At 52.4% G+C, this 115,343-nt stretch carries 98 protein-coding genes and 3 tRNA genes (1 of these 101 running past the window's edge); 40 read left to right on the top strand and 61 right to left on the bottom strand.

Features of this window, described 5'->3' with window-relative positions; translation table 11 throughout:
- Positions 1-481: 481 nt before the first annotated feature.
- Entirely contained in the window at positions 482-937 is a 456-nt protein-coding gene (locus ACQ9LF_RS10325) for a type II secretion system protein (RefSeq protein ID WP_462489322.1), read from the bottom strand.
- A gap of 932 nt (positions 938-1,869) precedes the next feature.
- On the opposite strand from ACQ9LF_RS10325, the gene gatC reads away from it, so the two are divergent.
- The 9 genes from gatC (at position 1,870) to ACQ9LF_RS10370 (ending at position 13,545) form a co-directional block, all read left to right on the top strand.
- Positions 1,870-2,178, top strand: coding sequence for an Asp-tRNA(Asn)/Glu-tRNA(Gln) amidotransferase subunit GatC (gatC, locus tag ACQ9LF_RS10330; protein ID WP_462489323.1), 309 nt, complete (start codon positions 1,870-1,872; stop codon positions 2,176-2,178).
- A 25-nt stretch (positions 2,179-2,203) separates the two neighbouring features.
- Positions 2,204-3,667, top strand: a complete 1,464-nt coding sequence (gene gatA, locus ACQ9LF_RS10335; protein ID WP_462489324.1) for an Asp-tRNA(Asn)/Glu-tRNA(Gln) amidotransferase subunit GatA — start codon at positions 2,204-2,206, stop codon at positions 3,665-3,667.
- 12 nt (positions 3,668-3,679) lie between these two features.
- On the top strand, positions 3,680-5,164 hold the full coding sequence (gene gatB / locus ACQ9LF_RS10340; RefSeq protein WP_462489325.1) for an Asp-tRNA(Asn)/Glu-tRNA(Gln) amidotransferase subunit GatB: 1,485 nt from the start codon (positions 3,680-3,682) through the stop codon (positions 5,162-5,164).
- Between the two features lie 38 nt (positions 5,165-5,202).
- Complete coding sequence (galA, locus tag ACQ9LF_RS10345) at positions 5,203-8,112, top strand: beta-galactosidase GalA (protein WP_462489326.1); 2,910 nt, start codon at positions 5,203-5,205, stop codon at positions 8,110-8,112.
- 117 nt (positions 8,113-8,229) lie between these two features.
- On the top strand, positions 8,230-8,832 hold the full coding sequence (locus ACQ9LF_RS10350; protein ID WP_462489327.1) for an RNA polymerase sigma factor: 603 nt from the start codon (positions 8,230-8,232) through the stop codon (positions 8,830-8,832).
- Entirely contained in the window at positions 8,829-10,673 is a 1,845-nt protein-coding gene (locus ACQ9LF_RS10355) for a DUF4139 domain-containing protein (protein ID WP_462489328.1), read from the top strand. Before ACQ9LF_RS10350 ends, ACQ9LF_RS10355 begins: the two co-directional genes overlap by 4 nt.
- Before the next feature lie 21 nt (positions 10,674-10,694).
- Positions 10,695-11,840 carry a hypothetical protein gene (locus ACQ9LF_RS10360; protein WP_462489329.1) on the top strand — a complete coding sequence of 382 codons (1,146 nt, stop codon included), beginning with the start codon at positions 10,695-10,697 and terminating at the stop codon, positions 11,838-11,840.
- Between the two features lie 101 nt (positions 11,841-11,941).
- Positions 11,942-13,288, top strand: a complete 1,347-nt coding sequence (locus ACQ9LF_RS10365) for a DUF4139 domain-containing protein (protein ID WP_462489330.1) — start codon at positions 11,942-11,944, stop codon at positions 13,286-13,288.
- A 183-nt stretch (positions 13,289-13,471) separates the two neighbouring features.
- Positions 13,472-13,545 (top strand) — tRNA-Asp (locus ACQ9LF_RS10370).
- Positions 13,546-13,616: 71 nt separating this feature from the next.
- On the opposite strand, the gene purN is transcribed toward ACQ9LF_RS10370, so the two are convergent.
- Together purN and ACQ9LF_RS10380 are read right to left on the bottom strand one after the other, a co-directional pair.
- The gene (gene purN / locus ACQ9LF_RS10375) at positions 13,617-14,663 is read right to left on the bottom strand and encodes a phosphoribosylglycinamide formyltransferase (RefSeq protein WP_462489462.1); all 1,047 of its coding nucleotides are present in this window, start codon (positions 14,661-14,663) and stop codon (positions 13,617-13,619) included.
- Between the two features lie 36 nt (positions 14,664-14,699).
- On the bottom strand, positions 14,700-15,434 hold the full coding sequence (locus ACQ9LF_RS10380; RefSeq protein WP_462489331.1) for a zinc ribbon domain-containing protein: 735 nt from the start codon (positions 15,432-15,434) through the stop codon (positions 14,700-14,702).
- 291 nt (positions 15,435-15,725) lie between these two features.
- Between ACQ9LF_RS10380 and ACQ9LF_RS10385 the strand changes: the two genes are divergently transcribed.
- From ACQ9LF_RS10385 to ACQ9LF_RS10410, 6 genes are all read left to right on the top strand, one after another.
- Entirely contained in the window at positions 15,726-16,166 is a 441-nt protein-coding gene (locus ACQ9LF_RS10385; protein WP_462489332.1) for a Fur family transcriptional regulator, read from the top strand.
- Positions 16,147-16,488: a hypothetical protein gene (locus tag ACQ9LF_RS10390; protein ID WP_462489333.1), complete on the top strand. Its 342-nt coding sequence runs from the start codon at positions 16,147-16,149 to the stop codon at positions 16,486-16,488. The genes ACQ9LF_RS10385 and ACQ9LF_RS10390 overlap by 20 nt, the downstream gene beginning before the upstream one ends.
- 114 nt (positions 16,489-16,602) lie before the next feature.
- Complete coding sequence (locus ACQ9LF_RS10395) at positions 16,603-17,283, top strand: PEP-CTERM sorting domain-containing protein (protein ID WP_462489334.1); 681 nt, start codon at positions 16,603-16,605, stop codon at positions 17,281-17,283.
- Positions 17,284-17,287: 4 nt separating this feature from the next.
- Entirely contained in the window at positions 17,288-18,064 is a 777-nt protein-coding gene (locus ACQ9LF_RS10400) for a type II secretion system protein (protein ID WP_462489335.1), read from the top strand.
- Between the two features lie 33 nt (positions 18,065-18,097).
- Entirely contained in the window at positions 18,098-18,880 is a 783-nt protein-coding gene (locus ACQ9LF_RS10405) for a dockerin type I domain-containing protein (RefSeq protein ID WP_462489336.1), read from the top strand.
- Positions 18,881-18,968: 88 nt separating this feature from the next.
- A complete protein-coding gene (locus tag ACQ9LF_RS10410) occupies positions 18,969-20,084 on the top strand; it encodes a M20 family metallopeptidase (protein ID WP_462489337.1) in 1,116 nt (371 codons plus the stop codon).
- Between the two features lie 6 nt (positions 20,085-20,090).
- On the opposite strand, the gene ACQ9LF_RS10415 is transcribed toward ACQ9LF_RS10410, so the two are convergent.
- The 16 genes from ACQ9LF_RS10415 to ACQ9LF_RS10490 all read right to left on the bottom strand — a co-directional run bounded on the left by ACQ9LF_RS10415 (position 20,091) and on the right by ACQ9LF_RS10490 (position 39,158).
- Positions 20,091-20,471: a Minf_1886 family protein gene (locus tag ACQ9LF_RS10415; protein WP_462489338.1), complete on the bottom strand. Its 381-nt coding sequence runs from the start codon at positions 20,469-20,471 to the stop codon at positions 20,091-20,093.
- A 19-nt stretch (positions 20,472-20,490) separates the two neighbouring features.
- Positions 20,491-22,536, bottom strand: coding sequence for a methionine--tRNA ligase (metG, locus tag ACQ9LF_RS10420; protein ID WP_462489339.1), 2,046 nt, complete (start codon positions 22,534-22,536; stop codon positions 20,491-20,493).
- Positions 22,533-23,828, bottom strand: a complete 1,296-nt coding sequence (locus tag ACQ9LF_RS10425; RefSeq protein ID WP_462489340.1) for a PSP1 domain-containing protein — start codon at positions 23,826-23,828, stop codon at positions 22,533-22,535. The genes metG and ACQ9LF_RS10425 overlap by 4 nt, the downstream gene beginning before the upstream one ends.
- A 60-nt stretch (positions 23,829-23,888) precedes the next feature.
- A complete protein-coding gene (locus tag ACQ9LF_RS10430; RefSeq protein ID WP_462489341.1) occupies positions 23,889-25,037 on the bottom strand; it encodes a DNA polymerase III subunit in 1,149 nt (382 codons plus the stop codon).
- On the bottom strand, positions 25,034-25,669 hold the full coding sequence (gene tmk / locus ACQ9LF_RS10435; protein WP_462489342.1) for a dTMP kinase: 636 nt from the start codon (positions 25,667-25,669) through the stop codon (positions 25,034-25,036). Before tmk ends, ACQ9LF_RS10430 begins: the two co-directional genes overlap by 4 nt.
- The gene (locus ACQ9LF_RS10440) at positions 25,659-26,429 is read right to left on the bottom strand and encodes a hypothetical protein (protein ID WP_462489343.1); all 771 of its coding nucleotides are present in this window, start codon (positions 26,427-26,429) and stop codon (positions 25,659-25,661) included. The genes tmk and ACQ9LF_RS10440 overlap by 11 nt, the downstream gene beginning before the upstream one ends.
- A gap of 119 nt (positions 26,430-26,548) precedes the next feature.
- Positions 26,549-30,013, bottom strand: a complete 3,465-nt coding sequence (locus ACQ9LF_RS10445) for a DNA polymerase III subunit alpha (protein ID WP_462489344.1) — start codon at positions 30,011-30,013, stop codon at positions 26,549-26,551.
- 229 nt (positions 30,014-30,242) lie between these two features.
- Complete coding sequence (locus ACQ9LF_RS10450) at positions 30,243-30,866, bottom strand: hypothetical protein (protein ID WP_462489345.1); 624 nt, start codon at positions 30,864-30,866, stop codon at positions 30,243-30,245.
- 126 nt (positions 30,867-30,992) lie between these two features.
- Positions 30,993-31,376, bottom strand: a complete 384-nt coding sequence (locus ACQ9LF_RS10455; RefSeq protein WP_462489346.1) for a PaaI family thioesterase — start codon at positions 31,374-31,376, stop codon at positions 30,993-30,995.
- Positions 31,377-31,446: 70 nt separating this feature from the next.
- Positions 31,447-33,987: an ATP-dependent Clp protease ATP-binding subunit gene (locus ACQ9LF_RS10460; protein WP_462489347.1), complete on the bottom strand. Its 2,541-nt coding sequence runs from the start codon at positions 33,985-33,987 to the stop codon at positions 31,447-31,449.
- A 720-nt stretch (positions 33,988-34,707) separates the two neighbouring features.
- Positions 34,708-35,310, bottom strand: coding sequence for a hypothetical protein (locus ACQ9LF_RS10465; protein WP_462489348.1), 603 nt, complete (start codon positions 35,308-35,310; stop codon positions 34,708-34,710).
- A 27-nt stretch (positions 35,311-35,337) separates the two neighbouring features.
- Positions 35,338-35,967, bottom strand: a complete 630-nt coding sequence (locus ACQ9LF_RS10470; protein ID WP_462489349.1) for an ATP-dependent Clp protease proteolytic subunit — start codon at positions 35,965-35,967, stop codon at positions 35,338-35,340.
- A gap of 34 nt (positions 35,968-36,001) precedes the next feature.
- Positions 36,002-36,649 (bottom strand): ClpP family protease, encoded by a 648-nt coding sequence (locus ACQ9LF_RS10475; RefSeq protein ID WP_462489350.1) that lies wholly within the window; start codon positions 36,647-36,649, stop codon positions 36,002-36,004.
- A gap of 231 nt (positions 36,650-36,880) precedes the next feature.
- Positions 36,881-36,951: transfer RNA gene (locus tag ACQ9LF_RS10480), tRNA-Gln, on the bottom strand.
- A 129-nt stretch (positions 36,952-37,080) separates the two neighbouring features.
- The gene (locus ACQ9LF_RS10485) at positions 37,081-38,382 is read right to left on the bottom strand and encodes a 4Fe-4S cluster-binding domain-containing protein (protein ID WP_462489351.1); all 1,302 of its coding nucleotides are present in this window, start codon (positions 38,380-38,382) and stop codon (positions 37,081-37,083) included.
- A gap of 101 nt (positions 38,383-38,483) precedes the next feature.
- Positions 38,484-39,158 carry a metallophosphoesterase family protein gene (locus ACQ9LF_RS10490; RefSeq protein ID WP_462489352.1) on the bottom strand — a complete coding sequence of 225 codons (675 nt, stop codon included), beginning with the start codon at positions 39,156-39,158 and terminating at the stop codon, positions 38,484-38,486.
- A 103-nt stretch (positions 39,159-39,261) separates the two neighbouring features.
- On the opposite strand from ACQ9LF_RS10490, the gene aroF reads away from it, so the two are divergent.
- Together aroF and ACQ9LF_RS10500 are read left to right on the top strand one after the other, a co-directional pair.
- Positions 39,262-40,281: a 3-deoxy-7-phosphoheptulonate synthase gene (aroF, locus tag ACQ9LF_RS10495; protein ID WP_462489353.1), complete on the top strand. Its 1,020-nt coding sequence runs from the start codon at positions 39,262-39,264 to the stop codon at positions 40,279-40,281.
- 20 nt (positions 40,282-40,301) lie between these two features.
- A complete protein-coding gene (locus ACQ9LF_RS10500; protein WP_462489354.1) occupies positions 40,302-41,087 on the top strand; it encodes an inositol monophosphatase family protein in 786 nt (261 codons plus the stop codon).
- A gap of 14 nt (positions 41,088-41,101) precedes the next feature.
- Here ACQ9LF_RS10500 and ACQ9LF_RS10505 read toward each other — a convergent pair whose 3' ends face one another.
- From ACQ9LF_RS10505 to ACQ9LF_RS10555, 11 genes are all read right to left on the bottom strand, one after another.
- The gene (locus ACQ9LF_RS10505; protein ID WP_462489355.1) at positions 41,102-42,472 is read right to left on the bottom strand and encodes a sigma-54-dependent transcriptional regulator; all 1,371 of its coding nucleotides are present in this window, start codon (positions 42,470-42,472) and stop codon (positions 41,102-41,104) included.
- Positions 42,473-42,766: 294 nt separating this feature from the next.
- A complete protein-coding gene (locus tag ACQ9LF_RS10510) occupies positions 42,767-43,009 on the bottom strand; it encodes a cold-shock protein (RefSeq protein WP_462489356.1) in 243 nt (80 codons plus the stop codon).
- A gap of 221 nt (positions 43,010-43,230) precedes the next feature.
- A complete protein-coding gene (gene pnp / locus ACQ9LF_RS10515) occupies positions 43,231-45,345 on the bottom strand; it encodes a polyribonucleotide nucleotidyltransferase (protein WP_462489357.1) in 2,115 nt (704 codons plus the stop codon).
- Between the two features lie 105 nt (positions 45,346-45,450).
- Positions 45,451-45,717 carry a 30S ribosomal protein S15 gene (gene rpsO, locus ACQ9LF_RS10520; RefSeq protein ID WP_462489358.1) on the bottom strand — a complete coding sequence of 89 codons (267 nt, stop codon included), beginning with the start codon at positions 45,715-45,717 and terminating at the stop codon, positions 45,451-45,453.
- Between the two features lie 324 nt (positions 45,718-46,041).
- Positions 46,042-46,116 (bottom strand) — tRNA-Pro (locus ACQ9LF_RS10525).
- 220 nt (positions 46,117-46,336) lie between these two features.
- A complete protein-coding gene (locus tag ACQ9LF_RS10530) occupies positions 46,337-48,493 on the bottom strand; it encodes a LamG-like jellyroll fold domain-containing protein (RefSeq protein ID WP_462489359.1) in 2,157 nt (718 codons plus the stop codon).
- An 89-nt stretch (positions 48,494-48,582) separates the two neighbouring features.
- The gene (locus tag ACQ9LF_RS10535) at positions 48,583-50,235 is read right to left on the bottom strand and encodes a FecR family protein (protein WP_462489360.1); all 1,653 of its coding nucleotides are present in this window, start codon (positions 50,233-50,235) and stop codon (positions 48,583-48,585) included.
- The gene (locus ACQ9LF_RS10540; RefSeq protein ID WP_462489361.1) at positions 50,232-50,777 is read right to left on the bottom strand and encodes a sigma-70 family RNA polymerase sigma factor; all 546 of its coding nucleotides are present in this window, start codon (positions 50,775-50,777) and stop codon (positions 50,232-50,234) included. Before ACQ9LF_RS10540 ends, ACQ9LF_RS10535 begins: the two co-directional genes overlap by 4 nt.
- Before the next feature lie 273 nt (positions 50,778-51,050).
- Positions 51,051-52,013 carry a type I phosphomannose isomerase catalytic subunit gene (locus ACQ9LF_RS10545; protein WP_462489362.1) on the bottom strand — a complete coding sequence of 321 codons (963 nt, stop codon included), beginning with the start codon at positions 52,011-52,013 and terminating at the stop codon, positions 51,051-51,053.
- Between the two features lie 129 nt (positions 52,014-52,142).
- Positions 52,143-53,855, bottom strand: coding sequence for a hypothetical protein (locus ACQ9LF_RS10550; RefSeq protein ID WP_462489363.1), 1,713 nt, complete (start codon positions 53,853-53,855; stop codon positions 52,143-52,145).
- A gap of 40 nt (positions 53,856-53,895) precedes the next feature.
- Positions 53,896-55,680, bottom strand: a complete 1,785-nt coding sequence (locus tag ACQ9LF_RS10555; RefSeq protein ID WP_462489364.1) for an alpha-L-fucosidase — start codon at positions 55,678-55,680, stop codon at positions 53,896-53,898.
- Between the two features lie 100 nt (positions 55,681-55,780).
- Between ACQ9LF_RS10555 and ACQ9LF_RS10560 the strand changes: the two genes are divergently transcribed.
- From ACQ9LF_RS10560 to ACQ9LF_RS10575, 4 genes are all read left to right on the top strand, one after another.
- Positions 55,781-56,728, top strand: a complete 948-nt coding sequence (locus ACQ9LF_RS10560) for a helix-turn-helix domain-containing protein (RefSeq protein WP_462489365.1) — start codon at positions 55,781-55,783, stop codon at positions 56,726-56,728.
- Positions 56,729-56,994: 266 nt separating this feature from the next.
- Positions 56,995-58,707: a GH39 family glycosyl hydrolase gene (locus ACQ9LF_RS10565; protein WP_462489366.1), complete on the top strand. Its 1,713-nt coding sequence runs from the start codon at positions 56,995-56,997 to the stop codon at positions 58,705-58,707.
- Between the two features lie 243 nt (positions 58,708-58,950).
- A complete protein-coding gene (locus tag ACQ9LF_RS10570; protein WP_462489367.1) occupies positions 58,951-60,657 on the top strand; it encodes a glutamine--tRNA ligase/YqeY domain fusion protein in 1,707 nt (568 codons plus the stop codon).
- 395 nt (positions 60,658-61,052) lie between these two features.
- Positions 61,053-62,615 (top strand): pectate lyase, encoded by a 1,563-nt coding sequence (locus ACQ9LF_RS10575; RefSeq protein ID WP_462489368.1) that lies wholly within the window; start codon positions 61,053-61,055, stop codon positions 62,613-62,615.
- Positions 62,616-62,714: 99 nt separating this feature from the next.
- Here the strand turns inward: ACQ9LF_RS10575 and ACQ9LF_RS10580 are convergent, their stop codons facing one another.
- The 6 genes from ACQ9LF_RS10580 to ACQ9LF_RS10605 all read right to left on the bottom strand — a co-directional run bounded on the left by ACQ9LF_RS10580 (position 62,715) and on the right by ACQ9LF_RS10605 (position 66,693).
- Positions 62,715-63,521, bottom strand: coding sequence for a sulfite exporter TauE/SafE family protein (locus ACQ9LF_RS10580; RefSeq protein ID WP_462489369.1), 807 nt, complete (start codon positions 63,519-63,521; stop codon positions 62,715-62,717).
- Between the two features lie 35 nt (positions 63,522-63,556).
- Positions 63,557-64,369, bottom strand: coding sequence for an indole-3-glycerol phosphate synthase TrpC (gene trpC / locus ACQ9LF_RS10585; RefSeq protein WP_462489370.1), 813 nt, complete (start codon positions 64,367-64,369; stop codon positions 63,557-63,559).
- Positions 64,366-65,181, bottom strand: coding sequence for a methyltransferase domain-containing protein (locus ACQ9LF_RS10590; RefSeq protein ID WP_462489371.1), 816 nt, complete (start codon positions 65,179-65,181; stop codon positions 64,366-64,368). The genes trpC and ACQ9LF_RS10590 overlap by 4 nt, the downstream gene beginning before the upstream one ends.
- 10 nt (positions 65,182-65,191) lie before the next feature.
- The gene (locus tag ACQ9LF_RS10595) at positions 65,192-65,575 is read right to left on the bottom strand and encodes a DUF1844 domain-containing protein (protein ID WP_462489372.1); all 384 of its coding nucleotides are present in this window, start codon (positions 65,573-65,575) and stop codon (positions 65,192-65,194) included.
- A gap of 112 nt (positions 65,576-65,687) precedes the next feature.
- On the bottom strand, positions 65,688-66,164 hold the full coding sequence (smpB, locus tag ACQ9LF_RS10600) for an SsrA-binding protein SmpB (protein WP_462489373.1): 477 nt from the start codon (positions 66,162-66,164) through the stop codon (positions 65,688-65,690).
- A 136-nt stretch (positions 66,165-66,300) separates the two neighbouring features.
- Positions 66,301-66,693, bottom strand: coding sequence for a DUF4870 domain-containing protein (locus ACQ9LF_RS10605; RefSeq protein WP_462489374.1), 393 nt, complete (start codon positions 66,691-66,693; stop codon positions 66,301-66,303).
- Positions 66,694-66,837: 144 nt separating this feature from the next.
- On the opposite strand from ACQ9LF_RS10605, the gene ACQ9LF_RS10610 reads away from it, so the two are divergent.
- Positions 66,838-67,026 carry a hypothetical protein gene (locus ACQ9LF_RS10610; RefSeq protein ID WP_462489375.1) on the top strand — a complete coding sequence of 63 codons (189 nt, stop codon included), beginning with the start codon at positions 66,838-66,840 and terminating at the stop codon, positions 67,024-67,026.
- Positions 67,027-67,058: 32 nt separating this feature from the next.
- Here ACQ9LF_RS10610 and ACQ9LF_RS10615 read toward each other — a convergent pair whose 3' ends face one another.
- The 5 genes from ACQ9LF_RS10615 to ACQ9LF_RS10635 all read right to left on the bottom strand — a co-directional run bounded on the left by ACQ9LF_RS10615 (position 67,059) and on the right by ACQ9LF_RS10635 (position 73,222).
- Complete coding sequence (locus tag ACQ9LF_RS10615) at positions 67,059-69,509, bottom strand: methylenetetrahydrofolate reductase C-terminal domain-containing protein (protein WP_462489376.1); 2,451 nt, start codon at positions 69,507-69,509, stop codon at positions 67,059-67,061.
- 134 nt (positions 69,510-69,643) lie between these two features.
- Entirely contained in the window at positions 69,644-70,597 is a 954-nt protein-coding gene (locus tag ACQ9LF_RS10620; protein ID WP_462489377.1) for a hypothetical protein, read from the bottom strand.
- Entirely contained in the window at positions 70,594-71,628 is a 1,035-nt protein-coding gene (locus ACQ9LF_RS10625) for a radical SAM protein (RefSeq protein ID WP_462489378.1), read from the bottom strand. Before ACQ9LF_RS10625 ends, ACQ9LF_RS10620 begins: the two co-directional genes overlap by 4 nt.
- A 103-nt stretch (positions 71,629-71,731) precedes the next feature.
- The gene (gene hemB, locus ACQ9LF_RS10630) at positions 71,732-72,766 is read right to left on the bottom strand and encodes a porphobilinogen synthase (RefSeq protein WP_462489379.1); all 1,035 of its coding nucleotides are present in this window, start codon (positions 72,764-72,766) and stop codon (positions 71,732-71,734) included.
- A gap of 297 nt (positions 72,767-73,063) precedes the next feature.
- Positions 73,064-73,222 carry a hypothetical protein gene (locus ACQ9LF_RS10635; RefSeq protein ID WP_462489380.1) on the bottom strand — a complete coding sequence of 53 codons (159 nt, stop codon included), beginning with the start codon at positions 73,220-73,222 and terminating at the stop codon, positions 73,064-73,066.
- Between the two features lie 164 nt (positions 73,223-73,386).
- Here ACQ9LF_RS10635 and ACQ9LF_RS10640 point away from each other — a divergent pair, with 164 nt between their 5' ends.
- Positions 73,387-73,680: a hypothetical protein gene (locus tag ACQ9LF_RS10640; protein ID WP_462489381.1), complete on the top strand. Its 294-nt coding sequence runs from the start codon at positions 73,387-73,389 to the stop codon at positions 73,678-73,680.
- Here the strand turns inward: ACQ9LF_RS10640 and ACQ9LF_RS10645 are convergent.
- Both ACQ9LF_RS10645 and surE read right to left on the bottom strand, forming a co-directional pair.
- A complete protein-coding gene (locus tag ACQ9LF_RS10645) occupies positions 73,643-74,215 on the bottom strand; it encodes a hypothetical protein (RefSeq protein ID WP_462489382.1) in 573 nt (190 codons plus the stop codon). The genes ACQ9LF_RS10640 and ACQ9LF_RS10645 overlap by 38 nt on opposite strands.
- A 16-nt stretch (positions 74,216-74,231) precedes the next feature.
- Complete coding sequence (surE, locus tag ACQ9LF_RS10650) at positions 74,232-74,996, bottom strand: 5'/3'-nucleotidase SurE (RefSeq protein WP_462489383.1); 765 nt, start codon at positions 74,994-74,996, stop codon at positions 74,232-74,234.
- Between the two features lie 130 nt (positions 74,997-75,126).
- Between surE and ACQ9LF_RS10655 the strand changes: the two genes are divergently transcribed.
- Positions 75,127-75,795, top strand: coding sequence for an NAD(P)H-hydrate epimerase (locus tag ACQ9LF_RS10655; RefSeq protein WP_462489384.1), 669 nt, complete (start codon positions 75,127-75,129; stop codon positions 75,793-75,795).
- A gap of 31 nt (positions 75,796-75,826) precedes the next feature.
- On the opposite strand, the gene ACQ9LF_RS10660 is transcribed toward ACQ9LF_RS10655, so the two are convergent.
- Entirely contained in the window at positions 75,827-76,900 is a 1,074-nt protein-coding gene (locus ACQ9LF_RS10660) for a sensor domain-containing diguanylate cyclase (protein WP_462489385.1), read from the bottom strand.
- Between the two features lie 689 nt (positions 76,901-77,589).
- Between ACQ9LF_RS10660 and ACQ9LF_RS10665 the strand changes: the two genes are divergently transcribed.
- The 4 genes from ACQ9LF_RS10665 to ACQ9LF_RS10680 all read left to right on the top strand — a co-directional run bounded on the left by ACQ9LF_RS10665 (position 77,590) and on the right by ACQ9LF_RS10680 (position 80,287).
- Positions 77,590-77,862 carry a MerR family transcriptional regulator gene (locus ACQ9LF_RS10665; RefSeq protein ID WP_462489386.1) on the top strand — a complete coding sequence of 91 codons (273 nt, stop codon included), beginning with the start codon at positions 77,590-77,592 and terminating at the stop codon, positions 77,860-77,862.
- Between the two features lie 30 nt (positions 77,863-77,892).
- Entirely contained in the window at positions 77,893-78,318 is a 426-nt protein-coding gene (locus ACQ9LF_RS10670; RefSeq protein WP_462489387.1) for a hypothetical protein, read from the top strand.
- 198 nt (positions 78,319-78,516) lie between these two features.
- Positions 78,517-79,365 carry a MinD/ParA family protein gene (locus tag ACQ9LF_RS10675; RefSeq protein WP_462489388.1) on the top strand — a complete coding sequence of 283 codons (849 nt, stop codon included), beginning with the start codon at positions 78,517-78,519 and terminating at the stop codon, positions 79,363-79,365.
- A gap of 139 nt (positions 79,366-79,504) precedes the next feature.
- Positions 79,505-80,287 carry a FliA/WhiG family RNA polymerase sigma factor gene (locus ACQ9LF_RS10680; RefSeq protein WP_462489389.1) on the top strand — a complete coding sequence of 261 codons (783 nt, stop codon included), beginning with the start codon at positions 79,505-79,507 and terminating at the stop codon, positions 80,285-80,287.
- On the opposite strand, the gene ACQ9LF_RS10685 is transcribed toward ACQ9LF_RS10680, so the two are convergent.
- The 5 genes from ACQ9LF_RS10685 to ACQ9LF_RS10705 all read right to left on the bottom strand — a co-directional run bounded on the left by ACQ9LF_RS10685 (position 80,284) and on the right by ACQ9LF_RS10705 (position 87,888).
- The gene (locus tag ACQ9LF_RS10685; protein WP_462489390.1) at positions 80,284-80,967 is read right to left on the bottom strand and encodes a golvesin C-terminal-like domain-containing protein; all 684 of its coding nucleotides are present in this window, start codon (positions 80,965-80,967) and stop codon (positions 80,284-80,286) included. The genes ACQ9LF_RS10680 and ACQ9LF_RS10685 overlap by 4 nt on opposite strands.
- 313 nt (positions 80,968-81,280) lie before the next feature.
- Complete coding sequence (locus ACQ9LF_RS10690) at positions 81,281-83,893, bottom strand: LamG-like jellyroll fold domain-containing protein (protein ID WP_462489391.1); 2,613 nt, start codon at positions 83,891-83,893, stop codon at positions 81,281-81,283.
- Between the two features lie 65 nt (positions 83,894-83,958).
- Entirely contained in the window at positions 83,959-85,458 is a 1,500-nt protein-coding gene (locus ACQ9LF_RS10695; protein WP_462489392.1) for a DUF1349 domain-containing protein, read from the bottom strand.
- A 247-nt stretch (positions 85,459-85,705) separates the two neighbouring features.
- The gene (locus tag ACQ9LF_RS10700; RefSeq protein WP_462489393.1) at positions 85,706-87,385 is read right to left on the bottom strand and encodes a FecR domain-containing protein; all 1,680 of its coding nucleotides are present in this window, start codon (positions 87,383-87,385) and stop codon (positions 85,706-85,708) included.
- Positions 87,382-87,888, bottom strand: a complete 507-nt coding sequence (locus ACQ9LF_RS10705) for a sigma-70 family RNA polymerase sigma factor (protein WP_462489394.1) — start codon at positions 87,886-87,888, stop codon at positions 87,382-87,384. Before ACQ9LF_RS10705 ends, ACQ9LF_RS10700 begins: the two co-directional genes overlap by 4 nt.
- Positions 87,889-88,066: 178 nt before the next feature.
- Between ACQ9LF_RS10705 and ACQ9LF_RS10710 the strand changes: the two genes are divergently transcribed.
- The gene (locus tag ACQ9LF_RS10710) at positions 88,067-88,333 is read left to right on the top strand and encodes a hypothetical protein (protein WP_462489395.1); all 267 of its coding nucleotides are present in this window, start codon (positions 88,067-88,069) and stop codon (positions 88,331-88,333) included.
- A gap of 255 nt (positions 88,334-88,588) precedes the next feature.
- The gene (locus ACQ9LF_RS10715; RefSeq protein ID WP_462489396.1) at positions 88,589-88,927 is read left to right on the top strand and encodes a DMT family protein; all 339 of its coding nucleotides are present in this window, start codon (positions 88,589-88,591) and stop codon (positions 88,925-88,927) included.
- Between the two features lie 106 nt (positions 88,928-89,033).
- On the opposite strand, the gene ACQ9LF_RS10720 is transcribed toward ACQ9LF_RS10715, so the two are convergent.
- From ACQ9LF_RS10720 to ACQ9LF_RS10745, 6 genes are all read right to left on the bottom strand, one after another.
- Complete coding sequence (locus tag ACQ9LF_RS10720) at positions 89,034-90,419, bottom strand: Gfo/Idh/MocA family protein (RefSeq protein WP_462489397.1); 1,386 nt, start codon at positions 90,417-90,419, stop codon at positions 89,034-89,036.
- 61 nt (positions 90,420-90,480) lie between these two features.
- The gene (locus ACQ9LF_RS10725; protein WP_462489398.1) at positions 90,481-91,335 is read right to left on the bottom strand and encodes a type II secretion system protein; all 855 of its coding nucleotides are present in this window, start codon (positions 91,333-91,335) and stop codon (positions 90,481-90,483) included.
- Between the two features lie 73 nt (positions 91,336-91,408).
- Positions 91,409-92,224: a ThuA domain-containing protein gene (locus ACQ9LF_RS10730; RefSeq protein ID WP_462489399.1), complete on the bottom strand. Its 816-nt coding sequence runs from the start codon at positions 92,222-92,224 to the stop codon at positions 91,409-91,411.
- Positions 92,167-93,432: a DUF6807 domain-containing protein gene (locus tag ACQ9LF_RS10735; RefSeq protein ID WP_462489400.1), complete on the bottom strand. Its 1,266-nt coding sequence runs from the start codon at positions 93,430-93,432 to the stop codon at positions 92,167-92,169. The genes ACQ9LF_RS10730 and ACQ9LF_RS10735 overlap by 58 nt, the downstream gene beginning before the upstream one ends.
- Positions 93,429-94,493 (bottom strand): uroporphyrinogen decarboxylase family protein, encoded by a 1,065-nt coding sequence (locus ACQ9LF_RS10740; RefSeq protein WP_462489401.1) that lies wholly within the window; start codon positions 94,491-94,493, stop codon positions 93,429-93,431. The genes ACQ9LF_RS10735 and ACQ9LF_RS10740 overlap by 4 nt, the downstream gene beginning before the upstream one ends.
- A gap of 122 nt (positions 94,494-94,615) precedes the next feature.
- Positions 94,616-94,786 carry a hypothetical protein gene (locus ACQ9LF_RS10745; RefSeq protein ID WP_462489402.1) on the bottom strand — a complete coding sequence of 57 codons (171 nt, stop codon included), beginning with the start codon at positions 94,784-94,786 and terminating at the stop codon, positions 94,616-94,618.
- Between the two features lie 39 nt (positions 94,787-94,825).
- Between ACQ9LF_RS10745 and ACQ9LF_RS10750 the strand changes: the two genes are divergently transcribed.
- From ACQ9LF_RS10750 to ACQ9LF_RS10765, 4 genes are all read left to right on the top strand, one after another.
- On the top strand, positions 94,826-95,533 hold the full coding sequence (locus tag ACQ9LF_RS10750) for a helix-turn-helix domain-containing protein (protein ID WP_462489403.1): 708 nt from the start codon (positions 94,826-94,828) through the stop codon (positions 95,531-95,533).
- Between the two features lie 119 nt (positions 95,534-95,652).
- Entirely contained in the window at positions 95,653-96,228 is a 576-nt protein-coding gene (locus ACQ9LF_RS10755) for a response regulator (protein WP_462489404.1), read from the top strand.
- A 3-nt stretch (positions 96,229-96,231) separates the two neighbouring features.
- Complete coding sequence (locus ACQ9LF_RS10760; protein WP_462489405.1) at positions 96,232-98,454, top strand: HDOD domain-containing protein; 2,223 nt, start codon at positions 96,232-96,234, stop codon at positions 98,452-98,454.
- A 53-nt stretch (positions 98,455-98,507) separates the two neighbouring features.
- Positions 98,508-99,227, top strand: coding sequence for an SDR family NAD(P)-dependent oxidoreductase (locus ACQ9LF_RS10765; RefSeq protein WP_462489406.1), 720 nt, complete (start codon positions 98,508-98,510; stop codon positions 99,225-99,227).
- Between the two features lie 13 nt (positions 99,228-99,240).
- On the opposite strand, the gene ACQ9LF_RS10770 is transcribed toward ACQ9LF_RS10765, so the two are convergent.
- The 5 genes from ACQ9LF_RS10770 to ACQ9LF_RS10790 form a co-directional block, all read right to left on the bottom strand.
- Positions 99,241-99,453: a hypothetical protein gene (locus ACQ9LF_RS10770; RefSeq protein ID WP_462489407.1), complete on the bottom strand. Its 213-nt coding sequence runs from the start codon at positions 99,451-99,453 to the stop codon at positions 99,241-99,243.
- Between the two features lie 125 nt (positions 99,454-99,578).
- The gene (locus tag ACQ9LF_RS10775; protein WP_462489408.1) at positions 99,579-102,800 is read right to left on the bottom strand and encodes a discoidin domain-containing protein; all 3,222 of its coding nucleotides are present in this window, start codon (positions 102,798-102,800) and stop codon (positions 99,579-99,581) included.
- Positions 102,801-102,823: 23 nt separating this feature from the next.
- Positions 102,824-104,356: a sodium:solute symporter family transporter gene (locus ACQ9LF_RS10780; RefSeq protein ID WP_462489409.1), complete on the bottom strand. Its 1,533-nt coding sequence runs from the start codon at positions 104,354-104,356 to the stop codon at positions 102,824-102,826.
- 31 nt (positions 104,357-104,387) lie between these two features.
- Complete coding sequence (locus ACQ9LF_RS10785) at positions 104,388-105,650, bottom strand: uroporphyrinogen decarboxylase family protein (protein WP_462489410.1); 1,263 nt, start codon at positions 105,648-105,650, stop codon at positions 104,388-104,390.
- A 163-nt stretch (positions 105,651-105,813) separates the two neighbouring features.
- Positions 105,814-106,620: a type II secretion system protein gene (locus ACQ9LF_RS10790; RefSeq protein WP_462489411.1), complete on the bottom strand. Its 807-nt coding sequence runs from the start codon at positions 106,618-106,620 to the stop codon at positions 105,814-105,816.
- Positions 106,621-106,876: 256 nt separating this feature from the next.
- On the opposite strand from ACQ9LF_RS10790, the gene msrA reads away from it, so the two are divergent.
- The 6 genes from msrA to ACQ9LF_RS10820 all read left to right on the top strand — a co-directional run bounded on the left by msrA (position 106,877) and on the right by ACQ9LF_RS10820 (position 113,659).
- Complete coding sequence (gene msrA / locus ACQ9LF_RS10795) at positions 106,877-107,479, top strand: peptide-methionine (S)-S-oxide reductase MsrA (protein WP_462489412.1); 603 nt, start codon at positions 106,877-106,879, stop codon at positions 107,477-107,479.
- Between the two features lie 284 nt (positions 107,480-107,763).
- Complete coding sequence (locus ACQ9LF_RS10800) at positions 107,764-108,621, top strand: hypothetical protein (RefSeq protein WP_462489413.1); 858 nt, start codon at positions 107,764-107,766, stop codon at positions 108,619-108,621.
- 375 nt (positions 108,622-108,996) lie between these two features.
- Positions 108,997-110,052, top strand: coding sequence for a rod shape-determining protein MreB (gene mreB, locus ACQ9LF_RS10805; protein WP_462489414.1), 1,056 nt, complete (start codon positions 108,997-108,999; stop codon positions 110,050-110,052).
- Positions 110,053-110,132: 80 nt separating this feature from the next.
- Entirely contained in the window at positions 110,133-110,969 is an 837-nt protein-coding gene (gene mreC / locus ACQ9LF_RS10810) for a rod shape-determining protein MreC (RefSeq protein ID WP_462489415.1), read from the top strand.
- Positions 110,970-110,983: 14 nt separating this feature from the next.
- Positions 110,984-111,496 (top strand): rod shape-determining protein MreD, encoded by a 513-nt coding sequence (mreD, locus tag ACQ9LF_RS10815; RefSeq protein WP_462489416.1) that lies wholly within the window; start codon positions 110,984-110,986, stop codon positions 111,494-111,496.
- 57 nt (positions 111,497-111,553) lie between these two features.
- A complete protein-coding gene (locus ACQ9LF_RS10820; protein WP_462489417.1) occupies positions 111,554-113,659 on the top strand; it encodes a peptidoglycan D,D-transpeptidase FtsI family protein in 2,106 nt (701 codons plus the stop codon).
- Between the two features lie 3 nt (positions 113,660-113,662).
- On the opposite strand, the gene ACQ9LF_RS10825 is transcribed toward ACQ9LF_RS10820, so the two are convergent.
- Positions 113,663-115,343 carry the 3' portion of a peptidoglycan D,D-transpeptidase FtsI family protein gene (locus ACQ9LF_RS10825; protein ID WP_462489418.1) on the bottom strand. 20 nt of this gene lie beyond the right edge of the window, so only the last 1,681 of its 1,701 coding nucleotides appear in the window; its start codon lies off the right edge, out of view — the gene reads right to left on this strand; its stop codon occupies positions 113,663-113,665.

A 115,343-nucleotide genomic window follows, 5' to 3' on the forward strand; every position in this document is an offset into this window, starting at 1 on the left:
GTATTGAAAATAAAGAATTGAGAATGTAGAGCAGAGATTCTTTCCAATTACATCATTCTGCTGAGGCAGACGTATTTCATTCTGCGTTCTCTATCCTAAATTCTCATTTCGTCCCCAGGACAACCCGGATACAGCTCCATGGAATACCGCCCATCGTAGCTCAAGCCTCCGCCCTTGAGGTATAGTAGCTCAAGCCTCCGTGCTTGAGGTATAGTAGATCAAGCCTCCGCGCTTGAGATAAATCATAGTAGCTCAAGCCTCTGTGCTTGAGAAAAACCATTGTAACTCAAGCCTCCGTGCTTGAGATAAATCCCATTCCCGCAAACCTTCCCATCATTTCAGATCCTCCTTCAGTGCAATTCAACAACCAGCAAGCTCGAAGGCTTGCCCTGCAATCGGCACGCCGATTCATCCGACACAAAAGAAAACCGGCCGGGAGATTGCTCCCCCGACCGGCTTTGCTTGCTCATTATTTGAACTATTAATAGTTCTGGATTTCGGCCCACAGAGCACCAGTTACAAGGCCATCGCCATCGCCAGCAGAGAATGTCCAGGTATCGCCATCGGTGGTATAAATCCAGTCAACTCCAAGTGTGTTGCCGCCTGTAAAAGGATTCACAGGCACGCCAACCTGAAGGTAAGGGCCATAGATATGGGTTGCATCCTTTGTGGCTGCCGTATTACCGCTTATATCAGAGAACTGTGTCATCTGAGCCTTGAAGGTCGCATCGACATCACTGGGGGTAGTGTCATTGTGCTGAATCTTATACAGGGCAATCTGAGAACGAATACTCTGCAGGTTGCTTTGCAGGCTGCTTTTTTTGGAATCCGTGCTGGCCTGACTGAACTGAGGTATCACGATAGCAGCCAGAATGCCCAGAATGACCACGACGATCAAAATTTCAACCAGTGTAAACCCTTTTCTTGCTCGTTTCATTGTGTGTTTCTCCTTTACTTGTGTGTGTGTTTCTTGACATTGTTTTCGGTATCGATTGTTTTGAGTCCGGCCACCATAGGCCGGGTCATTGTTGACACGTTGCTATTTGCTTTGGAATGCCGAAGGCCCTTGACCCGCCAGTCGCGGGTCAGCAGGGCCGGAGGCTAAGATTGAAAGTCCGGCACACTCGCCGTCCTTAATTTAGTAGTCTTTTTCGTGTGTCCGTTGGACACTGCCGGGTCGCCTATTTATTTGTCAAAGAACTCATCAATCGCTTCTACACAAAAGCTAAGAAATAAAAAGGCGGACTGGCAAATGAACTGTGAAAATTTTTGAAGAAAACGTAAAGTTTTTTTAAAGACCGATAAACAATAATCAGAATTTCCAAAAACAGGTCATAGAAAATACCCCTCCCACCTCCAGACCAAAAAAACGCCGGTGCATCATAAATCCTTATTAATACCCCCTGTATTCCTCAATTCCTCGAATTCTGTATTCTGGTTGTCCACATCGAACAAATTACGCTAACACAATTTTGCTATCCGTTAAAAAAATAAAAAATTTTTTCTCCTTGCCAGGCCTGTACTTATAAAATCTCACGCCATAGGCTATTTCGATTTTTCGAACAAAAACTGCAAATCCGCCCCTTACTACGGAGGTACATAAAAATGAATAACACGCAAAGACAACCCAATAAACGAAACGAGCGTGATTTGGACAATAAACCAGGCCTTTTGCCTGACGCCGCCAGGGACAAAAAAAGAGTCCTTAGTCCGCCAAAATGAATAGACAGAGGAATCCTTCACTATGTGTGCAATCTGCGAAATCTGAGGTTGCATCACCTTGCCGGAACGACAAAATCGTGTTATCTTACGCAATAGGCCCCAGAAAGGCCGCGGAAATAAAACTATGTCCTTGATTTTGAGATACTTATGAGCAATCAAATCAATCGTCAACAAGTCGAACGGGTCGCCCACCTGTCGCGTCTGGATTTGACCGACCAGGAGCTGGATTTGTTCAGTGGACAATTGTCGTCCATCGTGGAATATATCCAAAAACTCAACGAACTGGATACAACCAATGTAGAACCACTCGCCCACAGCCTGCCGGTACACAACGTCTTCCGGCCCGACATCCCCCGGCCGTCGCTGCCCACCGAACAGGCCCTGGCCAACGCCCCTGACCGGGCGGACGATTTCTACAAAGTGCCGCAAATTCTCGATGACAATTCAGGGGTTTAACTGCTTTTTATCAGGACTATCATTTATGACTGACCATTTTACAGTCTTCCAACTCAAACAGGACATTGCTGCCGGACGAGTCAAAAGCCGGGATCTCACCCAATCATTTCTCGACCGGATCCATCGCTATGACACCGCAATCGGGGCCTATCTGAGCGTCTTTGCTGACAAGGCATTACAGCAGGCCCAGGCCGTAGATGAAAAAATCGCCGCCGGCCAGCCCGTCGGCTCGTTAGCCGGTATCCCCATCGCTGTAAAAGACAACCTTTGCTACACCGAAGGCCTGACCACCTGCGGCTCAAAGATTCTGGGCAACTTCAAGCCCCCCTACAATGCCCATGTCGTCGAAAAACTCCTTGCCGCCGATGCTGTCATCCTCGGCAAGACCAATCTCGACGAATTCGCGATGGGCTCCAGTACCGAAAACTCCGGCCTCCAAAAGACCGTCAATCCCTGGGACAACACTCGCGTCCCAGGCGGATCCAGCGGCGGCTCCGCCGCTGCCGTCGCAGCGGGCCTGTGCTGTGCCGCACTCGGTTCCGACACAGGCGGCTCGATTCGTCAGCCCGCCTCGTTTTGCGGGATTGTCGGTCTTAAACCTACTTACGGCAGAGTCTCCCGTTATGGCCTGGTCGCTTACGGCTCCAGTCTCGACCAGATCGGCCCCATGACCACCTGCGTCAAAGATGCCGCCATCCTGCTGCAGGTCCTGGCCGGGCATGACGAACGAGACAGCACCTCCGTCAGCACCGACATCGCTGCCGTGCCGGATTATCTAAATGCCCTCCAACAAGCTGTAACAGGCTTGAAAATTGCCTATGTACCGCAGTTTATCGAACAGGCCGAAGCCCCTGTCCGAGATGCGGTCAAAGCTGCACTGGAATTATACAAATCGCTTGGCGCCAGCCTCGTGGAAGTCCAGATGCCGCATTTCGATTATTCCATCGCGGCCTATTATGTCATCGCCACCGCCGAAGCCTCCAGCAATCTGGCCCGCTTTGACGGCTGCCACTACGGCTACCGCTCCCCCAGCGCCCGAGATTACGTGGAGGTGTATTCCAAATCTCGTGCCGAAGGGTTTGGCACCGAAGTCAAACGCCGGATTATGCTGGGAACCTTCGCCCTGTCCAGCGGCTATTATGACGCCTATTATCTCAAAGCCCTCAAGGTCCGCAATCTGATCCGCAACGACTTCAGGGAGGCCTTCGCCAAAGCGGACTGCCTGATGATGCCGGTTGCACCCAGTACCGCCTTTAAAATCGGTGAAAAAACCACCGATCCGCTGCAAATGTATCTGGCGGATATCTATACGATTGCGGTCAATCTGGCTGGCGTCCCGGCCATCAGCATCCCCTGCGGTTTCGACAGCAACCGCCTGCCGATCGGCCTGCAGATCATCGGCCCGACCTTCAGCGAAGACACGCTCCTCCGCATTGCCGCGATGTTTGAAAACAATACAGACTATCACCTGCAGAAACCTGCCTTATAAGGAACAACGCCAATGGCAGCGAAAATTGATTATAAAATTATCGTCGGACTGGAAATTCACATTCACCTGGCCACCAAGACCAAAATGTTCTGCGGCTGCGAGCTGGCTTACGGGGGCACACCCAACAGCCGCACCTGCCCGGTGTGCATCGGAATGCCGGGGGCCCTGCCGGTAATGAACAGGCACGCTTATGAATGTGCCGTGCTGACGGCAATGGCTCTCAATTGCCAAATTGCCCGCTTTACCAAGTGGGACCGTAAAAATTACTATTACCCCGACCTGCCGAAGAACTACCAGATCAGCCAGTATGACCTGCCGCTGAGCCAAAACGGCTACATCGAAATTCCGCTGGAAAACGGCACCACCAAACGCATCGGCATCATTCGTGCCCACCTCGAAGAAGATGCCGGCAAGAATAACCACGAACTGGGCAGCTTCTCGGCTATCGACCTGAACCGGGCGGGGGCACCGCTGCTGGAAATCGTAACCGCTCCCGACATGAATCACCCCTCCGAAGTGCGTCAGATGGCCCAGGAACTCCAGCGCATCGTCCGCTATCTGGGTGTCTCGGAAGGCGATATGCAGAAAGGGCATATGCGGTTTGAGCCGAATGTCAATCTGCACATCTACAAAGACGGCCAGACCTATAAGACCCCGATTTGCGAAATTAAAAACCTCAACTCGTTCCGAGCCATCGAACGCAGCGTTGCCTATGAAGTCCAGCGGCAACTGGATGAATTCCTCGAAACCGGCAAAACCATGCAGATGGGCAACAAGCGAACCTATGGCTGGGATGATGTCAACCAGATGACTGTGCTCCAGCGTGAAAAGGAAGAAGCTCACGATTATCGGTACTTCCCGGAGCCGGACCTGGTCCCGGTGGAAATGGACGATGTCTGGTTTGAACAAATCCGTTCTCGTCTGGGCGAACTGCCTTTGCAGAAGCAAAAACGCTTTGTCACCGAATACGGCCTGAGCGATTATGACGCTACAGTACTGACCGGCGACAAGGCCACAGCGGACTATTTTGATGCCGTAGTCAAAGCCGGTGCCGAACCCAAGCGGGCCTGCAATCTGATTACCCAGATCGGACAGAAACTGGCCAACCAGAACAACACCTCTGTGGACCAGCTCGGCATCCGCCCGCAGCATCTGGCCAAACTGGCACAGATGGCCGACAAAGGACTGATCAGCGCCACCGCCGCCGCGACCATTTATTCCAAAATGGCCGGCACAGATGCCGACCCCGAAGATATCGCCAAAGCCGAAAACCTGATCCAAACCAGCGACACGGACGCCATTGAGGCCTTAGTCAACGAAGTGCTGTCAGAAAATACCGAAGCGGTGCAGGATATCCTGACCCACAGCAAAAAGGCTCAGAAGGCTCAGGGGTTCCTGACCGGCCAGGTCATCAAGAAAAGCAAAGGCAAAGCCAATCCCAAGGTCGTTACGGAGTTGTTAGCCAAACGCCTGTCGGAACTGGCCCCCAAAGCATAGAAACCCTTAAACATATAATAATGTCGTCGGAGGTGTCTATGGCAAGTCCATGGTATCGCAACCTCGTGTTCTGTGCGGTTCTTTCAGGTCTTCTGGCAGGCTGGTCCGCCGCAGGCGATTCCAGTTCGGTCCGGTCTGCTCACCCCAGAGAGCGTTTGCTGATGGATTTTGACTGGCGATTTGCCTTCGGCCACCCCTCTGACGCCCCCACCGACTTCAACCACGCCACCGGCTATTTCTCGTATCTGGCTAAGGCCGGCTATGGCGACGGTCCTGCAGCGGCCAACTATAACGACATGACCTGGCGTCAGCTCAACCTGCCGCACGACTGGGCAGTCGAACTTCCCTTCGACGCCAACGGCAGCCAAAGCCACGGTTACAAGGCCCTGGGCCGAAAATTTCCCGAAACCAGTGTCGGCTGGTACCGCAAGGTATTTGCCATCCCGGAATCGGATCTGGGTCGTCGCATCAGCGTTGAATTTGACGGCGTCTTCCGCGATTCCATGGTCTGGATCAACGGCCATTACCTCGGCCGGCAGCCCAGCGGATATACCAGCTTTCGTTATGACATCACCCCCTACCTGAATTACGGCCAGAACAACACCCTTGCGGTCCGGGTGGACGCCACCATGGAAGAAGGATGGTTTTATGAGGGTGCGGGCATTTATCGCCATGTCTGGCTGGTCAAGACCTCGCCACTGCATGTCGGACCGTATGGGATCTTTGTCCATACGAAAACTCAGGACAGCCGTGCTCTGGTTACCGTTGAAACCACAGTCATCAATGAATACGAATCCAGCCAGGGATTTGACATTGTCCATACTATTCTGGATGCCGAAGGCAAATCTGCGGCAACCGCACAGCTCAAAAACTTATCTTTGACGGCAGGCCAGACCGACGATTTTCCCTGCACCTTAACCGTGGACAATCCAAAACTCTGGTCGCTTGAATCACCCTATCTTTATACACTTGTCACCCTCGTTGTGTGTGATGGAAAACCGATTGACAGGGTTGAAACGCCGTTGGGCATTCGGACTATCCATTTTGACCCGGATAAGGGGTTCTTTCTGAACGGCCAGTCTGTCAAGCTCAAAGGCACCAACAATCACCAGGACCATGCCGGCGTCGGCACGGCCCTTCCGGATGCCCTGCAGGAATTCCGGATTGCCCGTCTGAAGGAGATGGGGTCCAATGCCTACCGCTGTTCGCATCATCCGCCGACACCAGAACTGCTGGATGCCTGCGACCGGCTGGGGATGCTGGTCATCGACGAAAACCGCCTGATGGGGACCTCGCCTGAGATTCAGCAGCAGCTCAAAACGATGATTCTGCGTGACCGGAATCACCCCAGCGTCATCCTCTGGTCGCTGGGCAACGAGGAATGGGCGATTGAAGGCAACATCACAGGGGCCCGGATTGCCTCGGAGATGCAGGCGTATGCCCAGCGGCTGGACCCAACCCGCCGGATTACCGTTGCCATCAGCGGCGGCTGGGGATACGGCATCTCGACGGTGGTCGATGTCATGGGCTATAATTATATCTCCCACGGCAGCACCGACGAACACCATGCCAAATTCCCCATCCAGCCGGGGGTCGGCACGGAGGAGACCACGACCCAGGGCACGCGGGGCATTTATTTTGACGACCGTCCGAACGCCCATATCGCCGCCCTTGAAAAAGGAAACTCTGGCGGCAACTGTGAAATCGGCTGGAAACACTATGCCCAGCGTCCCTATCTGGCGGGGCTGTTCTACTGGACCGGCTTCGATTATCGCGGCGAACCCACTCCATTTACTTTTCCGGCCATCAGTTCGCAGTGCGGCATCCTCGACACCTGCGGTTTCCCCAAAGACAGCTTCTACTACCTCAAATCGTGGTGGACCGAACAGCCGGTATTGCACTTGTCGCCTCACTGGACCTGGCCAGGCAAAGAAGGTCAGGAACTCACTGTCCGCTGCGACAGCAATTGCGATGAGGTGGAATTATTCTGCAACGACAAGAGCCTGGGCAAAAAGAAGATGGAGGCCAATTCACATCTGGAGTGGAAGGTCATTTATCAGCCGGGTACTCTGCTGGCCCGCGGGTATAAGAAGGGGACAGAAATCACCACCTGCCGCGTTGAAACCGCCGGTGAACCGGCGGCCATTACGCTGACGCCATTTCGCAACACCATCCAGGCCGACGGCGAAGATGCAGCGGTTATTACCGTAGAGGTTACCGATGCACAGGGGCGCAGGGTTCCCACAGCCAATAACGACATCAGCTTTTCCCTCGCAGGTCCGGGCAAACTGATCGGTGTCGGCAATGGCAATCCATCCTCGCACGAACCCGATGTATTTCTGACGCAGCGACCGATGCGGTCGGAGCCGGTCAGACACTGGACGTGGAAGAAAGTCGGTGATGCCCGCCGGAAAGACCTTGCCGAAATCACCGCGGACTATGACGATTCGACCTGGGCCAAACACAACATCCACTCTGACACTGGCCCGCTGGCCTGGGACGAGCACGGAGTCTTTCGCAGCACAGTCACTGTGTCTGAAACAGACCTTGCGGCAGACAGAATTCTGCTGTCCTTTGGCTGTATTGACCAGCAAGGCTGGATTTATATTAACGGCAAGGAGGCTGGACAATCGATGGATTGGAGAGCCGCCCCGATGATTGATATCAAATCCTTCCTGCATGCCGGGGCAAACTCGATTGCCGTGGCGGTGGTCAACTTCGATGGTCCGGGCGGCATTAACAAAGGTGCCTCTGTGCTGTTTCTGGAAAGGCCCATCCTGCCAACCTGGAAACGCAAGACCTTCAATGGCCTGGCTCAGGTGATTATTCAATCGACCGGACAGCCAGGTGATATCACGGTGACTGCCACGGGTGAAGGCCTGAAGCCGGCGGTGCTGAAAATCCCTGCTGCCCCCGCTACACCGAGGCCCTCAGTGCCGGCGAAATAGCCAAGCAAGACAATCTATAGCGACATCTATACCATAAGTGTAAATCATTTTACACCCATTTTGCATTTTTTTGTCAACCTTTTGGGTCCCATGTTTGTCAAAGGAAAGAGAACGGGATTGACAATTCACATGGAATACAGCGACCGCAGCCTAATAGAGTCACATTTGAACGGCAATGCTGACGCCTTTGAGAATCTGATTCGGCGTCATGGGCCTGCCGTATATGGATATCTTGTCAAAATGGTCAAAGACAGAAATAAAGCTGATGATTTGTTTCAAGAGACCTTCCGAAAAGCGTTTGAGAAGGTGGGGGATTTTCGCGGGACGGACTTGAGGCCGTGGATTTATGCCATAGCCACCCATACCGCCATCAACAGCTTCCGCAAGGAAAAACTTACACACACCCTATCCTTGAACCACGATACCCCCTGTACTGATGGAAACCATTGCCTGAGTGCCGACCAGATTGCGTCAAGCAGTGAGATGGAGCCGTCGGCGATGGCACTGGCCGAAGAACGCCGGCGGGATGTCCGGCAGGCCCTGATGAGACTGCCGGCACAGCAGCGGATTGTACTGGTTTTGAACTACTACCAGAAAATGAGTTACAAGCAAATTGCAGAGACGTTGAATTGTTCTATCGGGACTGTCAAGACCACGATGTTCCGGGCACTGAAGCGACTGGCGGTCTTGCTGCCTGATGGAGGCGAAGGACAGATATGAAATCTCATCTGACCCAGGACATGCTGATTCAATATCAATTCGACCTGCTGGACGAGGCCCAGCGGCTTGAGATCGCATCGCATTTAAACGAATGCAGCTTATGCCGTCAAAAGCTGGAGGGACTCCGACGACAGTTCTCGAGTCTGGATGTATTGAACGAGGATACGACGGTGCCGGATGAACTCATTCAAAAGACACTCGCTTCACTCCATCAGACAAAACCGCTGCTGAGGGTTACACCCTGGACGGGATTGAAGTGGATGGTTCCCGCAGCGGTCATTCTGCTTGCGGCGGGGGTTCTTTTCGTGATGCAGTCGTATTGGCGGAACTCGGCACAGACAATCGAGGATCACCCTGCCACATATAACCTGACTCGAACTGTGGCTCCAATAGCACCGAAGCCCATGGCTGCAAAAACCGAAGGGGTTGCCTCTGTCGGACTTGCTGGGAGGACGCGAATTGTGCCGCAGGAAGACATTCCGGACAAGCCCCCCTTCGCCCCGGCCAGTGCGATTGAGCTGGTGGTTTTGCCCAAGCCCGACCAGATGCAGGTCACGATCTACAATTCCGCCGATCTGACGCTGGTGCGGGACACCCGCAAGCTGACACTGAAGGCCGGGTGGAACTGGCTGCAGTTTATGTGGGCCGAAACGATGATTGATCCGACGTCGCTATCGCTGCGGCCGCTGGAGTTTGCCGACAAAATCGATGTTCAGCAGCTTGTTTATCCCGCACGACTTCAGGATATCGGCCGGTGGTTGATTCGCTCGGAGGTCGAAGGGGCCGTGTCGTTCGAGATTACCTATTTTACCGGCGGGTTGTCATGGCGGGCGTTTTATGAGGGCTTAATCAGCCCGGACGAAAAGACCATGCAGTTGAAAAACTATGTCCGGGTTCAGAATCACTCCGGTCAGGATTACGAAAATGTCCAGACCCGGCTGATTCTCGGACAGGTGCATCTGCTGGATCAAATCTCGATTCTGGCTGGCAGAAAGTATCCCTATGGGCCGGACGTGGAATTGGAAAATCTAAGCCGGGTAACAACGCTCAAAGGATTCCTTGATAAAGAGGGTCTGGATCATTTGGGAATGGTATTCAACGGCCCGATGAAAGACATCGGGGGTATAGCCGGCGAACCCTTTTATGATTATAAAGCGATAGCGAAAGAGGGCCTGAGCGACTATTTCCTCTATACCATTGAAGGCACCGAAGACCTGCCCAACGAATGGGCCAAGCGGCTGCCGTCGCTGGATGTGTCGGAGATTCCCATCCAGAGCCTGTATAAATATGATGAGGATCGTTACGGCACACAGACCGTGCGTTTTGTCTCCTTTGCCAACGATTCGGAGCATAAACTCGGCACGACCCCCCTGCCCAACGGCACGATAAAACTGTACCGGCAGGTCAACGACCAGCAGAATACTGCTTACGTTGGCAGCGCGGATATCAAGTATATCCCGGTCAACGAAGCGGTGGAACTAAACCTGGGGGCCGATACGCTGGTCAAGGTGGAGCCGGTGCTGATGGACAGCCGGACAGAGAATTATCTGTTCAACGACAAGGGTGACATTGCCGGCTGGGATGAAATCGAGACCTGGCAGATCAAGCTGACCAATACGCGAGGTATCCCGGCGAATTTTGAGGTCACGCGCAATTTCAATACGGATTCGTGGGAATTGAGCCTGATGACCACAGGGGCAGAGGTTCACTATCTCCAACACGACAGCCAGCATGCCCGGTTTACTGCGGTGTTACAACCTCAAACAGAATACCTGTTTGGGTATCAAGTCAAAAAATATTGCGGGACCCGCAAGGATGTAAAGTCGAAACCCACTCAATAACCAAAGAAAGGGGTATATCGTATGAAAACACAATTCTGTCTTTTGATGCTTCTGGCCGCACTTTTTACCGGCCCGGTTGTCCAGGCCCGGACCAAGCTGGTGGCCCTGCCGCAACGGGATGCGACGGTGATTCGGCTGGATAATCCGGCAGCGACGCTGATTGAGGAGGAGCGGATTCTGACGCTGCAAAAAGGCCTGAACAAGGTCGATTTTTCATGGAAAGCCGTATCGATTGATCCGGATTCCATCCGGCTGACGATTTTGGATCACCCGAACCAGGTCAAGCTGCTCAATATCAGTTATCCACCGGGGGAAGCGGCGCTGGTATGGGAGATTGCCTCCGAAGACGACTATGCCGAGACGGTACGGATCAGCTATCTGCTGTACAATATTGACCGGCTCGTAACGTACAAGGCCGTTGCGGACAAAGATGAGTCCAAACTGGACCTGAACAGTTATCTGATTCTGCGGAATTTTTCCGGTGAGGATTTTGACAAGGCCAAAATTACCCTGGATTACGGCGATGCCTTCGAAGTGAATACGGCTCATGAAGAAACCAAGCAAATGCTGCTGCTCAAGGCGCCGTCGGTGCCTGTGACCAAAGTCTGGACCTGGGATTCGGCGCGACTGCCGTGGGACCCGGAACTGGTCGAGAACCAGAATATCGGCATTCCGGTCAGCTATCGCATATTCAATAATAAAGACAGCGGGCTGGGACAGTTTGCGATGTGGGGCGGCAAGACCCGCCTGTTTCAGGATGACGGCCATGAAAGCACCATCTTTCTGGGTGAGGACAACGCAACCATCATCCCTGTGGGCCAGAAGGCAGAGCTGTATATCGGCGACAGCCGGGATATCGTGGTTACGCAGCGCAAGATGAAGGACGCCCAAATCAATGTCCGGCGGAACAATGTCGGTAATGTGGTATTGTTTGATACCGATGAGCTGATTACGGCCAAGATTGAAAACTTCAAGGATAAGCCTGCGGTGCTGACGATGATACAGCACATCCCCGGCCAGTGGGAAATGGAAGAATGCAACATGGAATATAAGCGGAAGGATGCATCGACGCTGGAGTTTGAGATTCAACTGCCCGCCCGCGACGACAAAGGACCTGCAACCAGGGAACTGACCATGCACTATCACCGGCGGAATGTCCGCCCCTGAGTCAATACAAGATTATACAGCCAACACAAAAAAAGAGCGGATTTGTCGAAAGACAGAGAGGCTAAAAAAACCTGATACCCTATAGCAAAGGATGGTTCAATATGAAAAAGATACCCGTTTTGATTCTGATCGCCATCGTATCCGGCATCGTCCCTGCCAAGGTGGACCTGGTCACCCTGCCCAGCCGGGATACGACGCAATTGACGATTTATAATTCCGCGGACCTGACGCTGGTGCGGGACAGCCGGTCGCTGACGCTCAAGGAAGGCGGCAATAAGCTGCAGTTTTCCTGGGAAAACACGCTGATTGACCCGACGAGTCTGGCCATGCAGCCGAAAGCCTTTGCCGACAAAATTACTATTGCCGATTTGACGTTTCCGCCGCGGGTTCAGAATCTGGGCTTGTGGACTATCGACAGCGAAGTGGACGGCAAGGTGCCGGTGGAGATTACCTATCTGACCAGCGGGCTGAGCTGGCAGGCGTTTTATATGGGGACGCTGGCGGAGGATGAAAAGACCATGCGGCTGGAAGGCTTCGTTCGGGTGTCCAACAACTCCGGCGAGGATTACGAGAACGCCCAGACCCGGCTGATTGTCGGCAAGATTCATCTGCTGGATGAGATTGCCCGGCTGGCCCGTCAGCAGTATCCTTATGGCTCCCCGCAGCCGAAACCGCTTCCGGCGGAAGTCCCCCAAGCCCTGGACATGGCTGCTGCACCCATGATGGCACGACGGGCCGTGGGCCGCAGTGAACTGGCAGAGAAGAAGGAAATCGTCAAGGAAGGCCTCAGCGAGTATTTTCTTTATACAATTGAGGGCACTGAGACGATTCCGAATGAATGGTCCAAGCGGCTGCCGAGTTTTGATGTGTCGGATATTCCTGTGGTGAATTTGTATAAGTATGATGAGCAGATGTATGGGCCTGCGGTGATTCGTTATCTGAGCTTTAAGAACGATACCAAGCATAAACTCGGCGAAACCCCCATTCCGGACGGAACGATAAAAGTGTATCGCACGGTCGATGACCAGCAGCACCTGTCGTATGAGGGGCAGTCGTCGTTCAAGTATATTCCGGTCAACGAAGACGTTGAATTGAATCTGGGGCGTGTGTCCGATGTGGTCGTCAAGCCGATGGTGATGGATACCAAGACCGATAATTATCGCTTTGACAAGGACGGCAACATCAACGGCTGGGATGAGATTCAGACCTTCCGGATCGAGGTCAAAAATACCCGTCAGCTGCCGGTGAAGCTGGAAATCAGGCGGAATTTCAATACCCCCTACTGGACGATTAAAAATCTGGGGGATTCAAAGAGCTTGTTTGAGAAAGTGGATGTGGATACGGTCAAATATACACTGACGCTGGAGCCTGAGAGCGAAAAAACGATTGAGTATGTCCTGACGACCTATCAGGGGGTTCGGACTGAGCAGTGGCGGGGAAACGATTAAAGGGTCCCCAGGGAGGGAGCAGCTACTGGCCGGCTGGCGAAAATAAAATCTCTAAAAAAGCTGTCCGGCATATCGACTATATTCGTAAGCCGAATAAAAACAAGCGTTTAGCAAAATTTTAATCAGCGTGTCAAAAAGCAGTTGACAGAACTACCAAAATCGAGTTTAATCTGTCTTCTCTTTGGGGCCGTAGCTCAATTGGTTAGAGCATCGGACTGTCGATCCGAAGGTTGCGGGTTCGATCCCCGTCGGCCTCGATGAGCTAAATCCTTGTAAGTTAAACGCTTACAAGGATTTTTTTATGGACTGAAAAAGCCTCGAAACAGGCTTAACGTTGGATGCGGACAATGCCGTCAGAGACCCTGAGCCGGCCTTCGGCAAAAAGCTGGATTGCCTCGGGGTAGGCGATGCACTCCTGCTCAAAGACGCGGGCGGCAAGTGTATCGGGGGTGTCTGTATCATATGCAGGACAGGTACGCTGCACGATAATGGGGCCGGCATCGTACTCGTTGGTGCAGAAATGCACGGTGCAGCCGCTGACTTTGCAGCCTTTGCGGAGGACGGCCTGGTGGACATGATGGCCCCACATCCCCTGCCCGCCAAAACTGGGGAGCAAGGCAGGATGAATATTCATAACACGGTTTTCGTAGTGGGCGGGGATATGCCACAGGCACAGCCAGCCGGCCTGAATGACCAGCTCCACTCCGGCGGCATCGAGGGTTTGGGCAATTTGTGAGCTGAAGCGGTCGATGTCAGGGTAATCTTTGACACGGATAATGGCCGGTTCAAAACCGAGGTTTCGGGCCAGTTCCACCCCTTTGATTTCCCGTCGGGAACAGATCACGCAGACTATCTGAGCAGACAGCCGGCCGGCTTTGATCTGCTTATCCAGATTTTCCATCGTTCGGCCTCCGCCGCTGATGAGGACCCCCAGCCGAACGGGCCTGACTGGAGAGGCGGCCTCGGCAAACCACTCCACATCCCGCCGGGCATCCATGGCTCGATTGGCCAGGGCATCCGCTTCTTTATTCTGTTCGCGGGGGATATGGCTGGCCTGCCAGGATTGAAAGGCGGCAAGCTGGTCCATCACCTGGCAGAACAAATCGCGGAGAGCGTCGCTTTTGACTTTATACTGGCCGTGAATCTGGCGGATAATCAGTTCGCTGTCGCTGAGCAGTTCGACCTGGGAGGCACCGGCGAGTTTAGCGGCCTGCAGGCCGCGGAGAATACCGTTGTATTCGGCTATGTTATTGGTGGCCTGATTGAGAAAATAAGCCTTGCCGGCGATAGTCTTGCCGGCGGCGTCCTTGAGAATATATGCGGCTGCAGCCGGGCCTGGATTTCCGCGACTGCCCCCATCCGTATAGACGATCATCTTTGTCACGGCAGGCGGCTCCTGTGTTTGCCTGGATTATTCGTCCGAATCTTCAAGAACCAAAATGCGGGTACAATTGGCGCACCGCATAATCTCGTCCCGGTTGGACAGGACATTGACGATTTCGGCGGGAATGCCCATAAAACAACCGCCGCAGCTATAGGTGGCGGCGTTTTCATCCGTGCGTTCCACGGTGGCAGTAGCCTGGCCGTCGTAGGTTTCGGCAACGCGTTTGAAAATCTGCAGGACGTCCACAGGGACTTTTTGGGCCATCAGGTCCCACTCCTTCTGGATGACGCTGATTTCTTTTTCAAGCTCCTGAGCTTTGCCTTCGGATTCGGAACGTGTCTGTTCGAGTTTGATTTTCTGTTCTTCGATTTGCTTTTGAATATCCAGACACAGCGCCTGATCGGCATCGATATTTTTCATCAGCTCCAGAATCTGGCTTTCGATTTTGGAGTCATCGGCTTTGGAGGTGTTGAGTTCGGTAAGGATGGCCGAATATTCCTTGTTTGTACGGGCGGTATTCAGAGCAGAGCGAAGTTTGGTTAAATGTTCATCTCTTGATCTGAGTTCCAGTTCCAGTCGATCCACCTGAATGCGGGTCAGTTTAATTTCTTCGTGTTTTGCCTCGAGACTGTCTTGCAACGTACGAAGCTGATTTTCCTGAAAAAGCACACTTCTTCGGCAACGTGCCAGTTTGTTTTGAACCGCACGCAGCTTGTTCTCTACCCGCTGCAGTTTAATTAAACCATGCAGTACTGGTCCCATCGAATATCCTTTTTAACTTGTGAATGTCGCGCTATATCATTTAAACAATTCATTATGACGAAAAACAGGCCCCCTGCAAGATAAATTTTGGCGGAATTTGGAACAATATCAATCTCAAAAAAGATATCATTAGTATTTTTAATAATAAAAGAGATAAAAAGAGAAAATTCCAAATGCAACTCAGTTGCATTTTGATGACGAACGGATATAATAGAAACTGTATCAACGACAGTAACATATTTACAGGGTCTGATTTATCTTTTTTGTTAATATTTACAAGACTCTCTTAGAATGAAACCCAGCGAAATCAAAGCGGTAGAGATGTTAGAACAGCACGGGTTACGGCCGACACGGGTTCGCGTGTCAATGCTGGGAGCGATGCTGGAGGCGGGCCAGCCGCTTGGCCGGGAGCAGATTGCCCGGCGGATGGGTCAGAACGCCAATAAGGTAACCCTGTATCGGACATTGCATTCGCTGGTGAAAACGGGGATTGTTCATACGGCTCTGATTCGTAATCGGGTTCAGCTGTATGAACCTTCGCACCACTGCTGGAAGCATCTGTGTCATCCGCATTTTATCTGCAGGGGCTGCCAAAAAACCTTCTGCCTGACAGGGATTACCCCGCCGACGGTGGAGCTGCCGGCGGGATTTCGGCTCGAGCGGCAACAGCTTCAGATGGAAGGCCTGTGCTCGACCTGTACGATGGCTGAACATGAAACATCATCGATATAAAATCTGCATATTGATTGTGCTGACCAGTCTGCTGTGCCTGATGACGGGCATCACGCAGAGCCTGCATATCCGGGTCTGCCATCACCGGCAGGAGCCTGCGGAACAGTCTGTTCCCTGCTCGAGTAACCATAACCGCCCAGATGAGCCAGGGTGTCGGATTTGCCAGATGCTGGCAGGCGATCAGAATTCGTATCGGCCTGAGATGTTGTCGGCAGTGGTTTTCGCCGGCGATGCCGGATATCACTGTGTCTGTGAACTATCTGCTATTGTCACTTCATTTGGACCATCCCCTAAAGCCAGCCGGGCCCCTCCGGTTCTCTAAAATCATTCCACTAGTCATTTGTCTGTGTGTCGCAGATTCGGTGGTGTCGGAGTCTGCAGTCATTGTATTTAATTTCAATCCGAAAAGGCTTCTTTTCGGAGAAGGGATGATTTTATGAACAAGGTTATTGTAATGGCGGCTCTGGCCGTCTGTCTTCGTGTATCCAATACGGTTTTGGCCCACGATCACACGCATATCGGCCTGAATGCCGACGGCATAGCGGGCACTGCGGATGATACAACGCTGTGGATCTTTGCAGAACCTCAGCAGCCGCAGTGGTCCACCATTTATATGACGCCAACCGGTGATGTTATCGACGGCAAGGCGGTCTATGAGGCCCAGCTGGACTGCTGGATGTCCGCCCACCCGGCCAGCGGGCTTTATCAACTCGGCGGTTCCGACAGCAGCGTGGAGCCGGCCTGGCAAATTGCCCTGGAGCGGGTCAGCTTTTCGTCGCTTGATTTTTATATGGAGTTAGAGGCAACCGGGCAGGCAATATTGACCACCGATGGCGACCGCTTGGCGCTGGATACCCTGTGGATGAGCGACAAATATAATGAAAACGGGACACTGGGGGCGTGGGGTTTTCATACACACACCGCGTTTTTGGTTTTGGCTGATGGGCCGGGGCAGACCTTTACGGCCCAGTTTCGGGCGGTTGATCTGGGAAACACCGGTTTTGACGCTTCGGAAGTCTATACGATGACTTTTCAGACCATTCCGGAACCAGCCAGCCTGATGCTGCTGGGACTGGGGGCTGCAGCCGTCCTGAAACGCCGGTCGGTGCGGGAGTAAAACGATGATTGTACAAGGACTATTCGTTTCGACGAACGTCCACAGCCATCGCATAATCCGGGGCGGGATTTGTTCCCGCCCCTGTTTTGCTTATCTTCGGCGGGCATTCACGCTGATTGAATTGCTGGTGGTTATCGCGATTGTCGCACTGCTGCTGGCAATTGCGGTGCCGTCGCTGAAGAAGGCTAAGGATTCGGCCCGGAAGATGATTTGCCTGAGCAATGGCCGGCAGATGGGGATTGCCCTAAGTGCTTATCTGATGGAGCAGAAGGACCGTCTGCCGCCCAGTTCGTGTCATATCAGCAAGCCGGAGCAGTACTGGCTGAATATTCTGGCAGCCTATACCTCCGAGACCCTGCTGACGCGCTGCCCGTCGGACCGCTCGAAACAATTTGTTGACTGGACAGTGCCGCTTGAGGACCAGCCCAAAGATGCACGGTGGTCCAGCTTTGCACTGAATGCCCTGCTGGACCCATTGTGTCCGCAGACGAAGGGGTATTACAATGTTGCATCGCGGATTCGCAGGCCGGGGTATTGCATCTATATCAGCGAGTCGCCGGACAGCTGGACGCGGTATGACCATATTCACCCGGAAAACTGGGGCTCAATCGAAGAGGCAAAAGCACAAATCGCCTGGGATCGGCACCGGGCTTGTTCCAATTATGTGTTTGTGGACGGCCATGCGGCCATGCTGGCTGTAGAACAGACCTGGGACTGGCCGGGCGGAATGTGTCTGTGGTTTCCGCAATATGCACCCGGCTGGCCGCCGCTGGATGATTAACTGACTATTCACCATAATACAAGGATTGATTACATGATTGCTATACGATTGGTTTTGACTGGATTGATTGGTTGTCTGGGGTATTCTTTGTGTGTCGGCGATTGTCCGCTGGATCATTACCGGATTGGGTGCAATGCCGATGGGGTTGCAGGGACGGCGGATGATGATCAATTGTTCGTGGAATGTTCTCAGATTTATCGGCACAGTGACCCCAATCACAGTTCCGATCCGACCTGGCTATTCTGGCATTACCCGATGTACTACAGTGCAATGTACAGCCGGTACCAGATTGGTGAGCCGGGGTTTGATATCATCACCGATGATACGGCCCGGCACCTGGTGGGTACGGCCAACCGTGATTACTGCCTATGGGTTGAATGCGTCCGGATACGGAGTGGACTGACAGCCCGCAATCCCAGCTATGGAATTTTGTTCCAGCAGCCCGGGGATCGCTTTTGTCACAGCACGATGCCGGAATCACACATTCATTTGCAATATCGTCTCAGTACACCGTCCGGACAGTCTATCCATACGCCCTACTGGATTACGTATCGCATTGTTGACAGTCTGGGAAAATATGAGGCATCGGAGGAATTTACGCTGGTATTCTTTGCTGATCCGCTGCCGGGGGATGTGGTCGTGGACGGGACGGTGGATGGGGGCGACCTGATGCGGCTGGCGGATTACTGGCTGGCAGATGATGGCGGATATCATAATGATTTCTATCAGCGGACGGATATCAATCGCGATGGGATTGTCAATCTGAACGATATGGCGGAGGCAGGCCGGTATTGGCTGATGAGTCTAAATTTGTGATTGGCCGGGATAATGCTGCAATCCTGCTGAAATTTGCGGATGCAGGGGGTTTTCTTTTTAGGCCCGAGGGAGTATAATGATAAGTCTTATGCGAGACTTATTAAAACAACTGATACGAACGGCACCGACCTCGGACAAAGGTGAAATTGAAACAGCTCAGGTATTACGGCAATTTCTGAGTCCTGTGGGGATTGACTGCGAAATAGACTGCTGGGATGACAAACATGCCAACTTTACGGCTCGGATTGCAGGAACGGGGAACAAACCCGCCCTGCTGTTTGCCGGACATCTGGATGTGGTGCCGCAAGGACAGGAAACGTGGGCATTTCCGGCCTTTGAGGGCCTTGAACAGGATGGGAACATACTGGGACGCGGGGCGACGGATATGCTGGGGGGGATTGCAGCGGTTGCTGCGGCGGTGGCCGAGATTCACCGCGAGACGGGCTCTCTGGCGGGAGATTTGATTTTCAGCGGGACTGCCGCGGAGGAGACCACCAGTGCCGGCGTCAAGCGATTTGTGCGTGATGCAGAATCGACGATCGGGCCGCTGGCGGGGATTATTGTGCCGGAGCCGACGGGGATGCATATCATGCGGGCCCATCGGGGGATTTTATGGCTGAAGATCACCACCGTCGGCAAGACCGCCCACGGGTCGATGCCGCATCTGGGGATTAATGCCATCGAGAAAATGGTAACGCTGATACAGGACCTCCGCAAACACAGGATTGACTATCCCGTCCATCCGCTGCTGGGCGGGTGCAGTATGAGCATCAACCAGATTGAAGGCGGCCAGGCACCCAATATTGTGCCGGACCAGTGTTCGATTCGGGTGGATATCCGCACGCTGCCGGGACAGGCCCATAATGTGGTCATTCAGGACATTGAACGGCTGTTTGAACAGCTCAAGCGGCATGACAAGGATTTTGATGCGTCGATTTCGGTGGTGCGTTCGGTGCCGGCACTGGAAACAGAGGCGGATAATCCCTTCCTCAAACAGGTCTGCAAAGCCGTGGGGACAGATGAGGTCCGTGCGGTGGGTTTTACCACGGATGGACCATGGCTGGCACGGCTCAATGCGCCGGTGATTATTCTGGGGCCAGGGGATCCGGCGATGTGTCATAAGCCCAATGAATATATCGCCATCGATCAGCTGGAACAGGCCAAAGAGGCCTATAAGCGGATCATTCGGGAAGTACTGGGGTAACCCCCACTACTTGATGTCAATGACATAATTTTTTTCAAAGACCGAGGCAAAATCATACACATCATCGAAATCTTCGATGCGATCATTTTCCTGCGAACTCATCCATTCGTGTTCAATCATCAGATAGACAATATCGCCCCAGTCGCGGGTGCGGCGGACGCCCCAGTGATTGAGAACCATTGCCGCCAGACGGCCCCAGCGTTTGCGGGCCAGGTCGGCCAGTCCCCAGGCCAGTTCCTGGCCGCTGACATGACGCGGCTGGTCGGCATCTTCATCCAGACGGAGTTTTTCAATCGTATGCCCCAGGCCTTCAAAGACAAACTTCACAGCCCGGGGATCATACCGTCCATCATCGCGGGCGACCTGTTCGATACTGAGTTTGGCCAAACCAATTCCTCCGAAAAAGTTAGTGGACGCGCTGGCCGGGTTTGCCGCCGGCATCGACACTGAGCAGGAAGACTTCACTGCCGCCGGGGCCAGAGGCACAGACCATACCCTCGGACAGGCCAAACCGCATCTTGCGGGGTTTGAGATTGGCCACGCAGACGACCAGCCGACCGATAAGGTCTTCGGGTTTATAGGCTTTGGCAATGCCGGCAAAGACATGGCGAATCACATTGCCGCCCAGGTCCAGTTCGAGACTGAGCAGTTTATCGGCACCTTCGACGGCGGAGGCTTTGAGCACGCGGGCTATCCGTAAATCCACTTTGGCGAAATCCTCGATGGTACATTCAGGCGCCAGAGGCTCGTCCCATCCGGCGGGCAATGCGGGTTTTTGTGCTTCTGCTGCGGGGGCTGGCCCAGCAGCGGGCTGCTGCTCGGCAGGCTTGCTTTGTTCAATCATGGCTTCTACCTTTTCTTTATCCACACGTTCCACAAGTCGTATAAAGTTTTTGATCGGTCGGTTTTCCAGCGTCGTTTCCACATCGGCAAATGTCTGGGCGGGAATGTCGAGGAAGCGTTCGATTTTGTCGGCAAATGCCGGAAGAACCGGCTTAAGATAAATCGTCAGAATCCGGACGGCGTTCAAAATCGTCGTCAGGGTCATGCGGGCTTGTTCGGGGTCGGTCTTGACAACCACCCAGGGCTGATTGTTTTCGGTATATTTGTTACATAGATCGGCCATCGCCGCCACCCGCCGGACGACCGAGGCGTAATTCAACTGTTCATAGTCGGCAATGATCTCCTGTTTGGCAGCAACCAGCGAGGCCAGGAGGTCCTTGCCGGCAGCATCCAGAGAGCCAAGACGGCCATTGAGTTTGCCAGTCAGCATCGGACCGCAGCGGCTGGCGAGATTGGCCAGTTTGCCCACCAGATCGGCATTGACACGATTGATAAAATCATCGAGATTCAGGTCGATGTCGCCGACATCGCCGGACAGCTTGGAGGCATAATAGTATCGCAGATATTCCGGGTCCAGATGCTCAAGATAGGTTCGGGCCATAATAAAGGTCCCCTTACTCTTGCTCATCTTCTGGCCGTTGACGGTCAGGAAGCCGTGAACAAACAGCTTGTTGGGCCTGCGGAGATCGGCGGCAAACAGCAGTGCCGGCCAGAACAGGGCATGGAAATACATAATATCCTTGCCAATAAAATGATAAATTTCATAGTCACCGCTGTTCCAGACCTGCTCGAAATCCAGGCCGTTGCGCTGGCAGTAATTCTTGCAGGAGGCCATATAGCCAATCGGGGCATCCAGCCAAACGTAGAAAAATTTATCCTTGTGGCCGGGGATTTCAAATCCGAAATACGGGCCGTCGCGGGAAATATCCCAGTCCTTCAGGCCGGCAGCAAACCACTCTTCCAGCTTGTTCTGGACTGAATCCTGTACGTAGCCGGCGGCAAACAATTGCCGCAGCCGGTCGGCGTAATCGGTCAGGCGGAAGAAATAATGCGTGCTTTCCTTGAGCACGGGGGGCTTGCCGCTGACAGCACTGACGGGATTGATCAATTCCGAGGCCTGATAATGCGCCCCGCAGACATCGCACGAATCCCCGTATTGATTCTCGGCCTTGCATCGCGGGCAGGTGCCCTTGATAAACCGGTCGGGCAGCCACATCTTTTCGTGGTCATCATAGGCCTGCTGGATACTCTTTTCCACAATCGACCCTGCGGCTTTGGCACGTTCATAAATCAGGCAGCTCAACTGGCGATTTTCGGGTGAATGAGTCGTATAATAATTATCAAAGCCAATATGAAAGGCCGTGAAATCCCGCAGATGTTCGCCGTGCATCCGGGCGATGAGGTCTTCGGGGCGGATGCCTTCATTTTTGGCCCGAATCATAATCGGGGTGCCATGGGTATCATCCGCACAGAAATAATAGCAGGTATTGCCGCACAATTTCTGAAAACGCACCCAGATATCCGTCTGAATATATTCGACCAGATGACCCAGATGAATCGGGCCGTTCGCATACGGCAATGCCGAGGTTACCAGTATTTTTCGCGTCATGAATTTCCACCTTCCGGCTGCTGAGGGCGATGGGGCTGCTGATTCTGGTCAGGCGTCGCCCCGCCGTCATTACGATTGCCGGGATTGTTATTACCATTGTTGCTTTGAAAACGCTTTTTAAATTTTTTATTGCGGTTTTTGCCGCCGTTGGAACGGTCGGATTTTCCGCCACGGTCCTGCTGGGCCTGCTGCTGGGAACGCGGCTGGGGCTGTGAGTCCCGACGGGGACGCTGTTGACTGCCGCGCGAGCGTTGTTCTTCGCGGCGCATCTGACGGCTCAGATCTTCCATTTCCATGGCGGCCTCATCGACGGCAGTGATTTCCTTGTCGGAGTTTTCAGGCTGGGGCTGGCTGGCGATTTCTTTTTGCACTTCCTCGGCAGGAGCGAGCTTGTTGAGGGCATTAATTTCATCGACGGGCCAGGCCTGTCGGTCGCCGTTTTCATACTGTACAACGACAAGCTGAGTCAGAATCTGCACATCCACAACACGCCCGACCCCCTGGGCGGTGGTCACAGTCTCCCCTTTTTTGGGCAGCCGTTCGCGGAGTTCCAGATACGTCGCATCTTCATATCGGAGACAGCATTTCAGGCGTCCGCAGTGGCCGCTGATTTTGGATGGGTCCAGCGTCGCTTTCTGCAGCTTGGCCATCCGCATATTCACCGGAGCCAGGATTTTCAGGAAACGCTTGCAACAGCACTCCTGCCCGCAGGTTTCGTAATCGCCGACCAGTTTGGCTTCATCACGGGAACCGATTTGCCGCAATTCGATACGGGTCTGATATTCGCGGGCCATGCGTTTGACCAATTCACGGAAATCCACCCGTCCTTCGCTGGTGAAATAAATAATCACGCGTTCACCGCCAAACAAATGTTCGGCCTCGATAATCTTCATCGGCAGATTCAGTTCGGCAGCCAGCTTTTCGCAGGTTTTGGCTTCCTGAGCAGCGGAAATTTCCAGATGCTGCTGTTCACGCAGGTCTTCCGGGGTAGCAAAACGCACAAAGGTTGCGGTTTCGGTGATGACCGGCTGGCCGGTCTCGGTGGGGCCGAAATACGCTTCGACCTGTTCGGGGGTGCTTTTGAACTGGCCCGAACGATAATTGCCCACACCCACAAGCTGTCCCAGCTCCAGCCCCCGGCTGGTCTTGATGACCACGTAGGGGCGGGTACGAGGGATGTTTGTTTCGTTATGTTCACACCAGCCCAGCGTTCCCATCTTGCCGAATCGAACCAGCATAAGCTTTCGAGACGGCGGCGTTTTCTGCTTGGCTGAGTTGTCTGGTTGCGTCATTTCCATTCTCGCTATATTTTATCGCGTTAGTCGTCTTTGTCGAGTCCTATTTGACTTTAATCAAGACACAGAGGTCGATAGTATATCCACTCCGGCCAGATTTAACAATAACCCTTCAAAAATCAGTTTCTCATTTACACTACTGTCGATCCATTGTATCTTTTGTTGGCATTGCAGAACCACTTTTGCGGCCCGGTCATAATCGAGCCGGCCAGCCAGACTTTGGATGGAATCGGCCTGATCGCAATTGACCAGCCCCTCTGACAGGCCCAGCAAAAGGCGCATCGCGTCATAGACCGCCCATTGAACCATCTGGATAACCAATTTCTGGCCGCGGCGGTTGATGTCGGTGGAGCTGACCTGGCCTGCTGTTTTGCTCAGGGCCCCGCTGACTGCCTTGGCCGCCTGGGACAGCCACTCGGCCAGCTCAATGGTATCAGCCAGGCGAAACTCACCCAGCCGCACGACAAGGTCTTTTTTGATGTCGTACACACTTTTGCCATCACATTCGAGCTGGGCCCAGGTCAGAGCCTGCCCCAGCGAGCCATCACTGAATCCCGCCCAGTAGCCGGCGGCTGCGGAAGCAATCCCATGCTGTTTGAGAGCAGCCATGATATGTTCCCGGTCCACGGCACCGAAACGGACAATCTGGCAGCGGGAATGGATTGTCGGCAGCAATGCTTCGACTTTGGAGCACAGCAGGATAATCACACAAAACGACGGCGGCTCTTCGAGGGTCTTAAGCAGGGCGTTCTGGCCGGGGATGTTGAGTTTCTCGGCCTCGTGTATCACATAAACAACATAGTCCGATTCCTGCGGTCTAGAAGCCACTTTTTCGATCAGAAATTCGCGGATGACGTCTATCGGCATATCCAGCGGGGGCTTGCGATTTTTGCCATCCCGGGTGAAGGAGAGCAATTCCTTGTAAATCGAGACATAGTCGGGGTGCCCCTGGCCTTCGAACAGGCGGCAGGAAGAACAGACTCCGCAACTGTCGTAAAATGAACCCGCTGGCGTTTGCCTGTGTACACGATTGCGGCACAGGAGCATTTTGGCCCAGGCTTTGGCCGTAGTGGCCCGGCCAACCCCATCGGAACCGGCAAAAATATAGGCATGAGCCATTTTCCCGGCAGCAAAGGCATGCTGAAGCTGACCGATAGCCTTATCCTGACAAAAAATGGATTGTAATGAAACGGCTTGTGTTGTCATTCCACCCGCCCACCGAAACAGCCTTCAAGGATGACACGAATATGGTTTTGTACGTCCACCGCGGAGCGTGTTGCATCCACTTTGAAAATGCCGCTGTAATGGTTACATAATTCAAGAAAGCCCTCACGGACGCGCTGGTGGTAGCCGCTTCCTTTTTGTTCCATGCGGTCCAGCGGACGATTCATCCGGGCCGCGGCAGTCTGGATATCGACATCGAGAATGATTGTCGCATCCGGCCAGACCCGCTCCAGCGATTCTTCAGCGATACGAACGACCTTTTCGACACCGAAACCGCCGGCACGCCCCTGATAGGCACAGGTACTGGACAGCCAGCGGTCCATCAGGACACACGTACCGGCTTTCAGGGCCGGAGCAATGCATTCTTTCCACAGCTGAGCGCGGGCCGCCATATACAGCAGGACTTCAACATTATCCCCCATCGCCGTGTGAGCGGGGTCCAGCAGAATCGTGCGAATCTGCTCGCCGATGGCCGTCGTGCCGGGGTCGCGGAAACAGACCACCTCGGCACCGCAACCCTGAATCCACTCCGACAGCAGTTTCTGCTGGGTGGTCTTGCCGCAGCCGTCGGGGCCGTCCAGCACGATAAATTTCCCGTGAAAATCAAGACTCATCGTTTTCGCCTTCCGTTTGCTGCCGGGAGGGTTTGGGAATCCGCCCCAAGACTTCCAGCATTGCCGATAAAAAGACCGCAATGACCCCCACCGACATCACAATCGATTGCAGCGCCAGCAGAGGATAATACAGCAAATCGCCCCGATTCACAAGACCCGACAGCGATTCCACACCCCCCACGGCCCCAAAGAAAATGACCACCATCGAAAGAAAGGGTTTCATTTCCCATAGATTCAGCAGCCGGATAGCCCGGAGTGATTCCAGCGGGCTGATATCCTTGGCCAGAACAACAGCGGGAACAAAATAAAAAGGCTTCAAAAATATCACCCAGGCGGTCAACAGGCTGACGATTTGAACCCATACCGGACTGTGATTCACAGCCGCACTGCCATATAAGGACAACGTCAGCACCACCTGCAGCAGGGAGGCAGCCAGGATCAGCAGCAGCATTAAAATAATCTGAAAGGCAAACAGTTTCCAGAAATACCACCGTCCCGCGACCAGCAATTGTCCGGGAGGAATCGGCTGGGCCTGGCTGACCGCTACGGTACGCAAAAAGCCCCAAAGCATCATCTGGCTGATAATCGCCATCGCAGCAATTCCCATACCCAGCAGGAACTGCCTGCCAGAAAACTGCTGCTGTTCGTCCGGCGTCTGCGGCAGATCGATATCCCCGAACAGAAACAAGGCGCAGGCATGAAACCCCAGTATCATCAGCAGTTCCGGCCAGCGGGATTTAACAATATCCATAATGTTCATGATTTATACTGATCCTATTTATCATTTCCCAGTTTGTCGCGACCAAAGAGCTTTCAGCCGCCAGCTTCCAGCAGCAGATTATCACCGCAGCTATATAGGGTAAGTTTTCCAGTCTCAAATTAATTTGACCGGAGCCGCACTTTGCCGGCACCGACGACCGATTCGAGCTTATGATAAAAATCCGCATCCGGCCGGACCGACAGGCTCCGGTCAGCCATGGCGACAATCTGAAAACCGCCGGTCTGAACCCGGACATACAGCGGGCTTTTGCCGCGATAGGAGCTGCACAGGCTCTTGATGCGATTGATTTTTTCCTCGCTGATTTCGTGGCTGAACAGGTTGATCCAGACCTGGGCAGCCAGTTTATCGACCACTTCGTCCAGGCCAATCAGTTCATCGGCCAGAATATTGGGGTTTTCGCGGCGGGTATCCACCTTGCCGCGAACGAAAACGACCTTGTCCACCTCGACCATGGCTCCGAATTGTTCGTAGGCCTTGGGAAACAGCACCACTTCACACTTGCCCTGCAGGTCTTCCAGTTCCAGCACGGCCATTTTCTGTCCGGCGGTCTTGCCATTGCGGGTCAGCATCGTCCGCACCTTGCTGATCATGCCGCCGATAACTACCTCGGCACCTTCTTTCATCCCAGACAGGCGGGCGGTGTTGCAGGTCGAATAGGCATCGATCTGCTCGGCGTATTTGCTCAGCGGGTTGCTGGTTACATAAAAGCCCAGGACTTCCTTTTCATACACCAGCATCTGTGTTTCGGGCCATGGCGGCACATCGGGCAGGGTCTGGACATCGGATTTGTCATCGCCAAAGCCGCCGGCACCAAAAAAATTCATCTGTCCGCGATGCGTATCGACCTGCATCGAGGCCCCCGCCTGCATGGCTTTTTCGAGAGCGGCCATCATCTGAGCGCGGCTGCCCCCGAGATTGTCAAACGCCCCGGCTTTGATGAGGGCTTCCATCACCTGTTTGTTCACGGCCCGTAAATCCACATTTTCACAGAAATGGAACAGACTCTTAAACCGCCCTGCTTTCTGGCGGGCCGCGATGATTTGTTCAACCGCCCTGGCCCCCACCCCTTTAACGGCAGCCAGTCCGAATCGGATCACACTGCCGGAGGCGGCACCATGTTCCTTATTATACACCACGGTAAAATCCACAAAACTTTCATTGATGTCCGGCGGCAGGACTTCGATCCCCATGCTCCGGCATTCACCAATATACTCCACAATTTTGTCGGTGTCGCCCATTTCATAGGTCAGCAGTGCCGCCATAAACTCCACCGGGTAATAGGTCTTCAGCCAGGCGGTCTGATAGGCCACAAAGGAATAGCGGGTTGCGTGACTTTTATTAAAACCATAACCGGCAAATCGCTCAATCAATTCAAAGATTTCTTCGGCGACCGCTTCGGTCAGACCCTTTTTGACGCAGCCTTCGACAAATACTTTCTTGGCCGAGGCTATTTTATCCAGCATCTTTTTGCCGATCGCCTTAATCAGCCCATACGCCTCACGCAGCGGGATATCCCCCAGCCGGTTGCAGATCCGCATGACCTGTTCCTGATAGACCATAATGCCGAAGGTTTCTTCGAGCACCTCCCGCATAATCGGATGCGGAACGGTCCATTTGCCGCCGTGTTTGCGGTCAATATAATCAGGAATCAGGGCCATCGGGCCGGGACGATACAATGCATTGGCTGCGATCAGATCTTCCAGCCGGTCGGGCTTGAGCTTGATCAGCATGTCCTGCATACCGCCGGATTCAAACTGGAACACCCCTTTGGTCTTGCCTTTGGCAAAGACCTCCTGATAGACCTTCTGATCTGTGATGTCAATTTTTTCGATATCAATTTTCTGGTGGTGAATCTGTTGGATCAAGTCAATCGCCCGCTGGATGATGCTTAGCGTCCGCAGCCCCAGAAAGTCCATCTTCAGCAAGCCGACTTTTTCGACCATGGGACCTTCAAACTGCGTAATCAAATCATCCGAATCGCCCTGCTTGTACAGCGGCAGAAAATTGGTCAGCGGGGCATCGGCAATCACCACGCCACAGGCATGAACCGAAGCATGCCGGCAAAGCCCTTCCAGCTTCCTGGCCACGTCGATCACTTCCCGATAATGCGGATTCTCATCGTAGGCCTTTTTCAAATCCGGCTCAACTTCCAGCGCCTTGTCAAGGGTCATCTTCAATTCCATCGGCACCAGCTTGGCCAGTTTGTCCGCCTCCGACAACGGTACATCCATCACCCGGCAGACATCGCGAATCGCCGCACGGGCCTTCATCGTTCCGAAAGTGATGATCTGTGCAATATGACCATATTTGCCGCGGACGTACTCCAGCACTCGGCCGCGTCCATCCTGACAAATGTCAATATCAATATCAGGCATCTCGGTTCGCTGCGGGTCCATAAATCGCTCAAACAGCAAATCGTAGCGAATCGGATCCACATCGCAAATACCCAGACAATACCCGACCACCGTACCCACGGCACTTCCCCTGGCCCCCACAGGGATATTGTTGGCACGGGCATAATTGCAGAAATCCCAGACAATCAGGAAATAACTGGCAAAACCTTTGCCCGAAATGACCTCCAGTTCGCGTTCGATGCGTTCCCGGATTTCGGGGGTGATGGTACCATACTGTCGCTTGGCACCTTCGTAAACCAGCCGGGATAGATAGTCCTCCGGTGTGCTGCCATCGGCGGGGGTATATTTGGGCGCGTGGCGGGTTTTCAAATCCAGCTCCACATTGCACCGTTTGGCAATCTCCAGTGTCATATCACAGGCATGAGGCGCATACGGGAACAGCTGCCGCATTTCGTCGGGACTTTTCAGATACACATCCGGCGGATACACCATCCGATCGGGGTCATTGACTTTCTTGCCAGTACTGATACAGCACAGGACATTGTGAGCCTTGTAATCCTCGGCTTCCAGAAAATGCACGTCATTGGTTGCAACCACGCCGACACCCATCCGCTGGGCAAGGTCTGCCAGCATTTGTCCCAATTGCGGATGTTCATTGGATTCATGTTCCTGGATCTCGACAAAAAATCGTTCGGGCCCGAAAATGGTGAGATATTGTTCAATCGCCCTTCGGGCCGCTTCTTCGCCGCCCTGAAGCAGCTGCACCGGCACTTCGCCGGCAATACAGGCTGAGGTACAAATCAAGCCTTCGTTAAACTGGGCAAGCACTTCCTTGTCGATACGCGGACGGTAATAAAAACCTTCAGTATATCCGATACTGCTTAATTTCATCAGGTTTTTGTAGCCGGTGTTATTTTCGGCCAGCAGCAACAGGTGATAGGCATTTTCCTTGACACCACCCCCTTTTTGTTTTTCAAAACGTGAGTCGGGTGCAATATAGGCCTCGATTCCCAAAATCGGTTTGACACCTGTTTTTTGGGCCGCGGTATAAAACTCAACAGCTCCGAACATATTGCCGTGGTCGGTCATCGCCACCGAATCCATCCCGAGCTGCTGGCAGCGTTTGAACAGCCGGTCGAATGAAATCGCCCCGTCCAAAAGCGAGTATTGTGTATGTAAATGCAGATGGGAAAAACCTTTATCTGCCATAATGTCTCCATAAGTTAACGTTGCTTTGTATCGAGGCAATCATAGACCTTTTCCGGCCTAAAGTCAATTACAGACTCCGGCGTGCAGCCATATCCATCTGCCATTTATCAATATAGACTAATTCAGGCTGAGATTGTCGGTTGGATGAGCAATAGAAAACAAAAAAGCCCGCAGGCACAGAGCCAGCGGGCATTGAAAATCCGCAAAATCACGTGGTGGCGATGCCAGGCTAATTCGTGGTGGTTTCAGTCTTTGCAGCGGTATCGGTTTTGGGGGTGTTTTCAGCGGCAGGCGATGTGGTGGTATCCTGAGCACCTTGTCTTGTACGAGCCGGTCGATTCTGACCCTGACCTTGTCCCTGACTCTGGTCCTGAGCTTGCTGCTGACGCTGTCTCATCAATTCGGTGAATTGGGCACGGCGCCGTTCTGATTCTTCGGTCTGCTTTTTGTATTCTTCATTTTGCTTGTCAATCATTTTCTGAATCGCGGCTGCAGTCTTTGTGGCATTTTCACTTTCAGCCAGCTTTTTAAGCTCTTCCAGTTCCTTGATGGCTTCGTCATGCTGCTGCTGACGACGCTGCTGGGCATTCTGATACAGTTCCTGAGCAGTGCCGGCAGCCTGACCGCGTGAGGCCGGATCCTGCCAGGGACCACGACCACGGATTTCCTGGCGGGCACGCTGTTGCTCGGGGTCCATATTGGTGATGATTGGACGATTTGGATTGGTACGAGGCCGAGCCTGCTGGGTCGTTGTCTGGTCTTGGGTTTGAGTGGTTTGTTCCTCGGCCGCCCAGGCTGCCAGTGATAAGGTCAAAATAACTACGCCGGTTAATCCCAAAAGCATCTTTTTCATACTTGATTCTCCATGTTTTCCTGTCTTGAATTTTCCTTTTGTTGACACCAATAAAGCCCTCTTTGGCTGTTATTGACTTTTCAGAATGCCAGACGCCCGAAAAAGGAGGCCTATTGCTGAACATTATTATTTTATCGACTTTCTGTACCCAAGTCCCTCAAAAATCGCAATGATTTGCCCAGTCTGGTCGGTGATTTTGGCTTGATAGGAGCCAACCCGCCCCTCTTCATTGACTTCCCGAACCTCAGCATACAGGGTCTTTGACTCTGTACTTTTCAGATACGATATATTAACATTTAAGGCAACCGTCGGAATCCCTCGATAATTGGCCGCGGCAGCAAAGGCCACATCAGCCAGCGTAAAGATAATCCCCCCGTGAGGCATATTTAACCCATTGAGATGCCAGTTCGCCAGCGTCACTTTGGTTTTGGCAAATCCCTGGCCAACCTCAATTAACTCGATCCCACAATGCCGGGCAAATGTGTCCCGGTGAATAAACTCCTGAATCATCCTACCACCTTGTTTGCGGCAGTGTTAATCGAGTAACGCCGCCTGCGTGTCGATGCTTATTCCAGCGGGATTACGACTCGGGATTGGCCGTATTTACAACCACCGTGGAATCATCCATTTTCTGATCGGTTTCTATCCCTTCAAATTTCAGGTGATCTTCGTCCTGAACACTGATGCGAATGAGCTTCTTGCCTTTGAATTTGCCGCGCAGCAGGTCTTCAGACAGCGGGTCTTCAATATAGCGTTCGATTGCCCGTCGCAGCGGACGTGCGCCGAATTCAGGATTATACCCCTTGTCGATGAGAAATTCCTTGGCACCAGGATCCAGTTCCAGATGCAGACCATGTTCCAGCAGCCGCTTGAAGACCTTGTTCAGTTCGTAATCCACAATGGTCTGCAGGTCATTGCGGGTCAGCGGACGGAAGACAATCTGGCCATCCAGACGGTTGAGGAATTCGGGACGGAAATGCCGCTCGATTTCCTTGTCCAGCATTTCCTTCATCTTTTCGTAATTCGCCTGCTCAGTCCGTTTGCCGAAACCGAAGCCGGATTGATTTTTAATCAGGTCGGCGCCAATATTGCTGGTCATAATCAGGATGACGTTTTTAAAATCCACATGGCGGCCGAAGGAGTCGGTCAGGCGGCCTTCTTCCATAATCTGCAGCAGCATATTATAGACATCCGAATGCGCCTTTTCGATTTCATCCAGCAGCAGCACCGCATAGGGCCTGCGGCGAATGCGTTCGGTAAGCTGGCCGCCTTCTTCGTAACCGACGTATCCGGGAGGAGCACCAATCAGACGGCTGACGTTGTGCTTTTCCATGTATTCGCTCATGTCGATCTGGATCATCGCATCGGCATCGCCAAACATAAATTCAGCGAGGGCTCGGGCCAGCAGGGTCTTGCCGACGCCGCTGGGACCGATGAAGATAAAGCTGCCCATCGGCCGATTGGGGTCTTTCAGGCCGCTGCGGCTGCGACGAACCGCCTTGGCGATGGCATTGATAGCCTCGTCCTGTGAGACCACTTTCTTGTGCAATTCCGCTTCCAGCTCCAGCAGTTTCTGAGCTTCTTCTTTTTCCAGACGGGTCAGCGGCACACCGGTCATTTTGCTGACGACTTCAGCAACCACTTCGATATCAACTTCGCCGATGACTTCATCGTTCTTTTCCTGCCATTGCCGCTGAATTTCGGCCTTTTCGTCGAGAATCCGCTGAATATCGTCACGCAGTGCTGCCGCTCGTTCATAATCAGCATTGCGAACGGCTTCATCTTTTTCAAGCTGCAGTTTTTCGATGCGGGCCTCGTACTCCGCCAGGTCCGGCGGCGGCGTCATATTTTTCAGACGCACGCGGGCTCCCGCTTCGTCGATTACATCAATGGCTTTATCCGGCAGGCAGCGGCCCGAGATATAACGGCTGGACAGCTCCACCGCCTGGAACAGGGCTTCATCGGTAAATTTGACACGGTGATGCTTTTCATAGCGGTCACGCAGCCCCTTGAGAATCTGCACCGCTTCATCTTTGCTGGGCGGTTCCACAATAATGGTCTGGAACCGGCGTTCCAGTGCGGCATCCTTTTCGATATACTTGCGATACTCGTCAAAAGTAGTCGCACCGATGCACTGCACCTCACCGCGGGCCAGAGCGGGCTTGAGCACATTGGAGGCATCAATGGCACCCTCCGCCCCGCCGGCACCAACCAGCGTATGCAGTTCGTCGACAAACAGAATCACATTCGCTGCACGACGGACTTCATTAATCACCGCCTTGATGCGTTCTTCAAACTGACCGCGATACTTGGTCCCAGCCACCATCATCGCCAGGTCCAGCACCACGATTCGCTTGTCTTTAAGTATTTCAGGAACCTGATGTTGATCGATTTTTTGAGCCAGGCCTTCGACAATCGCGGTCTTGCCAACCCCAGCTTCACCCAGCAGCACCGGATTGTTTTTGGTTCGACGGCACAAAATCTGAATCAGACGTTCAATCTCGTTGGACCGACCAATAACCGGATCCAGTTCACCCTTGGCAGCAAGCTCGGTTAAATCACGACCAAAACTGTCCAGAGCAGGAGTCTTGCTCTTGGGCTTGACACCGGCCGTCGTTCCGCCATTGGCCGGAGGATTCATCTTCATCCCCATGGGAGGATAGGTCCCCGCATTGTCTTCCACGCCGGCCCCCAACAGGTTCAACACCTCCTGACGGACATCTTCCAGTTTCAATCCCAGACTCATAATGACCTGGGCGGCGATGCCTTCGGTTTCCCGCAGAAGACCCAGCAGAATATGCTCGGTACCCACATAATTGTGATTGAGCGAACGGGCTTCCTCGATGGCGTATTCAATCACCTTCTTGGCACGGGGGGTTTGGGGCAGCTTGCCCATGGTCACCATATCCGGGCCGCTCTTGACCAGCTTTTCGATTTCCAGACGCAGTTTCTTGATATCGACATCCAGATTCTTTAACACCTGTGCACCGACACCACTGCCTTCTTTAACCAGGCCCAGAAGGATGTGCTCGGTGCCGATGTATTCGTGGTTAAAACGCTGAGCCTCCTGATTGGCCAGCGCCATCACTTTTCTTGCACGGTCTGTAAAACGTTCGAACATAGATATTTCCTTATGATTGCCCGGTTGCCCGGCGGTAAGATTCAGGCATTTATATGCCGTCTTTTACCGCAATTATTCCATTTCGACTGCTATTTCCGCTCTCTTTTATCCACTTTCTAATCGCCTAATCTCTATTGTAGGCCATTTGGGTAGAGCTGTCAAATTCTGCTTTGTCCCCCCATTGAACGGCCTCAATATTATACCCCATCATACCAATCTTGTTCATTCCCATAAAATCGGACTTTTCCTGCATTCTGCAACTTTCAGTGCGGTTAAGGTATTCGTATTGAAAACCACACACTATACCTGACAATCTGTCCTGACCTTACTTGTATTGAAAATCCACTCTTTGTATCGACAAAAAACAACCCCCACTTTGAATTCGAAACGGCAAAATTTGAAAATGATTCCGCATCAAATTTATGGATAATTTATAGCCTGTATAGCCACAGAAAGAAAATGATTATTCTGGTTGAGCGTGTCCTGGCAACACAACCAGGCTGGCTTTGGGGGAGGATCATCATTCGTGCTTTGGTTTCGTCGCGGCCAGCTTCCAGCAACGGACTATCAACGCGGCTATGCGGGGCGACTGGACCCGGGGAATACTCGCGGCATACCACGGCCTGTGGCCGCCGCGGAATCATCCGTCCTATGGGGCAGAACCCAAACCAGACAGCCCAAACGGCAGCCTGGTTTGGAGTTGAATACTCATTTAATGGGTTATTGCACAATCGGCTGCTGGGCGGACAGGACTTTGCCGGCAATGTAATCGGTAAAACGCACATTGACGGTCAAGCCTTTTTCATTCCCCTTGATGATGCCATCCACAGGGAAACTGAGACGATAGAAACTGCTCATCAATGTCCCGGCCCAGAGGGTTTTTAACTGCTCCGGCTCGACCATCCATTGTTTGAGCAACGCTGCCTGCGGATTGGAAGCATCCAGATTCCACAACTCCACCTCCACACGTCCGGGAGCCTTGATGCGATCCTGCGCAGAGTCAATCGGCTCCAGATAAATCACCAGCGTCTCTTTGGAACCATTATTGTCTTTATCATAAAGACCTGAACGTTTACCGATTTCAATTTTGGCCAGCGTATCCAGAACTGCCGCACGCTGTTGTGCATCGACGGCCTGCAGCGTCTGAATCTGTTGACGGAGCTGCTGATTTTCCTGGTCAAGCGTTTCGACACGGGTCGTCAGCGTGTCCCTTTCGCCACCGAGGCTTTTGATCTGACTCCAGAGCGAGTCGTTCGGGTCGGAACTCGAACATCCGCTCAGAACCAGCCCCATCACCGCTGCAGCCCAACACGCTTTGATCATAGTCCCGCCTGCATGCAAATCGCTTGATTATTCTTCAATCGCACTGTGCTTAATCTCAGGCTCTTTACGCAAAATCGCATCCGCCAGACCATACTGGACCGATTCTTCCGCTTCCAGCCAGAGGTTGCGATCGCAGTCTTTCTGAATCTGTGCCACGTTCTTGCCGGTATGCTCAGCCAGAATCTGATACAGCCGGCTGCGAAGCCGCAGGATTTCTTTGGCTTCGATCTCGAGGTCCGTTGCCGGAGCCACCATTTCGCCATGCAGCAGAGGCTGATGCAGCAGAACCCGGCTGTTGGGCAGGATATACCGCTTGCCCTTTTCACCGCCGGCAAACAATACCGCGCCCATACTGGCAGCCTGTCCGACACAGTACGTCGCCACCGGACAGCGAAGAAAACGCATCGTATCATAAATCGCAAGGCCGGCAGTAATTGAACCGCCGGGGGAATTGATATAGAAGTGAATATCCGAATTGCTGTCTTCGTTGCTCAGAAACAGCATCTGCGCGATAATCAGATTGGCCGAATCATCATCGACCTGGCTGCCGAGAAACACGATACGGTCTTTAAGCAGCCGTGAATAGATATCATACGCCCGCTCACCGCGGCCGGTCTTTTCGATTACAATCGGTACCAAATTATTGGAAAAGGTCATAGTCGCCTCGTTATGTCAAGCCGGTGTTCGGCGGTTATTTCTTGTCTTCTTTGGTTTGGTCCTGCTCGCCCAGTACATCATCAATCAGCCCCCAGGCCTTGGCTTCTTCGGCGGACATGTATTTATCGCGTTCGGTCTCTTCGGCCAGTTTTTCCTGGGTCAGGCCGGTATGTTTGGCAAGCACTTCATTGATCATTTTTTTGGACTTGATGATTTCCTCAGCCTGAATGCGGATGTCTTCGGCCTGGCCAGTAACTCCCCCCCACGGCTGATGCAGCATAATCTTGGCATGAGGCAAAGCATGACGCCGCCCTTTGGTTCCGGCCGCCAGAATCACCGCACCGCCGGATTGAGCACGACCGATGCAATAGGTTGCTACCGGCGAGCCAATAAAACGCATGGTGTCGTAAATCGCCATCGTATCATCCACCGCACCGCCGGGAGAATTGATATACAGACTGATTTCAACACCGCGTTTGAGATTATCCAGATACAGAAGCTTCATAATCACTTCAGCAGCAAGACGATAGGATATCTCACCTATCAGGAACACAATTCGGTTCTCCAGCAGGAGGTCATCGAGTGTCATTTCACGGGTTCGCTGATACTGAACCTGAAGGCGAGCATCGGGTATCAGCAGTTTGCTGTCGTGCTCGAACTTGTTTGAGGGCTGATAAATCATCCAGACTCCTTTTTGGCTTTTCTATTTGCTTATTTACGTTTTTCTCGGACGAGGGCCTGTAGAGACCATGCATTCCGGACAGAATGTCCTGTCTTTAATATCGGAAAAAGACGTCCTTGACTTTCCATTTTCTTCAAAATCAGTCGGGTTTTCCCGACCCCACAAAGACAGGATAGTATAACACAAGATGCGCACAAAAAAAGCCTCCCGTCTGGATCGGGAGGCAAAATTCTGGGGAATAGGGACTCGAACCCCAACTAGATGGTCCAGAGCCATCCGTGCTACCATTACACCATTCCCCAAAGATCTTCATCCTCTTTCAATGGCTGCAGGAAAACAGCTTTGTAACCTCAAGAAAGTGATAATATAGCGGCATTCTGCGGGAGCGTCAAGTATGAAAAATAACCAAAATGGGAGAATATGCCCTAAATTTACGGGGTAACATCGGTAAATTGGGCATAAAACGCCGAATGGTCATAAAGCCGCTGCAAATCGATATTCTGGAGTTTCATGGCTCGCTGAATATGGGGCAGGTATTCTTTGACCACAGCGACATGCAATCGCATAAGCTGGCAATATTCGGACAAACGCTGTCTGGATGCTATCAACCCCTCTACCGGACAGCGTCCGCCGCAATAGGGATGGACCCCGCACGAACCGCAGCCCAGGTCATTTTTGTAGGCAATCAACTGGGATAATTCTTTGGGCTGTATTTCCGGATTGCCGTCTGGCCCCACCAGGCCAAAGACCCATTGGGGGCCTAAATCCGCACACGCCATAATTTTGCCGCCGGCCATATCGTATTTTTTCCCCAATTCCACACCGCAGGCCGTCGAACCGCGGAGCTTGCCGGACAGCAGATACAACACCAATTCAGAGATGTGTACAATCGACAGGATTCGCCCAAGGCTTAGAAATTCCAGGTAGATATGCATCACTTGACGAAGCTGAGCTTCATACTCCTGCAAATACCGGTTGAAGTCCTGGAACGGTTTTTCGGTTCCTATCCAGTGAAAAAACCAGTGGTCAGCCAGGCCGTGTTCATAAAGATACAAAAATTCCTCAAAGCAATCGGTTAATGACTGGCCTTCACGCAGCGTGGACCACATCAGCACCGACGCCGTTGGATATTGTGACAGATTTCGCAATCCGCGATGAATCCGGTTCAAATCCGTGCCGGGACGATTGGCGTTATGCTGTTGGCTTTGGCCATCAATCGAAACGGAAACCAGCCACAACCTGCTGAATAATTGCGGATACTGGCGAATGGAATCATCCAGAAGCTGACCATTGGTATAAAGCATATACCGCAATGGCAGCGGCGGATTGCTCGAAAGCAAATCAATCGTTTGCTGGATTTTTTCACATTCCAGAAGCGGCTCACCGCCATACAGACAAATCACCGCATAGTCTTCTTTTCGGTCGGCCAGAAGCTGACGGATCGCATTGCTGTCCCGTTGCGGCTGAACATCAAAATCTCCGGATTGCAATTCGGAGGGGTGTTCGTTAAATGAGACGGATGAACTGATACAGCCGATACAGCGGGCATTACATCGCCCCGTTACCGACAGGTGGAGCATATAGGGGTGGTCTTCGAAATAGGAGTCTTCCTGCGAAAGATGATGACGTGTATCGACTGAACTGGGAACCCCCAAATCACCATATTGAGGATGGACATAACCCGAACCTGTCCCTTCTGGATTGCCGGAATTTGCCTGTTGTGATTGTTCCATAGTCGAACCTGCCATTCAACAAGTCATCTTCTCACTATGTGGGTATTGTACCAGACAAACAGGCTCGCTTAAAGGAAAAAATCTTCCAATTAGCGACTCTGCTAATCCAGAGTATGCAGCTGCGGTACAACCGAATCCGCCTTAATATCCACCGTCGCATATCGCCCCTGCTTTAACGGGCCGGGATTAACCAGGATTGTCGAGCCAATTTGGTCTGTCCCAAAAGCCTCGTGAATATGTCCGGAAACCGCCAAAACCGGCTGATGGGTTTCGATGAATCTGCGAATCGAAGGGCTACCGGTGCTGCGTCCAGCGACCGTATCGACGGCGGTTCCAAAGGCCGGCTGGTGAGTCATCAGAATCAGTTTTTTTGATACTGAAAATGAGGAATTGGCTTCGTTTCGATATAATGCCTTACTGAGAATCGTCTCGAAATGGCTGTCCCTGCATTCATTGGGTGTCATGCCCGGGCACGGAAGACTGCCGCCTGCCCCAACAAAAAGATATCCTCCCACCTGTATGGAGCGCCCCTGCAGGCTGATTTGTTCGGATTCAAGATATTGATCCACTCCTTCCGTGTCACAATTTCCGGGAACTGCCAAAACAGGGACCGACTGGGACAACAGCGGCTCAAGGATGGCCGCGGCATGCGCTGCGCCGCCGAAAGTCGTGATGTCCCCCGCAATCAGGACCAATTCTATCCCCTTCAATACAGAGGTAAGCCTCCTTACATTATCCATTTGACCGTGAATATCTGAAATAATCAAAAGTCGCATAAAAAAGTCCTCAACGTTAGTCTTCCACTGGAAAAACCGTACATATCCGGTATAATCAAGCGTTTACTATAATAGCATGGTTAGCTTAGGAAAAGGCAAGAATATGATTATTGTAATGAAACCCGGTTCCGGCAAGGAACAGGTTCAGCATGTGGTGAAGCTGGTACGCGAGTACGGCCTCAAGGAACACGTGATTCAAGGTACCGACCGTACCGTCATTGCCTGTATCGGCGACAAACGCGGTATCGATAAAGGGGCTATCGAAAATGCCCCTATGGTCGAAAAAATCGTACCGATTCTGGCGCCGTATAAAATCGCCTCGCTTGAGGTCAAGAAAGAAAAATCACAGATCGCCATCGGTCCACAGGCATTTCCGGTGGGCGGCAGAAAAGTAGGGGTTATCGCCGGTCCCTGTTCGGTTGAAAATCGTAAACAGCTGATTGAGACCGCCAAGGCCGTCCAGGATGCCGGCTGCATCGGTATCCGGGGCGGAGCCTTTAAGCCCCGCACCAGTCCGTACAGTTTCCAGGGGCTGGGCAAAGAAGGACTTGAGATTCTGGCAGAGGCCAGGGAAGTCACGGGCCTGGCTGTGGTAACGGAAGTGGTTGCCGTCGATCAGGTCCTGCTGGTCTCTCAATTTTCTGATGTGCTGCAGATTGGTGCCCGCAATATGCAGCATTATCCTTTGCTGGAGGCTGTGGGCAAAACCAGTCGGCCGGTTCTGCTTAAACGCGGGATGAGTGCTTCGCTGGAAGAGCTGCTGCTGGCAGCCGAATATATCATCAATGCAGGCAACAAAAATGTAATTCTCTGTGAACGCGGCATCCGGACATTTGAAAATTATGTCCGCAACACCCTGCCTCTGGCAGCCGTGGCCGAATTGCAGAGTCTGACACACCTGCCGGTGGTGGTGGATCCGTCCCACGGGACGGGACACGCCCACCTGGTACCGCCGATGTGTCTGGCAGCCGTGGCAGCCGGTGCAGACGGACTGCTGATTGAATGTCATCTGGATCCGGAACACGCCGCCTCCGACGGAGCACAATCCATCACTCCGGCAACGCTGAAGAATTTAATGAAACGGCTCAAACGCATCGCCGAGGCCGTGGACCGGGACATTTAAAGAAAGCCAGCACAATACCCATGATCGATTTGCAAACCACACAGCGTTTTTTGCATGAGATGATACTCCAGGCCGGACAGATCGCCGCGGAGTACCAGAAAAACCTCAAGACCCTGCACGTCAGCCGGAAGGCCCGGCGGGATGATGTGACCGAAGCGGATATTGCTGTTGAACAATTTATTGTCAAGCACATCCGGCAGCGGTTTCCGGAACATGCCATTTATGGTGAAGAAAGCGGACAAACCGCCGGCAATGAATACTGCTGGGTGATTGATCCCATCGATGGGACCACCTCATTTCTGCATGGACAGCCATTTTACTCCGTCTCGATCGGTCTTGAGTATCACGGCAACACTGTGTTGGGAGCTGTTTATCAGCCCGCCATGCACGACTTGTTTGAAGCCGTCCAGGACGGACCCGCCTTGCTCAATGACCAGCCCATTCACGTGTCAGGGCAAGAGGAATTGAGCGAATGTATGATGGGGACCGGATTTGCCTGTCTGCGGCAGGCGGACGCGTGCATTAATTTGCGTTGCCTGAGCTATATTCTGCCGCGAATTCGGGATGTTCGCCGATGCGGATCGGCAGCCATGGATTTATGCTATGTGGCCTGCGGCCGGTTTGACGGCTTCTGGGAATTCAATCTCAACCCCTATGATATTTCTGCAGGTGCATTCATTGCCGAACGGGCAGGGGCCACCGTCAGCGACATGCGAGGTACTCGCGACGGACTGCCCAAAGAGATTTTATGTACCAATGGAAAGGTGCACGCCGGGATGCTCAAACTGTTTGAGGCGATCCTGTAAGAGGGCAGGATGCATTACAAGTTGTATTCTTTAATCTTGCGATAGAGGGTGCGTTCGCCGATTTTGAGAATCTTCGCCGCTTCGGTGCGGTTATTGCCGGTCATTTCCAGAACCCGACGAATATGCTCCCGTTCCATGTCTTCCAGAGAACAGCCGGAGGCCATATCCGGCAATCCTGCCGTCAGGGTCCCTGCTGCTGTCTCCGTCGGAGCAGCCAGCTCTTTGACCCGGGCGATTTCCGGCGGCAGGTCCCGCAAATCCAGGGTATCATGATCGCACATGACCACCATCATTCGCACCGTATTGCGTAATTGACGGATATTGCCCGGCCATGAATAGCTCATAATCGCCCGCATTGCAGGCTCGGTAATCAAATGAATATCACTGCCAATTTCCTGACAGGCCTGACGCAGGAAATAGCCGAACAATTCAGGAATATCCTGCGGACGATTCCGCAACGCCGGCAAGGTTACGCTGACTCCTTTGATGCGAAAATACAGGTCCTGACGGAACTTTTTTTCTTCGACCATTCGTGCCAGGTCCTGATTGGTGGCACTGATGATGCGTACATCCACTTTGACGGCACTGGTGCCGCCAACCGGCAGAATTAATCCATCCTCCAGTACCCGGAGCAGCTTGGCCTGCATCGGCAAAGGCATATCACCGATTTCATCGAGAAACAGCGTGCCTTTGTCGGCCAGCTGAAACAATCCCTTGCGGTCGTTCAAGGCCCCGGTAAAAGCCCCTTTGACGTGACCAAATAACTCACTTTCCAAAAGACTTTCGCTCAGGCCGGCACAGTTGATTGGCAAAAACTGCTTATCCGCTCGGTGAGAATTTTCATGAATCGCCCGCGCGGTCAATTCTTTGCCGGTACCGGATTCGCCTTCAATGAGAATGCTCAGATCCGTTTTGCTGACACGACGCAAAACGCGAAACACACTTTGCATCACCGGAGAACGGCTGATCACGCCGGGAAAGACATAATCCAGCGACGCCCCCTTGGGAACCGCAACCGAGGGAATAATCCGCTCCGCCAGAGCGACAAGACGTTTGGCCTCTACTGGCTTGACCAGAAAATCCCACGCACCACGACGGATGGCATCTTTGCAGGCTTCCAGGTCGGGGCTGTCGGCGGTCAAGATGACCGGAATGGAAGAAAAATCCCTGCGGATGGTGTCCAAAAGCTCGATCCCATCGGGATTTCGACCGGCAAATAAATCGGAAATAATCAGATCAACCCGTTTCTGGGAAACCACTTCAAGGGCATGCGAAACGGCATCCGAACGAACGACCCTGACGCCGGCCTTAGTCAGGGCCTCGGCCATCGCTTCGGAATGATGTGAATCCTCCTCGACAATCAGTACAACCGCATCTTTTCGCATAGGGTACTACTTTAGGGTTCCTCTAATCATTCATTTGGGCGGACCAAGGACTCTTGTTGTCCCTGACAGTGTCAGGCAAAAGCCGCTTGATTATCCAAATCAAACGTATCTGGCCTTCCTTGCCGGGGAGCAAAAATCGTCGCTTTGCCGCTGGAACGCAATGTTTAGAGCCACCCTGTATTTTTGCCACGATCCGGCCGATAGTAACAATTCACTATATCCAACGACATACCATAACGACGTATAACGCTGTCTGGTCTATCGTATTCGACGTCGTCGAGACGACATCCGCTGTTATTGATGTTTATGCGTGGTATTATCCTCCGGACTCGAAGGACCAACCACCTGGACTTCTTTGCCCTGCAATCCCTTGGAGGATTTTAATTCAGCATATTCAACCACTTGCCCGGGCCTGAGTGTCCGGAACCCTTCACACTGAATATTGCTGAAATGGACAAACACATCCAATCCCTGTTCGTTTACAACAAAACCAAACCCTTTTCGATAATCAAACCATTTCACAGTCCCTTTTGGCATACAACCTCCTTGCGCAGAGCACAATCCGACCTTTGTGTGTACCACACTGCACTCGTACCGCACAGCTGCAGTTTCGCACGTTATGGTAAGAGGACTGCCACGACCCCTTACATTTCATCAATCACCTCTGTCTGGCCACTGCTGCCGGCAAGACCCCAATGAGTTCAAGGGACACACCCGGCGGCGGTTTGGACACCGCCGGATGCATTGGACGCTGGTTTTTACTTTTTCTCTTTATTCATCTCGAGCAACGCGGCTTTGCGACTCAGTTTGAAACGTCCCTGGTCGTCAATGGCCAGCAGCTTGACCGAAATCATATCGCCCACTTTACAGACCGCATCGACGGTCTTGACATAAGAATCCGAAATTTCACTGATATGACAAAGTCCTTCGATGCCGGGAGCAAATTCCACAAACGCCCCGAATTCCTTGATTGAGACGACCTTGCAATTATGATAAATGCGACCCACCTGAGGCGGTGTTGTCATCGCTTCGATCATATCGCGAGCCACCAAGTGACCATTACCGCCAACACAACTGATGGCCACTGTGCCGTCTTCTTCGATTTCAATCAGCGAGCCAGTCTGCTCCTGGATGCCTTTGATGGTCTTGCCGGAAGGTCCAATCACCTTGCCGATGTATTCCGGATCAATCTTGATCGTCACAATCTTGGGGGCATACACGCTGAGCTGCTCGCGCGGTTTGTCGATGGTCTGCTTCATAATCCCCAGGATTTTCAGACGCGCCTGACGGGCCTTTTCCATGGCAGCAACCATGATATCATGCGGCAGGCCCTCGGCTTTGATGTCCAGCTGAATCGCCGTAATCCCTTTTTCGGTTCCGGCAATCTTGAAGTCCATATCTCCGAAATGGTCCTCGTCGCCGATAATATCGGTCAGCAGCTCATAGCGGCTGCCTTCGGTAACCAGCCCGATGGAAATCCCCGCCACCGGCATCGTAATGGGCACCCCCGCATCCATCATCGCCAGGCATCCGCCGCATACCGACGCCATCGAACTGGAACCATTGGATTCGGTGATATCCGAATTGATTTTAATGGTATAAGGGAATTTCTCTTCGGCAGGACGAACCTGCTCAAGAGCCTTTTCTGCCAGGGCCCCGTGCCCGATTTCACGGCGTCCCGGTCCGCGTATGGGCTTGACTTCCCCAACCGAAAACGGCGGAAAACTGTAATGCAGCATAAACTTCTGGCCATATTCTTCCATGAGGCCATCGACTAACTGCTCATCTCGCCCGGTACCGAGTGTACAGGATACGAGAGCCTGGGTTTCCCCGCGGGTAAACAGGGCCGACCCATGCGAACGGGGCAACACCCCCACCTCGCAGCTAATCGGGCGAATTTCATCATAGCCTCGGCCGTCAGGCCTGCGGCCTTCCATCAACAACCTGCGGACAGCTTTTTTCTGGACAATCTCCAGAATCCGCCGAAGCTGGACGTTGGTGCATCGGGGAGCAGTCCCTTCGGCAGCAACACAATATTTATCGAACAATGGCTCGGTAATATCGCTGATGGCTTTATTCCGTTCCGCCTTGACCTTAATTTGGTAAGCCTTATAAAGCGGTTCATAACAGGCCTGCTGGACTTCATCAATCAGTGCCTGTTCCAGTTCAAACAGTTCAACTTCTTTGGCAACCCCACAGCGCTGAACCAGCTCATCAATCAGATCGCAAACCTGGCAAATGGCCGCATGGCCCGTCTTGACTGCCTCGGCGACAATCTCCTCAGAGACCTGCTGGGCATCCACTTCAATCATATTGATCGCATCACGCTTGCCGCCCAGGATGAGGTTCATTTCACTGGTCTCGACTTCTTTGTATGTCGGGAACAGCACATACTGACCATGGATTCGGCTGACACGCACCGCTCCCAGCGGCCCCAGGAAAGGAATCTTGCTGATAGACAACGCCGCACTGGAAGCAATCATCGCCAGCACATCGGGGTCGTTGTCGGTATCGGCACTGATAACCTGAGCCATGATCTGGACTTCATTAAAATAACCATCCGGAAACAGAGGACGAATCGGACGGTCAATCATCCGGGCGGTCAGGACTTCCTTTGTGGAAGGACGCCCCTCACGCTTCATAAAACCGCCGGGGAATTTGCCCGCTGCACTGTATTTTTCACGATAATCGACGCTCAGCGGAAAATAATCAATTTCTTCTTTTGGGGGAGCAGCAACACAAACCGTAGCCAGAACCATAGTCTGACCACATGAGGCAATCACGGCCCCATGAGCCTGACGCGCAATGCGTCCGGTCTCGAGTGTGATTAATTTGCCGCCGATTTCTTTTTGTACTCGATGCACATTAAACATATATCTGGTACCTTCTCAAGTATGGTTTTTATTTTATATCTACAACGTCGTGTTTTGGGCCGCAATAGAAGCGGCCGTCCACAGCGCCATTGACGGACCGCGTGCTTATTTGCGAAGTCCGAGTTTGGAAATGATCTGACGATACCGATCCAAATCCTTATTGCGTACATACTTAAGCAGCGATGTACGGGTACCGACCATCTTCAGAAGGCCTCTGCGAGAGGAATGATCTTTGGGGTGAACCTTAAGATGTTCCGTAAGTTCATTAATCCGGCCCGTCAGGATGGCAATTTGCACTTCCGGCGAACCGGTATCATTGGTTGCGGTTTTGTAACCTTCAATAATTTGCTGTTTTTTGTCTTTTGTCAACATACTGTAAAAAAACCTTTCAGAGACTTCAAGCCGCCCCATGCGGCTCATTCAATTTCCCTATTTTCAACAGGGTTATCATTATAACAACCAGGATTTGGTTTGCAATGCTTTTTTTGGGCAGAACAGGAACGATTTTGGCGACAATTTGTGTTATATCTCGTCTTTTAATTCTGGACACAATGCGTCTTTTTTCAAAATTCCCCATCCGTCTGAGATTGCTGTGATATCATTAAGGCTCGACCACCCCGAGACACACATTGATACGCTGGTTTAAGCGCAAGAAAAAAGGCAGGCAAATAAGGGAATTTGCCTGCCTGATGGCTATCGGGGCGACAGGACTTGAACCTGCGACCTCTTGACCCCCAGTCAAGCGCGCTAGCCAAACTGCGCCACGCCCCGGTATAAGGCGGGCATTGTACCACCCCGTCATGCTTTTCTCAATACAATTTTTCAATTTTACCCATTTCAATGGGTCAAATCTCTGGATCCATGGCCGTGGCATCTTTTCGGTCTATTTACCAGGCTCAAATTGGACAGCCCCATCGGTTTGCCATAAAAAAAAGCTCCGGCAGACCCTACAGCCTGCCGGAGCAAAACATCGTACTTCAAACCCGCCGGGTTAGTTGCAGGCACTTTGCGGATAGAGACCGCAATCGAGCCACTGTCCGGCCAGGATGGCAAAGTCGTCCAAAGTCACCTTGCAGTCGTTGTTATAATCCGAAGACGGTTTGGTCAGACATGCCGCCACACCGGAATCCGCATAATACTGAGCGGCGATCTGTTCCGGGGTCAGAGCATAGTTGTACACGCGAATTTCATCCAGCAGACCGGTGAAGTAATTGTCATTCCAGGCGCTCTTGCCGATGTAGTTATTCACGCGGGTTACAAAATTGGGCAGCGGAATGGTGGCCGTGGGAATCACGGTCGTTCCGTCGTTGTTGTAGTATTTATACAGAACCCCGTCTCTGTAAATTCTGACCACACCTGCGGTGTCCAGTGTCACCGTAAACATCTGCCACTGATTCAGGAGAATTGCGGCATTGGCATTAATCGCCGTATTCTGAGTGGTGCCATTGGCGGTCCTGAACTGCAGAGCGGTCGAGGTGCCGTTGCGGCACAGGAAGATGTTATTATTCGGGGCACCGTTGGAGAACTGGATAAAGTTGGCCCAGCTGCCGGCGACTGTAGTGTAGGCCCAGAGATTGATGGTCAGGCCGGTTCTGAAATCGTCAAAACCATCCGGCAGATCCACGTAGTTGGCATACGTGTTTGACAGGCTGATTGCCTGACCCACTTTCCCGGCCGCAAAGGTCGGCAGAATGTTATTGGGAGCCGTACCGAGGGTTGCCAGCGTGCCATTCATGTTATTGCCAGATGCATCATCCGCATTCCCTTCGAAGGGGTAGTAAGCCAGCAACTGTTTGCAAATGAAGTACGCCGAAGCGGATGTTGCTACACCGCCGGTATTGGATGCGGTGGCGTAATACGCCCCAGCTTCCTCTTTGGCCATCGATTGAATGGTCAAGGTGCTGGTATAGGTGGTACCGACGACCGTGGTATTGATGAGAATATGGGTACCATCCGCAACAACTTCCTGGGCCGGGGTGCCTGCTTTGTACCACTTGAGGGTCAATGCGCCGCCGCCGGTGTCTTCCGCAACCGCAGTCATCGAGGCGGTTTCACCAGCGAAGTATCCCTGATTAGCAGGATTGGTCGTAAAGGTCGGGGCATTGGGAATCGTCTTGAAGCTTCGGCCAATACCCTGATAGGTAATCCCATCAATCACAGCATCCACTCGCCAGTAATAGGTTTTGTCTTTGGTCAGTGTCTGTGCTGTGGGAACAGTATAGCTGGTCGCAGTCAAACCGGTCTGTTTGATAATTGCAAACGGCGTCAGATCAACCACAGCGGGGTCGACGATATTGGGGTCCACACCCACATACAAATCGTAGGCCGTGGGGCTGTAGGCCGGGTCTATCGTCCAAGACAAGGTGGGATTGATGGGCACATTGATTTGTCCTTCGGCCGGATTGGTGCTAACGATAAAGAACGGGCTGACTGTATCGGGTCCTTTGGCGTAGTTAAAAGCCAGTTCACGAGCGCCCAATGCCGTATTATAAATACGGAATTCATCCACTTTGCCGGCAAAAGCGGGGTCGCCGCGATAGGTTGAACTGCCGATATAAGCAAAGCTGCGTCCCACATTTGTCAACAGATGGCTGGTTGTGGAGGAATTGATAAACTTGCCGTTCTGGTACAGGCTGATGGTAGACGTCGCTGCATCATACACGCAGGCAACATGATAGGTGGTTGACGTTGTCAAACCCGTGCCAATCGCCATGTTTTCGCCGTAATTATAGCCCGGAATACCCCCTGTGCTGATCACGAACCGGGAATCGTTGCCGCCGGAGGTCGGGGTATAAAAAATGTAATTGCCGCCGGCACCGTTGGTTCCGCCGGCTGAATCACCAAAATCAAACAGACGCTGCCACTGAGACAGACCATCCAGTGAAAACCAGGCTTCAATGGTAACGCTGGTGTAATCCTTCAGAACATCGGCCGGCAGGGTCACACACGGAGCCGAATAGCTGGTTCCGCCGGTCAGCACCAGCTTCCCGTCCGAAAGGTAGGCACCGTTGGTAAGGACTCCGTTGGACGTCCCAACCAAATCGTTGGGGTCCACATTAAAGTCGTAGCGGTTGACCAGTGCCCCCCATGTTGGCAGCGACATGACGAGCATGGCCAGAATCATGACAGTTACACTTACTCTTCTCATAGCGTTAGACCTCCCAAAATAAAGTAATAAAATGGTTTTATATACGCTTTCACGTAACGTGCATCGTTCAAACGTGCAACTGCTTTCGGCTACTCTAACACTAACACAGGATTCCAAAATACACACCAGTCACTGTCGATACTCTTCCACCGCGAACCATCCTCATACAGACGGTTATCTGGATCGCCGCCATCGGTAGTGATCAGCGTTAAAAATCGGTCTTCCGGACGCAGGGGAATATGAATCGCTTCCCGTTTTCCTATTTCGGTCATATTTTGTTTGCTGTATCGCAACTGTCCATCCACCAGAACCCAGGTGTCGGCATGGGGGATTCGCGGCGCCAGGGTACTGATATCCAGTTGGGCCTTAAACGCCGTGATATTGATACGGGTCAGTCTGGAGCGCACTGCGTCCAGATCAAAGGTAATGCCGAGATTGGCATGCAGCAGGAGGCTGGACTCCCTGGACAGACTGGCAGCCAATTCCGCATCCGGCACACGAAATTGAGGACAATAGGCAATCTCTGTGTAATAATTGCCCTGGGTTTCCGGGCAGGCCTCAAAGATATGCCCGCGGGAGCTGATCGTTTGCGGCGTTTTGCCATTGGGGACAAACACCCCATCCACAAAGGGGTTCTCAGGCACCACAACATAGGTGTTATCAGCGTACCGGTCAACGGTTCGAATATCCGTGCGTTTTCCGGTCGTTGGATCAATGCCGCAGTTGGTTGAGCCGGTTCCGAAACCATCGCCGCCGCCAATTAACTCGGCCAGATTCAGCGGTTCTCCCCGCCAAACCAGGTTGATGGACGAATCTAGGCGGCGGACAAACAGATTTTCGCCAAGCCGTATTTCGCGGGTTTGCCCCGTCTGGTACTCCACAGAACGGGCCATCCCTGCGGTTAAAAGAACTGTCCCTTTTCGTTCGCCCTGCTGGCCAGCCAGCAGCGACGCCTTGCCATTGAACAAATACACACTGCTGGATCCGCTGGATTCCACCTGGACACCAAATTCCGTCCCGAGGTCCACGACGCCCGCACTGGGCGTATCCACAACAAATCCCACCGCCTGGGGCGGAATCCAGGCCAGCACTTTACCGCAATACAGATAGAGGTTCTCTTCCGACAAAACGGAAAATTCAGCCGGGCCTTCAACAATAATCTCAGAGCCGTAATCAAAGACAATTTTGGCACATCCGGACAACAGCGACATTCGCCTGCCGTCATCATAGAGCCTCTGGCCTGCCTGCAACGATCCGGACTCCCCCCAGACCGCATGGGCCGAATCCGCCAGAACCGCCACGGGACTGGATGCCACACGGGGATAAAATGTGGCATAAGCTATCATCAGCACCAGCGCCGCAAGCGACCCAATAACCGTCCAGAGATTCCAAGGGGTTACTTGCCCCCACAGACGTCTGTCAGAAATCTCTTGATTCCCAGGAACAAGCGGTGTCGCCTCGGGCTTTTCAATTTTTGGAGCCCCCTTTTCGTTTTCGGCCAGCAGGTTAAACAGAGAATTATAACATTCCAGGGAAATATCCTGCGGTTCGGATGAAAAAGAGATTTTACCCGGCTGAGACAACCCCACATAGAGCATGGTAAAATCCATATAATAACAGGCGGCTTCCGGCTCATGGTCAAGCCACTGCACTAATTGCTCATACTCGGCCGGAGTGATGTTGCCCTCCAGCTTTCGGAGAATCAATTCGTCCAGTTCGATGGGCCAGCGACGCTCGTTCATGTCTGCATCTCCCATGCATTCAGGGTCAGCCGGACACACCGCACCAGCGACCGATGAATTCGCGCCATGACTTTATACAGCCCCGTTACCGGACGTTGCATTTGTTCTGCGATTTGTTTAATCGTCATTCCTTTTTCGTATCGCACCTGAATCAGTCCGCGATCGGCATCCTGGAGTTTGAGCAGACACTGCTGAAGCGCCCTGACCTGGTCGTCCATCTGCTCCAGTTTCTCCGAGGCAATATGATTCAGGTACTCGACGAGGTGATCTGAGAAAAATTCATATTCACTCTTTTTTCGCCGATGATATTCCAGCACTTTATGGCGAGCGATGGTGATACCCCAGGCGCCGAAATTCGTTCCCGGCTGAAATTCATCAAATTTCTCCCACATCAGCGTGGCGACATCCTGCATCAGGTCTTCGGCATCTGCAGGACGATGAACCATTGCCAGCAAATAGGCATAAATTGGCTTTTGATGAACAACAAATAGCCTTAAAAACTCCACACTAAAGCTATCTTTTTTTGTTAATATATCACCCATCGTTTTTACCTATCTCCTCTTGCCTCATAATATATATGAGTAAATGACCATAAATTGGAGCAAGAAATTTTACCTATTTTTTGATTTTTGGAAACCTTATCAGGACATGGCGAGTCGGTTATTGCTGTTGGCGTGGAATGAAAAATCCGCCGGATTCAAAAACAGATATGCGACAGAGATTAATGATTGTGTGAACAGCGCAGAATTCTAAACCCCTGGAGTTAACCAGAGGTTTTGACGCCTTCTATTTCAGAGTGACAAAAAAGGGCTTTTTCAGTATTGAAAACGAACCGTCGAAACCAGATATTCGCTGTCGGAAAGGAATTGCAGATATCCCTCCATCGCGGCGGGCACCAAAAAGGTATCACCGGCCTTGAATGGAATCGACTGGAAATCCTTGCCCATCCACTGGCCATGGCCGGTCAGAAATACAACCGCCTTCATCATGCCTGGATCGATGAGGACCTGTGCACCGGCAACCTGATGTCGTTTATACACCTGAAATTCGTCTGCATCCACCAGGCAGCCGACAGAGCGAACCGGCAGTTTGTCAGCAGTCAGGTCAAACCGAATGCTCTGCATCGCTTCCTCAATATGGAGCTGGCGGGGTTTGCCGGTGGTGGAATCCACGCGGTTCCAGTCAAAGACACGGTAGGTCGTGTCGGAGGGCTGCTGAATTTCTGCAATTAAAAGGCCGGCGCCAATGGCATGACAGGTCCCTGATGGCAGAAAATGGCATTCGCCAACCTGTACCGGCACCCGCTCCAGCAGCTCAGCACAGGTCCCGTTTTGAACGGCCTGACGGAATTGCTGCAATGTGGTTCCGGGCTTGACCCCTTTATAAATGGCTGCCCCTGGCTCGGCCTGAAGGATATACCAGCATTCGGTCTTGGGGTCACCTTTGCCCATTTTTTGGCAGGTTTGGGCATCGGGATGGACCTGGACACTGAGGTCTTCCCGGGCATCGATGAATTTAATCAGCAGCGGCAGCGAGCCTGTAAACTCTTTATGCCCGGTGATTTGATGCGGATAACGACAAAGGACCTCGGACAGCGTTAATCCGGCCAGAGGACCATTGTCAATAACGGTTTTGTCGTTGGGCAAATCCACCAGCTCCCAGCTTTCACCAATAAGCTGGTCTGCCGGCAGAGTTTTGCCAAATACGTCATGTAATTTCGTCCCTCCCCAGATACGCGATTTGAAGAGGGGTCTGCATTGTAACGGATATAATTTCATAGGCGGACATTATAGCAACCTGGGTTTGGATGTCCACAGAATTAGGACAAAACTATCGTTTTGGGGCTATGAATTCTCTCACGCCTTACAACGCAGACCCTTTGGATTTGAGTGCAACCCAATATCCGCTTATTTGATCATTTTGTAGTGATTTTCACCGCCGTTGAGCAGATAGACCAGCGGCTGCGGACGATCGGTACCTTCGATAAAAGCCGGACGAGCCGCCCACGGGGCCACACTTAATACGCCGGTCAAATCCATCCAATATTGCAGACGGGAAACCGGCAGATTCCAGGTCATATGGAAATGGTTGGCCGGGGCAAATTGCTTATACTCAGCCATGCTGGCGTATTTGGGAATAACGAACGTATGCGGCCAGTTCCAGTTGGTCAGATTACACATCGCCTGGCCCAGCTTGGCCGGCACACGGGTCGTATAGGCTTCATCCCAGATGAGACTGAACTTATTATTCAGGGCGCTGTAAGCCATACGTCCTGCAATGCCGCTGATGCCTTCGGGCGTCATAAAGGTCACGCTGTTGCCGCCGCCGGGAAAGTAGCCTTCGTCAGCCAGAGGCATGGAGATGCCCTTCATAATCTCTTTCTGACTGGCACCGGGCCTGGCTGCCCAGTCAAAGGCGGCGCTGCCGGAATTGTCGCCATCCACAAGCCCCTTGACAATATAGTCGGCCTTTGGATTGACTTTGACGCCCACTTTCCTGGCCAGGGCACGGATCTCCCAGCCCTCCCAGACCTTGCGGAAGTCCATAAACAGCGGCGGATTACCGCCGGACAGCCAGGTCATAAACAGCATCGTCAGCAGGCCCTGAACATCGGCTTCGGTCGCATACGGCAATGGGGCCTTGGGGCCGTTGTGGTCAAAGGTGCTGTTGAACATGGATTCCATCGCATCGGCCACGGGCATCGGAAGACCCCGTCGGTCGCTGCCCCATTCCAACTGACTCATGAATCCGCCGCCGACGGCGTTCAAGTCGGCCATCAGATCGCGGTTAATCAGATACATCGCAAGGCTCTGATTAAACCGCCGGCTGTCAGCATCGGTTTTGATTTCCAGACGCTTGCCAATATGGCTGTCAATCCAGGCACGCAGTGCTTTCAGCTCGTTCTTGTCATAAGCCTCCTTGTTCAACATATCGGCCAGCAGCTTCATATCCAGGCGGGTGATTTCCAGACCGAAGGTGTTGCGTGTCGGCAGGACATGAGCCAGAGCAGTTTCCATCCCCATGGAATCATGGCCGAAGACCATCACACGCCGGCCTCGCAACGCCACCGCTGCTACTGCCGCATAGCACCAGTCAATCAACGCCGTTGCGGTTGCGTCGGTCATTTGGGGATTAAGTCCCGTATCCGGCCAGTTCCCGACATTCAGATGAACCATTTTGCCGTACTGACTGATGGCACCGGCAGCAGCGTGAGCGTACACCACACCCGGCTTGGGACCACTGTTGCCGCAGGTGATATTCAGCGGCGTTTCTTTGGGAAACTGCTGGAGCACAGAAATGGCGGTCAGCTGGGGGAACGCCCAGGTATCCGGTACACAGACCAGGATATTGACGCCCGCCTGACGGAACTGCTGAGCAACGACATCGGCCTGCGATTCACTGTCCACCAGAACCGATGAATAGACCACCGGCACGGGGGTTTTATCCGGCAGAACAACCTGGCCGGCAATCGCATTGGCAACCATCCCAATAATGTTCTGTGCCCGGGTTCGGCTGTCCTGGTCGATCCGCGGATCACAGGGAGCAAAAACACCAATCACGGGGATTCGCGGCGTGGCTTTTTTAATTTCGTCAAGACATTGTGCTTTTATCGTACCCATCGACTATACCCTGCCTTTCATTTGTGATGTTATGGTTTTTTTACTTTGCCGGTTTCAATGTCAGACTGCGGATATTGATCGGTGCCCAGGCATTGTTGTCAGGCTTGATCTGCAGCAGATATTCTCCTGGGGTCTTGAGCTCGATTTGTCCGAGATTCTGGTCCACAAAGGATTCATAGCCGCCGGTTGACATCACGGTTGCATTGAGTGTCTGATTATCCACCCGAATCTGGAATTGGCTTTTCTCGTTGGCACAGGCAGTACTGGCAACAAGATCAAATCGTCCGGGCTTGGTAATCTTGAAATTCCAATCCACCGTTACGCCCGAAGCCGTCCAGAATCCAATATTCGGTATGCCGCCTTTTTCTTCCACCTGGGCATTGGAGCCATTGAAATTGTGAATATTGGCCTGTATCGCCGGTAATACGATGGTGCCGTCTGCGGCCTGAGACAATAAGGCTTTTTCGACTTTTAATTCGCCTGAAAGAGTGACAACTACGACCGTCGCAATCGGATCCAGAGCCTGGGCCGGGAGCGTGAGGACAACCCCCTCCTCCGTGGCCTGGGTTTTCAAGGCAGCAGAATTGGCCAGCAGATACGCTTTTTTCACTTCGCTCTTGAGGCCGGGCAGCAGCAGTTTGCCATCCTGCGGCCAAGTAAACACATGCAGATACAGCGTTGTCCCCCTGGCAGTCACTTTCTTGGTGCAGCGGCCCCAAGGCAGCTTGGCAAACGGGCTGGCGGTGGTACCGTAAATGGACTCACCATTCACTTTCATCCACGCACCAACTTGTTTGAGACGTTCAATGCTGGGCTGAGGGATTTCGCCTTCGGCGGTCGGGCCGACATTCAGCAGGTAGTTGCCGCCCTTGCTGGCAATATCAATCAGATTGCGAAGGAGGGTCTGGGTTGATTTCCAGTTCTCATCATAGCTCTTGTAGCCCCAGGTATCGTTCATGGTCATGCAGGTTTCCCAGTCACGGTCTTTGTAACCCGTCGCCGGGATATGCTGCTCAGGGGTTTCCGTATCGCCGGGATAGCCCCCTCCCAGTCGATTGTTGGTAATAATACCAGGGTGTTGAGACACAACCGGCTCAAACATCTGGGCACGCTCCCTGGTCATATCGCATGGCGTATCCCACCACAGGACCGCAATATCGCCATAGTTGGACAGGATTTCTTCCACCTGTGGCACAGCAATATTTTTCAGGTATGCATCCATACCGGTATTCTGTGCGGCCGGGTCCCAGTACCCGCTGCAGGCCGAACCGCCCTGGCACCAGTCCTGGGCCTGAGAATAATAAAATCCCAGCTTTATACCATGTTTTTTACAGGCCGCGGCCAGCGGTTTGAGCAGGTCTTTGCCATACGGTGTTGCATCGACCACATCCCACTTGGACACCTTGGAATCAAACAGGGCAAAGCCGTCGTGGTGCTTGGAGGTGATCACAATATATTTCATGCCCGCTTCTTTGGCCAGTTTGACCCAGGCTTCGGGATCATATTTGACGGGATTGAACTGGGCGGCATATTTCTGATAGTCCGCTACGGGAATTTTGCCATGACACATAATCCACTCGCCGATGCCGCCGACTCGATTGCCATTATGGGTACCGGCAGGAACGGCATAGACACCCCAGTGAATGAACATCCCAAAACGAGCCTCACGCCACCATGCCAGACGGGCATTCCGCTGTTGGGGAGTTTCGTTCTCGTAGGGCCATCGGGCTTTGCTGGCCGCCTTTGAGGTACAGCCGGCCACCAGTACCATAGCGATCATGTGAATGAATACAGACATGACAAACCATGTTCCTTTTGTTCTCATACAGAGTCTCCTTAAATTGAGTGATTTCTGGAATTCGCTTTTCAGTGCATAGAGAGTAAACAGGCCCACCTGACAAAACAATGTAATATTGAAAGTTTTAATGGATTATTTACAGATTTTTTATTATTATTCGGAAATGTTCGGACTCAAACACATAATCGATAATGTTGATATCAATATCCTGAATATTGAATATTACACGGTGGGCAAGGAATGGAATTACCGCAACGTGAATAATCCTTATTCCAGGATTTACTATATTACCAGCGGATCTGGGCTTATCGAGCATCATAACCAGACATTTTTGCTTGAACCAGACCATCTATATCTAATTCCATGTTTTACGCCTGTCCGGATGTATTGTCCGGAGCAATTCAGTCATTATTACATCCACTTTACCTGCCGGACACCGACCGGGATGGACATGCTTTCGATGCTGGATTGTCATTACCATATCCCCGCGCCTTCGGGCTTGATCAATGAAGCTCTTTTTAAACGCCTGTTGGAATTAAATCCCAATCGCCAATTACCCGAATACGATGCCAACAAGCCGATTTATCAGGCCGTGCTGGAAAATGCCAAGCAGTTGGATAATGCCAAGTCCCCTGCCAACCTGATTGAAACCAACGCCCTGATGCGGCTGCTGTTGTCAGCGTTCTTTGCGGATTATTCGGATACGGAAGTCCAGGCGGCGTTGTACGGATTATCGCGGTTCAACGCGGTGATTGACTACATTCACAACCATCTTGATCGGCAGATTACCATCCTGGAACTGGCCAAAATGGTCCACCTGAACCCTACTTATTTCTCGAATCTATTCAGCAAATTGATGGGGATACCGCCCATTCAATATATCAACAAAAGACGGGTAGAAAAGGCCCAGTCCCTGCTGCTGACCACCGATGCCACCCTCTACACCATTGCCAACAAGGTCGGCTTTCAGGATGAATACTATTTCTCACGCATCTTCAAGAAAATCACCGGCATTGCTCCGCAGCATTATCGCCAGCAGAATATCCTGCTCCACCAGCGGGACACCCGTGTCTAAACCCGTCCGGGCTTATTATCTTGTTAACAGGGCAATTTCACGGACCCCAATTACCGGCAATCCACAGGTTACCAGACCAGCTCAATTGGATTTGAGACGACTTGACAGGATTTCAACAGAACGATTCCAATCCACCCGCTTTCATTTTTGCGGTATTTGAAAAAAAACGTTGATAATGGAAGCTCAATGAGACACTATATAGCCATACTGAATCTATTATCTGGTACGATAACGGTTTGTAAGGCTATTGGCCGGAAAGGGTTAAGATGGCACCTACACAGATACATCGCATTTCAGTCCTGCTGCTTGCGGCAGTGTGTCCTGCTCTATACACCTCAATTTGTTCCGGGCAAACCGAACCGGTCGCTATCCATGTCAATCTGAACAAAAAACTCGGTCCGATGCGACCTGTCTGGGCGTGGTTCGGGCACGATGAACCCAACTATACCTATATGAAGGATGGCCGGAAGCTGCTGACAGAACTGGATGCATTAAGTCCATATCCGGTCTACATCCGTACGCATAATCTGATGACCAGCGGCGATGGAACCGCGGCGTTGAAATGGGGTTCCACCAATATCTACACCGAAGATGAACAGGGCAATCCCGTGTATGACTGGACGATTATCGATAGGATATTTGATACCTGGGTAAGCCGAGGAATGAAACCGCTGGTTGAAATCGGCTTTATGCCCGAAGCCCTGTCGTCAAAACCGCAGCCTTATCGTCATCACTGGAAACCGGGAGCCCCCTACCAGGATATCTTTACCGGCTGGGCTTATCCGCCCAGGGATTATACCAAATGGGCCGAGCTGGTTTATCAATGGGTCCGCCATTCCGTACAGCGGTACGGGAGGGAAGAAGTCGCAAGCTGGTACTGGGAACTGTGGAACGAGCCGGACATTGGATACTGGCAGGGAACTCCTGAGGAATACTGCAAGCTGTATGATTATACGGCCGATGCGGTTAAACGGGCCTTGCCGACAGCCCGAATCGGCGGCCCGCATTCCACCGGGCCGGGCAGTCCGCGGGCGGCCCAATTCCTGCGACAATTCCTGACGCATTGTGCCGAAGGAATCAACGCTGTAACAGGCAAAATCGGGGCACCGCTGGATTTCATCGCTTTTCATGCCAAAGGCAGCCCGCGCGTCGTGGATGGCACCGTCCAAATGGATATGGGTCGCCAGCTTCGTGACATTTCCAAAGGATTCGAGATTGTCGCTTCATTTGAACCGTTCAAATCCCTGCCAATTATCATCGGTGAATCCGACCCGGAGGGCTGTGCCGCCTGCTCCATGCAGGATTATCCGGAAAACGCCTATCGAAATGGCACACTGTATTCCAGCTATACGGCCGCTTCGTTTGCCCGCAAATATGCCCTGGCCGATCATTTCGGCGTCAATTTCCTCGGGGCAGTGTCATGGTCGTTTGAGTTTGAAGACCAGCCCTGGTTTAATGGATTTCGGGATTTGTCCACCAATGGCGTCAATAAACCGGTGCTGAATGTCTTCCGGATGTTCGGTTTAATGCGAGGCGACCGCGTCGCAGTCAGCGGCGATCTGGCATACGATTATCTGACAGTTCGAGATGCCAGCGTTCGGGGAGATAAGCCCGACATTAACGCACTGGCCGCCGCAGACAAAGACGGAACAGCGGTGATGGTCTGGAATTATCATGATAACGACCGTGATGCCCCTGCAAGTCCGGTAGAGGTAACCATTGAGGGCATCCCGACCACACAAGCTCTGCTTTATCATTACCGCATCGACAGGGAGCACAGCAATTCCTACGAAGTCTGGAAAAAGATGGGCAGCCCGCAAAATCCCTCCGCCGAGCAGGTCGAAACTCTGGAAAAAGCCGGCCACCTGCAATTGTTCAGTTCGCCGGAATGGATTAAAGTCAAACAGGGTCAAGTCATGATTCCTCTGTTTTTACCGCGTCAGGGGGTTTCGCTCCTGAAGCTGGATTGGCAGCATTAGCCATTCCACCCGGTATTTCGTATCTTTGACTGACCAGGGCAACACTTCAATTTATACTCAAAACACTCTGGCCCCGAGAGCTACGGGTTTATCCATATCCCGTGAGACATATATTCCCCCATAATGCCACCTATGAATTTGGATTATGTTATGACGTCATATCAAATTGCCGCTGTACAATAAGCAAAACTTATGGTAATATACCATCCCGTTGTTAACGTTATACTCAATGGACGGTAAATTATGGCAGAACAAGACAATACGAACACAAACAACGGAACGTCAGAACGGATCGACTTCATCCGGCAAATCGTTATCGAAGACAACAAAACCGGCAAATGGAACCATCGGGTTCATACCCGCTTTCCACCTGAACCCAACGGCTATCTCCACATCGGCCATGCCAAGAGTATTTGTCTGAATTTCGGCATCGCAGCCGAATTCGGAGGCAAATGCAACCTGCGGTTCGACGATACAAATCCCTCCAAAGAAGAGCAGGAATATGTTGATTCGATCATCTACGATGTCAAATGGCTCGGCTGGGATTGGGAGGACCGGCTGTTTTTTGCATCCGACTACTTCGAGCAGATGTATCAATGGGCCTTGGATTTAATCCGCAAAGGACTCGCTTATGTCTGCGACCTCAATGGAGACCAGGTTCGTGAATATCGCGGCACACTGACCCAGCCCGGCAAGGAAAGCCCCTACCGCAATCGCAGTGTACAGGAGAATCTGGATCTGTTTGAGCGAATGCGTAAAGGGGAATTTCCAGACGGCTCTCGGACCTTGCGTGCCAAAATCGATATGGCCCATCCGAATCTGAATATGCGTGATCCGATCATGTACCGGATTATGCACACCAGCCACCACCGTACCGGCAATACCTGGTGTATTTATCCCACCTACGACTGGTCGCATGGTCTGGAAGACTCCATCGAAGGCATTACCCATTCGATATGCACGCTGGAATTCGAAAATCATCGGCCACTGTATGATTGGTTTCTGGACCAACTGGGTATCTATCATCCCCAGCAGATCGAATTTGCCCGGTTGAATCTCACGTACACCGTGATGAGCAAACGCAAACTGCTGCAACTGGTCAAGGATAATTATGTCAACGGCTGGGATGACCCGCGTATGCCTACTATTTCAGGGATGCGGCGGCGCGGCTTCAGTCCTTCGGGCATCCGGTCCTTCGCCAAGGTCATTGGCGTCAACAAAACCAACAGCACCGTCGATGTCGCCCTGCTGGAACACTGTATCCGTGAAGACCTGAATAAGACCTCTCCTCGGGTCATGGCCGTCCTTAGACCGCTTAAAGTCATTATCACAAACTATCCGGACGGCCAGGTGGAATGGATGGATGCGGTCAATAATCCCGAAGACCCCTCCGCAGGAACCCGCAAGGTCCCCTTTTCAAAGGTACTCTACATCGAACAGGACGACTTTATGGAAAATCCGCCAAGCAAATTTTTCCGCCTGTCGCCGGGCAAGGAAGTCCGCCTGCGGTATGCCTACTTCATCAAATGCGAAAAGGCCGTCAAAGACGCCGCGGGCAATATCGTCGAATTACACTGTACCTACGACCCCGCCACACGCGGCGGCGATTCCCCCGATGGCCGCAAGGTCAAGGCCACTTTGCACTGGGTCGCGGAGTCCCATGCCCTCGACGCGGAAATCCGGCTCTATAGCCATTTGTTCACCAAGGAAAATCCGGAAGATACCGCCGAAGGCGAACCTTTTACGGCCCATCTCAACCCGGATTCTCTGCAGGTTCTGACCGGCTGCAAAATCGAGCCGCATGTCAAAGATACCAAAGCCCTGGACCGCTGGCAGTTTGAGCGGATGGGCTATTTCTGCACGGACCCGGACAGCCAAAACGGCAAACTGGTCTTTAACCGGACCCTGACCCTCAAAGACACCTGGGCCAAAATCCAGCAAAAAGGATAATTCCCAAAATCGTCATAAACCGCCGCAATTAATCAGGTTACTGGTTATTTGCGGCGTTTTTTTTGAATGTGCATGGAACGCTATTTCAGAACACCTTCAGCCATTGAATACTGCCCCTGAGTGATATTGTCCGCCCGAAGCGCGGCTCTGTACCGTTTTGATTTATTCAGCGGCCATCCTCGCGGCAAAATGATGCTTGTGTATATACACGTTCTCAAGTCTTGATACCTGCTCCCTTGTGCTGTATTGACTTGCGTGGGTCGTTTTGCTATTTTAACAATAGGGAATGAATTTGAGCAGGGAAGGCGCTGGAATTTCCGTCTAAACCACCGCATGGCATACACACCTTTGTCGATAAAAGTGATGGAATCAGGATGTTTTTCGGGAGATAGCGTATGAAGACAATGATGCTGGTACTCCTTTGTTCGATTCTTGTCGCGATGTGTGGTGCTGTTCCGGCCTTCCCCGGTGCCCAGGGATATGGCGCCATTGCCACAGGCGGACGGGGCGGCGAAGTCTATGAAGTGACCAACCTGAACGATTCCGGCCCAGGCTCTCTACGGGATGCCCTGAATCACAATACCCCGCGTACCATTGTGTTTCGTGTTTCGGGCACCATCCACCTCAAGTCCAATCTAAGCCTCAAATATGGCAATGTCACCATTGCCGGCCAGACCGCTCCCGGAGATGGCATCTGCATTGCCAACGGCAGTCTCTATGCAGGCTATGACAACGTCATTATCCGCTACATCCGCTGCCGGCTGGGCGATCAGTGGCCTGATGGAACCGACAACGACGACGCGGATGCCACATGGGGCCGGTATGGCGACCGGATCATCCTGGATCATGTCACGGCAAGCTGGTCGGTCGATGAAGCTTTTTCCTATTATGCCAACACCAACTTCACTGCCCAGTGGTGCCTGATTACCGAAAGCCTCCGCTACTCGCATCATGAAAAAGGGGCCCACGGCTACGGCGGCATCTGGGGTGGTACCAACAGTTCCTGGCATCATAACCTGCTGGCGCATCACAGCTCCCGCAACCCCCGGATCGAAGGGGATGTCGCCAACAATATCGACCTGTGCAATAATGTCATCTACAACTGGGGCTTTAACAGCTGTTATGGCGGCGAGAAAGCCACGGTCAACATCGTCAACTGTTATTATAAATACGGCCCCGCAACTGACTCCGCCAAACGCGGCTGGATTGTCAATCCCAGCTATACCACCGATTCTGTGTCCGGCAATCGCATTTACGGCAAGTGGTATATCGCAGGCAATTACGTCCACGGCTTTCCTGCCATCACCGCAGACAACTGGAACGGCGGGGTTTGGCCTCAGGGCGGCATAGCAGATATTTCGTTATGCAAATCCACCACGCCCTTTCCGGTGGCCGCGACATATCCGGTTACGGTACAGACTGCCCTGGAGGCCTGGGATGATGTGCTTGACAACGTCGGCTGCAGTCTCGTCCGTGACTCCGTCGATACACGCATCATCAGCGAAGTGCGAACCGGCACAGCCACCTATGGCGGACAGACCGGCGCGAACAAGGGGATTATCGATTCTCAGACAACCGTCGGCGGATGGCCGACGCTGAATTCGCTGCCGGCCCTGGATGACAGCGACCATGATGGAATGCCCGACGTGTGGGAACGTCCGCGAGGTCTCAATCCCAACCAGCCCGCAGACCGCAATGACGACCGTGATGCAGACGGCTATACCAATCTGGAAGAATATCTCAACTGGCTGGTCACGCCTGCTGCCAGGGCCGACATCAACCGCAATTGTATGATTGATCTTGACGATTTTCAGATGCTGGCCGCGGCATGGATGAGTCAATCGGACAGCTCGAACTGGAATCCGGCCTGTGATATTGCCAGACCCGCCGATGGCCTCATTAATACCGCAGACTTAGCCATCCTTGTTGATCACTGGCTGTGGCCCAATGAATTCTAACGATTCTGCCGGCAGACAGGCAAGACCTGACACGGCACTACGCCGTCATCCATCGCATCACCGGCCTGCTCTGACTATCTTTGTTTTCCATAGAGGAGTTCATCGCGGTTTGACCAGCAGCAGATTCCAGATCGCTAAAACCAGAACCACAATAAACAGTATTCGCACCACATTACGCGGCAATCGATGCATCAGATGGCCGCCGATATACCCGCCAATCAGGCCGGTGGGAATGACCCACAGGGCAATCTTCAATGATTGCGTCACCATAATCCCGTGCTCCGGCAATGTCCCGTTCTTATAAATTGCCCCCAGCCACGAAATCCCGACAATCGTCGCCGCAGAATTACTCATGGCCCGCCGAATGGGCAGTTTCAGAATCACCTGCTGCAGCGGCGTAGAAATCGTACCTGCACCAATACCCAGAAGTCCTGCGGCGAACCCGGTAACAAGCCCAATTCCTGCCGACCAGAAAGGATAACCGCTGGGCAGGTGAGCCTCCGCGTTTTCATGCATCGGCCGGGCTGGCTGGAACAAACGCCAGCAGTTATAGATCAGCACATACATCAGGAAGACCCCAAAACACCGAGCCAGCCAGACACTGTTGCGGCCTTCAAAAAAGGAAACATTACTGATTGCTACGCCCAGCAAAATACCCGCTATCGCCGCTGGAATCAGGGATTTAAGAATGGGCTTGACTAAAGCCTGTGACTTCCAATGCGGTACCAGCGAGGAAATCCCCACAACAAAATTACAGATCATCGCCGCCGCTTGATAGAGATGCTGATTTTCCCCAAAGACCATCACCAGAGCAGGAATCATAATCGTCGAACCGCCCAACCCCAACAGCCCGCCAAACAGCCCCATCACAAATCCCGTACACAACAATGGAATACTTTCCAGCATTATTTTCCTTGCACCTGAATTCCAGATTGCTCTGGTTACCGCTCAGGCTCGAATAATTCCCGGAACTTGTCCTGGATACTGTAGCTGGCACAGAGGGTCTCCCCAATCAACACCGCCCCCACGCCAAGATGGACCAGTTTTCGCACATCCTGACGCGTTTTGATGCCGCTTTCGGAAACCAGATGGTGTTTGTCCTCCACCAGCTCGGCCAGGCGGCTGGTCGTATTTAAATCCACCGTCATCGTATTCAAATCCCGGTTATTGATACCCAACAGCGTGTAATGCTTTTGCGGAAACCCCACCATGCTGCGCACTTTCAGCAGGGTATCAGCCCCATGGGCCTCAATCAGGACCGACAGAGTCAGCTCATTGGCCAGAATCAGCAAATCCATCAGATGCCCCGCCGGCAAAGCCTCGGCAATCAGCAAAATGGCATCCGCACCCGCAGCCCTGGCCTCATACACCTGATACGGATCAACGATAAAATCCTTTCGCAAAACCGGAATCGATACCGCTTCCTTGACGGCGGTCAGGTAGTCCAGGCTGCCCTGAAAATATTTCTCATCCGTCAAAACACTAATCGCATCCGCACCGCACTGTTCATACGTACGGGCTATCGCCACCGGGTCAAAATCCGCCCGGATCACCCCCGCCGAGGGCGATGCCTTCTTCACTTCTGCAATCACGTTCAGACCTCGCGGGTGAGATTTGGTCACCGCCTGGTAAAAATTCCGGCACTTGGGCAGGGCCATCGCCTTCTCACTGACCACTTCCAGCGGAACCTGCTTTTTGCGGAGCTGGACTTCCTGAACCTTGTCACGAATAATTTTGACCAGTATGGCACTCATGCGGGTTTGACTCCTATGGCCTTGAAGAATGTATAGTTAAACACCCCATCCGCCTCAGCTGTACGATATAGATCCGCAATTGCTTGTTTCCAACTGGCCGGATCCATCAGGCCGGAGGCGAGGGCTTGGTTTTCCACACCTTCGACCATCGCTGTAAAGGTATTTTTGGTGAATCCTTCGACCCATTGAGGACGAGACGAATCCACATAAACCACACGCGGCGAGACCCGGACTGTTTCAAAACCAGCCTCTATCAAAAGCGGATATAGCCTCCGTCCAATCAGGGCATCTCCTCCTGCCGATGCCTGTAAATCCACCAGACATTGGATAGCTCGACGGGCAAAGGCACTGTCGGGATAAAAATAGGCACTGCCGTGGTCCCCTTCAATCGCGGTGATGGTTTTCCCCGGTTTGACAACACGTTTCAATTCCGCCAGGGCCTTGAGCGGTTCGGACAGATGCTCCAGGACAAAACAGACAAACACCGCATCAAATGTGTTATCAGCAAACGGCAGATGCAAAAGGTCGGCCTGCTGAAATTGCACATTGCCAAAGCCAGCCGCCTGAACCGCCGACTGAGCCTGTCTGAGTGACTCCGGTGAGATATCCACCGACACAAACGAGACTTCGGGATTATTCCCTGCCAGAAGAACCGTCTGTGCCCCGACGCCGCAACCCGCCTCCAGAACCAGCGAACCCTCGGGGTACCGCTGGTCATGGTGCAGCAGTTCGGCCAGCGTCGTCGCCTGATCCTCCAGACGCAGCGATTCCCGCTGTGAATACCCATGAACATAAGGTCCGGATGTCGCCATAATCAACCCATCAGACGTTGCGAGACAACCGGACAAATATCATCCGCAACTGGTTAAGGCTGCCCTGCAGCATTTTCTGCTCATCATCAGTCAGGTTGCCTTTGCACTTGGTTTCCAGCATACCGAGCAAATCAATATTGAACTTGGCCAATTCAAAATCCGGCTCAAAGTCCTTGTCTTTGTCTTCCTGCGGCCGGATCAGCCCCAGCGCCAGGTAGGCCTGCGTTGCAAAAATCGAAACCAGCCCCTCAAAATCCGCCGATGGAAGCTGACGCGAAGACCCGACTTCTTCGGCCTGCTCGACCTTCTCTTCGAGGGTTTCTTTTTCCTTCTGGGCCTGATTTTTCCAGTCTTCGTCGATAATTACTTTTTTGGGTTCGTTTGGTTCGGCCATGATCCCGCCTTTCATTCTTATATTTAACATCTTGATATATCAGAGGATATCTGCTTTTTAGAGGGTGGTGGAGGCTCACCAACCGACTGATTGTACATCCAAATCAGTCCTGTCACAAATATTTCCTAATCCGCCCCATATCCCGTTTCTGGTCTTTATCCTGAATTTTCTGACGCTTGTCATATTGCCGTTTACCCCGGGCCAGCCCCAGTTCACATTTGGCAATGCCCCGGTCATTGAAATAAATACGCAACGGAACCAGCGTATAACCCCGCTGTTCCAGCTTGGTTTTGAGCTTTCGAATCTGGATTTTATGCAGCAGCAGCTTGCGTTTACGTGTTGGGTCGTGATTGGCAGCATTTGCGGCCTGGGCATACTGGGCAATCTTGCAGCCAACCAGCCAGACCTCGTCACCGTTGATCCGGGCATAAGCGGCATCCAGTTCGCACTGTTTATCCCGCAGACTCTTGACCTCGGTCCCCACCAGCGCAAGCCCGGCCTCCACCTTTTCCACCAGTTCAAAGTTGAAAAAGGCCTTTTTATTCTGAATCACCGGTCCAGACTGTTTTTTATCCTGTTTTTGCGTCATAAGTATCTATCTTATCTGAAATTCCGTATTTTGCAAGGCCGGTATCCGGAAACATCGATGGTCATCTGTTTTTATTTTGTCCATAAAAAAGGCCGGGTGATAAGCCCGGCCTGAAAAATCTACCCAAAAACTCCGCTTACTTAACCAGCCGCAGGCACCAAGGATATTTATAATATTCGCCCCTGGATGCGGCTAGGGCAGCAATAATACAGAAGATAAGATCCAGCAAGCCAAGCACAGGAATAAGAAATGCGCCGATCATGCAGATGATCGAAGCCCCAGCTACGATATATGCAATGGCCAGTGTAATCTGAAAATTCAAGGCCTCCTTACCATGATAATCCACGTAAGGCATAGTATCTTTTTTAATCAGCCAGAGGATCAGCGGTCCCACAAAGCTGGTAAAAAAGCCCAGTAAATGACATAACATCCCCAGGTTTTTGGCATCGTTGGAAATGTCAGCCTTTTGAGCCTCCATTGGCTGAACCGGTGTTTGTTCAGGCTGCCCTGTCGTATTCTGCTGTTCCATGGTTTTACCTCCTAAATCAAACTTTTATGGTGTTGTTTTATCCATATATCTACCACCCTTTTCTGGCTTGTCAAAGAAAAAAATGCCTTGTTCCAATAAAAAGCCTCAGCTTTACATTGGATAATTTCCGGGTATAATATAAGCATGATTGAAAAAGTTGTTCACAAAGCAAAACTTTCTGAGCATAACGAAATCCGCCAGAATCTGGAATACTGGCTCAGCCGCCCGGCTGAGGAAAGGCTGGCGGCGGTGGAGTATTACAGAAGGCAGGCCTATGGAACTATCCCGCGACTTCAAAGAGTGGCTCGAGTTATTAAACGCACACAAGGTTGAGCAGGTCATAATCAGATCATTTCCCTGTCATACTACTCCGGCTTACGCACTGAGGCACAGAACTGTCCCATCTTCATCATCGCTTCGTTGAGCTTGTCCATGGAACCGTCAAGCTGGGCGAAGGCGTCTACCAAATCCAGCAATTCCGGATCCGCGGGCTTTTCGCCGTAATGATGCTCAATATTGACAATCCCCGCATCAAGACCATATTCCATCGCCTTGGCAACATACGCCCGGCAAATGCCGATTTTCCGGCCGGGCAGGTCGCGGCAGCAATTGCTGACACCCAGCGAAAAATGACATCCCTTCATCTGCGGATCGGATTTAATCTTCCTGATGGTATTGAAAGCCCGATAGGTATAACCCGGCACGCCCGGCTCCATGGGCATATCAATGGCCAGCGGAAAGACCGTCGAATCAAAGAAAATTTCCTCGGGCTTGAAGCCAAAAGTCATCGCCTTCTGGTACAATGCCCTGGCCAGTCCGAACAATTCATCCACGGAATGCGAACCGCCGGGGCCGGTGGGTTTTTCTTCGCTGACCAGCAGGCCGATGAATGAAAAATTGTATTCCTTCTTGAGCGGCATCATTTTGTCGGCGGTATAGACTTTGATTGAGTTTATCAGAGGTGCCTTGACCGGCTGGTCGGTATTATACCATTCCCTCAAGCCGGCAATCAACACATCATCATTGCTGCTGTCTAAGCAGATCGGCACCCCCATCCCCCACTTGCGGACCAGCCGGACATACTGCTTCATCATCTCCACCGCCGCGTTCGCATCGGATTCACCAAAAGCATCCAGATTCACGGCAATATAGCTGGCCCCGTCCGAGGCCTGGGATTCGATCAGTGCGCGGATATAGTCCAACTGCGGGCTGGGTTTGTCATACGCATCCGCCCCAAGCTCCTGCAGTTGTTTCATAATCGCTCCGGTCTTGGGGATCGAAGCGTGTATCGATTCGCCGATTTCAATCAACGGCCGTTTCATTGTATGGTCCCTTCCAAACAGATAATTTACAATTGAGCTGGTATGCTCCAGTGCCGGAATCCGGGGACGATTGATCGTCCGCCGCAGCCGCTGCCGACCGCCCACCTCGGCCGCCGCCGAACCATATACCTTCTCGCCAACACACTGACGTTCCAGATTGTTGCCGCAATAGCCGGTCACCGTGGCATCCCCGCAGGGGACATTATTCAATCCCTTTTCGCAGCCGCCGATGGTGCAATAGCCAAAGTTTTCAGGCAGGTAACAGTCGCCGCATTCCTGACACTCAAAAGCAAGGTATTTAAAGCCTTTTTCTATAGCATTAAATACCTTGTATGTACAGCTTTTTTCCCTGTCAGCCCGCATCCAGTGCACGCATTTGCGAAACGCCCGAAAGCCGCGGTATTGGGGATCCAAAATCGCCCGGTGCATAAAATGAAAGCATTTCTCGTTAAACCGTTTCTTTGGCCTGGATAATTCCACCGCCCTGCCGCGGTCATCATACAGATAAAAGGCTTTCTCCGCCGGCCAGTACAGATTATCCTTATATTGCCGCCACTGGTCGCCGATGTGGGCGGCCCGCTGCAGAATTTTCACAAAAATATCAAAATCGTGCACCCCGCCGATATCCACACCAGCCGCACCAATCGACCGATACATCGCCACCTGCTGAGCCGCCCGTTCGATATGCTCATCCACCGTTTCCGCCTGCAGCCTGGCCAGCAATGCATCGCTGACAAAACAGCCCGGCAGCTTAATATCGTGCATCAGCCGGGGGGCCGGTGTCCGTGTCGTCAGCCAATAGACATTGCCCAGCACAGGCACTTCAATTCGGTTGTCCCTGAGATACTGCATCAACTCCATCGACTTTTTCCAGTCCCAGCCGACCTGGGTTACCAGAAACTCCGCCCCGGCGGCAATCTTCTTCTCCATTTTATAATACTGCTGCATCAGAGAAGCCTCGGTGTACTTAAAGGGCGACACCGCCGCCCCCGCGAAAAACTGCCGGACCTGAGTCAGCTGCTCGGGGGCGGATTTAATCAGAGCGATATTGTTCATCTTATGAATATGATTTAACAACCCTATGGATTCGATCTCAAAGACCCGCTTGGCTGTCACTGGCTTATCGCCTGTCAGGGCCAGCAGTGTTTCCACGCCGCGCTGACGGTACCCAACCAGCGTACTGGTCAACCCATCCAGGTTACTGTCTTTGCAGGTTAAATGCGGCACAAAATCCAGATCCCCCAGCAAGTTTTTCTGCGTCAGTACAGCCAGCACATCAGACGGGTCGATATTCGCCACACCGCCTGGATTTTGCGGCAACATAATACCAGTAAAATCAAAGCCTTGGGGAATTGCTCCCGGCCCGGCCTGCTGATAGCCTGTCAGGAATTTCTCAATCGGAGTGAAGCTGTAAGCCGGCCCTCCCGTCAGCTCGGCAACGATGACAAAATCTTTTTTTGCCCGCAGTTGCGACTTCAATCTCTTTTGAGCCACCGTAAAATCTCCTACAGGTCTATGGTTTATGGTTTCTATGTACCTGTGTATCCATTATAGAGAAAATGAAACCACAGAGTACCCGAAAACAGTTTGTTTTTTGTCTTTTTTTGCTGGCATCCAACAAAACGACATCACACATAGAAAACCGGTTTTTTCTTGAACTCGCAAACTGTCGGCAGCAAAGCGTAATCGCAAATACGGTATTCCTTAGCCAGTCCATCGATAAACCGCTGTACATCCTCCATCCGCCCGGCGTGAATCATCGCAAACAGATTATACGGCCAGCCGGCAAAGGGCTTTCGCTGATAACAATGGCTGACCGCCGGACGAGATGCCATCGCCTTGCCCGCCGCGTCCATCCGGCTGTTCTCCACAACCGCTGCCAACATCACATTGACTGTATAGCCCAGCTTACGGTGGTCCAGGACCGCCGCAATACGCCGGATTACGCCCTTATCGGATAACTCCTGTGCGATTTTCAATAAATCCCGACTCAACGGGCTTTGGGTCAACGCGATATCGTCCTGCAGAAGCCGCAGTGCCCGCCGCTGGTCAGCCGTCAATTCCACAACGCCTGCCGCCTCAGCCACAGGCTGGTACTGTCCTGCCAGAAAATCCTCTGCTGAAGGTCCGGATGGGTCAAAACGCACATCCAGTTTATATACAGTCTGGGCGGGCAAAGTCCGGAATTCCACCCCGGTTTGCTGCCCCAGCGTTCTCAACGTGGCTTCGATTCGCTCAAACGATTCATCCTGACAAGTAAACCACAGATTGAACCTGTGATTTCGCAGATAATTATGCGACACTCCATCCAGTGCATTCACGGCCGCTGCCACTGCGTCCAGCTTTTCCGCCGGCACACTGGCCGTAACCAGCGTCGCCACACGCCCCAGCCGTTTATAATCCAACTGTGCCCGATACCGGCGGATATAGCCCTGTTCTTTGAGCCGCCGGATAACAGCAATCGCCTGAGCTTCCGAACAACCCGCCTGCTGTGCCAATGCCAGAAAAGGCCGCTCCGTCAGCGGCAAAGGGTTCTGCACCCATCGCAATACGCAGTTGCTGAACTCTGATGAACCGGTCATTTCGCTTCATCCCTGTTTGACTGACCCAGTATGCACAAAGGATCCTGCCCCAGCAGGTGGCCGTTTGCAATCAGTGCCCGCGCCCGGCAGCCCCGGCAGGCGGACAGAAAAACACATCGCCCGCAGAAATCGCGATATTGCGATAAATCCCGAATCGATCGCAGCAGCGGGCTGTGATGCCAGATATCCACCAGATTATACCCGTTTTGTATCAGATTGCCCGCCGGAAGTTCCAGAAATCCACAGGTCTGCACATCCCCCTGATAGCTGATAAACGCAAATCCGCTGGCCGCCAGACACCCCCGAACATGGTCGGCGCCCGGGATTTTCTTCTGTCGGGCAACCCGGGCAAACTGCGGGCCGCAGGTCACACGCAACTCAATCGGATACGCCGTCTTCATCGTCGCCAGTTTTTCCAGAACCTGTTCATAGCGTTTCGGCTCCAGCAGCAATGGGGTATCCTGCTCGGCCCGCCCCACCGGCACCAGCACAAACGGATTCCAGCAGGACGCCCCCAGCTCCACCGCCAGCCGGGCAATCGCATCCAGATGCTCCACATTTACACCCGTCAGGGTCGTATTGATTTGAAACCGCAAGTCGGCGTTTCGGGCCTTTTCGATGGCCTTGAGCGTCGTATCAAACGCCCCAGGCACCTGACGAAACGCATCATGGCTGGCCGCATCCGGCCCATCGAGCGAAAATGAAAACGACAGCAGTCCCGCCCGCTTAAACCGTTGGACCGCTGCATCATCCAGCAGCGCCCCGCAGGTCGCTATCGCCATCCGCAGACCAAGGGATTTGCCGTAATCGGTCAGGTCGAAGACATCATGTCGCATCATCGGCTCCCCGCCGGTCAGCACGACCACGCACTTTTTCAGTGCCGCAATCGCATCCAGAATCTTTCGGCACTGGTCCGTCGAAAGCACATCTCGTTCGCTGGCTGTGGCCGATGCCCGGCAATGCCGACATCGCAGCACACAGCGGCGAGTCACTTCAAATGCAATAATCGTTGGCTTTATAATATCAGTCATCCGTATCTTTCAAGGTAAAGGGCAAAAGTAAAAAGGGAAACGTGTGGATAGCCCTTTGGGCTAATCTGTTTTAATTGACTTTTTCCCTTTACCTTTTTCCTTTTCACTTTAACATCTTCGCAGCTTCCGGGGCAAAATACGTAATAATAATATCCGCCCCCGCCCGCTTGATCGACAGCAGGCTTTCCATCATCGCCGCCTCATAATCCAGCAGGCCGGCCTTGGCAGCGGCATGAATCATCATGTATTCTCCGGATACATTATATGCGGCAATCGGCACATCAAAACGATGCCTCGCCAGGGCAAGCACATCCAGATACGGCAAGGCAGGCTTGACCATCACGATATCGGCCCCCTGCACAATATCCTCTTCCATCTGACGAAGTCCCTGCCTGCTGCAGGCCGGGTCAATCTGATGCGTCCGGCGGTCGCCGAAACTCGGCGTACTCTGGGCGGCATCACGGAACGGCCCGTAAAACGCCGAGGCAAACTTGGACGAATACGACATGATTCCGCATTCGACATAACCTTCGGTATCCAGTGTCTCACGAATCAGCCCCACCCGGCCATCCATCATATCCGACGGTGCCACGACATCCGCCCCCGCCCGGGCATGCGCCAGGGCCATCGACGCCAGCACCTCAATCGTGCTGTCGTTGTCGATGTGGCCTTCGTACTGCTGGACCGCCGGCGTCGCAGACGGCGAAGACTTGCGTTTGCGTTTCGCATCGGCGGGCATAATCAGCCCGCAGTGGCCGTGGTCGGTATAGGCACACAGGCAGACATCCGTAATCACCAGCAATTGCGGACACCTGGTCTTGATTTTGGCAATCGCCTGGCAGACCGCTGAATCCATCGCCGAGGCACGCGATGCGACGGCGTCTTTTTTCTCTTTGGTCCCGAACAGCAGGATGGCGGGAATCCCCAGGTCGGCCATCGCAGCCGCCTCTTTCGCAGCCAGGTCGGGCGAAAACCGATAGCAATTGGCCATCGCCTCAATCGGCTCCTTGACCTGCTTGCCCGGACAGACAAACATCGGATAAACCAGGTCATCGACCGACAGTCGAACCTCGCTGACCATCCGCCGCATCGTCGCATTCACCCGCAACCGCCGAAATCGTGTTTGTGGAAAGGACATAGTGTACTCCTGCTTTGTATTACTTTAGTAAAAGCAAACACTCACATAGGTAAAAGATATTCTTCCGTTTCTCGATTCCATCGAATATCCCCAATACTCTTTCTATATTGAAGGACATTTCGAGTGTTTCTTTTCCATTTTGGAATATTCGACGTTGGGCTCTGGGGTTCAAAATCTTCATGATCCAATTTGGCGTGATCCTCAATAATACTATTGTTATGTGAAGCCATTTGTTGCGGGGCATAAAATCCACTAATAGGTTCCAAATGTCTGGTTGTCTTGTCATAAGCAACTCCATTAAGGTATTACGCTATTTGATTTCTGTTTATACTGTATCGCAATACCCAGCTTTTCCTTCAGCTTGCCGGCCAGGTCCGCAATCTCGCCGCCCAGAACCGGACAATCCGGACAGTATAATCCGCAATAAGCGATATCATCGGCTTTGTTTTCAAGCATTTTAAACTCCCTAAACAACTCTTATGAACGTTGAGGCAACGCAATCACAAGCCGAGTCTTCAAGTATATATAAAACCTGATTATCGACTGGATTATACTATAAATCCCCTGCCTTGTTCCAGTTCTATCTTGAAATCCGGCCTGAAAACGGGGATAATCCCGATATGACACAACCACAGCCATTGACACTACCCGACTCCGTCCTGGCGGATTTGGACGGACTGATCGCTCGCTATCCGGCCCTGGCCGAGGCGGCGGCTTACGGTATTGATATCTCCCTGCTGATCGACAACCTCCGCCGTCCCGTCGAAGAACGCATCCGCCGCCACCAGCAGGCCCTCAACGCCATTCAGCAGCTTCGAAAAGCCAAACCAATCGACCCTAAACAGACACCCTGCCCCGGTTGTCGTGGATTCGGATTTAGTGCGCAATCCTCCAATCCGTCCGGTCGTTATTGATGGAAACAACCTCGGCATTGGTAATCCGCCAGATACCGCCGGCCTCTTTTTGAAACCCCACTGTCATCTCGGCAAAAAACAGCCCCCCGGCCGCGGCATATGAGCTTTTGGGGTCCAGAAACACCGCCATATCCAGTTTCGCCTGGGCCGTGCCCTGAAAGATATTGACGGTCAGTTCCTGAAACCGCACTTTGGAAATGGCTGCATTCCTGAAAATCCCGTTGATATCGTCCATTAAAACAGCCTTATTCGGATGCAGCACATCTTTATATCGCTGTGAAATCAGCGGCTCGATGGTCCTTGCATCCCGGGCGATCGCCGCATCCCGGCAGGTCAGGATGATCCCTCGCACCTGCTCATAATCGGTCTTGACCAAATAATCCAGCCCAAAGCCCGCCGCGACAATCAACACCCCCAGAATCATCGCCAAAAGACCGTTTTTCTCCGATACATTATTGCGGCCCCATACACCGATAATCAGTACAACAATGCCCACAATTAATAGAAGCCAGGGGTCCTCAAACACATTCCACATAATAGCTCCTTGCTTTTTATTGAGGTTGTTTTATTCTTCTGGCCAGCCGTTCATTCCCTGTTGGTTCTGTCAAATCCAGACGCAGTGAGGTCAGCGTGATATATCCGGCGGCGATAGCCGTAGTATCCGTCCAGTTATTTTCATCATGCTGGTCTCGGTGGGTCCCCCCCGCCAGCCGATATACCGCCTGGTCTTCCTGTTCCTCTACAACCTGATAGAATTCATCAAATCCGCAGGTCGATTGCGGCACAACCTTAATACCGCAGGGTTTTCCTCTGGACAGGCGAGGAATATTGATGCTGACCACCTCCCGCGGCTGAATCGGCAGAATCTGCCTGATCACATCGAGGGCCAAGTCGGCGGCCTGCTCGCTGTCCCACGGTTCATCCATTGCCGCACTGACTGCAATGGCCGGCAGCCCATAGAATGCCCCTTCGATAGCCCCCGCCACAGTGCCCGAATAGAACACATTAATCCCCACATTGGCTCCGTGATTCATCCCGGATACAAGCAAGTCAATCGGCTCATCCTCCGGGACCAGCTTATTAACCGCCACTTTAACGCAATCGGCTGGGGAGCCATCGACACTATAACCACTGAATTTACCGACAATATCCAGTAACTGACAGGTCAAATCCCGTAATGAAATGCTGTGGCCGGCGCCGGACTGAACATCGGCAGGGGCTACCACGGTCACTTTGCCCAGCTTCGTCAGTCGTTTATATAACGCTGCCAGACCCGGCGCAAAGATACCATCATCATTGGTCAGAAGTATATGCATAACAATCCCTTAGTCATTAGGTAATGTTCACAGTCCATACTGTACCGGCACAGTCATATAAAGTCAATTGACCAATCGGCAGACGTACCATATAATCCGCTCTATGAGTTTCTGGCAGCCGTACAATAAAATGTTGCATCGCATCCTGACCCGTCAGCAGGTGCGGGATTACGATGCCTGGGCCATTCAACAGATGGCCATCCCCGGTGTGGTACTGATGGAAAATGCCGGACGCAGTGCCGCCGAGATTGCCCTGACTATGCTGGGTCCCAACCGCGATTCCAAAGTTGGTATCTTCTGCGGGGCGGGCAATAATGGCGGCGATGGGTTCGTGATTGCCCGCCATCTGGCCAACAGCGGCGTTACCGTGCAGATTATCTGCTGTGCTGTGCGCGAAAAAATGACCGGTGATGCTTTGGTTAATCTGACCATCTGCGAAAAGATGGCTCTGCCGATCGTGTGGCTGGAACAATCTGAAAACACTCTCTATCCCCAGATCCATGGTTTGTGTGAGGGCTGCACCCTGCTTATCGATGCCATTTTCGGCACAGGACTCAAGGGGGAATTGTCCAGCTTTTATGTCGCTCTGATTAGCTGCATCAACAGCCTGACAGTTCCGATTCTTGCGGTTGATATTCCCTCGGGCCTCGATTGCGACCAGGGAATTCCGCTTCCGGTATGCATTGAAGCCGCCGCGACTGTCAGTTTTGTCGCTGCCAAGCCAGGCTTTTTTCAAGAGGGTCAGACCTTACCTGTCCTGGGGGACTTGTATATCGCATCGATTGGGATTGTCCACTAATCGCAGTTGATACGACCGTATTGTCGGGCCATTAGGCAGGTGTCTTTTGAGGTGCAAACACGCAAACCCGCCCTTTACCGGCCTGTTTGGCCGCATAGAGCGCCTGGTCTGTTGCTTTGGTCACATCCCCCGGCTGTGTGTCCGGGTCATATTGCCCCACGCCAACGCTGATGGACAGCTTGATTCGCTGGTCTTCCCATATCATCGGATTATTGCAGACCATCTGGACCATCCGTTCGGCAACCACTGTCGCATCGGCCAGTGAGGTACTGGGCAGAATAATCGCAAATTCATCCCCGCCATAACGGGCCGCCAGGTCAATTTGCCGAATACAGGCCAAAAGCCGACGGGCAATCTGTTTGATGGCCATATCCCCCGCCCGATGCCCATAGTGATCATTAATCGGCTTGAGGTTGTCGATATCGGCCATGATAATGGACAGCTTGCCGCCATAACGCTGGGCCCGGCGAAGCTCCACTTCCATCGCCTCGTAAAAAGTGCGGTGATTGAGCATCCCCGTCAGACCGTCGGTGCGTGCCTGACGCTGGGTTTTTTCGAATAAATGAATATTGCCGATGGAAGCGCCGACAAGCTGCCGGAACAACTCGACAATCGCAATGTCTTCCTGGGTGAAAATGCCTCCGTTTTCCTTATCGCTAAGATTGAGCACCCCGACCACTCGTCCATGACATATCAGCGGAGCAATCACACAGCTCCGGGTCGAGTAATTTTTGGCAAAACTGCGATGTACATTTCCCACTCCCACGGACTGGGCATCATCCATATCATTGATAATCAGCAGCTCTTTACTGCGAACCGCTGCAACCATTGGAGAAGGCGGGTTTTGATTTAACGATACAACATTATTAATCAGGAACGGATGATTATGACGTTCCAGATGCAGTATATCGCTTGTCTCGTCGAGAATATACAATGAAGCCAGTTTGGAACCGATTAATTTGGGGATTTCGCTGACACATATTTCAGCAATCCGTTTGACATCCAGACAATTAATCTTTTTGGCTAAAGGGGTAATGATATCCAGCCGGCAGGTACTACTCCCCGAACAGCTCTGCATTTGTTTGTCTGTTTCGCCCTGACTCATATTGTCTATCAATCCTTTATTTCTATCGGACTTACGTTTTGGTTTAAATTCAGATGTTCCCAGTATCGGTATTTTTTCTGTGTCGGTTAACATAGAAGCCTGCTGTAGGCTGAAACTGTTTAATAGATATGAAAAAATTTTCGAGATTAAAAATCGACAAAATTTGTATTTCCGGCAAAAGGACGGCCGCTGATATCCAGATTCTGAATTGAATCGTCTGGGTCTTCAAATCTAAGTAAGGCAACTTTAACCACTTGCTTCCTTCACGGGCAACATTATGTTATCCCTGCTGGGTATTGCTTGATCTGGGCAATCAGGAAACACCTGAGGTGTTTTTCACATGATTTTCGTAGGATAAATATCCTTTAAATGACCCCTTAAATCATATTGAGATATTCTCACCCTGTTTGTCCGCAACAATTTCTTTAATTTTTTTCCAATTTTGCTTGACTGGATTTGAAATGTGTTTTACATTTTATAAAACGTCAAATATGATTTGACGGGGTCGCAATTATATTTGTTTTTTTGTTCCAGCACATCTTTGCGAATGAACAGGGCTGGATTTATTTGCGACGTTAAACAACAAGAATAAACGGGTAAAGAATCAATCGCAGGATATTGTGTTTGCCCAGAGGGTAAGTCGTTTGGTCGGGTTGAAGAATATACGTCAAAGGTGTGTTTCTGGCTCTATGACTCAAAGCAGCAATCAAGGTTTTATTACGCCACCGAAGCTATATCGTATTGGGGATATCGTTCGAAGTACCCCTTTTACTCGCCAGACAATCCACAACTACACTGTTATGGGACTTATCCAGGAAAGCGGCTGGACGGAAGGCGGACATCGGCTGTATGACGAATCCGTTTTCGAACGTCTCTGGCGGATCCAGCAGTTACGGGAAACCAAGACTTTATCTGAAATTCGCGAACTCTTTCTATCAGAGCAGGCTGTAAAGGCCTCATAAACGGAGAACTCTTTTGCCAAGGATGGCTGTATGAACCTGAATGTCTCCCCTGTTACGGACAACCTGACCGAGCTTTTAACTCGTATTATTGATTTTACCGAACGACGGAAAGAAGTATTAACACGAAATCTCTTTGATTATCGGTCCGCGGGCTTTGAACCGATGGACTTGCCAGTTCACGAGTTTGCCGACACCCTGACGCGGGGACTGGCGGAATATATTCGTAATAAACGGCTCGTTCTTGAAGACAGCCCCAATGTTCAGTTTCATGACCATGGTGAATTTGACGCCGTGGCAGTTGTGGACATTAAGTCTCAGGAACTGTTGCACAATGATACCCACGCTTATGTTCAGGAGCAGATTCATCGATTATCGGAAAATCTGATCCATAATCGTCTTGCCGTAGAACTGCTGCGACAGAAGCGTAAAAAGGAGGCACAGTTCGCAAATTTATAACCCTTCTGGAGTATCAGTCATTATTCGCCACACTATTCGCGTTTAAAACAAAAACCTGCATGGATGCAGGAATTTGAATTGAAAAAAAACGCAACTTGCTTTATACATCGTGAGTTTTACAAGTAAATACGCATCTGGTTGTCGAGATTGCCGATGCGGGATGGGCAGCAGGAAATAACAACACGGTGGGAGCGGGCGATGAACCCGGGCCGAACACATTATTTGCGGCAGATCGTTGAAACCCGTCCGGAACGGGCTCAGGTGTTTGCCATAACCAGCGGCAAGGGAGGGGTCGGCAAAACCAATATCGCAGCAAACTTAGCGATCTGTCTGGCTCAGATATGCAGGCGCGTTGTCCTGATGGACGCGGATCTGGGGTTGGGCAATCTTGACGTCGTGATGAATCTCAACAGTCGGTTCAACCTTAGCCATGTCCTGAATGGGCGAAAAAGCCTTGAAGACATCATTCAACCCGGACCGGCGGGGATTGAAATCATCTGTGGTGGTTCCGGAATTGAAGATCTGGCTAATATCCATCCATTTCAGCGACAACGCCTTGTTGAAGAAATGGATCAGCTTCAGCATCGGGCAGACTTGATTCTGATCGATACCGGAGCCGGAATTCATTCTACTGTCACCGCCTTTTGTATGGCAGCAGACCATACGCTGGTAGTGACGACTCCCGAACCTTCGGCGATGACCGATGCGTATGCCATGATTAAGATTTTAAGCGGCAGAAAGTACCCGGGGCGAATCAGCCTTCTGGTCAACATGGCCGAAACAATAGCCGAAGGTCGTAAAACCTATCGGCAGATTTCGGAAGCGGCAGCACGATTTCTGACGACTGCCGTTTACGACGCTGGCGTGTTATGCAGGGATGAGTTAGTGGCCAGCGCCATTCGTCGCCGGGAGCCGGTTGTTCTGGCTTATCCGCGTTCGAGTATCACAGAACGTTTTGCGGCAATCAGTGCCCGATTGGGTAATGTCAGCCGCAAAACATCGGAAAAAGACGGATTTTTCCGAAAAGTTGTAAATTGGTTATTTTAAGTTAATCTGCTTGTCAGTTTGGCCGAAATGAACGTGCTGGGGTATATAACGCCACCCAGGTGCAGTTGAATGGTCAACCGTTATCGGACACTGACAAGTGAAACAAAAACGCGAATTACAGACATGGAGGTCTTTAAAGATGCGTGGGACCCGGTCACAGAACATAGAACAGGTCTGGCAGGAATTTTTCACGTCACGTAGTGATGAGGCCAGAAATACACTCATGGAACATTATCTGCCGCTGGTCAAATACACCGCGGACAGAATTTGTGCCAAATTGCCGGACAAGGTCGAACTGGATGACCTGGTCAGTGCCGGCATCTTTGGACTCAAAGACGCGATTGAGGCATTTGACCCGGAGCGAGGTGTCAAGTTTGAAACCTACTGTACACCGCGCATTCGCGGCAGTATCCTCGATGAACTCCGTAATATGGACTGGGTACCTCGCCTTGTAAGAGCACGCTCCCACCGTCTTGAAAAAGCCACACAGACCCTGGAAGCTCAGCTGGGCAGACTTCCCAACGAACGGGAACTGGCCGAAGAAATGGAAATGCCGATGGATGAATTCCATCGCTTGCAACGGGATGCCAATGCCATTGCGCTGGTTTCGCTGAATAATAAGTTCAATGAAAACGAAGGCGAGAAAGATATTCGTGAAATCGACATCATTGAAGACCAGCGAAGTCAGAATCCGGTGGTGGAAGCGCAGAAACGGGACTTGAAGAATCTGTTGACAAAAGGCCTGACCCGGGCGGAAAAGCTGATTATCATTCTGTACTATTATGAAGAAATGACGATGAAGGAAATCGGTGCCACGCTGGATTTATCGGAGTCGCGTGTCTCGCAGATGCATTCATCGATTATTGCCCGGCTGAAAGCCCAGATGAACAGCCGAAAAAAGGAATTTGCAGTCTCCACTTAATCTTCCTGCACCATCTCAAGCGACAGCATCCACTGTTGTGCCATCGCTGAAAAATCATACAGATCGACATAGCAGTCCGGTTCCCCTTTCGGGCCGCTTATATCTGCTGCAAATCCATTCCCCGCGTTAATTACACCAATACAGGTACTCATGGGCCTGGAAATCAAAACCGCATCCGCAGCCACATATCCGTCCGTTCCCGTATTGGAAATCACAACAGAACCGGTACCAGGGGAAAGCTGATACCGACCGAGCAGATTCCATTGGCCCCCATTTGATTTCTGGTTCACCAGATGATTTGCCTTCCCTCCGTCATAATGAATCGTAACCGGCACATTGGACGCCCGGTTGGGATGTGAGGTCCATCGCAGATACACATCATAGCCCCCGGAAGCAGGCACGGTGAGCTGGAAGGTGACGGACTTTTGTCCCTTTGCCGCGTTATCATCATGAAGATAATTCTGGCCGTAATAGCCGGACACCGAACTGCTGGCTGGCCAGGCTCCCACCTTGACCACACCGTTGTCATCTTCCGAATCTATCACCGTGCCTTCGAGCTCTTCGATCGGTTCCTCCCAGTAAATCCGCTGGCCGCGAGCAATCAGGGTTTTCTGAAGCTGCGGAATGTCCACCTGATGCAACTTGCCAACTATTTCGGTTCCACTGAATTGCTTTGCCATTGTCCGATAAACTTTCTTCATCAGTCCTATTCAGGGAGCCTTTAAATTCGCTTGCGGCCATTGATGTCCTGTTCATCCAGACCGACATTGCCTATAGAATACGTCCATCTACTTATTAGACATTAAACGAAAAACTGACACGAATAATGGAAAAAATTTACATATGCGATGCGACCCTATCTGAGCCCCATCAGATTTCCCAAATTAACATGTATTTTTGAATGTGGTGTTTTTCTCTATTTGGCTTTGGCGGCAACAAAAAAGGCCGGGAGAATCGTCTCCCGGCCCACATAACATCTATTCTGATAAGAAGTTATCGTAAATCTACACAGCCTGGACTATACGGTCGGGTGCAATCGAGCCAGTCGGCTGCCATCTGGCTTAAGTCTGTGATATCCACGTCACAATCCCGATCAAAATCGGCCCAGAGATATCCCCAGGCACCGCAATCATTTTCAAGGATTGTAACACTGACGGCTACTGGAGCGAGTGCATCATATTCCTTGCCGTTGGTCGCTTTAAGATTCAGAACCGTGGTATGAGGATCGTTTTCCAGAGTACCGTCATCCACAGCTGCAACAGACACCACTTGTGGTGTTTTCCAGTTGGTTTCATCAAAGACCAGTGAGGCCGGAGCTGCATCAACCTGAGCCGGAGCGGACTGATCTGTAATCGCAACCGTGACCGCAGCCTGCGGCTTGATCTTCAGACGGGCTGTAAAGGTATCTGCGGCCCCACCTTCTTTCACTGCAACCCCGTCCTGAATATCCACAAACACTCCCGGCGTTTCAAAGACCGTAATCAGGGCATCGGAGCTAATAAACAATCCATTCCAGTTGGGATCGGCACTGGACACCTGGGCAGCCAAAGTCAATTGCTGGTCTGCTTCACTGATGGCATCCACAATCGCTGCAACCTGGATTTGCTGCGGCTGGGCATACTGAGCAGCAGGAATCACAAACGTATATGGCTGACCCGCCGACGCATCGCCGATTCGGATGTCATTCGGTTCTGAATTCGGGTCTGCTCCTGCAGCCGGAACCGCAGTCAGGGTCACCTGGATATCTGCCGCCGGAGCGGGAATATCCTGCGTAACGAATTGGAACTGAACAGTACCGCTGTCACCTTCACTTTCGGTCAGATACAGATTGCCGCTGATATTTCCCCTGCCTTTCTTCAGAGAGAAATACTCGTATTCAACAAAACCAAGGTCCGGGCTGAAGGTACACTGATACAGCCCGACTTGCAGTGTCGGCACATTCATGTCCTGGCGCACCAGCGGATTGGCGGATGGGAAGGCCTGCCAGTTCACACCATCTATGCTGTAATAGCAGTAGAAGTTGGCACCTTTGCGTACCACCTTTAAATAACGTCCGCCACCCCAGCCGGTACCCATATTATCGGTTTCGGTACGCGTTCCATTGTTATTATACCACAAAATGTTTCCGACACCCCAGATGGGGAAATACGTGGCCTGGATGTTGTCCTCACCTGCACCCCCGGCTGCCACATCACCCAGCCGGACCATAATTCCGCCGGCATTGTGCATTACACCACTCTGACTGGCAATGCTGTTGGCATATTCAGACACATACGTTTCCGCCTCGAAATCGCCGGTCACATTGACAAACAGGAATGGCCCGCTGTTGTTGTTGCTTTCCCAGGCACCGTTGGCCGAGGCCAGACGCAGGACTCCATTGGTTGTCATCGATGCCGTGGCATCGGTGGTGTTGCCTTCGGTATCCAGCAGGCCGCTCCACAGGGAGTTGCTGGTACCGGTAGCCATGTAATCACGTGGACAATCAAATTCATCGCGATATGCCCCATCCTTGAGTCCGGGCATGGGACAATCCGCATTGTCGTTATCCACCACGGAGATACCAAGGCCGCTTACGGGAATCAGAGTCTTGCCAAGATAATCCGCATCTCCGGCAGTAACGACCGCTTTGACCCGAACCGTATGAAGGCTTTCAATCACCGTATCATCCTCCGCCTCTACAGGGATGAGGATGGGACTATTGTACGATGCGGCAGGCACGGTCACTACATAAGGCTGACCGAACTCGGATGTGCCCAGTCTGACATCCACCCGACTGCTGACAAGACTCAGGGTAATTTCCAGATCTGTCCTGGGCCCCTGATTGGTGAAAGGATTGGTATTGATCTGCAGCGTCATATTAACCGGAGCACCACCTTCACGAACCGATAATCCCTGCGGGCCAAGAGTACCGGCCTCAAACTGACCTGCGAGTGCCTGGATTTGCTGTTTGGTCAGTGTGGTGTCGTAAACCTGAATCGAAGCAATCGAACCGCTAAACGGATGTGTTCCCCACAAGTCCGGCAGGGCCCTGGCAATCCGCATATAATTGCCCGTATTTGTATTCAATGTCCGAGCCACAACCGTATCATCAATCCCATTGACATAGAGCCGAACAGTGGTGCCATCGTAGGTTGCCGCCAGGTGCACCCACTGATTCGTCGCCGGCGGATTAGTATAAAATACGTCGTTCCAGAAGGTCAGTGCACGAGTGCCGAAATTAAAGTGAGCCGTTCCGCCGCCGCGATCCCCCCACTGAAACAGGGAATCCTCACCGGTCGTCGAGGGCGCATACGCCCAGATCAGCACCGACCACGGATTACTGCCGCTCAATGCTGCCGGAGCCGGGATGTCCGATTGCATCCAGGCACCACTGGGGAAGCTCACGGCTTTGCGCCCGGCCACTATCGCCACAACCGCATTCGGGTCATCGACTCCTTCTCTGTCAGCACTCAGAAAAACACCGCCGGCCGTGCCGGTATTCGCCCAGCTTTCAAGCTGGCCTTCCGGCAGGTTTGCTGCGCTCAAATCAATCAGAACCGCTCCGGATGCGATACCTGCTCCAAACAGCGCCAACAGCAAATATATACATATCACTGTCTTTTTCATAATTTCATTCTCCCATAATTAGGTTCATCACTCATCTTGCATACCCATTCACGCTGCCGGACCGGTTAACGCAGATCCACACACCCGTCGGCATTCGGGAACGTGCACTGCATCCATTGCAGGGCCAGCTGTGCCATATCCCCCAGATTGACAACACAATCCTGATTGGCATCGTATCGCGAATACCCCCAGGCCCCGCAGTCATTTTCTTTGATCGTCACCACCACATCAAATGCCGTAACGCCCTGATAGGCCGGGTCGCTGCTGCTGGCGGAAAAACTCAGCGTGCCGGTATGCGGATCGGTTTCCAGAATCGCATCATCTACGCCTTTGACGATGGCAATTTGCGGTGTATTCCAGTTAGCCGAAGTGAACACCAGTGGAGAGGTCACATTCGTCTGACCATCGGTTGAAATCGTGACTGTAACATCCGCAGTCGGTTCTGTGCTTAATACCATGCTGATGCTGTCGCTGAGGGTGCCATTTTCGTCAACGATTACGCCATCCCCATCATCAACCAGCAGCCCCGCTTCGTTATCGATGACATTCACCACGATCGATCCGCCCGGATGCTCTGCATAATTGGAATCGGTGCTGAACACAGTGGCTGTAATCCTGATATTTTCAGGGCCTTCCTGCAGCAGATCATCCATCGCCTGAAGGGTCAAGGTCTTCTGGTTTACGCCGGCAGGGAAGGTAAGCGTTACCGGACTTTGCAATCCGTTGATCAGCAGATCGTTGGGATCTCCCGCCGTAACCTCCGTTAAAACCACATCCACCGGTGCTGTGGGGGCCGGTCCAAGCAGGTCGACGGTGATTGTCACTGCCGCTCCTCCCTCAGTCACTTTTTTGGTCCCGGAAAATGCAGTCACTTGCTCAATCAGCTTAAAGTACTCATAGTCAACATCCTGCTCCGCCCAGCCTCCAAAATTCTGAATCAGCCCCACCTGCAGCGTCGCCACGTTCATATCCGGACGCACCCGTGGATTGGCCGACGGCAAGGCCTGCCAGGTTACCCCGTCAGAGCTGCGGGACCAATAAAAATTGGCACCTCGACGTTCCACTCGCAGATACGACGGAATCACACCGCCATTGTAGCCGGAATTATCGAATTCCGGACGCGCCCCGTTATCGGTGGGCCAGAAAATGGTGCCGACATTCCAGAACTCCACAGGCCAGTAAGCAAGAATCATGTTATCTTCCCCCGCACCGCCGGCCGCCACATCCGCCAAACGAACCATCAGCCCGGCACAGGCAAAGTGCTCTGCCCCTGCTTTGGTTTCAGCAATAAAGTCTCCGGTTACCTCTTTATAAAGGAAGGGACCGCTGGCATCCGTGCCGCCCCAATTTCCAACGCCGGTGATCCGAAGCTTGTCTGCTGCCGTAATCGACGCATTCAGAATCGTCGCATTTCCGACATTCATTATCCCACTCCAGCCGGTTCCGGCAACACCGCTTGTCAGATAATCATGGGCAGCATTAAAAGGGTCGATCAGATCAGCCATTGCCGTTGAACAGACAGCCAAACAAAACAACAGCGATAAAGATAGTATTTTCTTCATCATCAGTACTCCTTGAAATAAATGTGAATACATGAACATCGCCCTCGCCGGGCACGCCTTGCATTGAACTGCCATTTTTGACCTCGCCTCTAACCTCCCATTCGAAGTATCATCATACACCTCTCCTTTCAACATATGCGTCCGTTTTTTTCGCAATCAGGCCTATCCAGGTTCCTGCAACACATCTGCATCCGCTCCTCTTCACCGGTTCATTGACATTTCGAGAGGACTCGGCCGGTCCTGGCATATCCTATTGTCTGACACGAATCACAGTCTTATCTCGGCCAAATCCGTGCGTATCGTCTGCCATATAGTCAACAAGGATTTCCCGACCCCCACTGTCAATCCGGCCGGAATCCAGCATCTGCTGAATACGATCTGTTTTGTTGCCCTCTAAAACAAGAATCCCGTCAGCAATCGCAAGCGTCCCCTGTCTATCAATACGGATATCAAAAGCCCGCACCTGTCCGCCATTCAGTCGGACAACGCCCACGCTATCGGCAACAGCCACTTCCAGAATCCCGTAAATCACAACATTGCCGCCATTGACAACAAGAGTTCCGTGGCTGTCTGTAAACGTGCCCTCCCCTTCATTGCATCCAACTCGTGCCGCACCAAACACCTCCACACGGCCTCCGTTGATTTCCATATACCCTTTGCATTTGTCTCCGATGAACAGCATGGTCCGATCCCTGCCCTTGAGGACCAGTTCCCCATCCGACATCAGCCATCGTCCTTCGGCGGCCTTGCTAAGCCCCATGCGTCCCACCCATAGCTGCTCAAGCTGAATCTGGCCGCCGTCCATTTGGATCGTCACCGGATAGCGGCTCAGCAGTCCCACATCCCCCCGACGGGCCATAATCTTATTAGCCCCCGCTGTCTTTGCATCAACTACCACAGTTTTGGGCGAATCGGCTGCCCGAAACTCGGCAACCAGCTCCGCCCCGCGTACCAATCCATTATTCCAGAAGGCGGGTTCGTGCCAGGATCCCACAGCTTCCGGACACTGCCACTGCACACGGATCTCACCGTTATTATGGTATTGAGCCGGTTCCGTCCAGGATATCATGCCATCCGCAGCGATAGTCCCTTTTTGGCCCATCGTCAGCTTCTGAGTGGTCTTATATAGCAGCGGATTGGTACTGTCCCGCAGTTCCACAATCCCCTTGAAAACCTCAACTTCTGTCTTGCCTGTCCGATCGACCAGGACCGAAAAATCGGTCCCAAAATCCACCACGGATCCCGACGGGGTACGAACCGTAAACCCCGTTGCCGCCGGCGGCACCGCCGCACGCAGTCTGCCCTGTTTCAAAAACAGCCGATTTACCTGTTCCAGCTCTATCACCGCCGGCGCAGACACATTGACTTCTGTTCCATCATACATGGCAAATACCAATCTGCCCTCGGTGATGGTCAAAGTCCCCTCAAAAAGAATCGACTGCGTTTTGGAGGTCCTGGCCTGCTGCCATCGGGCACCCGACGCATCGAGTACTCTGGCCACCGGATTGGGAATCACCCGCGGCGGCAGGAAGTAAATCGTTGCAATACACAGAACCGTTGCCGCCAGGGCCGTCAGCGCCGTATAAAAGGAATATTTATTGAATCGGTGCGGCGTTTCCTGAATCGGCAGCTTCGCCAGACAGACCGGCTCTGCTTGGGGTGCTTTCACCGGAACAGCAGGCGCCAGAGATTCATACTCCCCCAGTTCCAACAGAAAACGTTCCAAATCAAGGTCCGACTGCCCGGACTTATCCAGATACCTCGCATGTTTTATTGCCAGATAGACTTTGAGGTACCTGAAATACAGACTCCGAACCTCGGGACGCTCCTTGATCGAACGATTGAGTGTCTCAAACTCACCCTGCTCTATCGTGCCATCAAAAAGACGCAGCATCAAATACAGCATCTGTCCGGCCGGCTCCTGCATCATACCCGATCCTCCGACGAAACCGACCGCTCGATGCACCGCATCAGCAAACCGTGGATTTTTGCAATCTGATAATAAACCGTTCTTGCTGTTTTATTAAAACGCCGCGAGATCTCATGGATGCTGACCCCCGAAAAATACCGTAATCGCACCAACTGATAATCACTGGCCTTCAGTTTCTTCATACAGTCATGCAGCTTGCTCAGATAGATATTTGAATCCCGCAGCTCATACCGGGCCTGGTAGGATAGAATATCAAGAACCTCGTCATCAAAGTGAAATTTCTCCCGATGATTCCGACGAAATTCCCGTACTTTGTAATAGGCAATCGCCGCCCCCCATGAAATGAAATCAGACCCCGGCGTGAACTCCCCAAATTTCTCCCACATCATCGCCGTCGTCTCCTGCAAGACATCATCGGCATCGGCACAATTACCGACCAGACTCATAATATAAGCGTAAATCTGGCTCTGGTTTGCCGTTAACAGACGAACAAATTCCGCCATCCCTTCTTGCGGTATGATACCAGCCGGGTTGTGTTGTTTGTCTTGAGCCATAGTATATATAATGATGACACAAACCGATAAAATGAAATGAATTTTTATTATTTTACTATCATTATGACCCGATCATGCTCCACGAAATATGACATAACCATCTTAAATATATAAGGTTGCAATAAAAATGATGGATTTCGATTCCACGCTGGTTAAAAACCATCGTCTTTTCGAGAAGCCATACACCCATCAAGGACTTTCTAAGAAATACCAACCGCATCATGGTTTGCAACGCATGGACTTCATTCCAAAACACCCATTCATTCCACGAGTTGTCGCTTCGCGGCGGCAGTCTGCAGATATTGTCGTGCTTGGATCCGTTCCTGTGGATGCCTTACGCAACTTGACTTCCAAGCATCGCACCGCAACACCAAGACCTGCCTGCGGGCAATGAAGCCCACACTGTCAGCGGCATTTTCACTCGTCTCGCGAATCACCGGGAATTGGCGATCACAACATCAGGCTCCGTCTTCCAACGGTTGACATGCCACGCCTGAATCAAAGACCCCGCTTTACCCAGAGTCAGTCTCCATTTTGATGAATTCGGCAGCTCTCCTCACACAAAATATACCCGGCAAGAAGGGACCGGACTTGACAAACGGCCAAAGTCCTGTCTAAATAATCAAAAACGGTTTTTTTAGGGTTCCTTATGAAAGCATTGCTGCCGATTCTGCTGCTGTTAATATCAAATGTGTTTATGACCATAGCCTGGTATGGGCACCTGAAGTTCAAGGACAAGGCCCTGTGGCTGGTGATTCTGGTCAGTTGGCTGATTGCGTTTGTCGAGTACTGCTTCCAGGTACCGGCCAACCGCTTCGGCCATGCAACCTACAATGCCGCCCAGCTCAAGACCATCCAGGAGGTCATCACACTGGGGGTTTTTGCGGTATTTTCCGTCGTCTATCTCAAGGAAAAGATCACGTGGAATTACATGGTCGGCTTTGGACTGATTGTGCTGGCGGTCTTTTTTATTTTCAAAAAATGGTAAAGACCGGACAGCCTGCAGGCTCCTTTTAAACGGGGATTGATTGTTCGCAAACAAACAAGGCCGGCGCTGCAACCAGCCCGGCCTTTTGAGGTATTCCGAAAAAACTTTATGCCTTCACGTAATTGGTTCCATACGGGGCACGCTGGGGTCGTGACAGCATTGCGTTGGCCTGGGCATCATCAAGAAACTGTTCTTTCTCCGGATCCCAGCGGAGCTTGCGTTTGAGCTTCATCGCGATATGACTCAGCAGACAGGCACTGCAGGATCGGTGAGCAATTTCGGCGTTGGTAATCGGCGGCTTGCCTGACTGAATGCTCTCCAGCCAGTTCAGATGCTGTTCAGGGCTCAGATACAGCTGGATTTTATCCTTGCCGGGATCGCCTTCAAGCAGTATTTTATCGCTCACCAGCACCGGAGCCTGATTGGGATCGCCAGACACCGGGTCACTGGCAGTCGCTCGTCCGCTGCCGCGAGCAACAAAAATCCAGCCCTCGTCACCTTCAAAACGGACTCCACAGGGAAATTTGCTGCTGATGTGCATCGTCACGCCGTTGGCATATTTGGCATGCACGTCAAATTCCCCATGGACATCCCACAACCCGGACGCAGGAAATTCAGCGGTCCCTTCCAGCTCAATCGGACCGGTGTATTCGGTATCCATACCCCAGTGAGCCGCATCCAGATGATGCGACCCCCAGCCGGTAATCATGCCGGCCCCGAACTGCTCACAGCGCAGCCAGCCGGGACGTGAATAGTCATTCTGGGGATGAACTCGTTTTTCGGTATAATACACCAGCGGCGTACAGCCCAGCCACATCTCATAATTCAGATTGGCTGGAACGGGCATCTCAGGTTCTTCCCCGCAGCCCGGATCGGTCATCAGGCCAACCTTGACATGCCGCAGCGTACCAATCTTGCCGTTACGGACTCTCTGGCAGACGTCCTTGAACTGCGGCCACGGATCGCGGGAGCGCTGCTGACTGCCCACCTGAAAAATAACGCCGCTGCGCTTGATGGTATCGGCCATCTGACGGCCTTCGGCAATCGTCAGCGAGGCGGGTTTCTGCATATAGATGTGTTTGCCCGCCAGTGCCGCTTCCATCGCCGGCTGAGCGTGCCAGTGGTCCGGCGTGGAAATGATAACCGCATCGATCGTCTTGTCGGCAATAATATCGTGGTAATCGCCATAGGTCTTGACATCAATGTAGTTTTCTTTGTTGTATTTCTTGGCGTAATATCCCTCAATCCACTTCTTGCCGTCGGCTAAGCGTTTGGAGTCCAGATCCGAAACCGCGACAACTCGACACAGCTCATGTTTGATCGTCTCGGGCAAATCATGGTCACGAGCAATCCGGCCAAACCCGATCTGGGCAATCGTAATCTTGCCGCTGGGTGCATCCTTGCCCAGGACAACCGACGGCACAATGGTCGGAAATCCGAGGATTCCGGTCGCCGCAGCGGCCGCACTTTTCAAAAATTCTCTGCGTTTCATAATGCCTTATGCCTTCCGCTTCTTAAGGATTCAAATTCGTTTTATTCGATATACCAGGATTCTATGGTTTGTAACGATAGGCCCAGCCTTTAATCATATAACCGATATCTTCAGTCTGACCTGCCGGGGGATATTCAATATTATAGAGGTCCACATTTTGGGTAATCAGCTTATTGACGCGTTCCTTGGTAAATGAATCCTGCCATTTACGCGATTCTGAATGCCCGTCACAAAAGCCCAAAACACTGGCATCACCATGATTAACCGCCATCGGATCCCACCATCCCCACTGCTGGCTGTTGCCGGTCCATTCCGGCGCACCGAACGAAAACCATCCGCTCGCGTTCCAGTTGCGGGTCTGGGCCACTTCAACAAAATTGTACCGCTGCGAAGGCGAGGTTATTTCATTATACTTGACAATCTGCTGCCTATAGCGAGCTGAGGTGGAGTCCGTCGCGGCATACAAACACGTCGGCACAGAATATGATACAAACACCGGCGTGCCGTCATACTTGCTGCGGCGAATATTGTCGCCGGGACAATGGTAAGCCTTGGGATCCTTGACGTATTCATACAGGCGTCCACTCTCAATTCCCCGGATTTCATCGGCATCAGTCACTGCCGGACTGGCCTGTGTAATGCTCAGGAATGTTCCATTGACATCGCGAGGCGTCCCGGTCCAGCCCACGTAATGACCGCTGCGTTCCTTGCCTTCCATCTGCGCACTCATAATACGGCCATCACAATCCTCCTTATACATATACCAGGACAGCGACAGATTCTTCGTGTTCATCATACAGACAACCAGCGACCCTTTGCGCTTGGCCATGTTCAAACTCGGCACCACAACTGCCAGCAGCAAGGCAATAATTGCAATCACCACCAACAGTTCAATCAATGTAAACGCCTTTTTCATTTCCATACCCTTTCTATCATATTTCATCTGTCTGAGAAACCCTGTGAAACTCAGACCTTTGTGACCCATTTGGCTATTGAGCCGTCGCTGCGGCAGGTGTTTTTTTCTGCATCGCCCAGCGAATCCCGCCGGTCAGGTGCCTGATAAAGTTCTCATCCTGATAGTGTTTGGGATCATGCCCCATGGCTGTGTACCACTGACGCCCGCCGTCAAATTCCTGATACCAGCACAGCGGAAAGTAATTGCCGAAAACCTCGCCGGGGTACTCGTCCTTTTTGTCATCGTTGACCGTCCTCAGATCCGCCGCCAGCAGAATATGAATCCCCGGATTCAGGTGGTTCATATAATAGCATTCATCTTCCCACGCCCACACATCAGGCAGGAACGCCGTCGAAGGATGCTGATGATCAATCACCTTAATCTCAAATTTCTGGAACGCTGGATGACGCACAAACTTCCCCCCCAGATTGGCCCAGAACCACGGCCATTGCCGCTCCGACCCGCAGACCGAATGAATCCCCACAAAGGCCCCGCCGCCCTGAATATAGCTCTTGAAGACCTGCCTCTGCTCCTCGGTATCAAACGTCTCATTGTTGGTGTTGGAAAACACCAGGACATCAAAGGTTTTGATTTTATCCGCCGTAAACACGTCCGCCTTATCGGTAACTTCATACGTCCACTGGTTCTGCTCGCAGATTTTCTTGAGACATTCCACACTGGCCGGGATATTGTCATGAACATACCCCTTGCCGTTCTTGGTGTAAATCAGAACGTGCCCTTCGGCCATGGCCGCTCCACCGGCCAGCAGAACAAACAGCATCCCCAAAACCGTTATTGCACGGCCGCAGCGGTTAAAACAGCACGGGGCGGCTGGGTGAAGTTTTTCCATAATACCTCCGACATCTCAGGACTCATTTTGCCATCATAAACAATCATACGATAACGCAGCACATATTCCCTGCCGGGATAAAGCTCCCAGCCGGTAAGTCGAATCGGACAGAATTCAAAGAACAGATTGCCGTTACCCTGTGAATCGAGCGGCCAGACCCGCATCGGTTCAGGGTGCTCACGGTTGCTGATATGGCTTAAAAAGACAATCCCCGAACGTCCCTGGTCAGCCTGGCCGTTGACATCACACCAGCGGGCACGAGTCCCGTCGGCATCCTGACGGGTCTTGCCCTCAGAGGTCAGAACCGAACAATTGTCGCGAATCCATTTTTCTGTCGCGCGAAAACCAATCCCCCCGCCATACCGATAATCAGGCAGCTCAATAGTGGTCGTCAGGGCGTTATTGAGAATACTGGTGAAATCCACAACCCAGACAGGACGGTCTTCAATCCGGCAGGCAAACGCCCGCACATCCCAGACTTCATTCATCGCCACTTTTTCAGTTGGTTTGGCCGTAAAATCGACATGCTCCTGACGCACCTTGAATCCGCAAAACACCGGGCCGCTGGTCGTCGAAAGAATCCCCGCAAAACGAACCGTACCTTTTCCATCCCCAATATTCCAGAAATCCACTTCCCGTCCCTCAACATGGGTCTTGGTCCACGGATTCCAGATGCCGTAATGATGATAATGGTCGTTCGGCTGAATCTGCGTCAGACGGTTGCCCGCCGGCGACCAGAGCGGATGGATAAACCCGCTTTTGGCAAACCGAGATGACACCCCTTCCGGAGCAGGATACAATGCATGATAATACTGCAAAATCTTCTGCTGGCCAGCCTGCAAAGTGATGGTCTTATCATCCACCACAGCCGCCAGCGCAACATCGTGTTGGCTGGAATCAGAGAAAGAGACCTCAAATATCGCTTTTTGTCCCGCTTTAATTACACCATCCGGAACAAACCACAACCGGCTCACTCGCCCAGTCTCCAGCTGGCAAGGCACGGGGATTCTCTTTTGGCCCTCGATCCGGACCATCTCCGGCTGGCTGGCCGTTTCCGGATAGGCAACACCCTCCAGGTCAACCGAAAGCGGCATACCCACAACGTCCGTATCAACCGGCCCAATCACCACCTGATACGACCTCATAGCCCAACCCAGAGACATCGCCATCATGGCCCATAGTATCAGACAAATCCTTTTCATGTTCATTTAACGTCTGCTCCTGACACAACATTAACTTGTTTGCTCGCAACGGCGTGTAAAAAAGCAGTGATATTCTCAGAACAGACCCCATCGGGCATCCCCCCACCAGCAGATAATAAAATCCGGGTTTTGTCGGAAACCGAGCGGATCGTTTCCTGCACCTGCCGGTACACATCCTCCGCTGAACTCAGGGCCAGCGTATCGCGCGGCGGCAGGTTCCCAACTAAAACAACTTGATTGTGGGTCCATTCCTTCATTTCGGTTAGCGTATGCAGAAAGCTGAAATTGAACATATTGACACCCAAATCAGGCAGATGCGGAGCGCAAACCCGTCCATCCGCATCATTATGAAAGAACTTGACCGCCGCAGGAAAAGCGTTAAACACTTGCTGGAGATAGGGTTTTGCAAACTCAATGAAATCCGGCTCGCCGCAGAAACCCACAATATCATCCAGAACCAAAATCCCGTCAATCGAATCAAACGCTGCTTTCTGGACCTGCAGCCAGCGGCATAAATACTCCGTAATCAAACCCAGCAGCTTGTGAATTTTCTCCGGATCTGTGCGAAGACCCATCAAAAATTCCGTCGTACCCATCAGAAACGATGCCACATTCAACGGCCCGCGAGCCACAGCAAAACGAATCGCATGCCCCTGGGCTTCAATTTGTGTTCGATAACGAGAAAGCCGTTTGAGCACAAACGGAGCCAAACCATCTTTTTGCGGATTCGGACAACTCAGACGGTCAATTTCATCCATGCTGTAAATGATTTTATCAGCGAAAGGCAATTCCTTTTCGTGCCAGGTACATTTGGCACCAAAGGCCGAAGGCTCGGTACACATCCCGTATTCCGACCAGAAACCCGGCAAAAACAGGACTTCCGGAAATTCACGGACCGCTTTTAAATTCGCCTCAAACCAGAGCGTATCGGATGTGAAATAATCCAGTGTACTGATCCCCACCCATCCTGGAATCCAGGGGCTGTCAATAATGAATCCAACCGGAATGCTTGCAAGCTGTTTGCCCTCAATTAAATCCAGCAAAAGCTGCCATTGCTTATTTGTCATAAATCTCCATCCTAAATCAGCATTATTATATCGATTATATTTTAATCTACATTTTGCTTGAAATAAATGCACAATCATCTTATATTATTGCACAATAGTAACCTATGCTTCGTTACGTAAAATCACAAAGCCGACGCACAGAGTGCCAGCTCCTGGCTGTTCAGGTCCAGGGACAGACCTTCTACCCCAGCCTGCACCACACCGCCATTCATCAAGATGCCCCGGTTGGCGACCGCAAAACATTTTGCGAACACGTCCACGACCTCTATCACTTGGTCCTCTACACCCGTCACCAGGGAGGTTATTCCAGATGTGGTAAAATATTTTCCACAATGCCAGGAACTCTCGTTCTCGTCTGGCCCGGCCAGCCGCATGATTTCGTAACCTGCCGCAAAGCCGCCGTCTATTCCGAAATTACTTTTGCTTATGAATCACTGTCTGGTACCCCGCTGTGTATTCCCTTTGACCAGCTTCTGTCACTTTATTCAGGATTGCCCGTGTCGCTGGGCGATCATCTGCAGCTTCCCGAAGACAAAACCAACCAGCTCAACTCCCTGCTGATTCAACTTACCGATTTTGCCAACAGTCCTTCGGATTACTCCTATTATCTGCGACAAAAAACGCTCGGACGCATATTCGACTTTCTTATCGATTTCAGTCAGCAGCAAAAAACCGTCTCTGAGCCTCAGGACTACCGCATCCACCAGGCCAAATCGTATATCGAAAGCCACTACACGGAACCTTTGTCGATTGAAACCCTCGCCAAATCCGCAGGTATGTCCAAAGGCTATTTTTTTCGCTTGTTCAAACAAACGTTTCACATCTCCCCGGGACTGTATCAGCAACACCTTCGTATGGAGGCGGCCAAGACCTTGCTCCGCTGTTCCCATTTACAGGGTAAAGAGATTGCCGCCCGATGTGGATATGAAAATCCATTCTTTTTTTGTCGGGTATTCAAGAAACATACCGGCCTGACTCCCCAGACGTTCCGCAAAAAGACTATTCCCATCTCCTACCAGACAAATCCCCAGCTCCGATAAAAAATTTTATAGTTCTACTATTTTCATATTTTTTAATTCTTGACTTAGAGTCAATGCGACAGTTAAAATAGGCAAAACAAAGAAACTGGGTCACATTGGTCATTATGGAGAGCCAAAGGATGGAAAAAATTAAAGATTTATTCACGACCGGTGAAGCCGCTGATATTTGCAAGGTCAGCCAGCAAACCATTATCCGCTGTTTTGATGCCGGCAAATTGGAAGGATTCCGTGTCCCCGGTTCAAAGTTCCGTCGCATCCCGCGGGAAAGCCTGATTAAATTTATGAAAGAAAACAACATCCCGCTGGCCAACTTGTCTATCGCAGGCAAAAAGAAAGTGCTTATTGTCGATGATGATACGGAAATCGTTGAGCTGCTGGTGGATGTGCTGACACGAGACGGCCGATTTGAGGTACGTACTGCATCCAGCGGTTACGACGCGGGACTGATGACGCAGCAGTTCCGGCCGGATGTCATCCTGCTGGACTACATGCTGCCCGATGTCAACGGCAATATCGTCTGTCGGACCATCAAGAAGAATCCCGATTTTTCCAACACCCAGGTTATCATTGTCAGCGGTGTCGTCAATCAAAGTGAAATCGATGAGTTGCTGCATTCGGGCGCGGCAGACTTTATCAAGAAACCCTTTAATATCGCTGAACTGGTTGATAAGCTGGCCCGTTTATCGCAAGCATAGTCCATGTCGGAATCGGTCGATAAAACTTCTGTTGCTCGTCAGATTGAGCTAATCATACGCCAATTAAATACCCTGTCCACTCTGCCACAGGTCGCAGCGGGAATCCTGCCCTGTGTACTCAAAGAGCCTTTTCAGACAGGCGAACTGACCCAGATTATCGAAGCCGACAGTGCCATGACCGCCAGTGTACTGGCCCTGGCCGCACGCCTGGGGATTCTGGGAGCCGAGGGCTCCAAACCCCTGGCCGAGGTCATTGACGAATTGCCTTCTGCGGCATTGCGTGATGCTGTTTTGTCGGTTAAAGTTGTACAGGCCGTTGACTGTCCGACCGATGCCGACAGCACCCGCCCCCTGCCCCGGCGCCAGATGGCATTGCATGCCCTTGCGACAGCCTGTTGTGCCTCTCTGATTGCTCAATTGACCCTTGATGAAACCGACCGCAAACTAGCTTTTACCGCCGGTCTGCTCCATGATATCGGCAAGACCGCTCTGGACGAGGTCATGCCTAAAAGCTTTGATCAGCTTGTCCTGCAGGCCGCTCAGAAAAAACAAAGCCTCAGCACCATCGAGCAGGACCATCTGGGCCTGACTCACGCACTGCTGGGCAAACGTCTGGCTGAAAAATGGCGGCTGCCCGAGCCTATTATCCAGGCCATCTGGCTGCATCATGCCGACCCTCGCATCTTATTGGAAATGCCTCACGGCAGACTGGTCATGGTCACCCTGTTGGCCGACGAACTGGCCCGCAAGTCCGGCATCGGTCAGTCCGGCAGTTATGACACACCCGAACAGGACACCCTGCTGGCCAGACTGCTTGGCTTAAATGCTCAGCAAATCAGCCAGATTATGGCCCAGTTGCCCGAGCAAGTTGAACAGAAAAGCAAGCCCCTGGGATTGAGCAATCTTGACCGGGCACAAGACTATTACGAAATGATTCATCTGGCTGCGGCACAACTGGCTCGCGACAACAGCTCAATGGCCCAGCAAAGCCGCCGCAGTTTCGACGCGACCCTGTTTGCCGACCCTGTCCAGCAGTTTTTAAACACGCTCTCCACCGGAAGCAGTCCCGATCAGGTTGCCGCTCAATTTGCACAATGCCTTCAGCAAACCCTGCATACCGGCTCGGTACTTATTCTGCTGTGGCCTGAACAGCACACAGAACCAGCAGAAATGGCCATTGCCACTGCCGACGGTACGAGTGAGGCTGCATTGCTTGCGATTCCCGACACAGTCGATTTGAAAACCAATCCTTTTGGTGAGGGGTTCAAGATTATTCGCGCCGATGAAGCCTTCGGATGGTGTATTGAACAGATCCGTTGGCTGGCCCCGTCACGAACCCTCGCGGCGCCCCTGCTGCTGTCGGGAAAGCCTGTAGCGGTAGCCCTCTTTGAAAGCGATACCAACCTCCCGGCCGAAACCCTGCAGATGCTTTGTTCGATTGGTGCGTCCACGATTTCGGCCAGCAAAGCCTTCCGGGCCCAGCGGGAACAGACCGAACGGCTGGTAGATTTGATGGACAAGCTCCGCACGGCCGACCGGGATTTGACTGAGGCCCGTTCGCTGGCGGCGGTGGCGGAAATGGCCGCCGGTGCTGCCCATGAACTGAATAATCCGCTGGCCGTGATTTCCGGTCGTGCTCAACTGCTGATGCAATCGGAAAACGATACCGCAAAAAAACAGATTCTCGAGCAGATTTTCCAGCGGACCCAGGACATCTCCGACATCATCACCGACCTGATGAGCTTTGCACGCCCCCGCGCCCCCTATAAACATCTGGTCGCCCCGGCCGTGCTGGTCTCGGAAGCCATCGAAAAAACCGCTCGGCTCCACAATTTGCCCCAACTGACAGTGACTCTGAAAGATATCGAACCATTGCCCGATGTCTTCGTGGATAAAACCCAGGTCATCCAGGCCATCAGCCATATTTTGTCCAATGCCGTGGAATCCTACCTCGGCCAGGACAGCGGCCCCATCACCATCGAAGGCCATCTGCTCAATGAAAACACCCTCGTCGAGATCCGCATTATCGACTCCGGCTGCGGTATGAATGAAGCAACCCTGCGTCAGGCCACCAGACCGTTCTTTTCCGCAAAACCCGCCGGACGCAAACGCGGCATGGGACTGGCCCACGCTCAGCGGCTGCTGTCACTGAACAACGCCTCCCTCCGCCTGGACAGCATCCCCGGCAAAGGGACCACCGTTACCATCCGTTTGCCGCGGGTCTAACAAAATCCAGTATTTTTCTTTGCATCCCGGCTGTCATCCAGTACACTGCGGCTATGAACCCCAAAGCAATTATTATCGGCGCAACCTCCGGCATTGGCCGGGGACTGGCAGAAATACTGGCCAATCACGGATACTTTGTCGGTATTACAGGCCGACGGGTGGACCTGCTGGAAACACTTCGTGCCTCCCGCCCGGAATCCTATCTGCCCGAATTTATGGATATTTCCAAACCCGAACAGGCACGGACCATTTTCCATGCCATGGTGGAAAAAATGGGAGGGGTGGACCTGGTGATTGTCAATGCCGGCACCGGCAAACGCAATGAGGAATTGGATTGGACAATCGACCAGACTATCATTGCCGTCAACGTCAGCGGATGCGTCGCCATCGCCAACGCCGCCATGCATCTCTTTTTTCGGCAGGGACACGGCCATCTGGTCGGCATTTCTTCCATCGCCGCATTGCGGGGCAGCCGGTACGTCCCAACCTATCCGGCCTCCAAGGCGTTTCTGTCAACCTATCTCGAAGGCCTTCGTCACAAAGTATGCCACGAAAAACGAAACATCACGATTACGGATATCCAACCCGGCTTTGTCGATACAGCCATGGCCCAGGGGGATTATGTATTCTGGCGTGCCCCCGTGGACAAAGCCGCCCGGCAGATTTACCAGGCCATCTGTAAAAAGAAAAAACGGGCCTACATCACTCGCCGCTGGCGATTGATTGCCTGGCTCCAAAAAACCCTGCCGGATTGTCTATATCACAAGATATAGAGACAGCCTTCTGTTACGACCTCGGCTGGAATTCACCGCACCAGTTGGCCTCAAAAACCTTGGGCCAGTGAATGTCGGTCTTGATCGATCCAATTCCTTCTGCCCGCGGCACATAAAAACTGGAATTGGGGCGAGGTGCGTAACGATGACAATCTCCGGAACCCGGTGCGGTTTTTTCATAGAACAAACAATTCAGACACGACATACCCTCTTTCGGTGCGGCCATAGTGACCTCCTTTCGAAATGAGCCTATTTTTGAACAGTCTCCCTTTCATCATAGCTATTATCGCCTTACAGCAACAGGCTGTCAACCTCTATTGACAATCAAGCCCGGATTCTGTCTTTTTTGCTCTATTCTATAATCAAATCCAGCTCAGCAACCGAAGCAAAGGGATCGTTATTGTATCCCTTCAGGGCAACAAACCGGAAGAATCGGCCTTTGACTGGCTTACCAAACCGCACAGGCTCTTCTTTCAGAATGCCTTCGGCAGCCGGCGTCCCCCAGTTTTTCCCGTCCGGACTGACATAACAGGCGTATTCAGCCACGCGGCCATTGCGGTTGCCGTCCTGACGAAGCAGACAACTGAATCCGTAGATTTCGATGTCTTGGGCTAACTCAATCCGGATTTCGTGTGGATAGGGTGTTTTATCTGCCGTCCAGGCGGTATGCCACATGGTAGCAGGATCACCATCGATGGCCTTGCTGCCTTCATATCCCCGTTCCTGGCTGTCGGTAAAAACCACCTTGGCCTGAAGCGACTGCATGGCTGAGGGCTTTTGGAATAGCCCTTGTATGGCCTCAATAGAAACCGATACTGCCGGCTTAAACGCCTCCGACTCCATATACCGCAGCAGACTGTAACGCAGTTGCCGGGCAACAGGACGCCTGTCAAGGTCGTTATGAATATCCATACTGCACAGCAGCAGCCTGCCTTTGCCGACTTGCACTTCAAACAGCACCGCCAGCCTGCGGCACAGGTTCCAGTCGTCAATCAACCGTACGATGGGGGTAATCGAACTATCCAGCTCATCCAGAACCACAGGTTTGGAATGATCCAGCAGGTCCTGCCACTGCCAGTTGGAATAAAAATCGGTCGGGAACTCCGCCAGGGCCGGGTGGGCCGGGTCGCATAAAATCCCCAGCGTATGCTCCGGCTGCGAGGCAAACGTGATGCGATTCCAGAAGATCGGACGGAACGTACCCAGAGTTCGGGCCTTGAGTCGATTGGCCGGCGGAGTCAGAAGCACCTTGCCCCCCTGCTTGAGACATTCAACTGTCGGGTCATCCAGCTGTTCGGCTATCCGCACCTCAGATGTGTCAACAGCAGGTACACTGGCCGGATACACCCAGAAATCCCAGTCATTGGAGGGACTCGGAGTACCCAACGCAACTTCAAGGGTAAGCTTTTGTGCCGTCCTGAACATCGTCAACGGAATCTCAATCTCGCCCAAGGACGTCAATCCACCAGTGGGCACCCTTTTGGTTTCAAGCTTGCCCGTGCTCACCACCTGCCCATTGGCCCTGCGGACAAACCAGACCGGTTCGACCGTGATGTCCGATGCGCCATAATGAGCGACATCGACGGTCGTCTTGAAGGTCTGGTCATGGGTAAAGACCCGGCTTTTCATCCGGGCCAGCGGCACCGTCGGCCCGCAGAAACGATGATATTGTTCAGGCGTAACATACCCCTTGGATTCCCAGAAGCAATCCAGCACGCCAACCGGAGCCGTCCCCTGCCCCGGAAAGTCGTGCAGATCCAGCAGCTGAAAACCGCCAAAGCCCGGCGTCCGCAGGGCGGATTCAATCTCATGCTTATAAAGCAGCGTCTGGAATTTGCCCGAGGCCATCAAAAAATCCTGCCCCAGCGACCCCATGCCGGCCTTTTCAAGCCTATCGCGGGCAATCTCAATATTGCCGCCCTTTAAGACTCCGCTGTATTTCCATCTCTCGGCAAAATTGGGATAGGCGCACCATTGGCCGATTTCGTGGCTGATGACGGGTACTTGATGCCGGGCAATGAAGTCGCGGTAATCGGTAAAGGTCTGCGGCGTATCACTCAAACGCAGCGTCGGATACCGCTGCACCCGCACATCCTGAACCACATGATAATCATTGGCTTCAATCGTCGGCCAGCCCGACCCGGCGGTATATCGCCGACGACTGTCTTTCTTTTCCCAGGAATCAATCAGCTTCGCCAGAAACGCATCCCGTTGCCGGCCGTGCGGTTCGTTGCTGGGGGCCATCAGAATAAAGCTCGGGTGATTGCCGTACGCCTTAAGCATTCGGTCCCCTTCCTGATAAATCCAGCCATCCACCGCCGTCCCCTCACCAAATGTGGCCCAGCAGGACGCCTCCACCTGATAATAAAATCCCATCGCATCGGCAGCCGCAAACGCCGCTTCCGGAGGACACCACGAATGAAACCGGATATGATTCAGGCCGTAAGCCTTGCAGACCCGCAGGATTTTCTTCCATGATTCCACATCCGTCGGCGGATATCCCGTCAGGGGAAAAATGCAGCATTCCAGCGTCCCCCGCAAAAACAGGGTACGTCCGTTGATCGTAAACTGAGTCCCCTTGACTCCCAGTTCACGCATCCCAAAGGTTGTCTGATACAGACTTCGGGACGGCTCGCCCTGTCGCTGGCTTTGTTCAAAGGCCAGCCTGAGCCTATAGAGACTGGGCGAAAACTCATCCCAGAGCCGAACCTCTTTGCCCATGGCGTATGTGAATTCAACCCGGGTTTGTTTATCCTTCAAACGGACCGGGATGATTTGCTCCGGCAGGATTTGCTGTATATCAGTTCCGATAGCCTGCACGGATGCCGTCAATTTCCCTTCCCGCAGACCTTGTGCATTCTCCATATCCACACGCACGGTTATGGTGTTTGCCTGGATATCAGGATACACCTGCACATCGTCAAAAACCCATGGATCGTTATCCTCACAGGTCGTCACTTCGATTCTGCCGACAATCCCGTTCCAGTTCGATTGGGTCTGGTCAGACACACTGTGGGCATCATCCCCCACCGGCACACCGACCCGATTATCCACACAAATGGTCAGACGGTGCTGGCCGGGCTGAATGCCGCGAATATCATATTTATGAGGCGTCCCCAGACTATCGCATGAACCCAGTTTCATATCATCCACCCAGACCGTTGTTTTCCCATGCGGCCGTTCCAGAAAAATGGAATGAGCCTTGTTGGGAAGGGTTATCATCCGCTGATACCACGCCGCCCCGACATAATGCCGCAGCGGAGTCAGCCAGAACGGACTTTTAAAGTCTTCGGATTGAATGTACGACTGAAATCGCGGATCAGACAACAATTCCTTGCCGATTCTGGTCGTCCATGCCGTCTTTGCCGAGGGCTTATCGCCCAGTCCCTGCTCCTGCAGTGAGCCGGGCAGACGCACCGGCCTGGCATCCTTCAGCTTCGACGCAAACCATGTCTGCTCAACCCCCTGATTCTCCCGATCCAGCGCCACCTCCCAGTCGCCGGACAAATCCATCGTCGCCGCCGGACATAATCCCGCAAACACACTCAACAGCAAAAGCAGATTGACACGCATAGAGACCTCCTGCATCATAAAGCTTACCAGAATAAAATATAGAATACCCCAATCAGGATTAGAACAATACCTCCAATGACTTTAACCTCAGTCCTGGTCTGCACATCCACATCCTGACGAACCGGCAGCGGCTTGGGCGCCTCCAGCGGTTTCCAGAAGGTCATCAGGGCCATAATCAAAATCACCAGCTGGAAGGTTACGGCAACCTGGATCAGAAAATGCAGCCCGGGAGCATACGTTTGAAACATCCCATACAGAATCGGCCCGGAAATCAGGGCCGCAACGCCCGCCGAGCCGGGGGCTTTCGGCACCAGCATCCCGAATAAAAACGCCGCCACGACGCCGGGCCAGATATACCCCTGAAACCGCTGAATATACTCAAATACCCCGCCAAATTTCGGATCATCCAGCATCGGGGCCAGAACACATCCAATCACCATAAATAACAGCGTCATCCCTCGCCCCAGCATTACTAGCAGTGTCTGAGAGGCCTGTCGGTCAATCATCCGCTGATAGATATCCATCGTAAAAATAGTTGCCGCCGAATTGAGCATCGATGCCAGTGAACTGATCACCGCACCGGCGATCGCGGCGAAGATAAATCCGCGAAACCCCTGCGGAATCAGATTGCGTATCAGCAAAGGAAACGCCTCATCCGGCCTGGCCATCTGGCTGCCGTAAAGCTGCCAGGACATAATCCCAGGCATCACAATGGCAAACGGAACCAGCAGCCACAGCGCCCCCGCAAAGATGACCCCCAACTGCCCATCCCGAAGCGATTTGGCCGCCAGGTTGCGCTGCACGATAAACTGATTCAGCCCGCAGTAATACAAAATCACAATCCACATCCCCGACGCCACCCCCGTCCAGGGTAACTCGGCATGGCCGGCCGGAAGCACCATATGCAGCTTATCCGCGTTGGCCGAGGCAAATTCGCCCCAGCCCCCGCAGGCCTCCAGCCCAAGAAGAAAGATAGCGATGCCCCCCACCAGCAGGCTCAGTCCCTGAAACAAATCCGCCCAGGCAACTGCCTTCAGCCCGCCCCAGACCGTATAAGCCGCCGCAAGCAGGCCAATCAGCCAGACCCCTTTGGCCAGCGGAAGCCCCGACAGCGTCTGGAGCGTCAGCCCGCCCGAATACAGCACGGCCGTCAGCAGCACCGCGACATAAATAATGACCGTAAATAGCGCCATGATGGCCCGAGCCGCCGGATTGTACCGGTATTCCAGGTATTCGGGCATCGTATAAATCCCCGCTCTCAGAAATCGCGGCAGCAGGGTAAACGCAATCACCACAATCCCCGCTGCCCCCACCAGCTGCCAGTTGCTCACCGCCAGCCCCGTCCCGCCGGCCCCCTGCCCGGCCATGCCGACAAACTGCTCCGTGGAGATATTGGCCGCAACAATGGAAATCCCGATCAGCCACCAGCTCAGCCCCCGTCCGGCCAGAAAATAATCCTCGCTGCCGGTCTCCCTGAGGCTCTTGAAAAGACTGACCCCCACAACCATCGCAAAAAAACCACCAAATACAACCCAGTCAAAAGGAGTTAAGCTCATACCCGATCCCTCGCACGTGGTGTCATTCGCCCTACTGACGGGCATCCTCAATTGCCTTGAACATCGCCAGCAGATTCTCCGTCGGGACATTGCTTTGGACATTATGAATACTGTTAAACACATAACCGCCGTTAGCGGCAAAAATGTCAATCCGTTCCCGGACCTCGCGATAGACCTCCTCCGGCGTACCAAACGGAAGCGTCTGTTGCGTATCCACCCCACCCCCCCAGAAAACCAACTGCTCGCCGAATTCTTCCTTGAGCCGACGCGGATCCATACCCTCCGCCGAACACTGCACCGGGTTAAGTACGTCAAACCCCGCCTCAATCAAGTCTGGAATCAGCGGATAAATCCCGCCGCAGGAATGAATAAAAATCTTCCAGCCGGTCAGCTTATGAATGCAGTCATTAATCGCCTTCTGGAATGGCTTGTACAAATCCCGATAGGTCTGCGGCGAAATAAACGGCCCGCGCTGGGTGCCGAAATCCGTCCCGCTGACAAAGACCACCTGAACCTTATCCCCCACCGCCGCAGCCAGGGTTTCGATATTCTTGAGCCCGATTTCGCACTGCGTTTCAAACACTTTATAAATGTAGTCCCGCCGCATCGCCGTCGAGATGTACCATTCCTCCACATCGCGGATGCCCCTGGGGTGTTTTGCCCAAGTCGCCGGCACCAGTGCAATATCCCCGAACGCCACCCCCGGAAGGGTCAGATAAATCCCGGCATCGGTTGTCTCATAATAATGGTTGACCTGCCGCACGAAATGAGCAATATCCGCCTCGCTGAACAAACCGAACTCCTCACAGTTGTCCAGATAATTGAGCTTCTCCTCCTCAATTGGCCCCTGCCGGCAGATCGCATCCCAGAAATAACTGGCCCGCGGCATCCTCGCCGATGGCGGCACCGATCGATCCCCTTCCGGATACATCAGCAGATCACCGTTATCATCGAGGGTATAGTTGAAATCGTACGGCACAAGCACCTCGGTCCCGTCTGCCGGCATGGTAAAGGGTTTCCATTGCTCATGGACAAGCCCGAACATATCCGTCCGGGGATGCACCCCCACCACATCCAGCCCCAGCGCCTGCCGCAGTGCCTCGTCAATCTCCCCCAGCATCTGGTACGGCTCAGTCACCCTGACCCGCCAGTTCTTGTCCCCCAGCACCGCCTGTCGCAGCCGATGCACCGCACACACCCCCATACCCGTCTGCCCCCCCGCCCCGAAATCCACACATAACCGATCTGCCGGACGATGTTCCAATATCGCCTGCAACCGCTGCCGTGGTGTCATAACCTGCTCCTAATCGATAGACGATGACCAGCTTTCACGCTGGCCTGATGCATACGGATATATATAAGCCCCGGCCTTCAATCTGAAATGCCGGGGCTTGCCCTCCGCTTGAGAGGATTATATCAATTGAGATATAAAATGGCGATATGAAATGTGACCGATTTTACCTGACCCGCGGCAATGGCTTGGGTATAACCGGATCGAACTTGGGCTGGGATTCCCGATGCCATGCCAGAGTCCACAGCTTTTCAAAGGGTACGGTCTCAGAATGAGTATCCAGAAAAACAACATTGGTTTGCGGACCATGCCGGCTTGTCACAAATCGTCCGATGGATGAGGACGTCGTCCCGTTGGTGCGATCTCCCTCATCATAATTATATCCGCCAGGCAGAACATTGGTATTATCAGGCCAGGCATCGACCCAGTTGGCATCCAAAAAAAGCGGAGTCTGGCTGGGAATCCGCACATCCGAACGTCCCTTAAATGGACAATTTTTCTTATCCGTCGGCACCCACGCATTCGCATCGCCATATAACCAGCCATTGAAACCATAACTGCCCATCTCATACTTTTTAGCCGGATCGGCAGAGGCCGCCCAAAGCCAGGGTTTCACGCTCGTGCCCCACTTAGACCCAGCCGCCGTTGCATACTCCTGTTCAACTTGTTGTTTATTGACTTTGGTCTCTGGACAGAACCGAACCTCTTCTATATTGCCGATGGGATCACCGATTTTCGGCAACCACAGGGTATTAGTACCGGTGGACGGATAGGCAAAAAATTTATCCTTATTCTCGTTCAGGTAAATCTCCATTGCCGCCCCCAGAGCTTTTAAATTATTCCGATCCAGAAGCATCCGGGCGTGACCTTTGGCCTTTTTCAAGGAGGGAACAATAATTGCCATAAGTAGAGCAATGATAGCAATAACAACCAACAACTCAATAAGAGTGAATCCACGTCCTGAACGTTTCATAGCCTGTCTCCTGTCAACCTGACCGTATTTCCTATCTTCCCGCGGGCAAGCACATTGCTGCTATAGACTAATACTATTTGTTATAGGAATTACCCCCCACTTTTTAGATAAAAATTTTAATTTTTTATTATTTTTGTGTAACCGACCCGCTCTGTCTTTTTTTGAAACAAAGAACGTTCACTCCCAGCCCGCGTAGTATGTAATAATGTAACGTAATAGCAACGACAAACCAAAAATCGCTGGCAAGGAATCTGAAATGATGATAGGATTAATCTTGTTATTATTTACCGGAGATTTCAATCTGAGCCGCTGGGATGCCAGCCTCCCCAATCGGCAGATAAGGACTATTTCAATGACCAATCCACAAACAATAGAACAGGCAACCTTCGCCGCCGGCTGCTTCTGGGGTGTCGAGCACGCCTTCCAGAACGTCCCCGGCGTCATCAAAACCGAAGTCGGCTTTATGGGCGGCCGGATCGACAACCCTTCCTATAAACGTGTCTGCCTCGGCGACACCAACCATGCCGAGGTCGTACATCTGGAATTCGACCCCAGCGTCGTCTCTTACCGCAAGCTGACGGAGTATTTCTTCAAGATTCACGACCCCACGACTCTGAATCGCCAGGGACCCGATGTCGGCACACAATACCGCTCCGCCATCTTTACCCACTCTGACACCCAGGCCGCAATCGCCAGAGAAATCATCGCCGAGCTAACTGCCCGCAAGGCCTTCCGAAGGCCTATCGTTACCCAGGTTGTGCCCGCTGAGACCTTTTGGAAAGCCGAGGAGTACCATCAGAAATACTTTGATAAAAACCCCGACCGAGCCGTCTGTCATACCATACCCCCGTTTGAATAACCCTGTTATTAACCCAACGAACTCCATTATCTTAATTACGGTCATCTCGGATGGGTCCAGACCATGCCTTCTGAGGTCGTAAAACCGAATGCTGTCCGGCCAAACGAACCCAATTTTTTGTGCAAGCCCAAAAAATTCTTGACCTTATGAATGCCGTGTCGTACAATTCCGCATTGCCTGAAAATAGAGGTTTTGAGGTGGTAGTACAGGCTCGATCAGGCCTTATTTCCATAAAAAATTATTGCGGGTCATGACTGCCACATTAAACGAAAGGATGGGTAACCTTGAGCACGTTAACAAAAATCCTGGTGGTCTTGTTGTCGCTGTTTTCAATCTTTCTTTGCGGAATGATGGTTAGCTATGTCGGCAGCGCCAATAATTACAAAAAGCTGTACACTGAAGAACAGGCTGCCCGCAATGCTGCCCAGCAAGATGCCATCATCATGGGCGACCAATACAAAGAACAAGTTGCCAAGACCAAGGAACTCGAATACAAACTTCGTCAGGAAATCAACACCCTGCAGGAACGCAACAACCAGATGGCTGCCAACCTGCAGAAAACCGAACGGCTTAGCCAGGAATATCAGGCCCGCGCCGACAGCTGGAAAGGCGTGATGACCGGTTTTGAGCAAAGCGTAGCAACCATGCTCGATTCGCTCAAACAGACTCAGGACCAGCTGGAAAAGGCTCGTGCCCAGAACATCCAGGACCAGAAAGAACTCAACCAGCTGACCGCCGATCTGTATGATAAGATTGTCCAACTGCAGCGGCTCGAATCCGAGCGGCGGCGTCTGCTGGAACAGAAGACCGAACTTGAAAAGCAGGTTACCCAGTTTGCCACCGGCACCACAGTAATTGCGGCCTCGCCGGTGACCCAGATTTCCGACAATGCCCGCCCAGTTAACACCCCTATCAGCTCGGATATCCAGGGCTTGATTATGGAAATCGATCAGTCGCTGGTTACCCTGTCGGTGGGTTCTGCAGACGGCGTCCAAAAAGGAATGACCTTCCATGTCGTCCGCGGCAGCGAATTTCTGTGTAATGTCGTCATAACCGATGTGGATATCAACAAAAGCGCCGGCATCCTTGAAATGGTCCAGCAGCAACCCAAAATCGGCGATACTGTAGCAACAAAACTATAAGTATACCTTATACCACGCAATTATGGCTAAACGAAAAATAGCAATTTCAAGTGATGTTTATACGGCAATATTAGCATTGGCGTTGCTGGCAGTCGTCGGCACAACCGTTTTTGTCGCGTTTAAATGCGGCGAATACTATGGATGGGATTCGTTATTTACGGTCGTTAAGGCCCGATAAAGTCTTTTCCCAATAATTTTTTTGAAGTTGCCGAATAGATTTGTCCGAAATATACTCTATCTGCAGGATAAATTCCTGTTTTTATGGCGTCAATGTGACGACCTAAAAATAGGATTGCGAATCCTCAGTTTCCTTTGAGTCAAAGGGAGTATAGCAGAGGACAAAACCGTGATTGTAAGATAACGAAGGGAATCAAAGTGATACTGGATACAGTACTGGGCTGGTTCAGCAAGGATATGGGAATAGACTTGGGTACCTGCAACACCCTGGTTTGTGTCCGCGGCGAGGGGATTGTTCTGAATGAGCCCTCAGTCGTCGCCGTCCGTAAAGGCACTAACGTCGTTCTCAACGACGGCGAGGCCGTCGGCCTGGTCGCCAAAGAAATGCTGGGCAAAACCCCCGGTTCCATCACCGCTATCCGCCCCATGAAGGATGGCGTCATCAGCGATTTTGAAATCACCGAACGCATGCTCGGCTATTTTATCCGCAAAGTCCATGGGCGAGGAGGTCTGTTCCGTCCCCGTGTGGTCATTGCAGTCCCCAGCGGCATCACCGCCGTCGAACGCCGGGCGGTCATCGACAGTGCCGAACGGGCCGGGGCCAGAAAGGTCTATCTGGTGGATGAACCCATGGCCGCGGGGTTGGGGGCCGGACTTCCGATTACCGAACCCACTGCATCCATGATTGTGGATATTGGCGGTGGGACCTCTGAAATTGCAATTATGAGCTTAGGCGACATCAGCACCTGCGAATCTGTTCGCATTGGCGGCGATGATTTCGACGAAGCCTTGATCAATCATTTAAAACGAACGTATAACCTGCTGATTGGTGAACCCCGTGCCGAACAGGTCAAAATCCAGATCGGCTCGGCGGCTCCGCTGGAGCAGGAAATGACCATGGAAATTGCAGGCCGGGACACCATTTCAGGCCTGCCCCGTAAAATCGTCATTACCAGTGAAGAAATCCGCGAGGCCTTCCGTGAACCGATCGCCGGTATTATCGAAGGTGTCATGCGGACACTGGAACGAGCAGAACCGGAGTTGGCTGCAGACTTGATTGAAAACGGGCTTTATATGGCCGGCGGCGGATCGCTGCTGCGGGGCATGGATACGGTTATTTCCAATGCAACCGGGCTTAAAGTCCAGCATGCCGATGACCCGCTGACCTGTGTCGCCCGCGGTTGCAGCGTGTACCTGGAAAATCTGGAGATTCTCAAAGACGCCCTGGACCAGTCCGGTTCAGGCTGGGATTAAGTCCAGCAGCAACCATAGCAATCTGGGTTTGCTGTTTCAGATTGTCCATCGACCTATCGACTCTATAACGATTCTATGATATGGCATTTAAAAACATTCACGCTCCAAGAGGTTCGCTGTTCACCGGGCTGCTGATCCTGAGCATCCTTCTGTTTGATCCTTTCGGTATCATCCCCCAGAGTCTGGCCAAAAGCCTCCATTTTGCCTTTCGCAGTGTCTTTCGGCCCGTTCTGGAAGTCGGAAGAAAGTTTTCCATCGACCCCATCCGCATGGCTCAGAATCCCGAACTTGTTGTCGAAAAAAACCAATACAACCAGCTCTGGAAAAACTACAAGAACCTTGAAGCCAAAATGGCCGAGGTGGAACGTGAAAACCTGTTTCTAAGCCGCATTCGTAAACAGTACGGGCTTGCAGAATCCGGACTTTTAATGGCAAAAGTCAACACTCTGCTGCTGGCGGCCCGTCATGAGGCCATTATTAACGCCGGAACCCAAGCTTCCGTCAAGCCCGGGCAAATTGTGCTTTCAGCCGATAAAAACAGCGTTATTGGAACAGTCAAAGACGCTACAGAGAAAATGGCGAGGGTGACCCTGATTACCGATTCAACGCATGGCATCGAGGTTCGAATCCGCCGGGATGGCACCCCCTTAGATATTCCAGCCCAGATGTTCGGCGACGGCAAGAGCGGCTGTCGGATCGGCTTTATCCCCAAAGATACGGACATACGTGTCGGTGATACGGTCTATGCCTCATCTCAGGCAGGCAGATTGGATGTGCCGGTGGTTATCGGCGAAGTCCAGCAGGTCATTCCCAACGATCAGGACCCTTTAATTTGGGATATTCGTGTTCGTCCCATCGAAACGTTAACCTCACTGAATGAGGTGGTCATCGTCATTCCCGTACCGACAACCCCATAGGGAGAAGGCTACCGATGCGATGGTTGATATTCAGTCTGATTTTATTAATTACGGCACTGCTCGACGCCGGCCAGCTGTTAAACGTGATTGCCCTGGGAGGCTGGCATTCGCGTCCCTGCATTATGATTGTTGTTCTGGTTTTTGCCAGCCTGAATACCCGTCCGCAGGATTCGATCCGCTGCTCGTTTGCGACCGGATTTGCGGCAGACCTGGTCGGCTGGACGCTGGGGCCGCACATGATTTGCTACGGCATCCTCGGAACCCTGCTCAACCAGATCAGCCGCACCTTGAGTATGCAGCGTCCACTGCATCAGGCTTTGGTGGTATTTATATCCTATATGCTGACCGAACTACCGGCAGTCTGGCTGGAATCCTGGAAAACCGGACAACAGCGTCCGGATATATTTTGGATCACTCTGTCCACTGCGTTGTATTCAGCCATTGCGGCACCGGCAGTGTGGCTGGTTTTAAAACAGGTCTGGGGCAAAATGGGCAAACGCCCGGAAGGCCGCTCCCGCATTTATTAAGCTCTACCCGAAGGGGTATGTTTTAAGAATCGATTCAAAGAACAGGCTTTCAAACTTATGTATCATCAGCGACTGAAAATATTTATTGGCATCTGCGTGCTGGCCATGCTGGTGTGTCTGACGCGATTGTGGTATCTGCAATATTATCTGGCCGAACCGACCCGTCAGCAGCTTCGCCAGATTCGGATTCTGCCGCCCCAATCGCTGCCGACCTTGCGCGGCAAGATTCTGGACCGCAATGAGCGCATTGTGGCACGGGATGAGCCCTATTTTTATCTGCAAATTAATTATGAACTGACACGTCTTCGGGATCCGCGATTCTGGGAAGCACAGCTGCAGCAGCGGACTGCCGCCGGGCAGGACCGACAGGCGGCGGAAGCCAAACTGGCCAAAGACTGGTCCAAAGACATTGCCCGGCTGAAAAAGGCCATGGATTTTTGTGTTTATACTGCCGGAATGCCGGAGGAGGAGCTGCACCAAACAATCGATTCGATTAATGACCGCATCTGGGAGCTGGCCCGGTTTATCTGCTGGCGGCGGTCACACAGCAATGCCCCCACCAGCCGCTATGAACAGGACAAAGACCAGATTCCCATCCGCCAGATTGCCGAGGTGGATTTGGCGGAAATGCACAAGGCCTACCCTGTGCTTGAGCTTTATGACCGGCCTACTCTGATGGCGGCTCAGGTGGAGCTGTCCCATCTGGAGGGAGTCAGGATTCAATCGGAATCGCGGCGGACCTATCCGTTTGGACCGACCGCTTCCCATCTTGTCGGATGGGTGGGGCCCGTTCGCCGGGAGGAAGCCGATACTCTGTTTTCTGATGATTCTTATCTGCGGTATCTGGATGGGGAAATCATCGGCAAATTCGGTATCGAAAAACTGTGCGAACCTGTGCTTCGCGGCAAACGCGGTGAGGTCATCTATGACCGGGATAAAAATGAAATCTCCCGAACCCATCCGCAATTCGGGCAGGATGTCCAACTGACGCTGGATATGGTACTGCAGCGCAACATTGAAACGCTGCTCCGCGACCCGAATGCCGTGGCACCGGGCTTCGGGGGCAACGGCAACATCGCCGCGGTGGTCATTGAAGCAGCCACCGGCGATGTTTTATCGATGGTATCGCTGCCGAATTTTGACGTCAATAAAGCTCGACAGCTTTATGGTCAATTGTTGAATGATCCCTCGCGACCCTTGTGGAACCGGGCCATTGAGGAAACATTTCCGCCGGGTTCTTCCGTAAAGCCGCTGATTATGCTGGCAGGTCTGGAAGACAACAAGATTACCGCCGATGAGGTCATCTCGTGCTCGTGGACGCTGCCGCCTTCCAGCTGGCCCAAATGCCTGCTGCAGCGGCGAGGATATTGTCATGATGCCCGATGGGCAGAAGAAGGCCAGGTCAATAATGGGCGCAATGCCCTGCGGGGAAGCTGCAATGTGTATTTCTCGCGGCTGGCGGATCGGCTGGATGGGCAAACACTTCAACGATGGCTGTGGGAATTCGGCTGGGGGACTGCGGTCCTGCAGCCCTGTATCAGTGACCAGACGCTGGCAAGGCTGGACATCGGGACTGAGTATGACAGTCGATTTCGTGAAGCTCCCGGCAGCATTATTTACGGCATCCAGACACAATCCATTCGCGATATTGCCGAGGCCCCGGCAATTCCGGCAGGCGAAAAACGCTGGTGGGGTATCGGACAGGGCAATCTTCGCGTCACCGCCCTGCAGGTTGCCAACGCCTATGCCGTACTGGCCCGCCGCGGGGAGTACAAGCCGCCCCGGCTGGTGATTGACCCGGATGATCCGATGAATACCAAACACACTCGAACACTGCCCATCCACGCTCCGCATCTGGCGGTTCTGTATGAGGGGATGCACGCGGTAGTCAATGAGCGCGGCGGGTCGGCGTATGAAGCCTTTTCCAACAGTGGTCTAAATCAGTTGGGATTAACCATTTATGGCAAAACCGGATCGACCGAGCGGCCCTTCAACGCCTGGTTTGCAGCGTTTGTCAACGATTCGGCAGGACGAGCGATTTCTCTGGCGGTCGTTGTGGAAGAAGGGCAAAGCGGCGGCAAGGACGCTGCACCGCTGGCCCGGGAAATCATTCGACTGTGTCATCAGGCCGGCTTTATCGGCACCAAGTACGCCCCCCAATAACACTTACATGGCTTTTTCAATATAAGGCATGGTCTTTTTCAGGATTTCGCCCACAACGGGGGCAGCCACACGTCCACCGCTGTAGCCTTTATTCAAGGCTCGGTTGGGTTTCCGAATGGAGACCATCACCACGACTTTGGGATTCACCGCCGGAGCACCGCCGACAAAGGACGCAACGTAATTGGAGGTATCATATCCGCCGGACGGCAAAGCGATATTGGCTGTACCGGTTTTACCCCAGACCTGAACGCCTTCGACGGCGGCCTTTTCGCCGGTACCTTCGTTGACCACCCCGGTCAGAGCGTTGCGGACAATCCAGTGGGCGACTTCGGGTTTGATAACAAAACCGGTCGGCCCTGCCGCTTCATGCAGCTGGGTAATATTGCCCTGTGAATCCACAACAGCCTTGACGATGTGGGGCGTAACCCGGCTGCCGCCGTTGGCCAGAATCGCATAGGCTCGCAGCATTTGGATAGCACTAACCAGAATCTCATGGCCAAAGGGAATTCGAGTAACGCTGTATCCACTCCATTTAGACACCGGATAAAGCAGGCCGGGATCCTCGCCGGGCAGGTCAATATCGGTTTTCTGGCCGAAACCAAAAAGCCGAAGGCCTTCATAAAGCTGCTTTTGCCCCATTTTCAGGCCGATCTTGGCCATGCCGACATTGCTGGATTGGATCAGGATTTCACGTACGGTAAAGTTGCCGTAGCGGTGATTGCCGAATTCGCCAATGCGGTACTTGGCCCAGTAGCCGTCTTCACAGTAAAAGACTTCGCGGTAACCAATCGCACCGCAATCCAGAGCAATCGCCGCAACAATGGGCTTGATAATGCTGCCCGGTTCATAAGGATCTGTCAGGATGCGATTTTTCAGGTGATCGGGCTTTTCCGTATTGAATCGCTCCGGGTCAAAATCCGGCAGGGATACCATAGCCAGAATGGCTCCGGTATAGGGATCCATCATAATCCCGATGGCCGACTCGGCCTCGTATTCCTTCATGGTATCCTGCAGGGCTGCGCGGACAAATTGCTGGATGGTCGAATCGATGGTCAAGATGAGATTTTGGCCGGAGACCGGAGGTCTGTATAAATCGGGACGGAATCCGATAGGCCTGCGATTCACATCAACCAGAACCACCTCTTTGCCGTCAACCCCCTTGAGTACCTCTTCGTACTTCAACTCCAGTCCCGCCAGCCCCACCCCCTCGGCACCGCAAAACCCCACGATATGCGAGGTCAGTATGCCCATCGGATAATACCGCAACCGCTGGCTCTGAATCCCAACCCCTGGCAGCCGGGCGTTCATAATCGCCTCTCGCTGAGCCAGATCAATCCCGGACTGGATTTTGACATAGCCCTTATTTTTGCTCTCATAGACCAGTCTGCAGATTTCCGGACCGGGCAAGTGAAGAATATCCTGAAGGACCATCGCCGTTTCCTTGACATCTTCGGCATTAGGCAGACGGCGGGGTTCAATAAACACCTCGTCTGCGGTATTGCTGGCGGCCAGTACATTGCCGCGACTGTCAAAAATGGTCCCGCGTCGCGCGTATTGGGTAAAAGTTGCAGTCTGCTGCCGCTGACTTTCCTGGGCAAGCTGTTGGGCTTTAACGAATTGCAGAACATACAGCCGCCAGCCCAGCAGTCCCATGGAGACCACCAGCACAATGCCTAAAAGGAAA

The sequence above is a fragment of the Anaeroglomus insulsum genome (genome assembly GCF_050689095.1).
GTDB classification, from domain to species: domain Bacteria; phylum Planctomycetota; class Phycisphaerae; order Sedimentisphaerales; family Anaerohalosphaeraceae; genus Anaeroglomus; species Anaeroglomus insulsum.

Coding starts and splice junctions, on each gene's coding strand:
- ACQ9LF_RS10705 (WP_462489394.1), bottom strand. CDS start 87,888: ATGGCGGAATTTGTTCGTCTGTTAACGGCAAACCAGAGCCAGATTTAC.
- ACQ9LF_RS10510 (WP_462489356.1), bottom strand. CDS start 43,009: ATGCCAAAAGGGACTGTGAAATGGTTTGATTATCGAAAAGGGTTTGGT.
- ACQ9LF_RS10740 (WP_462489401.1), bottom strand. CDS start 94,493: ATGACAAATAAGCAATGGCAGCTTTTGCTGGATTTAATTGAGGGCAAA.
- ACQ9LF_RS10730 (WP_462489399.1), bottom strand. CDS start 92,224: ATGGAAAAACTTCACCCAGCCGCCCCGTGCTGTTTTAACCGCTGCGGC.
- ACQ9LF_RS10675 (WP_462489388.1), top strand. CDS start 78,517: ATGAACCCGGGCCGAACACATTATTTGCGGCAGATCGTTGAAACCCGT.
- ACQ9LF_RS10380 (WP_462489331.1), bottom strand. CDS start 15,434: ATGGGACCAGTACTGCATGGTTTAATTAAACTGCAGCGGGTAGAGAAC.
- trpC (WP_462489370.1), bottom strand. CDS start 64,369: ATGAGTGCCATACTGGTCAAAATTATTCGTGACAAGGTTCAGGAAGTC.
- ACQ9LF_RS10355 (WP_462489328.1), top strand. CDS start 8,829: ATGAAATCTCATCTGACCCAGGACATGCTGATTCAATATCAATTCGAC.
- ACQ9LF_RS10440 (WP_462489343.1), bottom strand. CDS start 26,429: ATGAACATTATGGATATTGTTAAATCCCGCTGGCCGGAACTGCTGATG.
- ACQ9LF_RS10425 (WP_462489340.1), bottom strand. CDS start 23,828: ATGACGCAACCAGACAACTCAGCCAAGCAGAAAACGCCGCCGTCTCGA.
- ACQ9LF_RS10715 (WP_462489396.1), top strand. CDS start 88,589: ATGAAAGCATTGCTGCCGATTCTGCTGCTGTTAATATCAAATGTGTTT.
- ACQ9LF_RS10680 (WP_462489389.1), top strand. CDS start 79,505: ATGCGTGGGACCCGGTCACAGAACATAGAACAGGTCTGGCAGGAATTT.
- hemB (WP_462489379.1), bottom strand. CDS start 72,766: ATGTCCTTTCCACAAACACGATTTCGGCGGTTGCGGGTGAATGCGACG.
- ACQ9LF_RS10325 (WP_462489322.1), bottom strand. CDS start 937: ATGAAACGAGCAAGAAAAGGGTTTACACTGGTTGAAATTTTGATCGTC.
- smpB (WP_462489373.1), bottom strand. CDS start 66,164: ATGACGCAAAAACAGGATAAAAAACAGTCTGGACCGGTGATTCAGAAT.
- ACQ9LF_RS10720 (WP_462489397.1), bottom strand. CDS start 90,419: ATGAAACGCAGAGAATTTTTGAAAAGTGCGGCCGCTGCGGCGACCGGA.
- purN (WP_462489462.1), bottom strand. CDS start 14,663: ATGATCGTCTATACGGATGGGGGCAGTCGCGGAAATCCAGGCCCGGCT.
- gatC (WP_462489323.1), top strand. CDS start 1,870: ATGAGCAATCAAATCAATCGTCAACAAGTCGAACGGGTCGCCCACCTG.
- mreD (WP_462489416.1), top strand. CDS start 110,984: ATGCGATGGTTGATATTCAGTCTGATTTTATTAATTACGGCACTGCTC.
- ACQ9LF_RS10785 (WP_462489410.1), bottom strand. CDS start 105,650: ATGACACCACGGCAGCGGTTGCAGGCGATATTGGAACATCGTCCGGCA.
- ACQ9LF_RS10470 (WP_462489349.1), bottom strand. CDS start 35,967: ATGACCTTTTCCAATAATTTGGTACCGATTGTAATCGAAAAGACCGGC.
- ACQ9LF_RS10775 (WP_462489408.1), bottom strand. CDS start 102,800: ATGCGTGTCAATCTGCTTTTGCTGTTGAGTGTGTTTGCGGGATTATGT.
- ACQ9LF_RS10625 (WP_462489378.1), bottom strand. CDS start 71,628: ATGACTGATATTATAAAGCCAACGATTATTGCATTTGAAGTGACTCGC.
- ACQ9LF_RS10755 (WP_462489404.1), top strand. CDS start 95,653: ATGGAAAAAATTAAAGATTTATTCACGACCGGTGAAGCCGCTGATATT.
- ACQ9LF_RS10595 (WP_462489372.1), bottom strand. CDS start 65,575: ATGGCCGAACCAAACGAACCCAAAAAAGTAATTATCGACGAAGACTGG.
- ACQ9LF_RS10460 (WP_462489347.1), bottom strand. CDS start 33,987: ATGTTCGAACGTTTTACAGACCGTGCAAGAAAAGTGATGGCGCTGGCC.
- ACQ9LF_RS10570 (WP_462489367.1), top strand. CDS start 58,951: ATGGCAGAACAAGACAATACGAACACAAACAACGGAACGTCAGAACGG.
- ACQ9LF_RS10485 (WP_462489351.1), bottom strand. CDS start 38,382: ATGGAACAATCACAACAGGCAAATTCCGGCAATCCAGAAGGGACAGGT.
- ACQ9LF_RS10655 (WP_462489384.1), top strand. CDS start 75,127: ATGTTGCATCGCATCCTGACCCGTCAGCAGGTGCGGGATTACGATGCC.
- ACQ9LF_RS10670 (WP_462489387.1), top strand. CDS start 77,893: ATGAACCTGAATGTCTCCCCTGTTACGGACAACCTGACCGAGCTTTTA.
- ACQ9LF_RS10410 (WP_462489337.1), top strand. CDS start 18,969: ATGCGAGACTTATTAAAACAACTGATACGAACGGCACCGACCTCGGAC.
- ACQ9LF_RS10390 (WP_462489333.1), top strand. CDS start 16,147: ATGAAACATCATCGATATAAAATCTGCATATTGATTGTGCTGACCAGT.
- ACQ9LF_RS10530 (WP_462489359.1), bottom strand. CDS start 48,493: ATGAGAAGAGTAAGTGTAACTGTCATGATTCTGGCCATGCTCGTCATG.
- ACQ9LF_RS10545 (WP_462489362.1), bottom strand. CDS start 52,013: ATGAAATTATATCCGTTACAATGCAGACCCCTCTTCAAATCGCGTATC.
- tmk (WP_462489342.1), bottom strand. CDS start 25,669: ATGAGTCTTGATTTTCACGGGAAATTTATCGTGCTGGACGGCCCCGAC.
- ACQ9LF_RS10490 (WP_462489352.1), bottom strand. CDS start 39,158: ATGCGACTTTTGATTATTTCAGATATTCACGGTCAAATGGATAATGTA.
- ACQ9LF_RS10605 (WP_462489374.1), bottom strand. CDS start 66,693: ATGGAACAGCAGAATACGACAGGGCAGCCTGAACAAACACCGGTTCAG.
- pnp (WP_462489357.1), bottom strand. CDS start 45,345: ATGTTTAATGTGCATCGAGTACAAAAAGAAATCGGCGGCAAATTAATC.
- ACQ9LF_RS10750 (WP_462489403.1), top strand. CDS start 94,826: ATGCCAGGAACTCTCGTTCTCGTCTGGCCCGGCCAGCCGCATGATTTC.
- ACQ9LF_RS10365 (WP_462489330.1), top strand. CDS start 11,942: ATGAAAAAGATACCCGTTTTGATTCTGATCGCCATCGTATCCGGCATC.
- ACQ9LF_RS10450 (WP_462489345.1), bottom strand. CDS start 30,866: ATGAAAAAGATGCTTTTGGGATTAACCGGCGTAGTTATTTTGACCTTA.
- ACQ9LF_RS10725 (WP_462489398.1), bottom strand. CDS start 91,335: ATGAAAAAGGCGTTTACATTGATTGAACTGTTGGTGGTGATTGCAATT.
- ACQ9LF_RS10760 (WP_462489405.1), top strand. CDS start 96,232: ATGTCGGAATCGGTCGATAAAACTTCTGTTGCTCGTCAGATTGAGCTA.
- ACQ9LF_RS10500 (WP_462489354.1), top strand. CDS start 40,302: ATGATCGATTTGCAAACCACACAGCGTTTTTTGCATGAGATGATACTC.
- ACQ9LF_RS10765 (WP_462489406.1), top strand. CDS start 98,508: ATGAACCCCAAAGCAATTATTATCGGCGCAACCTCCGGCATTGGCCGG.
- ACQ9LF_RS10535 (WP_462489360.1), bottom strand. CDS start 50,235: ATGAACGAGCGTCGCTGGCCCATCGAACTGGACGAATTGATTCTCCGA.
- surE (WP_462489383.1), bottom strand. CDS start 74,996: ATGCATATACTTCTGACCAATGATGATGGTATCTTTGCGCCGGGTCTG.
- ACQ9LF_RS10710 (WP_462489395.1), top strand. CDS start 88,067: ATGATGGATTTCGATTCCACGCTGGTTAAAAACCATCGTCTTTTCGAG.
- aroF (WP_462489353.1), top strand. CDS start 39,262: ATGATTATTGTAATGAAACCCGGTTCCGGCAAGGAACAGGTTCAGCAT.
- ACQ9LF_RS10430 (WP_462489341.1), bottom strand. CDS start 25,037: ATGACAACACAAGCCGTTTCATTACAATCCATTTTTTGTCAGGATAAG.
- ACQ9LF_RS10660 (WP_462489385.1), bottom strand. CDS start 76,900: ATGAGTCAGGGCGAAACAGACAAACAAATGCAGAGCTGTTCGGGGAGT.
- gatB (WP_462489325.1), top strand. CDS start 3,680: ATGGCAGCGAAAATTGATTATAAAATTATCGTCGGACTGGAAATTCAC.
- gatA (WP_462489324.1), top strand. CDS start 2,204: ATGACTGACCATTTTACAGTCTTCCAACTCAAACAGGACATTGCTGCC.
- ACQ9LF_RS10640 (WP_462489381.1), top strand. CDS start 73,387: ATGACACAACCACAGCCATTGACACTACCCGACTCCGTCCTGGCGGAT.
- ACQ9LF_RS10405 (WP_462489336.1), top strand. CDS start 18,098: ATGATTGCTATACGATTGGTTTTGACTGGATTGATTGGTTGTCTGGGG.
- ACQ9LF_RS10555 (WP_462489364.1), bottom strand. CDS start 55,680: ATGAGAACAAAAGGAACATGGTTTGTCATGTCTGTATTCATTCACATG.
- mreC (WP_462489415.1), top strand. CDS start 110,133: ATGGCATTTAAAAACATTCACGCTCCAAGAGGTTCGCTGTTCACCGGG.
- ACQ9LF_RS10665 (WP_462489386.1), top strand. CDS start 77,590: ATGACTCAAAGCAGCAATCAAGGTTTTATTACGCCACCGAAGCTATAT.
- ACQ9LF_RS10575 (WP_462489368.1), top strand. CDS start 61,053: ATGAAGACAATGATGCTGGTACTCCTTTGTTCGATTCTTGTCGCGATG.
- ACQ9LF_RS10465 (WP_462489348.1), bottom strand. CDS start 35,310: ATGATCAAAGCGTGTTGGGCTGCAGCGGTGATGGGGCTGGTTCTGAGC.
- ACQ9LF_RS10645 (WP_462489382.1), bottom strand. CDS start 74,215: ATGTGGAATGTGTTTGAGGACCCCTGGCTTCTATTAATTGTGGGCATT.
- ACQ9LF_RS10400 (WP_462489335.1), top strand. CDS start 17,288: ATGATTGTACAAGGACTATTCGTTTCGACGAACGTCCACAGCCATCGC.
- ACQ9LF_RS10820 (WP_462489417.1), top strand. CDS start 111,554: ATGTATCATCAGCGACTGAAAATATTTATTGGCATCTGCGTGCTGGCC.
- ACQ9LF_RS10475 (WP_462489350.1), bottom strand. CDS start 36,649: ATGATTTATCAGCCCTCAAACAAGTTCGAGCACGACAGCAAACTGCTG.
- ACQ9LF_RS10445 (WP_462489344.1), bottom strand. CDS start 30,013: ATGGCAGATAAAGGTTTTTCCCATCTGCATTTACATACACAATACTCG.
- ACQ9LF_RS10580 (WP_462489369.1), bottom strand. CDS start 63,521: ATGCTGGAAAGTATTCCATTGTTGTGTACGGGATTTGTGATGGGGCTG.
- ACQ9LF_RS10505 (WP_462489355.1), bottom strand. CDS start 42,472: ATGCGAAAAGATGCGGTTGTACTGATTGTCGAGGAGGATTCACATCAT.
- ACQ9LF_RS10385 (WP_462489332.1), top strand. CDS start 15,726: ATGAAACCCAGCGAAATCAAAGCGGTAGAGATGTTAGAACAGCACGGG.
- ACQ9LF_RS10685 (WP_462489390.1), bottom strand. CDS start 80,967: ATGGCAAAGCAATTCAGTGGAACCGAAATAGTTGGCAAGTTGCATCAG.
- ACQ9LF_RS10560 (WP_462489365.1), top strand. CDS start 55,781: ATGGATTATTTACAGATTTTTTATTATTATTCGGAAATGTTCGGACTC.
- ACQ9LF_RS10550 (WP_462489363.1), bottom strand. CDS start 53,855: ATGGGTACGATAAAAGCACAATGTCTTGACGAAATTAAAAAAGCCACG.
- ACQ9LF_RS10635 (WP_462489380.1), bottom strand. CDS start 73,222: ATGCTTGAAAACAAAGCCGATGATATCGCTTATTGCGGATTATACTGT.
- ACQ9LF_RS10620 (WP_462489377.1), bottom strand. CDS start 70,597: ATGACCGGTTCATCAGAGTTCAGCAACTGCGTATTGCGATGGGTGCAG.
- ACQ9LF_RS10690 (WP_462489391.1), bottom strand. CDS start 83,893: ATGAAAAAGACAGTGATATGTATATATTTGCTGTTGGCGCTGTTTGGA.
- ACQ9LF_RS10360 (WP_462489329.1), top strand. CDS start 10,695: ATGAAAACACAATTCTGTCTTTTGATGCTTCTGGCCGCACTTTTTACC.
- ACQ9LF_RS10780 (WP_462489409.1), bottom strand. CDS start 104,356: ATGAGCTTAACTCCTTTTGACTGGGTTGTATTTGGTGGTTTTTTTGCG.
- ACQ9LF_RS10790 (WP_462489411.1), bottom strand. CDS start 106,620: ATGAAACGTTCAGGACGTGGATTCACTCTTATTGAGTTGTTGGTTGTT.
- galA (WP_462489326.1), top strand. CDS start 5,203: ATGGCAAGTCCATGGTATCGCAACCTCGTGTTCTGTGCGGTTCTTTCA.
- metG (WP_462489339.1), bottom strand. CDS start 22,536: ATGACGCGAAAAATACTGGTAACCTCGGCATTGCCGTATGCGAACGGC.
- msrA (WP_462489412.1), top strand. CDS start 106,877: ATGATGATAGGATTAATCTTGTTATTATTTACCGGAGATTTCAATCTG.
- ACQ9LF_RS10695 (WP_462489392.1), bottom strand. CDS start 85,458: ATGATGAAGAAAATACTATCTTTATCGCTGTTGTTTTGTTTGGCTGTC.
- ACQ9LF_RS10590 (WP_462489371.1), bottom strand. CDS start 65,181: ATGGCGACATCCGGACCTTATGTTCATGGGTATTCACAGCGGGAATCG.
- ACQ9LF_RS10455 (WP_462489346.1), bottom strand. CDS start 31,376: ATGATTCAGGAGTTTATTCACCGGGACACATTTGCCCGGCATTGTGGG.
- ACQ9LF_RS10610 (WP_462489375.1), top strand. CDS start 66,838: ATGATTGAAAAAGTTGTTCACAAAGCAAAACTTTCTGAGCATAACGAA.
- rpsO (WP_462489358.1), bottom strand. CDS start 45,717: ATGTTGACAAAAGACAAAAAACAGCAAATTATTGAAGGTTACAAAACC.
- ACQ9LF_RS10770 (WP_462489407.1), bottom strand. CDS start 99,453: ATGGCCGCACCGAAAGAGGGTATGTCGTGTCTGAATTGTTTGTTCTAT.
- ACQ9LF_RS10395 (WP_462489334.1), top strand. CDS start 16,603: ATGAACAAGGTTATTGTAATGGCGGCTCTGGCCGTCTGTCTTCGTGTA.
- ACQ9LF_RS10735 (WP_462489400.1), bottom strand. CDS start 93,432: ATGAACATGAAAAGGATTTGTCTGATACTATGGGCCATGATGGCGATG.
- ACQ9LF_RS10565 (WP_462489366.1), top strand. CDS start 56,995: ATGGCACCTACACAGATACATCGCATTTCAGTCCTGCTGCTTGCGGCA.
- ACQ9LF_RS10540 (WP_462489361.1), bottom strand. CDS start 50,777: ATGGGTGATATATTAACAAAAAAAGATAGCTTTAGTGTGGAGTTTTTA.
- ACQ9LF_RS10700 (WP_462489393.1), bottom strand. CDS start 87,385: ATGATGCAGGAGCCGGCCGGACAGATGCTGTATTTGATGCTGCGTCTT.